This window comes from Exiguobacterium sp. s133 (genome assembly GCF_018618595.1).
GTDB lineage: Bacteria > Bacillota > Bacilli > Exiguobacteriales > Exiguobacteriaceae > Exiguobacterium_A > Exiguobacterium_A oxidotolerans.
In genome coordinates this window covers 115,343-225,028 of the sequence record NZ_JACSMK010000005.1, presented here as the reverse complement: position 1 = coordinate 225,028, position 109,686 = coordinate 115,343, and the positions used below count along the sequence as shown (strand labels likewise).

100 protein-coding genes, 2 tRNA genes, 1 rRNA gene and 3 riboswitches (1 of these 106 running past the window's edge) are annotated in these 109,686 nt (G+C 46.3%); of the genes, 75 read left to right on the top strand and 28 right to left on the bottom strand.

Annotated features, from left to right (window positions below):
- The 21 genes from rrf to ligA all read left to right on the top strand — a co-directional run.
- Positions 1–98, top strand: a 5S ribosomal RNA gene (gene rrf / locus KNP96_RS09460); the annotation flags it as partial.
- A 117-nt stretch (positions 99–215) separates the two neighbouring features.
- Complete coding sequence (locus KNP96_RS09455; RefSeq protein ID WP_214770126.1) at positions 216–416, top strand: NETI motif-containing protein; 201 nt, start codon at positions 216–218, stop codon at positions 414–416.
- Positions 417–855: 439 nt separating this feature from the next.
- Positions 856–957, top strand: a riboswitch (purine riboswitch).
- 89 nt (positions 958–1,046) lie between these two features.
- Positions 1,047–1,538, top strand: coding sequence for a 5-(carboxyamino)imidazole ribonucleotide mutase (gene purE / locus KNP96_RS09450; RefSeq protein WP_214770124.1), 492 nt, complete (start codon positions 1,047–1,049; stop codon positions 1,536–1,538).
- On the top strand, positions 1,535–2,638 hold the full coding sequence (gene purK / locus KNP96_RS09445) for a 5-(carboxyamino)imidazole ribonucleotide synthase (protein WP_214770123.1): 1,104 nt from the start codon (positions 1,535–1,537) through the stop codon (positions 2,636–2,638). Before purE ends, purK begins: the two co-directional genes overlap by 4 nt.
- On the top strand, positions 2,635–3,930 hold the full coding sequence (purB, locus tag KNP96_RS09440; RefSeq protein WP_214770121.1) for an adenylosuccinate lyase: 1,296 nt from the start codon (positions 2,635–2,637) through the stop codon (positions 3,928–3,930). The genes purK and purB overlap by 4 nt, the downstream gene beginning before the upstream one ends.
- A gap of 59 nt (positions 3,931–3,989) precedes the next feature.
- Positions 3,990–4,697: a phosphoribosylaminoimidazolesuccinocarboxamide synthase gene (gene purC / locus KNP96_RS09435; protein WP_214770119.1), complete on the top strand. Its 708-nt coding sequence runs from the start codon at positions 3,990–3,992 to the stop codon at positions 4,695–4,697.
- A complete protein-coding gene (gene purS, locus KNP96_RS09430) occupies positions 4,694–4,942 on the top strand; it encodes a phosphoribosylformylglycinamidine synthase subunit PurS (protein WP_159172781.1) in 249 nt (82 codons plus the stop codon). The genes purC and purS overlap by 4 nt, the downstream gene beginning before the upstream one ends.
- Positions 4,939–5,622 carry a phosphoribosylformylglycinamidine synthase subunit PurQ gene (gene purQ, locus KNP96_RS09425; RefSeq protein WP_214770117.1) on the top strand — a complete coding sequence of 228 codons (684 nt, stop codon included), beginning with the start codon at positions 4,939–4,941 and terminating at the stop codon, positions 5,620–5,622. The genes purS and purQ overlap by 4 nt, the downstream gene beginning before the upstream one ends.
- Positions 5,603–7,822, top strand: coding sequence for a phosphoribosylformylglycinamidine synthase subunit PurL (gene purL, locus KNP96_RS09420; protein WP_214770115.1), 2,220 nt, complete (start codon positions 5,603–5,605; stop codon positions 7,820–7,822). The genes purQ and purL overlap by 20 nt, the downstream gene beginning before the upstream one ends.
- Positions 7,798–9,207, top strand: a complete 1,410-nt coding sequence (gene purF, locus KNP96_RS09415) for an amidophosphoribosyltransferase (protein ID WP_214770112.1) — start codon at positions 7,798–7,800, stop codon at positions 9,205–9,207. The genes purL and purF overlap by 25 nt, the downstream gene beginning before the upstream one ends.
- Positions 9,208–9,226: 19 nt before the next feature.
- Positions 9,227–10,261, top strand: a complete 1,035-nt coding sequence (purM, locus tag KNP96_RS09410; RefSeq protein ID WP_214770109.1) for a phosphoribosylformylglycinamidine cyclo-ligase — start codon at positions 9,227–9,229, stop codon at positions 10,259–10,261.
- Complete coding sequence (gene purN, locus KNP96_RS09405; RefSeq protein WP_214766759.1) at positions 10,258–10,833, top strand: phosphoribosylglycinamide formyltransferase; 576 nt, start codon at positions 10,258–10,260, stop codon at positions 10,831–10,833. Before purM ends, purN begins: the two co-directional genes overlap by 4 nt.
- The gene (gene purH / locus KNP96_RS09400) at positions 10,830–12,350 is read left to right on the top strand and encodes a bifunctional phosphoribosylaminoimidazolecarboxamide formyltransferase/IMP cyclohydrolase (protein ID WP_088836279.1); all 1,521 of its coding nucleotides are present in this window, start codon (positions 10,830–10,832) and stop codon (positions 12,348–12,350) included. Before purN ends, purH begins: the two co-directional genes overlap by 4 nt.
- A 15-nt stretch (positions 12,351–12,365) precedes the next feature.
- Entirely contained in the window at positions 12,366–13,619 is a 1,254-nt protein-coding gene (gene purD / locus KNP96_RS09395) for a phosphoribosylamine--glycine ligase (RefSeq protein ID WP_214770106.1), read from the top strand.
- A 1,376-nt stretch (positions 13,620–14,995) separates the two neighbouring features.
- The gene (locus tag KNP96_RS09390) at positions 14,996–16,735 is read left to right on the top strand and encodes an adenine deaminase C-terminal domain-containing protein (RefSeq protein WP_088836281.1); all 1,740 of its coding nucleotides are present in this window, start codon (positions 14,996–14,998) and stop codon (positions 16,733–16,735) included.
- A gap of 68 nt (positions 16,736–16,803) precedes the next feature.
- Complete coding sequence (locus KNP96_RS09385) at positions 16,804–17,118, top strand: YerC/YecD family TrpR-related protein (RefSeq protein ID WP_029332595.1); 315 nt, start codon at positions 16,804–16,806, stop codon at positions 17,116–17,118.
- 39 nt (positions 17,119–17,157) lie between these two features.
- Positions 17,158–18,537: a TrkH family potassium uptake protein gene (locus KNP96_RS09380; protein ID WP_088836282.1), complete on the top strand. Its 1,380-nt coding sequence runs from the start codon at positions 17,158–17,160 to the stop codon at positions 18,535–18,537.
- 12 nt (positions 18,538–18,549) lie between these two features.
- Positions 18,550–18,774 carry a hypothetical protein gene (locus tag KNP96_RS09375; protein WP_214770103.1) on the top strand — a complete coding sequence of 75 codons (225 nt, stop codon included), beginning with the start codon at positions 18,550–18,552 and terminating at the stop codon, positions 18,772–18,774.
- Between the two features lie 77 nt (positions 18,775–18,851).
- Positions 18,852–19,535, top strand: coding sequence for a heptaprenylglyceryl phosphate synthase (gene pcrB, locus KNP96_RS09370; protein ID WP_353048337.1), 684 nt, complete (start codon positions 18,852–18,854; stop codon positions 19,533–19,535).
- A 43-nt stretch (positions 19,536–19,578) separates the two neighbouring features.
- The gene (pcrA, locus tag KNP96_RS09365; RefSeq protein ID WP_088836285.1) at positions 19,579–21,804 is read left to right on the top strand and encodes a DNA helicase PcrA; all 2,226 of its coding nucleotides are present in this window, start codon (positions 19,579–19,581) and stop codon (positions 21,802–21,804) included.
- A gap of 14 nt (positions 21,805–21,818) precedes the next feature.
- Positions 21,819–23,813, top strand: a complete 1,995-nt coding sequence (ligA, locus tag KNP96_RS09360) for an NAD-dependent DNA ligase LigA (protein ID WP_214770100.1) — start codon at positions 21,819–21,821, stop codon at positions 23,811–23,813.
- A gap of 116 nt (positions 23,814–23,929) precedes the next feature.
- Here the strand turns inward: ligA and KNP96_RS09355 are convergent, their stop codons facing one another.
- Positions 23,930–24,508, bottom strand: coding sequence for a class D sortase (locus KNP96_RS09355; protein WP_214770097.1), 579 nt, complete (start codon positions 24,506–24,508; stop codon positions 23,930–23,932).
- Positions 24,509–24,657: 149 nt separating this feature from the next.
- On the opposite strand from KNP96_RS09355, the gene KNP96_RS09350 reads away from it, so the two are divergent.
- From KNP96_RS09350 to KNP96_RS09340, 3 genes are all read left to right on the top strand, one after another.
- Complete coding sequence (locus KNP96_RS09350; RefSeq protein WP_251132020.1) at positions 24,658–25,821, top strand: CamS family sex pheromone protein; 1,164 nt, start codon at positions 24,658–24,660, stop codon at positions 25,819–25,821.
- Positions 25,822–25,987: 166 nt separating this feature from the next.
- Complete coding sequence (locus KNP96_RS09345; RefSeq protein ID WP_088836288.1) at positions 25,988–26,842, top strand: MurR/RpiR family transcriptional regulator; 855 nt, start codon at positions 25,988–25,990, stop codon at positions 26,840–26,842.
- Positions 26,843–26,899: 57 nt separating this feature from the next.
- Positions 26,900–28,024, top strand: a complete 1,125-nt coding sequence (locus tag KNP96_RS09340) for a M20 family metallopeptidase (RefSeq protein WP_214770139.1) — start codon at positions 26,900–26,902, stop codon at positions 28,022–28,024.
- 41 nt (positions 28,025–28,065) lie between these two features.
- Here KNP96_RS09340 and KNP96_RS09335 read toward each other — a convergent pair whose 3' ends face one another.
- Entirely contained in the window at positions 28,066–28,257 is a 192-nt protein-coding gene (locus tag KNP96_RS09335; protein WP_029332605.1) for a YwbE family protein, read from the bottom strand.
- 197 nt (positions 28,258–28,454) lie between these two features.
- Here KNP96_RS09335 and KNP96_RS09330 point away from each other — a divergent pair, with 197 nt between their 5' ends.
- From KNP96_RS09330 to glsA, 3 genes are all read left to right on the top strand, one after another.
- A complete protein-coding gene (locus KNP96_RS09330) occupies positions 28,455–29,318 on the top strand; it encodes a DnaJ C-terminal domain-containing protein (RefSeq protein ID WP_088836289.1) in 864 nt (287 codons plus the stop codon).
- 6 nt (positions 29,319–29,324) lie between these two features.
- The gene (gene clpB, locus KNP96_RS09325; protein WP_214766749.1) at positions 29,325–31,898 is read left to right on the top strand and encodes an ATP-dependent chaperone ClpB; all 2,574 of its coding nucleotides are present in this window, start codon (positions 29,325–29,327) and stop codon (positions 31,896–31,898) included.
- Positions 31,899–32,092: 194 nt separating this feature from the next.
- Complete coding sequence (gene glsA, locus KNP96_RS09320; RefSeq protein ID WP_088836291.1) at positions 32,093–33,025, top strand: glutaminase A; 933 nt, start codon at positions 32,093–32,095, stop codon at positions 33,023–33,025.
- Here the strand turns inward: glsA and KNP96_RS09315 are convergent.
- The gene (locus tag KNP96_RS09315; RefSeq protein ID WP_088836292.1) at positions 33,022–33,804 is read right to left on the bottom strand and encodes a CHAD domain-containing protein; all 783 of its coding nucleotides are present in this window, start codon (positions 33,802–33,804) and stop codon (positions 33,022–33,024) included. The genes glsA and KNP96_RS09315 overlap by 4 nt on opposite strands.
- 97 nt (positions 33,805–33,901) lie before the next feature.
- On the opposite strand from KNP96_RS09315, the gene KNP96_RS09310 reads away from it, so the two are divergent.
- From KNP96_RS09310 to KNP96_RS09285, 6 genes are all read left to right on the top strand, one after another.
- Positions 33,902–35,257: an MATE family efflux transporter gene (locus tag KNP96_RS09310; RefSeq protein WP_088836293.1), complete on the top strand. Its 1,356-nt coding sequence runs from the start codon at positions 33,902–33,904 to the stop codon at positions 35,255–35,257.
- Positions 35,254–37,812 carry a bifunctional lysylphosphatidylglycerol flippase/synthetase MprF gene (mprF, locus tag KNP96_RS09305; RefSeq protein ID WP_214770094.1) on the top strand — a complete coding sequence of 853 codons (2,559 nt, stop codon included), beginning with the start codon at positions 35,254–35,256 and terminating at the stop codon, positions 37,810–37,812. Before KNP96_RS09310 ends, mprF begins: the two co-directional genes overlap by 4 nt.
- 165 nt (positions 37,813–37,977) lie before the next feature.
- Positions 37,978–39,117 (top strand): N-acetylglucosamine-6-phosphate deacetylase, encoded by a 1,140-nt coding sequence (gene nagA, locus KNP96_RS09300; protein WP_088836295.1) that lies wholly within the window; start codon positions 37,978–37,980, stop codon positions 39,115–39,117.
- 14 nt (positions 39,118–39,131) lie between these two features.
- Positions 39,132–39,887, top strand: a complete 756-nt coding sequence (gene nagB / locus KNP96_RS09295; protein ID WP_214770091.1) for a glucosamine-6-phosphate deaminase — start codon at positions 39,132–39,134, stop codon at positions 39,885–39,887.
- 113 nt (positions 39,888–40,000) lie between these two features.
- Complete coding sequence (gene tnpB / locus KNP96_RS09290) at positions 40,001–41,173, top strand: IS200/IS605 family element RNA-guided endonuclease TnpB (protein ID WP_214770088.1); 1,173 nt, start codon at positions 40,001–40,003, stop codon at positions 41,171–41,173.
- A gap of 278 nt (positions 41,174–41,451) precedes the next feature.
- A complete protein-coding gene (locus KNP96_RS09285) occupies positions 41,452–42,552 on the top strand; it encodes an LCP family protein (RefSeq protein ID WP_088836298.1) in 1,101 nt (366 codons plus the stop codon).
- Positions 42,553–43,063: 511 nt separating this feature from the next.
- Here the strand turns inward: KNP96_RS09285 and phnF are convergent.
- Positions 43,064–43,798, bottom strand: a complete 735-nt coding sequence (phnF, locus tag KNP96_RS09280) for a phosphonate metabolism transcriptional regulator PhnF (protein WP_088836299.1) — start codon at positions 43,796–43,798, stop codon at positions 43,064–43,066.
- Between the two features lie 127 nt (positions 43,799–43,925).
- On the opposite strand from phnF, the gene KNP96_RS09275 reads away from it, so the two are divergent.
- From KNP96_RS09275 to lysA, 12 genes are all read left to right on the top strand, one after another.
- Positions 43,926–45,074, top strand: coding sequence for an alanine--tRNA ligase-related protein (locus KNP96_RS09275; RefSeq protein ID WP_214770086.1), 1,149 nt, complete (start codon positions 43,926–43,928; stop codon positions 45,072–45,074).
- A complete protein-coding gene (locus KNP96_RS09270) occupies positions 45,071–45,499 on the top strand; it encodes a GNAT family N-acetyltransferase (protein WP_088836301.1) in 429 nt (142 codons plus the stop codon). Before KNP96_RS09275 ends, KNP96_RS09270 begins: the two co-directional genes overlap by 4 nt.
- A gap of 121 nt (positions 45,500–45,620) precedes the next feature.
- On the top strand, positions 45,621–46,826 hold the full coding sequence (locus tag KNP96_RS09265; protein WP_088836302.1) for an argininosuccinate synthase: 1,206 nt from the start codon (positions 45,621–45,623) through the stop codon (positions 46,824–46,826).
- Positions 46,823–48,193 carry an argininosuccinate lyase gene (gene argH, locus KNP96_RS09260; RefSeq protein ID WP_214766737.1) on the top strand — a complete coding sequence of 457 codons (1,371 nt, stop codon included), beginning with the start codon at positions 46,823–46,825 and terminating at the stop codon, positions 48,191–48,193. Before KNP96_RS09265 ends, argH begins: the two co-directional genes overlap by 4 nt.
- Positions 48,194–48,264: 71 nt before the next feature.
- Positions 48,265–48,443: riboswitch (Lysine riboswitch) on the top strand.
- A gap of 112 nt (positions 48,444–48,555) precedes the next feature.
- The gene (locus KNP96_RS09255; RefSeq protein ID WP_029332620.1) at positions 48,556–49,755 is read left to right on the top strand and encodes an aspartate kinase; all 1,200 of its coding nucleotides are present in this window, start codon (positions 48,556–48,558) and stop codon (positions 49,753–49,755) included.
- Positions 49,756–49,767: 12 nt separating this feature from the next.
- Positions 49,768–50,760: an aspartate-semialdehyde dehydrogenase gene (locus KNP96_RS09250; RefSeq protein ID WP_088836304.1), complete on the top strand. Its 993-nt coding sequence runs from the start codon at positions 49,768–49,770 to the stop codon at positions 50,758–50,760.
- A 22-nt stretch (positions 50,761–50,782) separates the two neighbouring features.
- Positions 50,783–51,664, top strand: a complete 882-nt coding sequence (dapA, locus tag KNP96_RS09245) for a 4-hydroxy-tetrahydrodipicolinate synthase (RefSeq protein WP_088836305.1) — start codon at positions 50,783–50,785, stop codon at positions 51,662–51,664.
- Positions 51,661–52,407, top strand: coding sequence for a 4-hydroxy-tetrahydrodipicolinate reductase (dapB, locus tag KNP96_RS09240; protein WP_214766735.1), 747 nt, complete (start codon positions 51,661–51,663; stop codon positions 52,405–52,407). The genes dapA and dapB overlap by 4 nt, the downstream gene beginning before the upstream one ends.
- Positions 52,394–53,101, top strand: a complete 708-nt coding sequence (dapD, locus tag KNP96_RS09235; protein WP_214770082.1) for a 2,3,4,5-tetrahydropyridine-2,6-dicarboxylate N-acetyltransferase — start codon at positions 52,394–52,396, stop codon at positions 53,099–53,101. The genes dapB and dapD overlap by 14 nt, the downstream gene beginning before the upstream one ends.
- 25 nt (positions 53,102–53,126) lie before the next feature.
- Positions 53,127–54,059, top strand: a complete 933-nt coding sequence (locus KNP96_RS09230; protein ID WP_029332625.1) for a branched-chain amino acid transaminase — start codon at positions 53,127–53,129, stop codon at positions 54,057–54,059.
- Positions 54,056–55,114: an alanine racemase gene (gene alr / locus KNP96_RS09225; protein WP_088836308.1), complete on the top strand. Its 1,059-nt coding sequence runs from the start codon at positions 54,056–54,058 to the stop codon at positions 55,112–55,114. Before KNP96_RS09230 ends, alr begins: the two co-directional genes overlap by 4 nt.
- Before the next feature lie 13 nt (positions 55,115–55,127).
- The gene (gene lysA / locus KNP96_RS09220; RefSeq protein WP_088836309.1) at positions 55,128–56,438 is read left to right on the top strand and encodes a diaminopimelate decarboxylase; all 1,311 of its coding nucleotides are present in this window, start codon (positions 55,128–55,130) and stop codon (positions 56,436–56,438) included.
- Positions 56,439–56,559: 121 nt separating this feature from the next.
- On the opposite strand, the gene KNP96_RS09215 is transcribed toward lysA, so the two are convergent.
- Entirely contained in the window at positions 56,560–57,759 is a 1,200-nt protein-coding gene (locus tag KNP96_RS09215) for a LysM peptidoglycan-binding domain-containing protein (protein WP_214770079.1), read from the bottom strand.
- Between the two features lie 190 nt (positions 57,760–57,949).
- Between KNP96_RS09215 and KNP96_RS09210 the strand changes: the two genes are divergently transcribed.
- Positions 57,950–59,077: an ABC transporter ATP-binding protein gene (locus KNP96_RS09210; RefSeq protein WP_088836311.1), complete on the top strand. Its 1,128-nt coding sequence runs from the start codon at positions 57,950–57,952 to the stop codon at positions 59,075–59,077.
- Positions 59,074–60,657 carry an ABC transporter permease/substrate-binding protein gene (locus KNP96_RS09205; RefSeq protein WP_088836312.1) on the top strand — a complete coding sequence of 528 codons (1,584 nt, stop codon included), beginning with the start codon at positions 59,074–59,076 and terminating at the stop codon, positions 60,655–60,657. The genes KNP96_RS09210 and KNP96_RS09205 overlap by 4 nt, the downstream gene beginning before the upstream one ends.
- Before the next feature lie 132 nt (positions 60,658–60,789).
- On the opposite strand, the gene KNP96_RS09200 is transcribed toward KNP96_RS09205, so the two are convergent.
- Positions 60,790–60,987, bottom strand: a complete 198-nt coding sequence (locus KNP96_RS09200; protein ID WP_214766729.1) for a hypothetical protein — start codon at positions 60,985–60,987, stop codon at positions 60,790–60,792.
- 108 nt (positions 60,988–61,095) lie between these two features.
- Positions 61,096–61,635 (bottom strand): gamma carbonic anhydrase family protein, encoded by a 540-nt coding sequence (locus tag KNP96_RS09195; RefSeq protein WP_214766727.1) that lies wholly within the window; start codon positions 61,633–61,635, stop codon positions 61,096–61,098.
- Between the two features lie 127 nt (positions 61,636–61,762).
- Between KNP96_RS09195 and ade the strand changes: the two genes are divergently transcribed.
- Positions 61,763–63,499: an adenine deaminase gene (ade, locus tag KNP96_RS09190; protein ID WP_088836315.1), complete on the top strand. Its 1,737-nt coding sequence runs from the start codon at positions 61,763–61,765 to the stop codon at positions 63,497–63,499.
- A 248-nt stretch (positions 63,500–63,747) separates the two neighbouring features.
- Positions 63,748–64,005, top strand: coding sequence for a hypothetical protein (locus tag KNP96_RS09185; protein WP_088836316.1), 258 nt, complete (start codon positions 63,748–63,750; stop codon positions 64,003–64,005).
- Between the two features lie 98 nt (positions 64,006–64,103).
- Here KNP96_RS09185 and KNP96_RS09180 read toward each other — a convergent pair whose 3' ends face one another.
- Positions 64,104–65,738: a peptide ABC transporter substrate-binding protein gene (locus KNP96_RS09180; RefSeq protein ID WP_214766725.1), complete on the bottom strand. Its 1,635-nt coding sequence runs from the start codon at positions 65,736–65,738 to the stop codon at positions 64,104–64,106.
- A 108-nt stretch (positions 65,739–65,846) separates the two neighbouring features.
- Positions 65,847–66,530, bottom strand: a complete 684-nt coding sequence (locus KNP96_RS09175; protein ID WP_088838422.1) for an MgtC/SapB family protein — start codon at positions 66,528–66,530, stop codon at positions 65,847–65,849.
- Between the two features lie 114 nt (positions 66,531–66,644).
- On the opposite strand from KNP96_RS09175, the gene KNP96_RS09170 reads away from it, so the two are divergent.
- Entirely contained in the window at positions 66,645–68,042 is a 1,398-nt protein-coding gene (locus KNP96_RS09170; protein WP_204251430.1) for a basic amino acid/polyamine antiporter, read from the top strand.
- A gap of 411 nt (positions 68,043–68,453) precedes the next feature.
- Here KNP96_RS09170 and KNP96_RS09165 read toward each other — a convergent pair whose 3' ends face one another.
- A complete protein-coding gene (locus KNP96_RS09165; protein ID WP_214766723.1) occupies positions 68,454–70,493 on the bottom strand; it encodes a sensor domain-containing protein in 2,040 nt (679 codons plus the stop codon).
- Between the two features lie 181 nt (positions 70,494–70,674).
- Here KNP96_RS09165 and KNP96_RS09160 point away from each other — a divergent pair, with 181 nt between their 5' ends.
- From KNP96_RS09160 to nagE, 3 genes are all read left to right on the top strand, one after another.
- Positions 70,675–71,877: an ornithine--oxo-acid transaminase gene (locus tag KNP96_RS09160; RefSeq protein ID WP_214766721.1), complete on the top strand. Its 1,203-nt coding sequence runs from the start codon at positions 70,675–70,677 to the stop codon at positions 71,875–71,877.
- 117 nt (positions 71,878–71,994) lie between these two features.
- The gene (locus KNP96_RS09155) at positions 71,995–72,192 is read left to right on the top strand and encodes a CsbD family protein (RefSeq protein WP_088836321.1); all 198 of its coding nucleotides are present in this window, start codon (positions 71,995–71,997) and stop codon (positions 72,190–72,192) included.
- A 159-nt stretch (positions 72,193–72,351) separates the two neighbouring features.
- Positions 72,352–73,860, top strand: a complete 1,509-nt coding sequence (nagE, locus tag KNP96_RS09150; protein WP_214770076.1) for an N-acetylglucosamine-specific PTS transporter subunit IIBC — start codon at positions 72,352–72,354, stop codon at positions 73,858–73,860.
- A gap of 59 nt (positions 73,861–73,919) precedes the next feature.
- Here the strand turns inward: nagE and KNP96_RS09145 are convergent, their stop codons facing one another.
- The 4 genes from KNP96_RS09145 to yhfH all read right to left on the bottom strand — a co-directional run bounded on the left by KNP96_RS09145 (position 73,920) and on the right by yhfH (position 76,797).
- Positions 73,920–74,828 carry an EamA family transporter gene (locus KNP96_RS09145; protein WP_029332642.1) on the bottom strand — a complete coding sequence of 303 codons (909 nt, stop codon included), beginning with the start codon at positions 74,826–74,828 and terminating at the stop codon, positions 73,920–73,922.
- A gap of 93 nt (positions 74,829–74,921) precedes the next feature.
- Positions 74,922–75,572 (bottom strand): YkyA family protein, encoded by a 651-nt coding sequence (locus KNP96_RS09140; RefSeq protein WP_214770073.1) that lies wholly within the window; start codon positions 75,570–75,572, stop codon positions 74,922–74,924.
- A gap of 12 nt (positions 75,573–75,584) precedes the next feature.
- The gene (locus tag KNP96_RS09135) at positions 75,585–76,430 is read right to left on the bottom strand and encodes a polysaccharide deacetylase family protein (RefSeq protein WP_088836324.1); all 846 of its coding nucleotides are present in this window, start codon (positions 76,428–76,430) and stop codon (positions 75,585–75,587) included.
- Positions 76,431–76,650: 220 nt separating this feature from the next.
- Positions 76,651–76,797, bottom strand: a complete 147-nt coding sequence (gene yhfH, locus KNP96_RS09130; protein ID WP_084157661.1) for a protein YhfH — start codon at positions 76,795–76,797, stop codon at positions 76,651–76,653.
- Between the two features lie 192 nt (positions 76,798–76,989).
- Between yhfH and KNP96_RS09125 the strand changes: the two genes are divergently transcribed.
- Together KNP96_RS09125 and KNP96_RS09120 are read left to right on the top strand one after the other, a co-directional pair.
- Positions 76,990–77,616 (top strand): nitroreductase family protein, encoded by a 627-nt coding sequence (locus KNP96_RS09125; protein WP_088836325.1) that lies wholly within the window; start codon positions 76,990–76,992, stop codon positions 77,614–77,616.
- A gap of 237 nt (positions 77,617–77,853) precedes the next feature.
- Positions 77,854–77,926, top strand: a tRNA-Val gene (locus tag KNP96_RS09120).
- Positions 77,927–77,971: 45 nt separating this feature from the next.
- Here the strand turns inward: KNP96_RS09120 and KNP96_RS09115 are convergent.
- Positions 77,972–78,541, bottom strand: a complete 570-nt coding sequence (locus KNP96_RS09115) for a YdhK family protein (protein ID WP_088836326.1) — start codon at positions 78,539–78,541, stop codon at positions 77,972–77,974.
- 166 nt (positions 78,542–78,707) lie between these two features.
- Here KNP96_RS09115 and KNP96_RS09110 point away from each other — a divergent pair, with 166 nt between their 5' ends.
- From KNP96_RS09110 to KNP96_RS09100, 3 genes are read left to right on the top strand one after another with little or no spacing between them, the layout of a single operon-like run.
- Complete coding sequence (locus tag KNP96_RS09110) at positions 78,708–80,069, top strand: sensor histidine kinase (RefSeq protein ID WP_214770070.1); 1,362 nt, start codon at positions 78,708–78,710, stop codon at positions 80,067–80,069.
- 5 nt (positions 80,070–80,074) lie between these two features.
- Complete coding sequence (locus tag KNP96_RS09105; RefSeq protein ID WP_088836328.1) at positions 80,075–80,758, top strand: response regulator transcription factor; 684 nt, start codon at positions 80,075–80,077, stop codon at positions 80,756–80,758.
- An 11-nt stretch (positions 80,759–80,769) separates the two neighbouring features.
- A complete protein-coding gene (locus KNP96_RS09100; RefSeq protein WP_214770067.1) occupies positions 80,770–81,321 on the top strand; it encodes a histidine phosphatase family protein in 552 nt (183 codons plus the stop codon).
- A gap of 66 nt (positions 81,322–81,387) precedes the next feature.
- Here KNP96_RS09100 and KNP96_RS09095 read toward each other — a convergent pair whose 3' ends face one another.
- Positions 81,388–82,878 (bottom strand): phytoene desaturase family protein, encoded by a 1,491-nt coding sequence (locus KNP96_RS09095; RefSeq protein ID WP_214770065.1) that lies wholly within the window; start codon positions 82,876–82,878, stop codon positions 81,388–81,390.
- Between the two features lie 22 nt (positions 82,879–82,900).
- The gene (locus KNP96_RS09090; RefSeq protein WP_088836331.1) at positions 82,901–83,446 is read right to left on the bottom strand and encodes a methyltransferase family protein; all 546 of its coding nucleotides are present in this window, start codon (positions 83,444–83,446) and stop codon (positions 82,901–82,903) included.
- Between the two features lie 190 nt (positions 83,447–83,636).
- On the opposite strand from KNP96_RS09090, the gene KNP96_RS09085 reads away from it, so the two are divergent.
- Complete coding sequence (locus KNP96_RS09085; protein ID WP_088836332.1) at positions 83,637–84,113, top strand: DUF456 domain-containing protein; 477 nt, start codon at positions 83,637–83,639, stop codon at positions 84,111–84,113.
- A 150-nt stretch (positions 84,114–84,263) separates the two neighbouring features.
- Here the strand turns inward: KNP96_RS09085 and KNP96_RS09080 are convergent, their stop codons facing one another.
- A complete protein-coding gene (locus KNP96_RS09080; protein ID WP_214766707.1) occupies positions 84,264–87,371 on the bottom strand; it encodes an efflux RND transporter permease subunit in 3,108 nt (1,035 codons plus the stop codon).
- A gap of 166 nt (positions 87,372–87,537) precedes the next feature.
- Between KNP96_RS09080 and KNP96_RS09075 the strand changes: the two genes are divergently transcribed.
- A tRNA-Val gene (locus KNP96_RS09075) sits at positions 87,538–87,610 on the top strand.
- Between the two features lie 88 nt (positions 87,611–87,698).
- Here the strand turns inward: KNP96_RS09075 and KNP96_RS09070 are convergent.
- Positions 87,699–88,697: a PTS sugar transporter subunit IIC gene (locus KNP96_RS09070; protein WP_214770136.1), complete on the bottom strand. Its 999-nt coding sequence runs from the start codon at positions 88,695–88,697 to the stop codon at positions 87,699–87,701.
- A 359-nt stretch (positions 88,698–89,056) separates the two neighbouring features.
- On the opposite strand from KNP96_RS09070, the gene KNP96_RS09065 reads away from it, so the two are divergent.
- Positions 89,057–89,791 (top strand): metallophosphoesterase family protein, encoded by a 735-nt coding sequence (locus tag KNP96_RS09065; protein WP_214766705.1) that lies wholly within the window; start codon positions 89,057–89,059, stop codon positions 89,789–89,791.
- A 49-nt stretch (positions 89,792–89,840) separates the two neighbouring features.
- Here KNP96_RS09065 and KNP96_RS09060 read toward each other — a convergent pair whose 3' ends face one another.
- From KNP96_RS09060 to KNP96_RS09045, 4 genes are all read right to left on the bottom strand, one after another.
- Positions 89,841–90,119 carry a hypothetical protein gene (locus KNP96_RS09060; protein WP_088836335.1) on the bottom strand — a complete coding sequence of 93 codons (279 nt, stop codon included), beginning with the start codon at positions 90,117–90,119 and terminating at the stop codon, positions 89,841–89,843.
- Between the two features lie 272 nt (positions 90,120–90,391).
- The gene (locus KNP96_RS09055; RefSeq protein ID WP_088836336.1) at positions 90,392–90,952 is read right to left on the bottom strand and encodes a TetR/AcrR family transcriptional regulator; all 561 of its coding nucleotides are present in this window, start codon (positions 90,950–90,952) and stop codon (positions 90,392–90,394) included.
- Complete coding sequence (locus KNP96_RS09050; RefSeq protein ID WP_214770063.1) at positions 90,939–93,296, bottom strand: YhgE/Pip domain-containing protein; 2,358 nt, start codon at positions 93,294–93,296, stop codon at positions 90,939–90,941. Before KNP96_RS09050 ends, KNP96_RS09055 begins: the two co-directional genes overlap by 14 nt.
- 200 nt (positions 93,297–93,496) lie before the next feature.
- A complete protein-coding gene (locus KNP96_RS09045; RefSeq protein ID WP_214770061.1) occupies positions 93,497–94,462 on the bottom strand; it encodes a quinone oxidoreductase family protein in 966 nt (321 codons plus the stop codon).
- A gap of 101 nt (positions 94,463–94,563) precedes the next feature.
- Between KNP96_RS09045 and yidD the strand changes: the two genes are divergently transcribed.
- Positions 94,564–94,848 (top strand): membrane protein insertion efficiency factor YidD, encoded by a 285-nt coding sequence (gene yidD / locus KNP96_RS09040; RefSeq protein ID WP_088836338.1) that lies wholly within the window; start codon positions 94,564–94,566, stop codon positions 94,846–94,848.
- Positions 94,849–94,962: 114 nt separating this feature from the next.
- Here yidD and KNP96_RS09035 read toward each other — a convergent pair whose 3' ends face one another.
- Both KNP96_RS09035 and KNP96_RS09030 read right to left on the bottom strand, forming a co-directional pair.
- Positions 94,963–95,352, bottom strand: a complete 390-nt coding sequence (locus tag KNP96_RS09035; protein ID WP_088836339.1) for a tautomerase family protein — start codon at positions 95,350–95,352, stop codon at positions 94,963–94,965.
- Between the two features lie 63 nt (positions 95,353–95,415).
- Positions 95,416–96,900 (bottom strand): aldehyde dehydrogenase family protein, encoded by a 1,485-nt coding sequence (locus tag KNP96_RS09030; RefSeq protein WP_214770059.1) that lies wholly within the window; start codon positions 96,898–96,900, stop codon positions 95,416–95,418.
- A gap of 193 nt (positions 96,901–97,093) precedes the next feature.
- Here KNP96_RS09030 and KNP96_RS09025 point away from each other — a divergent pair, with 193 nt between their 5' ends.
- The 6 genes from KNP96_RS09025 (at position 97,094) to KNP96_RS09000 (ending at position 101,683) form a co-directional block, all read left to right on the top strand.
- The gene (locus KNP96_RS09025) at positions 97,094–98,299 is read left to right on the top strand and encodes a DUF2254 domain-containing protein (RefSeq protein WP_088836341.1); all 1,206 of its coding nucleotides are present in this window, start codon (positions 97,094–97,096) and stop codon (positions 98,297–98,299) included.
- A 61-nt stretch (positions 98,300–98,360) separates the two neighbouring features.
- Positions 98,361–98,843, top strand: coding sequence for a DUF456 domain-containing protein (locus KNP96_RS09020; RefSeq protein ID WP_088836342.1), 483 nt, complete (start codon positions 98,361–98,363; stop codon positions 98,841–98,843).
- A gap of 182 nt (positions 98,844–99,025) precedes the next feature.
- Positions 99,026–100,369 carry a hemolysin family protein gene (locus tag KNP96_RS09015; protein ID WP_088838425.1) on the top strand — a complete coding sequence of 448 codons (1,344 nt, stop codon included), beginning with the start codon at positions 99,026–99,028 and terminating at the stop codon, positions 100,367–100,369.
- Positions 100,370–100,507: 138 nt separating this feature from the next.
- On the top strand, positions 100,508–100,948 hold the full coding sequence (locus KNP96_RS09010; protein WP_088836343.1) for an Ohr family peroxiredoxin: 441 nt from the start codon (positions 100,508–100,510) through the stop codon (positions 100,946–100,948).
- Between the two features lie 30 nt (positions 100,949–100,978).
- Positions 100,979–101,146 (top strand): hypothetical protein, encoded by a 168-nt coding sequence (locus KNP96_RS09005; RefSeq protein WP_204251418.1) that lies wholly within the window; start codon positions 100,979–100,981, stop codon positions 101,144–101,146.
- A 24-nt stretch (positions 101,147–101,170) separates the two neighbouring features.
- Entirely contained in the window at positions 101,171–101,683 is a 513-nt protein-coding gene (locus KNP96_RS09000; protein WP_088836344.1) for a type 1 glutamine amidotransferase domain-containing protein, read from the top strand.
- A 53-nt stretch (positions 101,684–101,736) separates the two neighbouring features.
- Here KNP96_RS09000 and KNP96_RS08995 read toward each other — a convergent pair whose 3' ends face one another.
- Positions 101,737–102,144: a VOC family protein gene (locus KNP96_RS08995; RefSeq protein ID WP_029332666.1), complete on the bottom strand. Its 408-nt coding sequence runs from the start codon at positions 102,142–102,144 to the stop codon at positions 101,737–101,739.
- Positions 102,145–102,404: 260 nt separating this feature from the next.
- On the opposite strand from KNP96_RS08995, the gene KNP96_RS08990 reads away from it, so the two are divergent.
- The 7 genes from KNP96_RS08990 to KNP96_RS08960 all read left to right on the top strand — a co-directional run bounded on the left by KNP96_RS08990 (position 102,405) and on the right by KNP96_RS08960 (position 108,706).
- On the top strand, positions 102,405–103,856 hold the full coding sequence (locus KNP96_RS08990; RefSeq protein ID WP_088836345.1) for a murein hydrolase activator EnvC family protein: 1,452 nt from the start codon (positions 102,405–102,407) through the stop codon (positions 103,854–103,856).
- A 203-nt stretch (positions 103,857–104,059) separates the two neighbouring features.
- Positions 104,060–105,319, top strand: coding sequence for a murein hydrolase activator EnvC family protein (locus KNP96_RS08985; protein WP_214770056.1), 1,260 nt, complete (start codon positions 104,060–104,062; stop codon positions 105,317–105,319).
- Between the two features lie 61 nt (positions 105,320–105,380).
- Positions 105,381–105,491: riboswitch (TPP riboswitch) on the top strand.
- A 116-nt stretch (positions 105,492–105,607) separates the two neighbouring features.
- A complete protein-coding gene (gene thiD / locus KNP96_RS08980; protein WP_088836347.1) occupies positions 105,608–106,417 on the top strand; it encodes a bifunctional hydroxymethylpyrimidine kinase/phosphomethylpyrimidine kinase in 810 nt (269 codons plus the stop codon).
- On the top strand, positions 106,398–107,168 hold the full coding sequence (gene thiM, locus KNP96_RS08975) for a hydroxyethylthiazole kinase (RefSeq protein ID WP_088836348.1): 771 nt from the start codon (positions 106,398–106,400) through the stop codon (positions 107,166–107,168). Before thiD ends, thiM begins: the two co-directional genes overlap by 20 nt.
- Positions 107,158–107,796: a thiamine phosphate synthase gene (thiE, locus tag KNP96_RS08970; protein WP_088836349.1), complete on the top strand. Its 639-nt coding sequence runs from the start codon at positions 107,158–107,160 to the stop codon at positions 107,794–107,796. The genes thiM and thiE overlap by 11 nt, the downstream gene beginning before the upstream one ends.
- 14 nt (positions 107,797–107,810) lie before the next feature.
- Positions 107,811–108,254, top strand: a complete 444-nt coding sequence (locus KNP96_RS08965) for a hypothetical protein (protein WP_371816041.1) — start codon at positions 107,811–107,813, stop codon at positions 108,252–108,254.
- A gap of 77 nt (positions 108,255–108,331) precedes the next feature.
- Positions 108,332–108,706, top strand: coding sequence for an ArsR/SmtB family transcription factor (locus KNP96_RS08960; protein WP_353048334.1), 375 nt, complete (start codon positions 108,332–108,334; stop codon positions 108,704–108,706).
- 89 nt (positions 108,707–108,795) lie between these two features.
- Here the strand turns inward: KNP96_RS08960 and KNP96_RS08955 are convergent, their stop codons facing one another.
- Together KNP96_RS08955 and KNP96_RS08950 are read right to left on the bottom strand one after the other, a co-directional pair.
- Complete coding sequence (locus KNP96_RS08955; RefSeq protein ID WP_088836352.1) at positions 108,796–109,404, bottom strand: CHASE3 domain-containing protein; 609 nt, start codon at positions 109,402–109,404, stop codon at positions 108,796–108,798.
- A gap of 240 nt (positions 109,405–109,644) precedes the next feature.
- Positions 109,645–109,686: the 3' portion of a YitT family protein gene (locus KNP96_RS08950; protein ID WP_088836353.1), read on the bottom strand. It continues 828 nt past the right edge of the window; only the last 42 of its 870 coding nucleotides appear in the window; its start codon lies off the right edge, out of view; it ends in the stop codon at positions 109,645–109,647.

Genomic DNA, 109,686 nt, shown 5'->3' with positions numbered 1-109,686 from the left:
GTGGTCACACCCGTTCCCATGCCGAACACGGAAGTTAAGCACTTGAACGCCGAAAGTAGTTGGGGGCTTCCCCCTGTGAGGATAGGACGTTGCCAGGCAAACGGTGGTTCTGGAGCATACGCTCAAGGGCCGCCGCTTTTTTATGGACTTTTTTTGTATCTTGATGTTTTTTCAAAGATGCATGACTTATATAATAAGGAAGGAACGTGACACACATGGCAAAAAAACAAAAACTTCGAGTGGCTGTTGAAGAGAATGAAACAATCAGCGACTGCCTCGATCGGATTGATGCCATGGGTTATCGTCCGACTGTTCGACGTGAAGAACCGATTTTTGGATTAGATGCGAATGAAGAACCGTATCCGATTCGCCAACAGATCATTTTTGACTGTAAAGCGAAAACAGAATCTAACTGATTCCTTTACATGCGCGCCTCCGGACTATTTGTCTCTGACAGAGGTGCGTAGCTCAGGATATGTATCAGGACGTCACGACCGAGGAACAGGTATAGAAAACGCCGATGAATCCGTATGAAAAACGGGGTCATCGGCGTTTTTGCTTACAAAGATGAACCGTTCCTCCCTCAAATAGAGTGAAGCAACTTGTGAGTCAGGCCATGCAACGTCAATCATCCCAGTTCAGCAAACTACATTTTTTGACTACAGGCTAAGGTGAAGTTCACGTAACCGTGATACTTTGCCTTTTTTTGTAAAACCAATATTAAAAATTCCGAATGCAATTAAAAAATGCATGAGCTAATTGTGTATAAAGACGAACAATAAATTTTCAGATAATTAAATTGTTCGCCTTTGGTTGACGGATGCTTCCTTGTCTTGTTAAGATGAAGGCGTGATAGGAAGATTGAATATAACACCTCGTATAATAGCAGGGATATGGCTTGCAAGTTTCTACCCGACGACCCTAAATCGTTGGACTATGGGGTATATGGATGTTCGTCGATCGTTCTTTGGCGTACCTTTTTATACCCTAAGCCACCCTTTTAGTCGTGGTTTGGGCTTTTTTTATGCAAAAAGGAGGAGACGAAGATGAGTAATGTGGAAATTGGCGTTATTATGGGAAGCCAGTCTGACTGGTCAACAATGAAAGCGACATGTGATGTACTCGATCAGCTGAACATTCGGTACGAAAAGAAAGTGGTCTCGGCCCACCGAACACCGGACTTAATGTTCCGTTACGCAGAAACAGCACGTGAGCGGGGACTGAAGGTCATTGTTGCAGGAGCGGGTGGGGCAGCCCACTTGCCAGGAATGGTGGCAGCCAAAACAACACTCCCCGTCATCGGGGTTCCGATTAAAAGCAAAACTCTTCAAGGCATCGATTCCTTACTTTCGATCGTCCAGATGCCGGGTGGTGTGCCTGTCGCTACGGTTGCGATCGGTGAGGCGGGTGCAAAGAACGCCGGATTACTGGCAGCACAAATTCTTGGAACAGTGGACGAGCGGATTGCGAGAGCACTCGACCATATGCGCGTTGAACTAGAAGGACAAGTCATCGCTTCCGAGGTGCATCTGACATGACGAAGATTGGCATCTTAGGTGGCGGCCAGCTCGGACGGATGATGGCATTATCGGCACGCGAAATGGGATACGAACTCCTGACACTGGATCCGACGGAAAATGCACCTTGCGCGCAAATCACGGATCAACAAATTGTCGCAGACTTTACGGACGTCGAAGCAGCAAAGCGTCTAGCGCAAGAATCAGATGTCGTCACATACGAATTTGAGAACATCTCGCACGAAGTCGCGATGGCAATCGGTGATAAATTGGTCCACGGGACAGAGTTGTTGTTTCAGACGCAACACCGGATTCGGGAAAAAGAGATGATTGAACGACATGGTTATCAGGTTGCACCGTATCACGCTGTTCATACCGTTGCAGACTTGAAAGAAGCAAGCGAACGGTTAGGATTACCTTTCGTCCTGAAGACGGCTCGCTTCGGTTATGACGGAAAAGGGCAGAAGGTCATTCGGACAACAGCTGATTTAGCAGGTGCCATTGAAACGTTCAAACCGACCGAATACGTCGCTGAAAAATGGTTACCGTTCGATCAAGAAATCTCCGTCATCGTCACACGGAGCGAACGGGAAACGCGTGTCTTTCCAGTCAGCGAAAACATTCACCGAGATAACATACTCCATCTGTCGATCGTTCCGGCCCGCATTTCAAATGAGCTGTCACAACAGGCAATTGATTTGGCAACGAACATTGCCGAAGCAGTCGGCTTGATTGGGACACTCGCCATCGAACTCTTTGTCGTCGGTTCAGAAATCATCGTCAATGAACTGGCGCCACGCCCACATAACTCGGGGCATTATTCCATCGATGCGTGTGAGACGTCACAGTTTGAACAGCACATCCGTGCCATCTGTGGGCTTCCGCTCGGTGATACCCGTCTGACGACACCGGTCGTCATGGCGAACATCCTAGGTCAACATGTCACAGCATTATCCGAGGAACAACATACATTATCGGCACGGACGAAAGTTCACTTATATGGAAAGCAGGAAGCGAAGACAGGACGGAAGATGGGGCACTTGAACATCTTAGCGGATTCAGTCGAAGAAGCATTAGCCGAAGTCGAGCGCCTGCAAATCTGGAAGGAGACGGTTAGATGATCGAACGGTATACACGACCTGAGATGAAAGCGATTTGGACAGAACAGAATAAATTTGAGGCTTGGTTGAAAGTCGAAATCTTAGCCTGTGAAGCGTGGAGCGAGCTTGGTGTCATTCCAAAAGAAGACGTAAAGCTCCTTTGGGACAATGCTTCGTTTGATGTGAACCGCATCAATGAAATCGAGCAAGAGACACGCCATGATGTCATCGCCTTTACACGCGCTGTATCGGAGACGCTTGGTGAAGAACGCAAATGGGTCCATTACGGACTGACGTCAACGGATGTCGTCGATACGGCACTCTCGTATCTCTTGAAGCAAGCAAACGATCTTCTCGCAGCGGATCTTGACCGCTTCATCGAGATTTTGAAAGTCAAAGCGAACGAACATAAATACACGGTCATGATGGGACGGACACACGGTGTCCATGCCGAACCGACGACATTCGGTCTGAAGCTTGCCCTCTGGTACGAAGAGATGAAACGGAACAAAGTCCGCTTCGACGCTGCACGTGAGACCGTCGAATACGGAAAAATGTCAGGTGCGGTCGGAACGTTTGCGAACATCGACCCGTTCATCGAAAAATATGTCTGTGAGAAGCTTGGAACGAAACCGGCGCCGGTCTCGACGCAAACCCTGCAGCGTGATCGTCATGCCCATTACATGTCGACGATCGCGTTAATCGCAACATCGATTGAGAAGATGGCGACGGAAATTCGTGGTCTTCAAAAAACCGAAACACGAGAAGTCGAAGAATTCTTCGCGAAAGGTCAAAAAGGATCATCCGCGATGCCACATAAACGTAACCCGATCGGTTCAGAAAACATGACAGGGCTTGCCCGGGTCATTCGTGGACACATGGTGACGGCTTACGAAAACGTCTCGCTTTGGCACGAACGGGACATTTCCCATTCGTCTGCGGAACGGATCATTCTGCCGGACGCAACCGGCTTACTCAACTACATGTTGAACCGGTTCGGTAACATCGTCAAAAACTTGACGGTCTTCCCGGAAAACATGAAACGCAACATGGACCGGACGTATGGTGTCATCTTCTCCGGACACGTCTTACTCGCTTTGATTGAAAAAGGCTGGTCGCGTGAAGCCGCGTACGACTTCGTCCAACCACGGGCGATGCAAGCATGGGAAGAACAAATCATGTTCCGTGACTTGTTATGGCAGGAACAAGAGATTCAACAACTCTTTACAGAAGCAGAACTCGATGCTTGTTTTGATCCAACGTATCATACGAGCCGGGTCGATGAAATTTTTGAACGGTGTGGCTTGAACTAATCAACCTGAGACGGGGCATTGTCCCCGTCTACATCTTAGGATCCTGGGGGACGAAAGCAATGCAACCACTTTATGAAGGTAAGGCCAAACGATTATACACGACGCAGGAGCAGGACGTGCTCCGCATCGTCTATAAGGACGAAGCGACAGCATTTAATGGAGAGAAAAAAGCAGAGTTCGCAGGTAAAGGTGAACTGAACAACCGCTTGACGAGTCACTTCTTTGAAGTACTTAAAGCGGCCGACATTCCGACCCATTTCATTGAACGCATTTCCGAGCGCGAACAGCTCGTACGCCGTGTCACCATCATTCCACTCGAAGTCGTCGTCCGCAATGTCGTCGCCGGAAGCCTCAGCAAACGGCTTGGGATCGAAGAAGGAACAGTGCTCGAAACACCAATCGTTGAGTTTTACTATAAAGATGATAGCTTAGGCGATCCGCTCGTCACCCGTGCCCACATTAATTTACTGAAGATTGCGACTACGGAAGAGCTCGATTTACTTGAACAAGAAGCGAACCGCGTCAATGCCGTCTTACGTCCGTACTTTGACGAAAAGGGGATCACGCTCGTCGATTTCAAACTCGAATACGGCAAAACACCGACAGGCGAGATTCTGCTGGCTGACGAAATTTCACCGGATACATGCCGTCTGTGGGATAAAGAAACGGGGGAGCACCTCGATAAAGATGTCTTCCGTCGCAACATCGGATCACTCATCGACACGTACCAAACACTATTCAATCGCCTAGGGGGAAACACACAATGAAAAAAGTCATCGTATCGATTGCATTACGGGAAAGCATTTTAGATCCACAAGGAGTCGCTGTCAAAGGTGGTCTTGCGCAACTCGGTTTTACGGGTGTCGAAGAAGTCCGGATCGGAAAACGAATCGAACTGCTCGTCTCGGATGAAACGACGGACACGATGATTCATGACATGTGCCAAAAGCTCCTCGTCAACACGGTGATGGAAGACTATCGTTTTGAAGTAGAAGAGGTGACGACGGCATGAAGTTTGCGGTCATCGTCTTTCCAGGATCGAACTGTGATTTAGATATGTACCATGCCGTCAAGGATGCGCTCGGTGAGGAAGCGGACTATGTCTTCCATACCGAAACATCACTTGAAGGATACGATGGTGTCCTGCTTCCGGGCGGTTTCTCATACGGGGACTATCTCCGCTGCGGCGCAATCGCCCAGTTTTCACCAATCATGGAGGAAGTGAAACGATTTGCAGCAGAAGGGAAAACCGTTCTTGGTGTCTGTAACGGCTTCCAAATCCTTGTCGAAGCGGGTCTTCTCCCGGGTGTCTTGCACCGCAATACCGGACTGAAGTTCATGTGCCGGACAGTCGAACTGAAGGTCGAAAATCACGAGACACGTTTCACGTCAGATTATGCACCGGGTGAAACGATTTCGATTCCAATCGCCCACGGGGAAGGAAACTACTACTGTGACGACGCCACGTACGCGATGTTGCAGACGAATCAACAAATTGCCTTCACATACGTCGACAATCCGAACGGATCGCGCGGCGATATTGCAGGGATTACGAATAAAGCAGGGAATGTGCTCGGGATGATGCCACACCCGGAGCGTGCTGTCGAAATGCTGACAGGCGGAACAGATGGACTTAAGTTATTCACTTCACTCGTCAAACAGGGGGCCCACCATGTTAAAACAACAGTCTGAACCAACGATTGAGCAAATTCAGGAGCAACGGATTTATGCGACGATGGGACTTAGCGACGCGGAGTACCAGATGGTCGTCGACTTACTCGGTCGTCAACCGAACTACACGGAAACAGGACTCTTCTCCGTCATGTGGTCAGAACACTGTTCGTACAAAACATCAAAACCGGTCTTACGCCAGTTTCCGACGACCGGTCCCCGTGTCTTGCAAGGACCAGGTGAAGGCGCAGGTGTCGTCGATATCGGTGATAATCAAGCGGTCGTCTTTAAGATCGAAAGTCATAATCATCCGTCAGCCGTCGAACCCTACCAAGGGGCAGCAACGGGTGTCGGTGGGATCATCCGCGATATCTTTTCAATGGGAGCCCGTCCTGTCGCGTTGATGAACTCGCTTCGTTTCGGACATCTCGGGACACCACGCGTCAATCAGTTGTTTGAACAAGTCGTCGCCGGGATTGCCGGATACGGCAACTGCGTCGGGATTCCGACGATTGGCGGAGAAGTCGGTTTCGACCGTTCGTATGAAGGAAACCCACTCGTCAATGCGATGTGTATCGGACTGATCAATCATGAAGATATTCAAAAAGGTCTTGCGAAAGGTGCCGGGAACTCGGTCATGTACGTCGGTGCGGCAACAGGGCGTGACGGCATCCACGGTGCGACCTTCGCTTCAGAAGATCTCGGGGAGGATACGGAAGCAAAACGTCCGGCCGTCCAAGTCGGTGACCCCTTCATGGAGAAGTTATTGATTGAAGCCTGTCTCGAAATCGTCGGCCATCCGGCACTCGTCGGGATGCAGGATATGGGCGCTGCCGGACTGACCTCGTCGTCAGCCGAGATGGCTTCGAAAGCCGGCATGGGGATTGAAATGCACCTTGATGATGTGCCGCAACGTGAAACCGGCATGACCGCTTATGAAATGATGTTATCGGAGTCGCAGGAGCGGATGTTGCTCGTCGTCGAGCGCGGACGGGAAGCGGAAATCGAAGCCATCGTCAGCAAATGGGGCTTGCATGCCGTTCATGTCGGCGAAGTCATCGAAGAAAAAGTCCTTCGCCTTGTCCAGCACGGAACGATCGTCGCTGAAGTACCGGTCGATGCCCTTGCGGAAGAAGCACCGGTCTATCAAAAGCCATCGCGAGTTCCGGCTTATTATGAAGAGTTCCAAACAATGGAAGAGACGTTGCCGGTCGTCGAGGATGTCGTCGAAACATGGCGTGCCCTGCTCAAACAACCGACGATCGCGTCAAAACGTTGGGTCTACGATCAGTATGATCATATGGTTCAAACGTCAACCGTCGTTGCACCGGGTTCCGATGCAGCCGTCATCCGTGTCCGTGGCACGAACAAAGCACTCGCGATGACGACAGACTGTAACAGCCGCTTCGTTTACCTCGATCCGTTCGTCGGTGGTCAGATCGCCGTCGCTGAAGCCGCCCGCAATATTGTTGCAAGTGGTGCAACACCACTTGCGATCACCGATTGCCTCAATTTCGGGAATCCGGATAAACCGGAAGGCTTCTGGCAACTCGAACAAGCGACGGCCGGGATGGCTGAAGCCTGCCGCGTGCTCGAGACACCGGTCATCGGCGGAAACGTTTCGCTCTACAATGAATCAGCCGGCAAAGCCGTCCACCCGACGCCGGTCGTCGGAATGGTCGGATTACATGACCAGACCGACTGGATCACGACACAACACGTCAAACAAGCAGGCGACGCAATCTACGTGCTCGGTGAGACGTTACCGGAGTTCGGTGGCAGTGAACTCCAATACATGCAATTCGAAAAATCATTCGGGAAAGCACCACGCATCGATTTGAACGTCGAACAAACCCGTTTACGTGCCTTACAAACAGCCGTTCAGGCAGGGCTCGTCACAGCCATCCATGATGTCGCGGAAGGTGGACTCGCCGTCGCCTTGGCAGAAATGACATTCGGAACGACGCTCGGTCTCGACGTGACGTTTGAAGGACCGGCGTTACATCTCTTCAGTGAATCACAATCCCGGTTCGTCGTATCGGTGAAGCCGGAGCACGAGGCAGCCTTCGTCGAACAGACAGGTGCTGAAAAACTAGGTCACGTCACAGCAGAGGATTCGATTCAAATCAAGACAACGGACACACTCATCGAAGCAACACGTTCAACACTGCAAGCCGACTGGGAAGGGGCGATCGCGTGTTATATGACATCAAAGGATTAAATGAAGAGTGTGGGGTATTCGGGATTTTCGGACAACCGGAAGCGGCACAACTTGCTTATTATGGTCTCCACAGTCTGCAACACCGGGGGCAGGAGGGCGCAGGAATCGTCGCGAGCGACGGCAACCTGCTTCTTCCACACCGGGGACAAGGACTTGTGACGGAAGTTTTTTCACAAGAGACACTCGATTCGTTAGCCGGACAGCATGCGATCGGACACGTCCGTTACTCGACAGCTGGTGGCAACACGCTCGAGAACACACAACCGCTTCACTTCAAATCACGGACGGGTGACTTGGCACTTGCCCATAACGGGAATCTCGTCAATGCCGATTCGTTAAAACATTTACTTGAGGCGGAAGGGGCGATTTTCCAGACGACAAGCGATACGGAAGTCGTCGCCCACCTCGTCAAACGGAGTAAATTACCGACACTCGAAGACCGGATTGCCGATAGTCTGGCGCGGCTTGTCGGTGCATTCGCCTTTCTTTTTTTAACGGAAGATACGTTGTACGTCGCCGTCGATCCACATGGTCTGCGCCCGTTATCACTCGGGAAAACATCAGATGGCGGCATCGTCTTTTCATCGGAAACGTGTGCTTTTGATATCGTCGGGGCCGAGTTCATTCGTGACATCGAGCCGGGAGAGCTCGTGACGATCACGACGTCCGGCATGTCATCACGGCAGTATATGGAACCGCATGAGCGGGCGATGTGTTCGATGGAATACATCTACTTTTCCCGTCCCGATTCGATGATTGATGGGGTCAATGTCCATACGGCACGAAAAGCGCTCGGGAAAAAAATGTTCGAAGAAGCACCGGTCGAGGCAGATGTCGTCACAGGTGTTCCGGATTCAAGTATCTCCGCTGCGATTGGTTATGCGGAAGCGAGCGGGATTCCCTACGAGATGGGATTGATTAAAAACCGTTACGTCGGACGGACGTTCATTCAGCCGTCGCAAGAATTACGGGAACGCGGCGTTAAAATGAAACTGTCGGCACTACGGGGTGTCGTCAACGGCAAACGGGTCATCATGGTTGATGATTCCATCGTGCGTGGGACGACAAGCCGCCGCATCGTTGGACTGTTACGCGAAGCCGGGGCAACGGAAGTTCATGTCCGCATCACGGCGCCGCCCATCACGAATCCGTGTTATTACGGCATCGATACGTCGTCAAAAGACGAACTGATTTCCGCCCGCCTGACACCCAGTGAGATTTGCCAAGAAATCGGTGCTGACTCACTGGAGTTTCTGACAGTCAACGGAATGGTCAATGCGATTGACCGTCCGTTCGATGGTCCACTGAAAGGACAATGTACGGCCTGCTTCACAGGCGAATATCCGACACCGATCGGTGCACTTGAACTAGAAGCCAAACTTTGAATAGATGGGGGAACAAAGCATGAGTAAACAATACGAAGCAGCAGGTGTTAGCCTGACCGCAGGGTACGAATCCGTATCCCGGATGAAAAAACACGTCGCCCGTTCGATGCGGAAGGAAGTCATGACGGGACTCGGAAGTTTCGGTGCAATGTTCGACCTCAGTCAATTGAATCTAAAAGAACCGGTGCTCGTCAGCGGGACAGATGGCGTCGGAACGAAGTTAAAACTTGCCTTCGCCCTCGACCAACACGATACGATTGGGATTGATTGTGTCGCGATGTGTGTCAACGACATTATCGTCCAGGGTGCAGAACCGCTCTATTTCCTCGACTACATCGCACTCGGTAAAGCCATTCCGTCGAAAATCGAACGGATTGTCGCCGGTGTCGCCGAAGGCTGTGTCCAGTCGGGGTGTACGTTAATCGGTGGCGAGACGGCAGAGATGCCAGGGATGTATGCAGACGGTGAGTATGATATTGCCGGCTTTGCCGTCGGTGCCGTCGAAAAACAAAAATTGATTACTGGTGAAGGTGTTACACCCGGTGATGTCATTTTAGGGCTCGCGTCGTCAGGGGTTCACTCGAACGGATTTTCACTCGTCCGAAAAATCGTCGAAGAAAGTGGTCTTCAGTATGAAGATGAATTGATGATGCTCGGTAACACGATCGGCAATGCTTTGTTGATGCCGACACGGATTTATGTCGAAGCGGTCAAAGCAGCGCTCGAAACAGAGAAGATTCAAGCGATGGTCCATATCACGGGTGGCGGTTTCTATGAAAACGTACCACGTGTCCTTCCGGAAGGTTGCGGAGCGACGTTTGATCCGAAAAAATGGCCGACGTTACCGGTCTTCGATTGGCTTGAACAAGCCGGAAACATTCCGCGTGACGAGATGTATAACGTTTTCAACATGGGGATCGGCTACATGATGATCGTCAAGCCGGAACACGTGACCGAAGTGACGGCACGCCTGGCGCGCGAAAATGAAACGGCCTATACGATCGGGACGGTGACAGATCAAGACGGGATTCGCATCAAAGGAGTCGACCAATGAGGCTTGCCTGTTTTGCTTCCGGAAGCGGGAGTAATGTTGAAGCGTTATTTGAAGCGATTGAGGCAGGACGTTTACAGGCGACGATTGAACTCGTCGTCTGCGATCAAAAAGAGGCGCTCGTCATCGAGCGGGCACGAAGACGTGGCTGTGATGTGTTTGTTTTTACAGCCAAGGACTACCCGGATAAACCGTCTTTTGAACGCGAAATCGTTGCGGAACTAGAGCGGCGAGACGTGGAACGGATTATCCTAGCCGGATATATGCGTCTCGTCGGTGATGTCCTTCTCGCACGGTATGCCGGACGAATCGTCAACATCCATCCGTCGCTGCTTCCGGCATTTCCAGGAAAAGATGCCATCGGGCAAGCATTTCGTGGCGGAGTTAAAATCACAGGTGTTACAATTCATATAGTCGATGAAGGAATGGATACGGGACCAATCATGGCACAGGAAGCGGTCCGTATCACTGAGGATATGACGCGGGAAACGCTACAGAAAGCGATTCAGCAAGTAGAGCACAGATTGTATCCGCAAGTCATCGAAGAGTGGATTAAAGAGGGGGCAAACGTATGAGAGCGTTAATTAGTGTATCGGATAAAACAGGAGTCGTAGAACTGGGACAAGCCTTTCACGAAGCAGGGATTGAACTTGTATCGACAGGCGGGACCCATCAAGCACTTGAGGCAGCAGGACTTCCGGTCATCGGTATCAGTGAAGTCACACAATTCCCGGAGATGCTTGACGGTCGTGTGAAAACGTTACATCCAATGGTCCATGGAGGTTTACTTGGACGTCGTGATTTAGAGACGCACCGCGAACAAATGGCAGAGCAACACATCAAACCAATCGATTTCGTTGTCGTCAATCTGTATCCATTTAAGGAAACGGTTATGAAAGAGGACGTTCCTTACGCAGACGCAATTGAAAACATCGATATCGGTGGACCGAGCATGATTCGCTCTGCTGCGAAAAACCATGCAGCCGTAACGGTTGTCGTTGATCCAGCAGACTACAGTGAAATCATCAAAGAAATCAACCTCGGTGGAACGACGTTTGAAACACGCCAAAAATTAGCAGCGAAAGCCTTCCGTCATACGGCAGCCTACGACGCCTTGATTGCGGACTACTTCTTGACACAAACGGGAGAAAAATTCCCGGAGCAATTAACGATTACGCTCGAGAAGGTACAAGACTTACGCTATGGAGAAAATCCGCATCAGGAAGCGGCGTTTTATAAAACACCGATCTATCGTGGGGCGTCTCTTGCATCAGCGAACCAACTGCACGGAAAAGAATTGTCATACAACAATATTCAAGATGCCAATGCCGCACTTGAAATCCTTGATGAGTTCCGCGAAGCAGCAGCCGTCGTCGTCAAACACATGAACCCGTGTGGCGTCGCTGTCGGTCCGACAATCGACGAAGCCTTCCGCCGGGCGCATGCAGCAGATCCGGTCTCGATCTTTGGCGGCATCGTCGCTCTGAACCGTGAAGTCGATCTCGCGACAGCGGAGCAGCTCAGTGGCATCTTCCTTGAAATCATCATCGCCCCATCGTTTACGACAGAAGCATTCGAGCTGTTGGCAGCGAAGAAAAACCTGCGTTTGCTTGAACTGGATGTCAAACGTGTCCAAGCGATTCGCTATACAGCCGTCGCTGGCGGTATGCTTGTCCAAGATAGCGACGATGAGACATTAGATGATGCAGCAGCACGTGTCGTCACGGATCGTAAACCGACAGCAGCCGAATGGGAAGACTTGAAGCTCGCATGGCGTGCTGTCAAACACGTCAAGTCGAACGCGATTGTTTTAGCGAAAGATGAAGTGACGGTCGGTGTCGGGGCAGGGCAGATGAACCGTGTCGGGTCGGCGAGCATCGCCATCGCGCAAGCCGGTGACAAGGCGATTGGTGCATCTCTCGCATCTGACGCCTTCTTCCCGATGCGCGATACGGTCGAAGCCGCGGCGGCAGCCGGGATTACGGCAATCATCCAACCGGGTGGGTCGATTCGTGACCAAGAGTCGATTGATGCGTGTAACGAACACGGCGTCACGATGATCTTTACGAATGTCCGTCATTTCAAACACTGAGTGGAGGCGACTTGCATGAAGGTATTAGTAATCGGAAAAGGCGGGCGTGAACACGCGCTCGTCTGGAAGCTAGCACAAGATGAACGAGTCAAAACGATTTATGCCGCGCCGGGAAATGTCGGGATGACGGAAGCCACATGTGTCCCGATTCGGGAAGATGCCATCAGTGAGCTTGTCCAATTTGCTAAAGACGAACAGGTTGATTGGACGATTGTCGGACCAGAGGGCCCACTTGTCCTCGGTGTCGTCAATGCCTTCGAAGCAGCGGGTCTTAAGATTTTTGGTCCTTCGCGTGAAGCGGCGGCACTTGAAGGAAGTAAACAGTTCGCCAAAGGATTGATGGAACGGGCAGGGATTCCGACGGCAGCATTCGCTGTCTTTACATCGGCAGAAGAAGCGAAAGCGTATGTCTCCCGTCAAGGGGCACCGATCGTCATCAAAGCAGATGGTCTCGCAGCAGGTAAAGGCGTCACGGTGGCGACAACGCTTGATGAAGCAGTTCGCGCAATTGAAGAGATCTTCGCCGGTGACTTCGGTGACCAAAGTAGTGTCGTCATCGAAGAATGTCTCGTCGGAGAAGAGTGTTCCTTGATGGCATTCGTCCATGAAGAGACCGTCATCCCGATGGTCTTGTCGCAAGATCACAAGCGCGCCTTCGATGGTGATGCCGGACCGAATACCGGTGGAATGGGAGCTTACAGCCCGTTGCCTCAATTCGATGAACAAGCCGTCACGGATGAAGCGATGACACGGATTTTGCGTCCCCTCGTCGAGCAGATGGCAAGCGAAGGGATTCCCTTTACAGGATTCTTATACGCGGGTCTGATGTTGACGAACCGCGGACCGTCCGTCATCGAGTTTAATGCGCGGTTCGGGGATCCGGAAACAGAAGTCATCTTACCGCGTCTCGAAACCCCCTTGCTCGATGTCATCATCCCGCTCACAGCAGGTGAGGAACCTGAAGTCCTGTGGTCCGATGCTGCGACGGTCGGTGTCGTCATCGCGGCAGACGGGTATCCGGAACGACCGCAGACAGGACAACCGATTGATCTTACATTAATCGATTCGAAAGTCTTAGTCTTTCATGCCGGGACGACAGAAAAGGACGATACACTCGTTTCAGCAGGCGGGCGTGTCCTCGTCTGTGTCAGTCAAGCCGCGACGATGGAAGCAGCAGTCGCTGATATTTATCAAGGGTTAGCTTCGTTTGATCAAACCGGTTTCTTTTACCGGACGGATATTGCGAAAAAGGCGTTTCGGACAACATGAATTTAAAGGAAACTGTTATGTAAAAAGCCAAGCGATTTCGCTTGGCTTTTTTTTTGAAAGAAGGGTTTTGACAAAAAGTTTTTCCTTCTTGTGCTTTTCCTTGTAAGAGTCACGAGAAGCGAAAGCTGTGTCGGGATGTCGTTTTTTGAGAGGTTGGTTTTGAGAAAAAGATTCTTCCTTCTCGTGCTTTCCTCGGGCGAGGCGCGAGCCGTTGCTCCTTGATTCTACGAACAAGTAGCAGGGTCTCTCCTGCCTCTGACAGCGCGAACCGCGCTATTCCCCGCAGGAGTCACGAGAAGCGAAACTTTTGTCAGGACGCCGTTTTTTGAATGAGATCTCTTTTTAAACAGTATAGTTTTTTGAGAGGATGTTTTTGACAAAAGATTCTTCCTTCTCGTGCTTTCCTCGGGCGAGACGCGAGCCGTTGCTCCTTGATTCTACGAACAAGTAGCAGGGTCTCGCTTGCCTCTGACAGCGCGAACCGCGCTTTTCCCCGCAGGAGTCACGAGAAGCGAAACTTTTGTCAGGGTGCCGTTTTTTGAATGAGATTTCTTTTTAAACAGCATAGTTTTTTGAGAGGATGTTTTTTGACAAAAGATTCTTCCTTCTCGTGCTTGCCTCTGACAGCGCCAACCGCGCTTTTCCCCGTAGGAGTCACGAGAAGCGAAACTTTTGTCAGGACGCCGTTTTTTGAATGAGATTTCTTTTTAAACAGCATAGTTTTTTGAAAGGATGTTTTTTGACAAAAGATTCTTCCTTCTCGTGCTTTCCTCGGGCGAGGTGCGAGCCGTTGCTCCTTGATTCTACGAACAAGTAGCGGGGTCTCGCTTGCCTCTGACAGCGCGAACCGCGCTTTTTCCCGTAGGAGTCACGAGAAGCGAAACTTTTGTCAGGGTGCCGTTTTTTTGAATACTGCTCTAAAAAACAGCTGTGTCAGGACGCGACTTCCGACTTGAATCGCTTCTTAGCGAAAAGCAATCAAGAGCGACCCTGCAGCGTAGCGAAGCGGCGCGAAGGATTGCCGCTAGAAGACGATTCGAGAAGGAGAGGAGCGGCTGACATGACGAGCATCAGGAATTTGTCTAATTCGCATACGGCCTGAAATACCTGAAAGAGCAAGACGATTCGAAAAGGAGAGGAGCGGCTGACATGATAAGCATCAGGTTCGATACAGTCCAACACCGGAAAAAATGTGAGAAGAGCAGACGTTCAACCGAAGGAACATGCGAAAGTTGATTGTCTTCCTTGACAGTTTTGTGTTATTTTGTCGAAATAGGTCGGATATACATGAAATTACCTTGAAACTTTTTTGATAACATTTTAGTATAAGAAGTATAAGAAAGCGTTTTCAGAAAATAAAAGGAGGTCGAGCTTTCGTGAAAAAGAATTGTGGAAGGTCCCCTTGGACGAAAACTGAAGTACGTGGTCACCAAGCGGTCATCAGCGGACAGCTTGCACCTACACTCGTACTTGAAAATGCGACGTACTTAAATCATGGGTTGAAAGCATGGCGCACGGCGAATATCTGGGTTAGCGGAGACCGGATTATCTATGTCGGACCGGATATGCCGGACCAGGCGGACGAGGTCTACGATGCAACAGGGAAATTCATCGTACCAGGATACATTGAACCGCATGCCCATCCCTTCCAATTATATAATCCGGCGACGCTCGCGAAGTTTGCTGCGGAGCGTGGAACGACGACACTCGTCAATGATAATATGCTCCTTTTGTTAGAGCCCGTCGAGCAAGCGTTTGCACAAGTTGAAGCGTTAGCGGATATTCCGACATCGATGTATTGGTGGGCACGACTCGACGCACAGACGGAACTTGATGCAGATAGTATCTCGATTGACAACAAGCGGATTCAAGCCTGGCTCAAACATCCCCAAGTTATTCAGGCGGGAGAATTGACAGGATGGCCCCGTCTTTCACAAGGCGATGATGAGTTACTTCAATGGATGCAGGACGCGATGAAGCTCGGAAAACCGATTGAAGGGCATTTCCCGGGAGCATCTGCGAAAACCCTGACAAAGATGGCACTTTATGGCGTAACGAGTGACCATGAGGCGATGACGGTCGAGGAAGCATTGACGCGTCTTGAATTAGGATATACGACGACGATTCGTTACTCATCGATTCGTCCTGATTTACCGGACATTTTTGCAGGACTTGTCGAAGCCGGATTACAAAATTATGAAAAGGTCCTCGTGACGACAGATGGTTCGACACCGTCCTTCTATAAGTCTGGTTTGATGGACGAGACGGTCCGCTTGATGCTTGCTGCGGGAATTCCGGCAGAAGAAGCATACCGGATTGCCTCGTACAATGCAGCACGTCACTTTAATCTTGATCATCTCCTGGGAAGTATCGCACCGGGACGGATTGCCCACTTAAATATTTTAGAAGCGATCGATCAACCGACACCCGTCGATGTCCTAGCACGCGGGACGTGGGTCCGGCGCGACGATATTCCGTGCTACCCCGTTGAAGCACTCGATCAAGCGATGGAATTAATGCAGAAGTCTGAAGTCAGCGTCTCATTGACGGATCAAGATTTTTCATTCAGCATGCCGGTTGGTCTTGAGATGATCAACTCGGTCATCATGAAATTGTATCAAGTTGAACATGATACGAGTGTGCCTGTCTTACCTGCCGATTGCAATGAGTCGTTTTTAATGTTACTTGATCGGCAAGGGAAATGGCGCCTTAATACGGTTTTGAAAAACTTTGCGACGAACGTCGGGGGGATGGTCAGTTCCTATTCAATCAGTGGTGATATCTTAATGATCGGGAAATCGAAACAAGATATGCAGGTGGCGTTTGAACGGATGAAAGCATTCGGTGGGGGAATTGTTCTCGTCGAAGACGGGGAAGTGATTGCCGAGATTCCGTTGACGTTGATGGGACAGACTTCTGATTTACCGCTCGAAGACTTAATCGTTCAGGAAACAGCATTGCGTGAAGCGTTGTTCGCACGGGGGTACCAATTCGAAGATCCGATTTATACGTTATTATTCCTTGCATCGACGCACTTGCCGTATGTCCGCATCACGCCGCAAGGCATCTATGAAGTCCTTCGGAAAAAAGTTCTTTTCCCAGCGATTTTACGCTGATGCTTGAAATTTAAAACGTCGCGCTTTAAACTATTAAAGAGTGATTGAATGGGAAAGGAAGTTACAAGATGCAACTCGATAAATTACGAGGGAAAGAACTCGACCAATTATTTACAGCCATCATGAAGATGGATTCATTAGAAGATTGCTACACTTTATTTGAAGATTTAGCGACGGTCAACGAGATTCAAGCGCTTGCGCAACGTCTCGAAGTGGCACGTCAACTACGTGAAGGAAACACGTATCATAAAATCGAGAAGGCGACCGGGGCGTCGACGGCGACGATTTCACGTGTGAAACGTTGTTTGAACTATGGCTCTGGTGGTTACGATTTAGCGTTAGCACGTTTAGGTTTGAAAGAAGAAACAGTAGCGGATAACTAATCGGTTATCCGCTGCTTTGATGAAGGAGGACGAACCTGGATGGATTTAGCGTTTCAACAAAAGATTCAGCATTTCATTCGAAAACTGACGCCGATCCAGTCGCTCGTCATCATCTATTTCGTTGCTGTCATCATCGCAATCATTTTATTAGGACTACCGTGGTCGACCCGTGGAGACTACGACTGGGATTTTACAGACTTGGTGTTCATGGCGGTTAGCTGTGTCAGTGTGACCGGATTGACGACCGTTTCCGTCTCCGATACGTTTACGACGTTCGGATATTTTATGATCATGATTTTGGTGCAGGTAAGTGGAATTGGCTTGATGTCGCTCCATATCGCGATGTGGGTCATCTTGGGGAAGCGAATCGGTTTTCGAGAACGGCAACTCGTCGTTCGTGATCAAAACCAGACGACGATGCAAGGGGTCGTCAAATATATCCGTGAAGTCATCTTAATCATTCTTTCCATTGAATTGATCGGTGCACTTATTTTAGGCCTTTATTATACGAAATACTTTCCGACGATCGGTGAAGCAATGTTGCAAGGTGTCTTCGGTTCAGTCAGTGCGACGACGAACGCGGGGTTCGATATCACAGGAGAGTCGCTTCTTCCGTTTCGAGGAGACTTATTTGTCGTCTTTATGCAAATCGTCTTATTGACACTCGGTGCGATTGGTTTCCCTGTACTTGTTGAAGTGCGACGATACTTTGCCTACCGGGCAACACGTCAATCGACACGACAACCGTATCACTTTTCGTTATTTACGAAACTGACAGCCTCGACGTTCTTCATCCTCGTCCTGTTCGGGACGGGCAGTCTGTTGCTGTTTGAATGGAACCAGTCCTTTAAAGGATTACCGATTGATGAAAAAATTGTCGATGCGCTGTTCCAGTCGGTTACGACACGAAATGGTGGATTGACGACGGTTGATATTACGACATTTTCACAAGCTTCCGTCTTCGTCTTATCCATTTTAATGTTCATCGGTGCTTCTCCATCATCCGTCGGTGGGGGGATCAGGACAACGACGTTTGCTGTTGCATTACTTAGTGTTGTCGCCTTCATCCGTGGAGAATATGGAATCAAGATTTTCGGACGTGAAATTGACCAATCGGACATTTGGAAATCGTTCGTCGTCATTGTCGTTTCGACGGGAGTGACGATCATCGGATTGATTGTCTTGCTCATGTTCGAGGATGCACCATTCCTTGTGCTGTTCTTTGAAGCATGTTCTGCGTTCGGAACGACCGGGTTATCGCTCGGGATCACGAGTGAGTTATCGAATGTCGGAAAATGGACATTATCGATTTTAATGTTCATCGGACGAATCGGTGTCATCTCGTTTGTCTTACTCTTAAAAGCGAATCAGCCAAAACGAAAATACAATTATCCGAAGGAATCCGTCATTATCGGTTAAGGAGACGATTGCATGAATCGTACATTTTGGATTAATTTTGGTTACATCTTTGCTGTTCCGGCCTTGCCATTTCTGGCAATCGTCAATGGACGGGCACTCTGCTCGCCTGAATCATCGTTACTCGACGTCCCGGTGCTCGGTTTTTTTCTCGCTGAGCCATGGGCATTCGCCGTCCTTTACGGATTTTTAGCGCTCGGACTCGCAGCACTCTTAACGAAACGACGCGCGACTACTTGACCTATCTCGCCCTGCGCGAGATGGGTTTTTGTTTTATACTAATTAGAGATGAACAAGATAGGAAGGATGGGACGAACGTGTTACTACCGTATGATGAATGGCGGCATGTCTTTAAATTAGATCCAGCAAAAGAAATCGAGGAGACGACCCTCGCAGCAATCGCAACCTCTGGAACAGATGCAATCATCGTCGGCGGAACCGATGATATTACGCTGGATGCGACGCTCGACTTACTGATGCGTCTGCGAAGATATCCGGTCGCGGTCGCACTTGAAATTTCTGAGCTCGAAGCGGCGACGATGGGGTTTGATACGTATTTGACTCCGAGCGTCTTAAATAGTGGTACGCTAGAATATCTGGTCGAAAAACAGGTCGAAGCCTTACAGGAAGTCGGGCATATGCTGGCCCATGCCGACCTGGTCGGAGAAGGCTACATCGTCTTGAATCCGGAGGCGAAGGTCGCGCACGTCACAAAAGCAAAAGTATTACAGGACGAAGAAGTCGTCGCCTACGCTCAACTCGCGGACAGTGTGTTCCGTCTGCCGATCGTCTATCTTGAGTACAGCGGCGTCTATGGCAATCCGGAAGTCGTCGCAGCCGTCAAGGACGTCGTCCGGCAGGCGCGGCTGTTTTATGGGGGCGGAATCGATTCCGTCGAGCGGGCTCGGGAAATGTTCCGGTATGCTGATACAATTGTCGTCGGAAATATCATTTATGAGGATTTAAAAGCAGCACTTGCGACAGTAGAAGCAACGCGATAAAATATAAGAACAAAAGTTCGGAAAAAAGAAATGAGGCTATTACATGTTTAATTTAAGTGAACAGCTCGTGAGCGGATTGAATCCGGAGCAGGCGAAAGCGGTCAAACATACGGACGGCCCCTTGCTGATCATGGCAGGAGCCGGTTCAGGGAAAACACGTGTTTTGACGCATCGTGTCGCCTATTTGATGGCGGAAAAACAAGTCGCACCATGGAACATCTTAGCGATTACCTTTACGAATAAAGCCGCACGGGAAATGCGTGACCGAATCGGTCGTTTAGTCGGCGGGGTCGCAAACGACATCTGGGTCTCGACCTTCCACTCGATGTGTGTCCGGATGTTACGTCGTGATATCGATAAGCTTGGTTACGACCGGAACTTTACAATCCTTGATTCAAGCGATCAGCAGTCGGCACTTAAATTGGTCTTGAAAGAACAGAACCTTGATCCGAAGAAATGGGATCCACGGTCGATGCTCTCTATTATTTCAAGTCAAAAAAATGAATTACGGAGTGCTGAGTTCTATGCGTCAATCGTGACAAATCCATATGAAAAAACAGTCGCTGAAATTTATAAAGGATACGAATCCGTCTTACGCCGCAATAATGCGCTCGATTTCGATGACTTGATTGGCAAGACAACAGAGTTATTCAAACAAGCACCGGACGTACTCGCCTTTTATCAAAAAAAATTCCGTTACATCCATGTCGATGAGTATCAAGATACGAACAAAGCCCAATACGATCTCGTTAACTTATTAGCAGCCGCACATCAAAACCTCTGTGTCGTCGGTGACTCCGATCAGTCGATTTATCGCTGGCGTGGTGCGGATATCGCGAACATCTTGTCGTTTGAAGAGGATTATCCGACAGCCCGCGTCATCTTGCTCGAACAAAACTATCGTTCGTCCAAACGAATTCTTGATGCGGCAAACCATGTCATCAAAAACAACAGTACACGAAAAGATAAAAAGCTGTGGACGGAAAATCTCGAAGGGGAAAAATTGATTATCCATACGGCGGAAAACGAGCGGGAAGAGGCCTTTTACATCGTCCAAGAAATTCGCAATTCGCTACGTTACGGGATGAAGCTTAACGACATTGCAATTTTGTACCGGACGAACGCTCAATCGCGTGCAATCGAGGAAACGTTACTGAAGTCAAACGTACCGTACAAAATGATTGGCGGAACAAAGTTCTACGATCGAAAAGAAATCAAAGACGTTCTTGCCTATCTCCGCCTGATTTCGAACCCGAACGAGGATTTATCCTTTGCCCGAATCGTCAATGAACCGAAACGTGGAATCGGGGCGACAACGATTGATAAATTACGTGACTTCGCTGATCTTCAGGGTGTGTCCTTGATGGATGCCATCCGTGATATCGAATTGTCGAATATCGCACCAAAGACGGCAGCTAAATTGACGGATTTCCGGACGATGATCATGGGGTTACGTCAGATGCAGGAATTTATCAGCATCTCGGAGCTCGTCGAGGAAGTTCTTGAAAAATCAGGCTATCGTCAAGTCTTAAAGGAAGACAAGACGCTTGAAGCACAAAGTCGTCTTGAGAACATCAACGAGTTCATCACTGTCGCGCAAAACTTCGAGAAGGAGACAGAAGGAGAAGATCCGGAAGACCGGACGATTATTGCCTTCTTGACCGACTTGACACTCGTCGCCGATGTTGATTCGCTTGATGAAACGGATCCAGGTGAGCAAGTCACGTTGATGACGTTGCACTCGGCGAAAGGGCTTGAGTTCCCGGTCGTCTTCCTGATTGGAATGGAAGAAGGTTTGTTCCCGCACAGCCGTTCGCTGCAAGATGAAGACGAGATGGAAGAAGAACGCCGCCTGGCCTACGTCGGCATCACGCGAGCAGAAAAACGACTTTATCTCTCGCATGCGCGGATGCGCTCGTTATACGGACGGACAAATGCGAACCAAGAATCGCGTTTCTTAGCCGAGTTACCGGAAGAAGTTATCGAACGGACTGGTAAAAAACCCAAACCACTCCCATGGGAAGATCGTCCGGTTCCGCAAGGGAAAGCTGTTATCGGTCGTTCGGTCACGAAACCGACAGCGATGAAAACATCCGGCGCCGAGTCACTTGGCTGGAATGTCGGGGACAAGGCAGAGCATGGTAAGTGGGGGCAAGGAACGGTCGTCCAAACACGTGGGTCTGGCGATAGTCTTGAGATTGATATCGCGTTCCCGGCAGTCGGGATTAAACGGCTGCTTGCAAAATTCGCACCAATTAAAAAGGTATGAGTGGAGGCGTCAAAATGGAAGACCAAGCACGCATCGAAGCATTGCGCCAAAAACTAAATCAGTACAGCTATGAATATTACGTAAAAGATCAGCCGACCGTACCGGATAGCACGTACGATCAATTGCTACGGGAACTGACTGAACTGGAAACGGCCCATCCGGAACTGATTACGGCGGATTCTCCGACCCAACGTGTCGGAGCAGCGCCACTCGAAGCATTCGAAAAGGTGACGCATGACTTACCGATGCTCTCACTTGGCAACGTCTTCGATGAAACGGAGATCCGGGAATGGGTCGAGCGGATTGAACGGTCGCTCGGTCGTGCAACGACATATGTCGCGGAGCTGAAGTTCGACGGACTCGCGATTTCTTTAAAGTATGAAGACGGACTACTCGTTCGTGGGGCGACACGGGGTGACGGAACGGTCGGGGAGAACATTACCCAAAACTTACGGACGATTAAAGCGTTACCGTTACGTCTGAGTGAGCAGGAGACGGTTGAAGTTCGCGGCGAAGCCTACATGCCGAAACAATCGTTCGAGCGCTTAAACGAGGAACGGACGGCACGCGAAGAAGCATTATTCGCCAATCCACGAAATGCCGCAGCCGGTAGCTTACGGCAACTCGACTCGTCGATAACGGCGTCACGCAATTTATCGTTATTCGTCTACGGTGTCGGTGTCAATACGCTGACGGCGCGCTCTCATAGTGAAGCGATGGAACAACTGGCACAGCTCGGTTTACCGACGAACAAAGAAATGAAAACATGTCAGACGGTAGAAGATATTTTAGCGTTCATCACGTACTGGACGGCAGAGCGTGCGACATTGCCGTATGAAATCGATGGCATCGTGCTCAAGGTCGACCGTTATGACGATCAGGAAGAACTCGGATTTACTGCGAAGAGTCCACGATTTGCGACCGCCTATAAATTTGCTGCTGAAGAAGTGATGACGACCGTCGAAGAAGTTGACTTTAGTGTCGGACGGACCGGGAAAGTGACACCACGCGCAAGGTTCGCACCCGTCGTCGTTGCCGGTTCGACCGTCAGTTATGCGACGTTACACAACGCGGACTTCATCATGGAAAAAGATATCCGCCTGCACGATCAAGTCATCATTAAAAAAGCGGGGGACGTTATTCCGGCTGTCGTCAGTGTCGTCGTTTCAGAACGAACGGGGGCGGAACAACCGATTGAATTCCCGAAACAATGTCCTGCCTGTCAGTCGGAGCTCGTCCGCCTCGAAGGTGAAGTCGACGTGCGCTGCGTCAGTCCGGAATGTCCCGCCCAGTTGACGGAAGGCATCATCCACTTCGTCTCGCGCCAAGCGATGAACATCGATGGGCTTGGTGAAAAAGTTGTCCGTCAACTGTATGAACATCAAGCAATTCGGACGCTTGCTGATTTGTATCGTCTCGATCGTGACGAACTCTTGACCTATGAACGGATGGGAGAAACGTCAGTCGATAAGTTACTGGCGGCAATCGAGGCGTCGAAACAAAATTCACTCGAACGCCTCGTCTTTGGTCTAGGGATTCGTCTCGTCGGTCAAAAAGCAGCGTATCTGCTCGCAGAACGTTTTGATACGTTAACCGGAATCGCGCAAGCAAGTTACGATGAAATTGTGGCGATCGACGGAGTCGGCAGTAAAATTGCTGACTCGATTACGCAGTACTTCGAGCATCCGGAAGCACAGGCACTAATTCAGGATTTAGCAGCGCTTGGACTGAACCAACAGTTTCTTGGTCAACGGATCGATCAATCGAATGCACCGTTCTCCGGGAAAACGATTGTTTTGACCGGGACACTGGAATCGTTAAAACGTTCGGAAGCTGGAAAGCGTCTTGAGATACTCGGTGCGGACGTGACCGGGAGTGTTAGTAAGAAAACCGATATCTTAGTCGCAGGTGAAAAGGCGGGGTCGAAGTTGACGAAGGCTGAATCACTCGGAATTGAGATTTGGGATGAGGCACGATTGCTGGAAGAATTGGCACGACACGAGGCGTGATTTAAAATAAGCGATTCAGAGTAGGGTCTACGCCTTAAAAAAATCCGAGCGATTCTTCTTTTGAAAAGAATCACTCGGATTTTTGTTTGTGTTTGAAAGCAGATGAAGTGCTAGACTCAATCAAGTGTTTCTGTTTTAATCAACACACCTTGTTTGATTAAACGGTTTGTCGCGGTTTCCGGTGGATCACAAGTGATGAGTGTAATCATCGGTTGTTTGACGTTTTGATCGAGAACGGAGAGATCCGTCGGCTTGACGAGTTTTGAACTTTCCATGCGGTACGTATAACGATGGTCTTTTGTGGTGACGATGACATCGGCTTTTGTTTTCAGTTGCGGTAACTTGTTGAAATGAAGTCCTTTCGTAAAACTTCGGTGTCCTGCTAAAGCATAGTTTCCTTTTCCCGGGGCACCGGTTTCTTCGATGTGCCCGATACTGCGATCAAGAACATCGGTCGAAGCTCCTTCTAAGATGACTTGTTCGAAATCAAGTGAAGGGATTGTTAAGAGTCCGTCACCTTTTGTCGCCAGTGGTTTTGTCGTTTCTTTTGCATCAACCGTTTGTAAGCTTTTTTTCCATTGTTGCTTTAAATCAGTCGTTGTTGCTTGTTTTTGATAGGTACTCCAAATGGGCCAAAGCATGAATAAAATACCTGCTGATAAGAGGATGAGCCCGATGACTTGTCGTTGTTTCATATAAGATTGTCCTTTCGCGCGATTAAAAGTCACGCAGTGCTTTTTGAAAAGTAGGGGAAAACTAGTGCTTCCCCGATTGAAAACGATTCTGTTATGATAAAGAGAACGATTTTAAAACATGGGGTGCAATGATGATGAGATATAGAAAAATGATAGCATTGACATTGACGAGCACACTATTTTTAGGTGCTTGTTCGATGGATCTATCACAAGACAGCGATACGAAAGAAGTCATTACTGAGAGCGAACAAGGTAAAGAAGTCCAAGCAGTTGTCAGTCCGGCAATCGATACGACCGATTCGTACTATCGAACGGTACTTCCGTTTCGGCCAAGCGTCGCCCGCGGGATGACACAAAAGCGGGTCAGCTCACGGCTTGAACTGGATGAGATTGAGACCGGGCTGATGCGCCATTCAACACAGTTTTTTGACCCGGAAAAATACTATTACCAAGAAGGTCAACTGCTGGAAGCGGACCAAATCGCAACGTGGTTGCTTCGAACAGGAAAAGCAGATACGAGTGGGAGTGATCCAGAAGGATTAAACCCGGCGTACACGACTGGAAAATCATATAAAGAGAAAAATCAGAAGTCTCCTTTGATTTTATCGCACATCTTAGAACAAGACTACATGCTCGAAGAAGATAAAAAACTCGAACTGGGTGGGACATCGATTGCGTTAGTCTTAAATAGTGAGTACGTTTTCCAAGATGAAAACTATGGGCCGACATATACTGTGAAATTAGATGAGAAAAAAGTCATCGAGCAAGGCAAGAAAATGGCAAACGAACTCGTCCAAAAGATGCGGAAGACGGACGGGATGAAGACGACACCGATCCACGTCGCCCTCTATTTACAAGAGAAAGAGGGTTCACCGGTTTCAGGTCACTACCTTTCATCGGCCTTCATCGGTCGCGGGAACCAAATTAGTGCGAATGACTGGAAAAATTATGATGAGAAGTATTACTACTATCCTTCTTCAGCAGCAACGAATGACGTTCGTGATGACGCGGCGAAATTCGACTTGTTCAAGGACCGGCTCGAAGACTACTTCCCGAACTACACGGGGATGATGGGTGAAGGATTCTATCAAGAGGGTGAATTGAAGAAGCTTGAAATTAAAATCCCGGTTCAATTTTACGGAAAAGCAGAACTTGTCGCCTTCATCCAATACGTGACGTATCTGCTTGAAAACCGGTGGGAGTATAACCGGAATGTTCCGACGACGATTACCGTCACGAACTTAAACGGAGATACGGAAGCGATGTTATTCCTCGAACCCGATACGAAAAAACCAATCGTTAAAATTCGTTGATAAAGTTTTTCCTATAAGCTGAAGGATCCATGCACATGGGTCCTTTTTATTATGATTAAATTTTGGAATACAATAATTATTTGAAATTAAGTTTCATAAAATGTACACTAAATGTATAACATGAAAACGGATTCTAAAAGAACGTCAAGTCAAAGGAGCGGATTGAATGAAGGGTGGTATCTTTTCACAAATTGAAGCAGTACGCGAGGAGTTGCCGTCCTCATCACGAAAAGTAGCTGATTTTGTTTTATCTCACGCAAACGAAATCGCCGGGATGACGATTCATCATTTGGCAGAAGAATCGAATACGAGCGCTGCAGCCGTCGTCCGATTTTGTCGTGCGCTTGGACTAAAGGGGTATCCGGAACTGCGGATGCGGATTTCTGCTGATACGGCACGAACGGATTTGACAGGATATCACGATATCGAAGAAAACGAACGTCCAGCAGATTTAATCGAAAAAACGCTGAGTAACAGTATGCAAGCCCTACAAGATACAGCCAAACAATTGAACGATGTCCGAATCGCAGAAGCGACAAAAGCCCTCGATCAAGCACGTGCTATCTATTTTTATGGAATCGGTGCTTCGAACGTCGTCGCACTTGATGCAGCTCAAAAGTGGACGCGCGTCGGGAAGTTAGCGATTCAAGAATCGGATCAGCATCTTTTAGCGACACTCCTTGCAAATGCGAGTCCGGATGATGTCTTCTTCGCGATTTCTTACAGCGGGGAAACAGAAGAAGTCGTCGAACTGATGCGACTGGCAAAAATTCGCGGTTTAAAAATGATTAGTCTAACCCGATTTGGTGATAACCGAATCAGTCAGCTGGCAGATATCGCATTGTGGACATCGCGTGCACCAGAAGCACCGCTTCGAAGTGCGGCACTCAGTTCGCGCTTGGCACAATTGTTTGCGATTGATGTGCTCTTCTTGTCTTATGCAGCAATTCACTATACGGATACGATTGAACGACTTCAGTACACACGTGAAAGTGTAAAGATGTTGCACGGAAAAAAATAAGGGGGCTACTTAGTGGATCAGTCGATAGCGAGCCGGATCGAACAGCTATTTCCGGAAATGGTTGAACGCCGACGATATTTACATCAACATCCTGAACTTTCTTTTCATGAGGTTGAGACACCGAATTATATCGCAAGTCGTCTCGAAGAACTTGGAATCGAAGTCCGACGAAATGTCGGAGGACGTGGTGTCGTCGGAACGATTCGAGGAGGAAAACCGGGGAAAACGGTCGCATTACGGGCAGATTTTGATGCGTTACCGATTCAAGATGAAAAAACGGTTGATTATCGTTCGACTGTTCCAGGCGTCATGCACGCGTGTGGTCATGATGGTCATACCGCGACATTACTCGCCGTCGCGGAAGTTCTCGCCAGTCAAAAAGAACAGCTGACGGGAAATGTCGTCTTGATTCACCAGCATGCGGAAGAAGTGGTACCGGGGGGAGCGCGTGAGATGATTGCTGACGGCTGTCTTGACGGAGTCGATGTCATCTTCGGAACGCACCTTTGGTCGACGACCCAGCTGGGGACGATCGGAACACGGGTTGGTCCCGTTATGGCAGCGGCGGATAAATTCGAGTTAACTTTGTTCGGCCGAGGCGGACACGGGGCAAAACCGCACGAAACGATTGATGCGGTACTACTCGGGGCAACGATTGTCAAAGAACTTCAAAGTATCGTCAGCCGTCGTCTCGATCCATTGCAGCAAGCCGTCTTGACGATCGGGACGCTTCATGCCGGGAATACGTTCAATGTCATTGCTGACCGGGCACAATTGACGGGGACCGTCCGGACGTTTGATGAGGCGGTGGCTCAAAAAATCGTCTCGGAGATGGAGCGGACGATTAAAGGGATTTGTGATGCAGCGGGTGCGACGTATACGTTCCACTATGAAACAGGGTATCCGGCTGTCATCAATGACTTGGTTGAGACACGTTTTTTAGAAGCTGTCGCCCGCGACGTGATCGGGGATACAAGTGTATTTGAAATTGATCCGACAATGGGCGGTGAAGACTTTGCCTATTACCTGAAGGAAGTCCCAGGGACGTTCTTCTTTACCGGTGCAGGTGATGCATCACATTATCCACACCATCATCCACGCTTTGACTTTGAAGAGCCGGCGATGGTCGACGCAGCGAAGATATTAGTCGAAGCGACATTACGTTATTTAGCGACACGGTAATCGAAAAAGGCGTTCCACGACGGGAACGCCTTTTTATCTACTTAAAGAATTTCCTGAACACGACCGACTTGACCATCTTCAAGGCGTACTTTAATGCCGTGCGGGTGGTTCGGTGATTTCGTCAATAAGTCTTTGACGATTCCTTCCGTCCGTTTCCCCGTACGCTGATCCTGTTTTAAGACGATGCTGACACGTAGTCCAGGCTTGACGTCTGCACGTTTTTTTCCATCCATTTGTTTATCGCTCCTTCTTGTGAATAACTATGGGTATCAGTATAGCATGAGTCGGTTCATGAAACTTGTTTGAAGAAAAACCGTAAAGTGAAAAGATGAAGAGAAGCCGTGACAAAAAAGTTTGACTATATTTGACCAATTGACGATTCGATTTTATAATTAAGATACAGAGTTAATAAGTGAAGGAGTGAAGTGAGATGGCAAAAGATTATTACCGGACGCTTGGTGTCGAAAAGTCGGCAACGAATCAAGACATCAAACGAGCGTATCGGAAACTTGCGAAACAGTTTCACCCGGACGTCAATAAAGAGGCGAGTGCAGATCGCCGTTTTAAAGATATTCAGGAGGCTTTTGATGTCCTCGGGGATGAAGAAAAACGGACGCAGTATGATCGTTATGGAAGTGATTTTGAACGCATGGCTGGCGCGGGTCCGGGGCAATCAGCAGACTACGAAGACATCTTCCGTCAATACAATGGACGACAGTCTCGACCGACCGGTGGCGGTCAATCCTTTGGTTTTGAAGACATGTTCGGTTCGTTTTTTAACCAAGAAGAAGAATCGACGGATGAAGAACTTGAACTGACGGTACCACTCAGTCACCTCAGTACAAATGAAAAAGTAACGATTCGTCTAGCTTCAGGGACGATTCAGATGAGTCTTCCGAAAGACGTCTACGAAGGGAAGAAAGTTCGTTTGCGCGGAAAAAGTTCATTGCGTAACCGAAGTGGAGTGGCGGGTGACGTCTACGTGACGATTCATCTCAAAGATGACGACCGGTTCCGTCGACACGAACAGGATGTCATTTCAACGGTGCGTGTGTATCCGACGACGTTTGTCTTGGGTGGCGAAGTGATTGCCGATACGCTTGAAGGAAAACGTGTCAAGTTAAAGGTCAAGCCGGGGACGAAACCAGGTGCAAGACTACGCATTCCAAATCGTGGCTTAAGTAATCAAGACGGGCATCGGGGTGCTTTACTTGTTCAATTAGAAGTGAAGTTGCCTGAGATGGATGCAACGTTTTATGAAGAATGGGAAAATCAATTATCAGTAAAGGAGTAATGCGACATGGACTTTGAGAAATTAACGGATCGTGCTCATGAGGCAATCGTATCAGCGCAAGCGATTGCGAAACAACGTCGGCATAGTGAAATCACAGAGTGGCATTTATTACTCGCTTTAATCGCACAGGAAGAAGGAATCGCTCGGATCGTCTTTGAAAAACTCGATCAGCGGATGGATCAGATGGAACAAGCCATCAATCAAGCGATTGAAAAATTACCGGCGCTCGCGCAAGTCTCGACACCACGGATCAGTAGTTCTTTATTGAACGTGTTGACGGAAGCGGAAACAGAAGCCCGTTTGATGCAAGATGAGTATGTTTCGGTCGAACACCTCTTACTCGCACTCTCGAAACAAACGAGTCCTGCAACACAATATTTACGGGGGCAAGGTGTGACGGAAGAAACATTACGCGAAGCCATCATAGCGATGCGTGGTAATCGGAAAGTGACGACTAAAAATCCTGAAGCGACATTTGATGTCTTAAAAAAATATGGACGGGATCTTGTCGCTGATTTTCGTTCAGGGAAAACAGACCCCGTCATCGGTCGGGACGATGAAATCCGTCGCGTCATCCGGATACTCAGCCGAAAAACAAAAAACAATCCCGTTCTGATCGGGGAACCCGGTGTCGGGAAGACAGCAATCGTTGAAGGACTCGCCCAACGTATCGTGCGTGGTGATGTACCGGAGAGCTTGAAAAATAAACAGTTGTTTAGCTTAGATATGAGTACGCTCGTTGCCGGTGCAAAATACAGGGGTGAATTTGAGGAACGTTTGCAAGCCGTCTTAAATGAGGTCAAGGAAGCAGAAGGGCAAATCCTTCTCTTCATCGATGAGCTGCATACGATTGTCGGAGCCGGAAAAACAGAAGGGGCGATGGACGCCGGTAACATGCTCAAGCCGATGCTTGCCCGTGGTGAGTTGCACTGTATCGGGGCGACGACACTCGATGAATATCGGAAATATATTGAAAAAGATCCGGCACTCGAGCGCCGGTTCCAACAAGTCCTCGTCGCAGAACCGGACGTCGAAGATACGATTTCGATTTTGCGCGGATTAAAAGAACGGTTCGAAATTCACCATGGTGTCAGAATCCATGATAATGCCCTAGTCGCAGCGGCCATTCTCTCCGATCGCTATATTACGGATCGGTTCATGCCGGACAAAGCAATCGACTTAGTCGATGAAGCGTGCGCGATGATTCGGACGGATATGGAATCGATGCCAGCAGAACTTGATTCACTCGTTCGCCGGGTCATGCAACTTGAAATCGAAGAGGCAGCTCTTAAAAAAGAAACGGACGAGGCCTCGCGTAAACGCCTTGAGACGCTTCAACAAGAATTAAGTTCAGCGCGTGAAGATGAGAGTGCGCTTCGGACACGGTGGGAACATGAAAAAGAAAGTTCGCAAGGTGTCCAGCAGCTGCGGGCAGATCTCGAAAAAGCAAAACTTGCCTTACAAGAAGCAGAAGGCCGGTATGATTTAAATACGGCTTCTGAAATCAAATACGGACAGATTCCGGAACTCGAAAATCGGTTATATGTAGCAGAAGAATCAGCAGAACACGTCTCTCATGAGTTAGTCCGCGAAGCCGTAACAGACGAAGAAATTTCAGATATCGTTTCGAAATGGACGGGGATTCCGGTTACACGTCTTGCGCAAGGTGAACGGGAGAAGTTGCTCCATCTCGAAGATACGCTGCATACACGGGTCTTCGGTCAGGACGAAGCCGTCCGCCTTGTATCAGACGCCGTCATCCGGGCTCGGGCCGGAATCAAGGACCCGAACCGGCCGATCGGTTCGTTCCTCTTCCTCGGTCCGACCGGTGTCGGGAAAACCGAGCTTGCGAAAGCACTTGCGGCAGCGATGTTCGACAGTGAAGATCACATCATTCGGATTGACATGTCGGAATATATGGAAAAACACAATGTGTCCCGTCTCGTCGGTGCGCCTCCGGGTTATGTCGGATACGAAGAAGGCGGACAACTGACAGAAGCGGTCCGTCGCAGTCCGTACTCGGTTCTCTTATTTGATGAAATCGAGAAAGCACATGGCGATGTGTTCAATATCCTGCTTCAACTGCTTGATGATGGCCGCTTGACGGACGCACAAGGACGTGTCGTTGACTTTAAAAACACGATTGTCATCATGACCTCGAATATTGGAGCGAACATTTTGTTAGAAGCAGCCAAAGATGGTTACATTGATCCAGCCGAAGAAGAAGCTGTCCGTCAAGAACTGAAAAATCATTTCCGGCCCGAATTCTTGAACCGGATTGATGACACGATTTTATTCCATCCATTGCACCGCGCAGAAATCGAGCGGATCATCGATAAAGCGGTCGCGAAGATGGCAGATCGTTTATCAGGTCGGGAAATTACGATTGATGTGACAGAAGCCGCCAAAACGTTAATCTTCGATGAAGCCTTCGAACCTCAGTACGGTGCCCGTCCAATCAATCGTTATATCCAGCGGACGATCGAGACAAAACTGGCCCGTGCACTGATCAGCGGGGAAATCCAGGATGGGTCGCACGTCGCGATCGACGCAGACGGTTCAGAACTCGTCATTCGTTGATGGAACGTCTGCTTGTTAAAAAATCTGAACGTCGTCGACATTCAAAGTATGAATCTCGATGATGTTCAGATTTTTTTGTTGTTTTTACAGTAACTTTTCCCGAGCTTTTTGCTTTCACAGACAAAACTACGTCTTGCCATATCTCGTTCTGACAAAGCATGATAAGCTATAAAAAAACAGGAAGAGGGAAGTACATGAACGTTACACAACAACAACTAGAAGAATTAATTGATGAATGCCGTCCTTATGCAGTACTCGGACAAGTTGCGAGTTATATTCCGGAGCTTGCGAAGTCAGAACCGACGCAACTTGGAATCGCAGTTTGCAATGCCGACGGGACATTTGTGTCTGCTGGTGAGGCGGACACTTTATTTACGTTACAAAGTGTCTCTAAAATTATCACACTTGCTTTTGTTCTCGAAACATTTGGTGAGGATTATGTCTTTTCAAAAGTTGGAATGGAGCCGACGGGGGATGCCTTCAACTCGATCGCGAAGCTTGAGGAGACGATTCCAACAAAACCGCTCAACCCGATGATCAATGCAGGAGCGCTTGCTGTGACGAGTATGTTACCTGGGGAAGATGCGGCAGATAAACTGCTCAAACTGCGCGAGTTCATCGCGAGTCTGCTCGACATCGAAGTCGAGATGGTCAAGTACGACGCGGAAGTCGCAAAATCCGAATTCGAAACGACGGATTTGAACCGGGCATTGCTGTACTTCATGCGCTATCACGGAGTCATTGAAGGAAACGTCGAAGAAATCATCGATGTTTACACAAAACAATGCGCAATCTTGACGAACTGTAAAGGACTCGCGATGATGGGTAAAATCTTAAGCCAGTCAGGAAAAACACCATCCGGCCATCAAGTCATCTCTCGTCGTAATGCGCGAATCATTCGTGCGATCATGACGACGTGCGGCATGTATGATGCTTCTGGTGAGTTTTCTGTTCAAGTCGGACTTCCCGGGAAAAGTGGTGTCTCGGGTGCCATCGTGGCCTGTGGACGTAGTGATTTCGATATGGCAGATCTCGGAATCGGTATTTTTGGACCAGCCCTCGATTTAAAAGGAAACTCAATTGCGGGCACAAAAATGCTCGAGCTGCTCGTCCAGCGTCACCCTTAAGCGAGTGAAAAGTCGTCCAGTGCCGTCACTAAGGCTTGTTCGAGTCGTGCAACTTCTTTTGCGCGTTTCAATTGGTATTCATCCGGTGGTGTAAACGCGCGCCACCGTTCGAGCCGGTTGTAGGTATCATTGATTTGGCCAAGCTGGGTCTGAACGCGTTTTAGACGATCGACGGTCGACTTCGGAAGAGTGGTATAAGGACGCAAGTATTCTAATGTATAGCGGTAGTACTTTGTCGCAAGACGTAATTCGTGCATCTTTTGGATTCTTTTTTGTCCTTCTGTATGGTGCACTTTTTCGTATTTTTGTGCTTTTTTATCAAATTGTTTTTTTGCCGCGTGAATCAAATCGTTTTCATCCATCCGTTTTAATCGTTTTGTCAGCGGTCCTGCTAAGAAACGACGGACGGATTTATCGAGTTCACTTGAGATGAGCAGATGCATCGTTTCAAGTAGCGTTGCTCGTTTTCCTTGGAGTTGGAGCGCGAGGTGTTCGGCGAATAGTTGCTCGACGGGTGACGTGACAGATTGTTGTTCGAGTTGGACGTCTAAATCACGGACCTCGCCAAATGCGCGCATCAGTCGTCTCCAAATCAGATAAACAGGTTCATCCGTCTCACCGACAAGTGTAGCGAACGTAATCAACTTCCGAAGACGGATTCTTGCTTGGTGGACATCTTCCGGATTTTTAAATTGTTGGGCTTCTTTTGCATAGTGGTTGAATGTCGCCCACGTTTCAAGTAGTTCGAACGTTAAGTTTTCAGTATCGCGATGATTCATATGAATCCCTCCTCACAATTTTTACGTAGAACAAGCTAATAGACAGAAATAATGATTAAAATAGAGCCGTTTCTTAGCTCTGGAATGTGGTGAAGTCATGTTAGAAACGTTTACGTTGTCTGGAAAGATTCAACAATTCATGAAAATTTTCTTTCCAATCTTAGTGACGCAAGTCGCTTTTTATTTGATTAGCTTTTTTGACACGGTCATGGCTGGACGATACGGCTCAGCTGATTTAGCTGGTGTCGGTGTCGGAGCAAGTCTTTGGGCGCCTGTCTACACAGGTCTGACGGGTATTTTATTAGCCGTCGCGCCGCTCGTCTCGCAAGCAATGGGTGCAAGGAAGGAGCGTGAAGTCAAACGAATCGTCGTTCAGGCACTTTACGTTTCAGTACTCATCATCGTTGTCACATTAGTACTCGGTTTACTGTTCGTCAATCCGATTTTGAATCAGATGGAATTATCGGGTGAAGCAAGACGTGTCGCACGTGTCTATCTCATCATGCTCGGATTTGGTATCATTCCGATGTTTATCTTTTTTGTCCTTCGCACATTAGTCGATTCTCTCGGGAAGTCAAACATCACGATGGTATTATTATTATTCTCTTTACCCATTAATGTTGCTTTCAATTATCTCTTTATCTTCGGAAAGTTTGGTTTTCCGGAGTTGGGGGGTGTCGGGGCAGGGGTCGCGACGGCAATCACATATTGGTTATTGTGTATCGCCATTACCGGGATTGTTCTAAAAGGGGAACTGTTCCAGCGCCTCGGTATTTTACGGCGATTCTACAAACCGGATTTTACTCGGATTAAGGAACTGGTCTTTTTAGGGGCGCCGATTGGACTAGCAATTTTTTCCGAGGTCAGTATTTTCTCAGCCGTGACGTTGTTACTCGGTGCGTATGGGGATGTCGTAATCGGTGCGTATCAAGCTGCAATCAACTTTGCATCCTTCGTCTACATGCTCCCCCTGTCAGCTGCGTCAGCTTTGACGATCACTGTTGGGTACGAAGTTGGGGCGAAACGCGTCAAGGATGCCGTCCAGTACATTTGGATTGGGCTGTTATTATGTATTGCTGTCTCGCTCTTCTCCGGCGGACTCTTGTACTTACAAAATGAACGGGTCGCGGCACTCTATAGCAATGATCCGGAAGTAATCAATCTAGCCGCACATTTCATGATTCTCGCGATTTTCTTTCAGTTATCCGATGCGGTCGCAGCACCGACTCAAGGCGCGTTACGTGGTTTTAAAGATGTCAATGCCACATTCATTTTGACGATTTCGGCGTACTGGGTGATTGGCTTACCGCTCGGTTTTTATTTCGAACGGTTTACGACACTTGGACCGGACGGTTACTGGTGGGGACTCATTATTGGTCTTGCGGTCGGAGCAACGTTATTGCTCTTACGATTGGTCTATCTCGTCAAGAAGTCAAAGGAGGTTGTTGGATGAAGCTCAATAAACAACGAATCGTTACGATCGCGAAAATTATTTTACCGATTGCTTTAATTCTCTTTATCTTGTATCAAGGACAAAGTGAATTGAAAAATTTATCTTTAAATGAATCGATTCAAGCCATTCAGCAAATCCCATCATGGAAGTTCATTCTTTTAGTCGGTGCCGGTCTCCTTGCCGTCGCGACGATGTTCTTTTATGACGTCATCCTGTTACGTTCTTTGGAGGTCAAAGCGCCGCTCGGACTCGTCTTCCGGGCTTCGTGGATTGCGAATTCGTTTAACGGAATCATCGGATTTGGTGGTCTTGCCGGTATGGGGGTTCGGACGGCGCTTTATCGGCCTTTCGTTGAAGGAAGTCGTCTCCTGAAGGCAATCGGCTGGATGGCGCCGACGTTGATTAGTGGACTATCGATTTTATCTGCATTGTCTTTATTAAATATTTTCCCGGCGTTCGAAGTGCTCGATTTTAAAAAATGGCTTTGGCCCGTTATCATTGGTGTCGCACTTTTCTTCCCTTTATATCTCCTGTTTACGTTCAGACGCGGGGCGAGTAGCATTCGACCATCGTCGATCGTACTGTATTCACTCGTCTCGCTCGTAGAATGGTTCAGTGCCGGTGTCGTCGTCTATTTAATTTTACAGGCACTCGGAACGGACGTCAGTTTTGCGAAAGTCATCGGTGTATTCATCATCGCGGCGACGGCCGGATTGATTTCGATGGTTCCCGGGGGTTTTGGTTCGTTTGACTTGGTTTTTTTGATTGGTATGCAACGCGCTGGTGTAGCGGAAGGAAGCGTCTTGACGGGACTGTTGATTTACCGTCTGGTCTATTACATAGTGCCCTTTGTGATTGGGCTGGTGTTCTCAGCACGCGAATTTAGTGGACCTGTTGTCAAAATGATTGAAGATAAGCCGATCGTCGGACCATCCGTCGAAGTCGGTGGAGTCATTTGGCGCTTGCAACTGCGCTTTTTAAGTAAGGTCCGTCATTTTGCGTTAGCCTTGATCACGTTGCTCGCAGGTATTGCGATTTGGGGACTTGCGATTTTACCGCCGGTCTCGTCACAATACGATTTTCTAGAAGCCCGTTTACCGCATGAATTATTACTACTTGGGAACAGTTTCTTCTTGATGGGCGGGTTATTATTCGTCTTACTGGCACCCTCGTTATATCGACGGACGAAACGTTCGCTCTATATGGTATACGGGGCATCATTCTTCGCACTGATTGGGATGGCCTTACGAGGATTCAACTTAATCTCGCTTTCTGCGGTTCTCGTTGTGCTCATTTTGCTGACGGTTTCGGCAAAATCTTTCCACCGCGAGCGGACGCTGATTACGACGATGCGGTTAATGCGTGCATCGTTGGCCGGGATACTTTACCTCGGTGGATTTGTTTTCTTCGGGTATACGTTTTATACGTTAGGGTCTGCAGACGGAACGGAAGTGTATCCGTCTCATGAAATTTCGATGTTTGCAGCAAGTGCAACGATTTTTGCACTTGTTTACTTGTTAGTGTTCATTCGCCTGTTCAACACGTTTAACCATCCGGTCCTCGGAGAGGCTTTTGATGAAACGAAAGTCCGTCAGACGTTGACGGAAGAAGGCGGAAACTACTTGAGTCATTTGGCTTTTTTAGGAGATAAACGATTTTTCTTCTCAGAATCGGGTCGGGCATTTCTTCAATTCAGTCAGACGGGAAATCGGATTATTGTGTTGGGTGACCCGAGTGGGAACCCGGATGAACATTCGCAATTGATTGGTACGTTTCTACGCCGCGTCGAGGATTTGGGCTACATTCCGAACATCTATCAGATTCAGGCGCAAAACATGTCCCTGTATCATGATTTTGGTTTTAACTTTTTTAAGTTAGGTGAAGAAGCAATTGTTGATATTACGACGTTTACGGTTTCTGGTAAGAAGCGAGCTGGACTACGTTCCATTAAAAATCGTTTTGAACGAGAAGGCATGACGTTTGAAGTTGTAAAACCGCCATTTTCAAATGCCTTACTTACATCGTTACGTGACGTATCAGATGACTGGTTAGGGAACAAAGTAGAAAAAGGGTTTTCACTCGGATACTTTCAGTCAGACTATTTGAATCAAGCACCCGTTGGAATCATGCGTGACGCGGCAGGCGACTTGCTTGGCTTCATGACGTTCATGCCTGCTTATCAAGACGGTGTCTTATCAATCGATTTGATGCGCTTCCGTCCTGATGGACCGAATGGGATTATGGATGCGATGTTCATCCGTTTGTTTGAGTATGCAAAAGAAGCAGGCTATCATACGTTCAATATGGGAATGGCACCACTATCTGCTGTTGGAGAAGACGAAACGTCATTTTGGCAAGAACGTGTCGCGGCTGACGTCTTCAATAACATTCGTTACATGTATAGCTTTACAGGCCTAAGACGCTACAAAGAAAAATATGATCCAAAGTGGGAAGGACGTTACTTGGCGTATCGCAAACGTCAATCGTTGACGATTGCGATTTTAAAAGTGACACGTCTCATTTCTAAAAAGAAAGACCGTGTGTTACTGCCATGACGGTGAGGATTACGCGTTTATCAATCAGGGAAGATTCCAGTGAATGTGTGGAATCTTCTTTTTTTATTAAACAAATGTATAAAGGTCTATACAACTAGAAATAGAGGCGTTATACTAAACAGAGAGAAACGACTCTTGAGGCAAAGCAAGAAAGGAAGCGAAGATATGACTGTCATCATCAATGCGAACATCTATACGGGTCAGACCGTGATAGAGAAGGGATTCATTCGGTTTGAAGAGACGATCAGCGAGCTAGGCGATATGACGAAGTATGTACCAGTGGCGGAAGAAGGGGTACTTGATTTAGAAGGGAAGCAATTGATTCCAGGAATGATTGATGTTCATATTCATGGGGGATATGACGTCGATACGATGGACGCCGATAAAAAAGGCTTAATGCGTCTTAGTCAAGCGATGTTAGCGGAAGGTGTCACGTCCTTTTTTGCGACGACGATCACACAAGACTGGAGTCAAATTACGCGCGCACTCGAGGCGGCGCGGCAAGTGATGGAAACCGAGACAACGACAATTGAAGGCATTCATCTTGAGGGACCGTTTATTAATCCGGATTATGCGGGTGCCCAACCACTCGACTATATCGTTGAGCCGGACGTCGAACAATTTTTAAAGTGGCAACAGGCAGCAGGTGGTCAGATTAAACTCGTCACCTATGCACCCGAACGACCGGGAGCGCGGGCATTTGAAGAAGCGGTCCGTCTGACGGGGGCAGTTCCGTCAGCCGGCCATACCGACGCAACATACGAGCAGAATGAGCAAGGGAACGTCGTCCACGGGACACACTTGTACAATCAGATGCGGGCACTGCATCATCGCGAGCCGGGAACAGTCGGATACTGTCTACTCAATCCAGCGGTTCGTGCGGAAATCATTCCGGACGGGATTCATAGTGCAAAAGAAATGGTTGATTTTGCGTACCGGATGAAAGGAGCAAGCCGGTTGACCGTCATCACGGACGCGATGCGGGCAAAAGGCTTACCGGAAGGTCAGTATGAGCTCGGTGGCCAAGCGGTCGACGTAAAAGATGGAGCAGCGCGACTAGCGAGCGGAAATTTAGCCGGAAGTGTCCTGACGATGGATCAAGCGCTTCGGAATATTATTGCCTTTACAGGGTGTTCCCTTGAAGAAGCGGTACGGATGACTTCAATCAATCAGGCAGAAGAATTTGGTCTGACGAAAAAAGGGGTGCTCGAGATTGGTAAGGATGCTGATTTCGTTGTGTTAGATGAATCATTATTTGTCGAGCGGACGATTCATCGTGGAGCAGTCCATACATTTAAAAAATGAAGGGAGCTATTTTTATGAAATGGATGATTGTCGAAAAGGCTGAAGAATTGGCACAAGTCACGTATCAACTTCTCAAAAATGAAATTCAACGGCAAGAGGAGGGGTTGACGATTGGGCTGGCGACAGGGAGTTCGCCTGTCGGCGTTTATGAAGAGTGGTGTCAAGATACATTAGACTGTTCGCACGTGACGACGGTCAATCTTGATGAATATGTCGGACTTAGCCCGACGCATCCGCAAAGTTATCACACGTTCATGAAGGAACATCTGTTTAATGCAGTTGCCTTCAAGACATCATATCTTCCATTCGGAGACACGGAAGATGCCCATGCAGAAAGTGAACGTTACGAACACCTGGTTCGTAAGCTTGGTGTCGATCTTCAATTGCTTGGAATCGGTTCGAACGGACATATTGCCTTCAACGAACCCGGCACCTCATTTGACGCGACGACCCACGTAACAAAGTTGACAGAATCGACGCGTGAAGCGAATCAGCGGTTCTTCGAAAAGTTAGAAGATGTTCCGTCACACGCAATCACGATGGGTCTCGGTACGATCATGGAAGCGAAAAAAATCTTGCTCGTAGCCTCTAGTGCCAGAAAAGCAGAAGCCGTGCGCGATATGATGGAAGGTCCGGCGACGACCGATTGTCCGGCGACGATTCTCCAACGTCATGCTGACGTGATGATTGTCCTGGATGAGGAAGCTGCCGCCTTATTGTCTGAAGAAGCGAAACGTACTGGACGCGCAGCCTATACGAATTTTATCTAAATTAGGCGAGAATACGCCCACTTCTAAACGATTCGGGTGAAGCCCGAGTGAAAGTGGGAGATAAATCGTCCCCTTCTCTTTCGGGTATACTCCTTTGTAAGGAGGTGTACATCATGCCGACACACAAGGCCTACACATTCAGAATACACCCGACAAAAGAGCAGGAAATCCTGATTGCGAAGACGATCGGTTGTTCGCGCTTCGTCTTCAACCACTTCTTAGCGAAGTGGGATGAGACGTATAAAGCGACAGGTAAAGGACTGTCCTTCGGGTCTTGTTCGAAAGAACTCCCGTCGTTGAAGCAGGCGTTCGACTGGCTGAAGGAAGTCGATAGCACGTCTGTGCAGACGAGCGTCAAACATCTTGCTGATGCCTTTGACCGCTTCTTCAAGAAACAGAACGAACGTCCTCGCTTCAAGTCGAAGAGCAATCCCGTTCAATCGTACAAGACGAACATTCAAGGCAAGTCTCAACTTCCAGAAGTCTCGATCGTCGGCGCCAAAATCAAAATTCCAAAGCTGAAATGGGTCCGTTTCTCTAATTCGAGGCAGGTCGTCGGACGCATCTTGAACGCGACCATCCGGCGTAACGCTTCAGGAAAATACTTCGTCTCCCTGCTCGTCGAGCAGGAGAGCAACGAAATGCCGAAGACGGGCTCATCCGTCGGCGTCGATGTCGGATTGAAGCACTTCGCCATCCTGTCGGACGGCACGGTGTACAAGAACGACCGTTACTTCCGTTCGCTTGAGAAAAAGCTGGCGCGCGAGCAACGCAAGCTTTCTCGTCGTCAACGGTTGGCCTTGGACAAGAACGGAAAACTTTCCGAGGCGAAGAACTATCAGAAGCAGAAGCGGAAGGTCGCCCGCATCCACGAGAAGATCGCCAACAAGCGAACCGACTTCCTGCACAAGGTATCGACCGAAATCGTCAAAAACCACGACGTCATCGGCATCGAGACCTTGCAGGTGAAGAACATGCAGAAGAATCGCAAGTTGAGCAAGTCCATCTCCGAGGTCAGTTGGTCGGAGTTCTTCCACATGCTCGGATACAAGGCGGAATGGTACGGGAAGACCATCGTGAAAGTCGGCAAGACCTTCGCCTCTAGTCAACTGTGCTCCAGTTGCGGGCATCAACACAAAGACGTGAAACATCTTGGCTTGCGTGAATGGACATGCCCGAGTTGCGGGATCCATCACGACCGGGATGTGAACGCAGGATTGAATCTTAAACAAGAAGCTGAACGTCTCTTAGCTTCTTCAACCGTCGGGACGACGGGGTTAGCCTGATCAGGTTTCGACCGTTAGGTCGGATCACTCAGGAATCCTCCACCTCTAAGCGAAGCGTAGGTGGAGGTAGTTCAAAAAATGATTGACTACAGGAGGTACGTGATTCCGCTATGCGGTTTCCTGGACATCTTTTTTCGCTAGGAGATACGATGTCTTTAGTGCATGCTGTTGCAAGCGTCATAGTTTAATCGAATCGTAAATTGACATTTCAGTAAATGTAGGGATAATGGAGATTAGCGCACTTTACAGAAAATTTACGTGAAAATGAGGGCTTGAACATGCAAACGAGATCAGCAAGAAAGAGGCAACCGAGCGCTGGTAAGATGTTCATAAAAGTGGTAGCAGCACTTTTATTACTTCTAACAGTGATTGGTTCTGGTTATGCTGGAGCGGTTTTTATAAAAACACAAGAAACTTTAGCAAAAACACAGATTACAATCCCCGGCTCAAAAGTGAGTTCGAAATATGATGATGTCCCGTCCGAATCCTTCTTGATTTTAGGAACCGATGAAACAAAAGCAAGTAAAGATCGGAATGAACCGGCACGTTCTGACGTCATGATTGTCGGTATCTTGAATAAAGAGTCGGAGCAACTCGTTTTAACGAGTATTCCGCGTGATTCACTCGTCAACATCGACTACTCGAACTATGATGTACCTTATGGAAAAACAGGGGTCGAACAAGATAAGATTACCCACGCGCATTATTTTGGTTCGATGGATCAATCGAACTCATACAACGGGATTAAGTTAGCGCGTGAGACAACGGAGAATCTTCTCGGGATTCAAATTGATCATGTCGTCAAAGTAAATTTCCAAGGATTCGTTCAATTGATCGATGCATTAAACGGTGTCGATCTTGACGTCCGTTATGCATTTAAAGAACAAGATTCTGCACGTAAGGCAGATACGATTACCGTGGAAAAAGGGATGCAGCACCTGACGGGAGAACAAGCACTCGCTTATGTTCGTAACCGACATGATGATCCACTCGGTGACATCGGTCGTGGACAAAAGCAAATGCAAGTCATCCAAGCCGTTGCAAAAGAAGCCGCAAGCTTCCGCTCACTCGGTGCATACCGTGATATTTTGAACGCAGTCGGAGATAATGTTGAGACAAACTTAGGTCCAAATGACTACACGCGCCTCGCGGACTACACGACAGCTTTACAAAATACGACGGAATACCAGCTTGCTGGAGAAGGCTATATCGGAATCAGTGGGAAATGGGAGTACCATCTGGATCCGAATCAATTAGAACTCGTCAAAAATAATTTAGCGCAAGCCATGCAGGGGCAAGAAGTTGCGCCGATTAAAGAGGAAACAGAGTTACCGGCGGAAACGGACCAAACGACAGAAACCGATTCGACGATTCAATAAGTGTAAGTTTGATTCTCGATAACGATTTAAAAGACCCTGCCGGCTTTTGCGGCAGGGTCTTTTAAACTGTAGGCAAACTCTTATGAAACGTAAAAATGTGATATCGAGAAGCAACAGTTCGCGCTTCCCTGTCTCGCCTCGTCTTCAAAGCGGCAATCTTCCGCGCCGCTACAGCAAAGCTGCAGGGTCGCGACCGATTGCTTTTCGCGGTTCTAAGCGATTCGAGACGAATCGCGGCGCTCTAAACCGTCTTCATGCCCGGCCTTCCGTCACGGTATTACCTAAAAAGCGTCATGTTTCGTTGACTCCTACGGGAAAAAGTGCGTTTTTAACGCACTTTCAGAGGCAGGCAAGACCCTGCTCGTTGGCCGTGAGGGCCAAGGAGTAACGGCTTGCGCCTCGCCCGAGGAAAGCAACGAAAAAAGACACTTTTATTTTCAGATATCACTTTGTCTACACGCTGAAAGACCCTGCCGGCTTTTGCGGCAGGGTCTTTTTGTGATATTAAACATTAGCGGCGGCGTTCCATTTCAACAGTAAACGTATAGCGATCGCCCCGATAAGCAGAAATGACATACTCGAACGGTTGATCCGTCGCGAGGAAAGTCAATTGTTCAACCGACAAGACGGGCGCAGCTGTCGTCAGTCCGAGATGTTGCGCTTCTTCTTTTGTCGCGAGGCGTGATTCGAACGTCTGGCTTGCACGACCGAGGTTGAGTCCGCTTGCTTCAGCAAAAGCATAGAGTGACGCCGTCGCAACATCCTGATTCAATCCAGGTAACAACTGTTCCGGAATATAGACGGTCTCGAGCGCAAGCGCTTGTTCATCAGCGATCCGGAGTCGCTTCAATTCATACACGGTCGCGCCTTCACGAATTCCGAGTTTATTGGCAATCGTCATTTCGGCAGCAATCATCTGATACGACAACAATTCGCTTGCAGGTTCGAGCCCTAAATGTTCCATTTCTTCCGAAAAGCTTGTCAGTCCAGATAATTGCATGACGATTTTTTTATTCGCAACGAATGTGCCGCGTCCTTTTTGACGAATCAAATAGCCGGCGTTGACAAGATTCGTGATGGCTTGGCGGACGGTCATCCGGCTAATTTGATGGGCTTCAGCAAATTCGCGTTCAGAAGGAATTAAATCGCCGGGTTGCAACACCCCGCCTTCGATTTGTTGTTTTAATGCAGCTTCAATTTGATAGTAGATGGGGAGTGGTGAATTTTTATTGATGTGCTGAATCACGGCATTTCGTCCCTTCGCGGTCGATAGTCTTTCATCTAGTGTACTAGGAAATGGACAAGTCGACAAACGATACTAGGCGAAATATGGCATAATAGCAAATGAATAGATTGAGAAAGGTGGGGTAGACATGCGACTGGAGCAAATTTATCCTGCGGTCCGAAAGTTCGTGACACGCGTGACGAATGTTAAAGAAGAACACGGATACTGGGTTGCTTTAGAAGAAAGTTATTTTTATCCGGAAAGTGGCGGACAGCCGGCGGATCGAGGGACATTAAACGATTTGAAGGTTCGTGACGTTCAACTTAAAGCCGGTATCGTGTGGCATCAAGTTGATCAAAAAATCGAAGGTACTGTTACGGGCGTCATCGATGACGCCGTCCGGACGGATCATGCGGCACAACATACGGCGCAACACGTAATCTCAGCGATTTTGCAGGACGAGTTCAATATCAAGACATTAAGTTTTCGGACGGGCTCTGAAGAATCGACACTAGATATTGAAGCAGGTGAATGGAATGATGCCTTGCAAGCGCGTCTTGAAAAAAGATTGCGCCACGTCATTACATCGGCGTTACCGATTACGGCGAACGAGTACGACGAGGCGGCGGCACTCGCACTGCCTTTACGTAAAACACCCCAAGTGACAGGAAAGATTCGTGTCGTCCAAATCGGTGAACTGGACTATAGCGCCTGTGGAGGAACACACCTCGAATCGACAGCTGATTTAGAATTGATTATCTTGACAGGGCAGGAGCGGGTTCGGGGGAATATTCGACTGATGTACGTCGCGAAAGGGCGCGCATTTGAGTTGTTAACGAAGGAAAGACGTGCCTTGCGTGAAGCCGCTCAATTGTTATCGGCTAAAAAAGAGCAGCTGCCGCAAGCCGTCGAAGAATTAAAACAAGATGTCGTTCGCTTGAATCGGATGATTGAAACAGTTCAAGCCGCACATGTCCGTACGGAACTCAATAAACTACTGGCGTCGACGGAGGATTGGATTTTCGTAAACCATGCTGACGAGGCATTGCCATTCTCTGAAAGACTAGTCAAAGCGATTGCGGAAGCAGGACGTCTCGGACTCATTTGGAACGAATCAGCTAAAAAATTATTGATGCAAGGATCAAGTCCGGTCCACCTCGGGAAATTTGCCAAAGTCCATTTGAAGACGTTCAATGGACGTGGTGGTGGTAGCGAGCACGTCGCACAGGCGATGTTCAACACGCATGAGGATGCAGTTGCTTACATAGAACGATTGAAGGAGGAACAAGTAACATGACAGTGATTCAAGTAAAAACAGCAGAGCAGCACCAAGCAGTCCGAATGATTCGCGAACGGGTCTTCGTCGAAGAACAAGGGGTTCCTCGTAATCTTGAATATGATACCCATGACGAAACAGCGATTCACTTGCTTGTCCTTGACGAACAAAATCGCCCTGTCGCGACAGGACGGACACGTCCCTACGACGATCAACGGATGAAGGTCGAACGTGTTGCGACGCTAGCTGCGACACGTGGGAAAGGCTACGGCGGTGAGCTGATGCGAGCAATGGAACGCGTGGCGAGACGAGAGGGTCGGAGCATCTTGACGCTTGGTGCTCAAGTTCAAGCGATTCCTTTTTATCAAGGCTTAGGATACAACATCATGTCCGACGAATTTGATGATGCCGGCATCCCACACCGAACGATGGAAAAGAAAGTTTAATTGAGAAATTTTAAAGAAATCCTGTAAAAAGGGTTTCTTTTTTTGAAAGTCTATGTATATATATAATTAATAATGAATTTTTATACAGACAGATGAATTCGAAATCAGGGAGGAATTAATAATGACGAAACAAAAATTAATTTTAGCGTATTCTGGGGGACTTGATACATCGGTGGCAATCAAATGGTTGAGTAAGGATTATGATGTCGTCGCTTTATGTATGGACGTCGGCGAAGGAAAAGATTTGACTGTCATCAAAGAAAAAGCGTTGCTCGTCGGAGCCGTCGAATCGATTGTTCTTGATGTCAAAGAAGAATTCGCAAATGAATTCGTCTTACCAGCACTTCAATACGGCGCCCACTACGAAGGCGCGTATCCACTGATTTCGGCACTGTCTCGCCCGCTGATTGCTGAAAAGCTCGTCGAAGTTGCGCATCAACATGGCGCAACGGCCGTTGCACATGGTTGTACAGGAAAAGGAAATGACCAAGTCCGGTTTGAAGTTTCGGTCGCAGCACTCGATCCTTCACTGGAAGTCATCGCCCCTGTACGGGAATGGAAATGGTCACGTGAAGAGGAAATCGCTTATGCAAAAGACAACAATGTCCCGATTCCAATCAATCTCGACAGCCCATATTCAATCGATATGAACCTTTGGGGACGGAGTAACGAATGTGGTGTCCTTGAAAACCCTTGGACAGAACCGCCGCAAGATGCTTATGCACTGACGGTCGCACCGGAAGAAGCACCGGATCAAGCAGAAGAAGTCATTATCGGTTTTGAAGCGGGTGTTCCGACTTCAATCAACGGAACAGTCTACCCACTGGCGAAGTTGATTACAGAACTCAACATCATCGCCGGAGCACATGGTGTCGGACGGATTGACCACGTCGAGAACCGTCTCGTCGGAATCAAATCGCGGGAAGTGTATGAATGCCCGGGAGCAACGGTCTTGCTAAAAGCCCATGCCGCACTCGAGACCATCACATTGACGAAAGACGTCGCTCACTTCAAACCGATTTTAAGTCAACAATATGCAGAAACAATCTACAACGGTTTGTTCCACGCACCGTTAACGAAAGGTCTGAAAGCATTCTTAAAAGCGACGCAACAAGACGTCACGGGCGAAGTACGGGTCAAACTCTACAAAGGGAATGCGACGGTCACAGGACGTCAGTCACCGGTGTCACTTTATGACGAGAAGCTTGCGACGTATACGAAAGAAGATGCGTTCGATCATGAAGCAGCGAAAGGATTCATTAAATTGCACGGTCTTGCGATTGCGACACACGCAAGTGTTCATCGGCAGGAAGGCGTGACAAAATGACGAAACTTTGGGGCGGACGGTTTACAGAAGGGGCTTCCGCTCAGGCTGAAGCGTTTGGGGCATCGATTTCATTCGACCAAAAGCTTGCGGCAGTTGATTTAGAAGGAAGTCTCGCCCATGCCAATATGTTGTATCAACAAGGTATCCTAGAAGAGACGGAATGGAAAAAAATCGAAGCGGGTCTCAAGACGTTACAAGCTTCGATTGGAACACATGTCTATTCGCTTGCTGACGAAGACATCCACATGAATCTCGAACGGTTGCTGACGGAACAAATCGGACCGGTCGCAGGGAAGTTGCATACAGCGAGAAGTCGGAACGACCAGGTTGCGACGGATTTACATTTGTGGATGGAACAACATGTGCTTGATTTAATCGAAAGCCTCCGCAACTTACAGACGGTGATCACGGAACAGGCGGATGTACACATCGAAACCGTCATGCCGGGGTATACCCACTTACAGCGGGCACAACCGATTTCACTTGCACACCATCTACTCGCGTATTTTTGGATGTTTGACCGTGACGTAGATCGTCTGACAGATAATTTGAAACGGATTCGGATTTCGCCGCTCGGTGCTGGGGCACTCGCCGGGACGACATTCCCGATTGACCGTTTCAAGTCAGCGGAACTGCTCGGATTTGAGCACGTCTATCCGAACAGCCTCGATGCTGTATCGGACCGTGACTTCGTCATTGAATACCTCGGGATTGCTTCGACGGTCATGATGCACCTCTCACGATTTTGTGAAGAAATCATCATCTGGGCGTCGCAAGAATTTTCATTCATCGAATTGTCAGATGCATTTTCAACGGGTTCGAGCATGATGCCACAAAAGAAAAACCCGGACTTCGCTGAATTGATTCGCGGAAAAACAGGGCGTGTCTATGGAAACCTGATGGGGTTCCTGACGACGATGAAAGCATTACCGCTCGCTTACAATAAAGACATGCAAGAAGATAAAGAAGGTGTCTTCGATACGGCAGATACCGTTTTACAATCCGTTCAAATCTTTACGGGAATGCTCGAATCAGCAACGTTTAAGACAGAAGCGCTCAAGAAGGCGACAATGCAAGACTTCTCGAATGCGACGGAACTAGCAGATTATCTCGTCACAAAAGGTGTTCCTTTCCGGGAAGCGCATGAAATCGTCGGAAAAGCGGTCCTCCATTGTGTTCAGACGAATTGTTTCTTAAAAGATTTAACGCTTGAAACGTATCAAACGTTCCACTCCGTCATCGCGGAAGATGTTTATCCGCTCCTCGACCCGGTGCAAGCAGTGGCAAGAAGAGGAAGTTACGGCGGGACAGGTTTTGCTGCTGTTTCTGTACAACTCGATCAAGCGAAGAAAAAACTCGCGGATTAACGGAAAAATGAAAAAATTTTAGCAAATGACTGGATTTAACAAAAAATGTTTGCTATAACTGTAACTAACAACCGACAGATAGAGGCGCGGATGACATCAGTAACATCATTTATTGAAGCGAGCATGCTGAGTGATGTGAAAGGGGAAATCCGCCGAAGTGAATGAGAAAGATGCTTCTTCTCATTTGCTGGTACAACGGTTAAGATCCGTTGTACTGCCGAAACCGATGTTTCGGAGCGCTATCTTACGTAAAAGAACGAAAGACTTTGTCTTCGTTTGTCCGATCGTGATAACGACGGGCCGTAGGAACGCTCCTACCGGCCCGTCGTTTTTTTCTGTTTCGGGACAAAGGAGATAGGATTGTGACAACTGTACTTAAATTTGGTGGTAGCTCGGTCGCGACTGTCGAACAGATTCAGTCAATTGCGAATTATTTAAAAAATCGGACAGAACAAGGTGAAAAATTAGTGGTCGTCGTCTCTGCGATGGGGAAGATGACAGACTCGCTCATCGCACAAGCGCAAGCAATCACGGATCGTCCTGAACGACGTGAACTCGATCGATTGCTCGCAATCGGCGAAGAACAAACGATTTCGTTACTCAGCATCGCCTTAAATTCCGTCGGAGTAAAAGCCTTATCACAAACAGGTGCGCAGGCAGGAATCAGCACGATGGGGGTTCATACGAAAAGTAAGATTAAACAAATTGACGGGGACTTGTTACGAAAGAAACTCGAAACCTATGATGTCGTCATCGTCGCCGGATTCCAAGGTGTCAACGAGCTTGGGGATGTTACAACACTCGGTCGTGGTGGGTCAGACACAACGGCTGTCGCCTTAGCGGCCGTCCTTGATAAGCGCTGTGAAATCTATACGGATGTCGACGGTGTCTATACGGCGGATCCGCGGATTCATCAAGCGGCACAGCCGATTCCACAAATTTCATATGATGAAATGATGGAAATGAGTGCACTGGGGTCGAAGGTAATGGAGATGCGCAGCGTCGAACTCGGGAAAAAATACGGCGTGCATATCTTTGTTGGGAAAACACTTGAATCGGAAAGAGGGACTTGGATCATGGAGGCAACAGAAACGATGGAGCAAAAAGCAGTCACGAGCGTCAGTGTAACGAAAAATGTTTTGACGGTTTCAATCAAACACGTTCCACAAACCAATTCAGCAGTCGCCGACATTTTTGAATTGTTATCGAATCGCCATGTCAATATCGACATGATCAGTCAAACGACCTTTGATAGTGACGTGTTCCTCTCGTTCTCTTGTCCACTCGATGAAGAAGAGTTTCTCGAAGAGGCACTGAAAGATATCATCGATCGTTTTCCGACCGTTAAAGTCGATCGTCATAACGAGCATGCCAAGTTATCGGTCGTCGGAATCGGAATGCGTGACGCAACGGGCGTCGCATCAAAATTATTTGCGACGTTCCGTGCCGAGAACATCACGTTTTATCAAGTCACGACATCAGAAATCAGTATCTCGTATACAATCGCACAAGCAGATATCGAACGAACGGTCGCGGCGATCGCGAACGCGTTTAGCCTGTAAGGAGGAATGAACATGTACCACGTAGCAGTCATCGGTGCGACAGGCGCCGTCGGACAAAAGATGTTACAAGTCTTGAAGGAACTCGATTTTCCAGTCGGTCAACTGTCGGCGTATGCTTCAGAACGATCAGCAGGAAAAGTCGTTTCGTTTAATGGAACGGACGTGACGATTACAGCTTTATCGGAAGACATCATCCATCACGGGATCGACGTCGCATTATTCGCAGCCGGTGGAGCAATCAGTGAACAGTATGCCCCCTTGCTGGCAGAACACGGAACACTTGTCGTCGATAATTCAAGTGCTTTCCGGATGCAAGAGACGATTCCGCTCGTCGTACCAGAAGTCAATCCGGAAGCGGTCAGCAGCACCGACCGACTGATCGCTAATCCGAACTGCTCGACGATTCAATCCGTCGTTGCCCTGGCACCACTCAAACACTTAGGTTTTGAACGAATCACGTATACGACGTATCAAGCAGTCTCCGGTTCCGGTCAAAAAGGAATTGAGGACTTGGCGCGAGGCAGCCGCGGTGAAGAACCGGTCAACTATCCGCACCCGATCCATGATAATATCTTGCCGCATATCGATGTCTTCTTAGAAGACGGGTACACGAAAGAAGAGCAAAAAATGATTGACGAGACACGGAAGATTTTTAACCAACCGAACTTACCGGTCAGTGCGACGTGTGTCCGTGTTCCCGTCACAAATTCGCATTCGGTTGCAATCAACGTGACGTTTTCAAACGAGACGACGGTCGAAGCGATTCGCACAGCACTTGCTGACGCGCCAGGCGTCGTACTGGTTGATGATGTTTCGCGAAATCAGTACCCGATGCCGCTTGATGCAAGCGGGACGGACGAAGTGTACGTCGGGCGGATTCGTCAAGATCAAACGCTCGCGAACACATTCCATCTGTGGTGTGTCGCGGATAACATTCGAAAAGGCGCGGCGTCAAATGCAGTCCAGGTCGCGCGTCATGCTTTAGAAAACGGCATCCATTCTTAATCATACTAAGGAGGAATTTAACATGTTCAAAGGAGCAGGAACAGCACTAGCGACACCGTTCAATTCAGCAGGTGAACTCGACTTAGTCGTTTTTGAACAGTTGATTGAACAGCAACTTGCAGCCAATATCCAAGCGCTCGTCGTCGCCGGGACGACAGGTGAAGGATCGACGCTTTCGAGCGAAGAGTTCGAAACGTTACTTGAGACAGCAGTCCGTGTCACGGCAGGTCGTGTTCCGGTCATTGCCGGTACGGGAACGAACAATACGGCACAGACGATTGAAAAAACGAAAACGGCTCAGCGGCTCGGAGCGGATGCAGCGATGCTCGTGACACCGTATTACAATAAAACGTCACAAGCCGGTTTGATTGCTCACTTTACCGCAGTCGCGGATGCTGTCGAATTACCCATCATGTTATACAACGTACCTTCACGGACGGGTGTCGCGATTGCAGTTGAGACAGCTGTAACACTCGCGGAGCATCCGAACATTCAAGCATTCAAAGAAGCGAGCGGGGATGTCAGTTTCATGGGTGAATTGATGACGGCACTCCCCGAAGGTTTTGCAGTCTTCTGTGGCAACGACGATCAAATCCTGCCGTACATGGCATGGGGAGCACAAGGTGTCATCTCGGTCCTGTCGAACCCGTACCCGGCAGAAACACAAGCGCTTGCTGAAGCCGTGCTCGCAAACGACTTAGTGACGGCACGACGCATTCAAAGTGATTTAATGCCTGTCATCGCAGCCATCTTTAGTGACGTCAACCCGATTCCTGTTAAAGCAGCACTCGAAGAAGTCGGGTTTGCAGTCGGTGCACCACGCTTGCCGCTCGTTCGCCAATCCGAAGCCGGGCATGCACACTTACTCGAGACGATGCGTGCTTATAAAGGAGTGGTTCGATGAAGCTTGCCATTCATGGATATGGTGCGACAGGGCATCATGTCGAGGAATTGGCACCCGCTGAAGTTGTCGCCGTTATCGATCAGACGAAGTCAGCGGAGAAAATTCCTTCGTATCAAACGGTGTCCGAGCTAACAGAAGAAGTCGATGCCATCATCGATTTCTCTCACCCGAGCTTGTTGCCGGATTTACTGGCGTATGGCCTCAAAACGAAAACACCGCTCGTCATCGCGACGACCGGATTTTCGGAAGCGGAGTTACAAACGATAAAAGACGCTTCGACTGAAATTCCAATTTTTCAGTCGTACAACATGTCGTTCGGGATCGCGATGATGCAGCAATTGTTACAGGTGCTCGTACCACTCGCCAGTTCGTTCGATATCGAACTATTAGAAAAGCACCACAATCAAAAAGTCGATGCACCAAGCGGGACGGCAGAACTCTTATTGCGGACGATTCAAGAACTCCGTGACGTCCAGCCGGTCTATGAACGTGAATCGACACGGGAAAAACGCCAAGCGTCTGAGATCGGCATGCACTCGATGCGTGGTGGAACAATTTTCGGTGAACATGAAGTGTTGTTCGCCGGGGTCGATGAATTGATTGAAATCAAGCACACGGCATTATCAAAAAAAGTATTTGCTTCAGGTGCGATTAAAGCAGCCGAAGCACTCATTCAAAAATCGGCGGGACTCTACACGTTAGAGACGCTCTACTCACAGGAGGATTCACATGTTACTAACTGATGCTTACGAAATTGCGAAATTCATTAAAGATGCTAAAAAACAGACACCGGTCAAACTTTACGTCAATGGCGATTTAGCGGGCTTGACGATTGAAGGGGCGACAGCTTTCGGATCGGATGAATCAAAAATTTTCTTCGCAGATGCAGGACTTGCTGCGACTTTCTTAGAAAAGTATTCAGAACGAATCACGGACGTCCACGTCGAATACGATCGTCGGAACAGTGCTGTACCGATGCTTGACACACGTCACTTGAATGCGCGAATCGAACCGGGTTCGTGGATTCGGGATCATGTCGTCATCGGCGATAACGCCGTCATCATGATGGGTGCAATCATCAATATCGGTGCATCGATCGGAGATGGTACAATGATTGATATGAACGCCGTCGTCGGAGCACGTGGCACGATTGGGAAAAACGTTCATGTCGGCGCAGGTGCCGTGGTCGCAGGTGTCCTTGAGCCACCTTCAAAAACACCGGTCATCATCGAAGATGGTGTCTTGATCGGAGCGAACGCCGTCATCTTGGAAGGCGTCCGTGTCGGAAAAGATGCAGTCGTTGCAGCAGGCAGTGTCGTCACAGAAGACGTCCCTGCAGGTAGCGTCGTTGCTGGAACACCAGCACGCGTCATCAAACAGAAAGACGAAAAAACAGCAGAGAAGACGCAACTAGTGGATGATTTACGTTCACTCTGATTGACGTCGAAGAGGAGGAAAACACATGGCAGTGGATACACAGTATGGTGAAGCGATTTGGTTAGACGGGATTTTTCATGATCCAAAAGAAGCGAATACGAGCGTCATGTCACACGCGATTCATTACGGAAGTGGTTTTTTCGAAGGGATTCGTGCTTACGCGACGCCTGACGGTCCGGCAATTTTTCAATTGACGGAACACATCGAACGTCTCTTCCGGAGTTGCGCGTTCTATCACGTCACGATTCCATATACAGTGGAAGAACTTGTCCAGGCAACGATTGATCTCGTTGCGAAAAATGGCTTTGAGTCTTGTTACATCCGTCCATTCGTTTTCCTCGGTACACCGTGGCAAGCCTTGATGGCAAAAGATACGACGGTTCACGTCGGCATCTCATGTTGGGAACTTGGTGAATACTTCGATAAAGGTGTCGGCATTCGTGCGAAAGTCGCCTCTTACCGTCGGGTATCGTCAACGATGATGCCGATGCAAGCGAAAGCCGCTGCGAACTATATGAACTCACAACTCTTAAAAGGCGAAGCCCTTCGTGATGGATTTGACGAAGCAATCGCACTCGATATGAACGGTAATGTCAGTGAGGCAAGTGTCGCGAACTTATTCATGTTGAAAAACGGGACAATCTACACGCCGTCACTAGACTGTTCTGTCCTTGACGGCATCACGCGTCAAGTCATCATGCGCCTCGCGCAAGATCAAGGGTACCCGGTCGTCGAACGTCATATCGGGCGTGACGAGCTGTATGTCGCAGACGAGATTTTCTTAACAGGGACAGCGGCAGAAATCACGAGTGTTGGTGAAATCGACCATATTACAATCAACGGCGGAACACGGGCTGTCGCGGATGAATTACTCGAGCTTTACCGACAAACGGTCTCAGGACAACTCCCGCAATATGCAGACTGGTTGACACACGTCACACCAGCGGTAGCTGAATGAATACACGTACACGCGTAACAATCGATCGGGAAGCGGTGCGACAAAATGTCGCATCGGTCTTCGCTCGATCGCAAAAACAGATTTTCGCCGTGGTGAAGAATAATGCCTATAACTTAGGTATGCTTGAAATGGTCGGGACATTGATGGAAGCGGGCGTGCATCATTTCGCTGTCGCTGAAGTTTATGAGGCAATTGAAATTAAAACGAATTTTCCAGACAGTTATGTCTTAGCGATGAATCCAGCGACTCAGTTCGAGGCGGCTCGAGACTATGGCATCGCGCTTGGAATCCCGTCGGTAGATTGGTTGAAGCGGTATCAAGCAGACCTTTCGAACATCGAACTCCATTTAAAGGTCAATGTCGGGATGAACCGTTTTGGTGTCAGTTCACTTGAAGAAGCGCAAGCAGTCCTTGAAGTAGTGCAGGAGCAACAGCTCTGTTTGACAGGGCTATATACACATTTTCCGCTCGCAGACGAGCCGGGAGCGGACCATGATGGACAAGTCGAGCGTTTCTTAGCGATTGCGAACGTCGTCCAGACACAACATGAATTTACGTACATGCATGCTGAAAATAGTGCGACGATCGTCAAACATGACGAGCGCCTCGCCTTTTGTAACTATGTTCGTCCCGGTATCTTTTTGTTCGGTTATTCACCGATTGAAAAGATGGACTGGTTAGTCCCTACATTACGGATGACGACAGAAGTCGTTGAAATCCGTGAAGTTGGGGCGGACGAACACGTCGGATACGGTACGTCTTACACGACGGATCAACCGCTTCGTGTCGCCGTCTTACCGGTCGGTTATGGTGATGGTGTCGTCCGAGGGCGGTCCGCTTTACCTGTATTGATTCACGGGAAACCGTATTCAATCATTAGTAAATTATTCATGAGCCATACGTTCGTTGCCGTTGATTCGACAGTCGAAGTCGGGGATGAAGTCGTCTTGTACGGGGACGGAATTGAAATCGACGACATCACACGGACGGGAACGGCAAATAATTCGGAACAGATGTGTGCACGCTCATGGCGATTGGCACACCGTTATCTATAAGGAGGAACTATTTATGTACGGAAGCTCGTATTTGACGGAACAAGACAACACGCTTCAAATCGATGGTGTCGCAGCAACAGATTTAGCAGCACAATATGGAACACCCCTTTACGTGATGGCAGAGCGTGAACTGACAGACCGTTTAGCGACCGTACGAGATGGTTTCTTAACGAAATATCCGAATACGTATGCTTCCTTTGCTTCAAAAGCGTTGACGATTGGTGCCGTCTATCAGCAAGTCGTACGTCACGGACTCGGAATCGATGTCGTGACGGGGGGCGAGCTTTACATCGCGCGTCAAGCGGGCGTACCGGCAGAACGGATCTATTTCCACGGCTCGAACAAATCGACGCAGGATTTACGGTATGCCGTCGAAGAAGGCGTCGGAAAAATCGTCATCGACCATTACGGTGAGATTGCACAGCTCGAACAAATTGCAGCAGATGCTTGTCAGACGGTAAACGTATTGATTCGAATCGTCCCCCAGGTCATCGGTGGGGCACATACTAAAATTCAGACGGGCGGCGTTGATACGAAATTTGGATTCTCGACCCATGATGAATCGTATCTTGAAGCCGTTCGGGCAATCTTAGCGTCGGAACATCTTGTCCTGCTCGGTATTCATTGTCACGTTGGATCACAAATCCAAGATCTTTCGTTGTTCGAGCGGACGGCGCGGACGATGATGGGGTTTGTCGAAACGATTCGTCAAGAAACGGAATTCACGGCGAGCGAAGTCAACGTCGGCGGTGGATTCGGGATTGCGTATACGAAAGACGATGTCCCGCTTGATTTTGAACAGACGATGGAGCATGTCATGGCAATCATCGAGGAAGAGTCGACACGACTTGGAATCGAACGTCCACGGATTGGGATTGAACCAGGGCGGTGGGTTGTCGCGAATGCCGGGACGACACTCTATACGGTCGGGGCGATTAAAGAAGTCCAAGGGGTTCGGACGTATCTGTCTGTTGATGGCGGCATGGCAGACAATATCCGTCCTGCGCTGTACGGTGCAGTCTACGAAACAGTCATCGCCAATCGGGTGACAGGAACGCTGCGCGAAGTGACGGTCGTTGGTGCTGCTTGCGAATCCGGCGATTTAGTCGCAGAAAAAGCGCAATTGGCGGAACCGGCTAGCGGGGATACGCTGGCGGTCTTCGGGACGGGCGCCTATAATTTCTCGATGGCGAGCAACTACAATCAATTTTTACGTCCGGCAGTCGTCTTCGTCAATCAAGGGGAAGCGCGGGAAGTCGTCCGACGCCAAACATATGCGGATCTCGTTACGTGTGATCTCGGTCTAGAAAACGTACGATCTTAATAAACAGCAAGCCTTCCCCGTCGACCGAAACGAGGAAGGCTTGCTGTTTTAAATTTCAGGAAACAGGTTTATCTGCCGAAAGATGGTGTTTCGAAACGTTTTGAGGGAACATCAAGTCAAATTATTTGGATGGGATGACCAATACTTGTCCGATTGAAATCAAGCTGACATTCGTAATCTTATTCGCTGCTGCGAGCGAGCTGACTGTCACATTATACTTACGGGCAATCGCATAAAGCGTATCTCCACTTTTGACGGTATAAGAAGTCGTTGTTGGGGGAGGTGTCGTCGACGTACCGGGAATTTTCAACACTTGACCAACAGAAATCAAATTGAGGTTAGTGATGTTGTTTGCTGAAGCGAGTGCACTGACGGAAACGTCGTACTTACGAGCGATAGAGTAGAGTGTATCCCCGCTTTTGACGGTATAAGAAGTCGTTGAGCTTGGGGGAGGTGTCGTCGACGTACCGGGAATCGTCAAGATTTGTCCGACAGAAATCAGGTTAAAGTTGGTGATGTTATTTGCTTTAGCTAAAGCGCTGACAGAAATGTTATAGAGATTTGCGATTTTATAGAGCGTATCGCCAGACTTGACGGTATACGTTTTACTACCTGAAGTCGGGAGTTGCAGTAATTCAGAAACCGTAACGAACGTATACCCTTTAGCTTTAAGTTGCGTAATCATTGAAGGAAGGGCGATTGGGGTTCCGGATGCACCGGCACCCGTATGCATTAAGACGATCGATCCCGGAACGATGTTCGGAATGACGCGGTTCAAGATTGCGGTAGAACTGATTCCTTTCCAGTCCGTCGTATCGATGTTCCATTGAATCGTTTTCGTGTAACCTGCATTACCGACGGCTGCTAAAACAGCACTGTTGCTTGCACCAAATGGAGCCCGGAAAATTGGTTTTGTTGTCTGTCCCGTTAATGAGTTAAGCAGACTTTCCGTCCGTGTCAATTCACTTGTCATCTGACTTGCAGACAAAGTCGTAAAATCGGGGTGACTGTAGGAGTGATTTCCAATTTGATGCGTCGGTGTTGCACTCGCGATATTTTTGATCGACTGTGGGTGATTCGCGGCACCGGCACCGGTCAGGAAGAAGGTTGCTTTGACATTGTTACTTTTTAAGATACTGAGAATTTTACCGATGTTTGTACCATCCGCCCCGTCATCGAACGTCAATGCCACCGCTTTGTTCGTTGTCGAACCTTTCGTGACGAATGTTGAGCTAGCTGCTTCGACTGGTAGCTGATAACTGGACAATGGAATGAACATCAGTAACAAAACAACAAGTAACCGAAGCCATTTTTTACCCATCATGATTTCCTCCTTTTCAGTCCGCTGACACTTCCGCAAACGCTTTACTTATCATTACCCTTTTTTAACAAAAAAACAGAACAATTCCCGTTTATTTCGAGATTTAAACAAAAAACGAAAAATATTGTTTGAATTCAAAAAAAATAGGGAAAACATAATATATGGAAATAGTAAAAGGAGTGAAATATGGATGATCGAATTTAAAAATGTCGGGAAGCAATTTAAGGACAATGTTGTCTTAAAAGGCTTAACGCTAGAAATCAAAGCGGGTGAACTCGTTGTATTCATCGGTCCGAGTGGCTGTGGAAAAACAACATCGCTCAAGATGATCAACCGTTTGATTGAGCCCTCTTCAGGAACGATTTTAGTGAATGGGAAGGACATCATGAAGACGGATACGATTGAACTGAGACGCCATATGGGCTACGTCATTCAACAAACCGGTCTATTCCCACACATGACCGTTCGTGAAAATATTCAATTGATTGCCGGTCTTGAAGGAAAAGATCACGATCAAATGGATCAACGGACAGAAGAACTTCTCCAAATGGTCGGCCTCGACCCGAAACAATTCATTGACCGTTACCCAAGCGAACTCAGTGGTGGACAACAACAACGTGTCGGTTTTGCCCGTGCATTGATGAATGATCCAGATGTTATTTTAATGGACGAACCGTTTAGTGCGCTCGACCCCGTTACCCGCAACGACCTCCAAGAAGAATTATTTAATCTCCAAGAAGAAGTAAAGAAAACTATCGTATTCGTCACCCATGATATGGATGAAGCGATCAAGCTAGCCGATCGGATATGTATCATGCGTGATGGGGAAATTGTTCAATTTGATACACCCGAAGAAATTTTACGACATCCAAAAGATGAATATGTTGAATCATTCATTGGAAAAAATAAAATTTGGAGTAGTCCGGCGTTCATTAAAGCAGAAGATATCATGATTGAAGATCCCGTCTCAATCAGTGGTAAGCGGACGTTGCTGCAAGGGATAGAAATCATGCGTGGACGAAAAGTGGATAGCCTGCTGATTACAGATCGTGATCGTACATTACAGGGAATCGTTAAATTGAAAAACATCCAAACGGTTTCAGATAAGAGTCAACGAATTGAAGAAATCATGGAAGGTGAACTTGTTGCCGTCGATGAACAGGATTCACTGCTTGATGTATTAGAAGTAATGAACCATGAAGAAACAGGTTATTTACCTGTAACGAACAAAGCCGGTCAATTACGCGGCTTGATTACACGAAGTAGCTTGCTTTCCGTCTTGAGTGAGCAGTTCATTCAGGAGGAGGAAGTGCAATGAGTGGATTTTTTGACTATGTAAAAAATAACACTGATCAAATTTGGAACTTATTACTTGAACACTTACAGCTGACCGTATTTGCGGTCGTCATCGCAGTTATCTTAGGGATTCCGCTCGGTATTTTAATTACGCGTTATCAACGGTTCGCTAAACCAGTCCTCGCCTTGACGAGTGTCGTTCAGGCGGTTCCGAGTCTCGCGTTACTTGGTTTCTTGATTCCGTTCATCGGGATCGGCTCGACACCGGCGATTATCATGGTCGTCTTGTATTCATTACTCCCGATTGTCAAAAATACGTACACAGGTTTATCAAGTATTCCGGGAGATATGTTGGAAGCTGCAAAAGGGATTGGACTGACCGAACGACAAGTTTTAGGAAAGGTTCAAATTCCGCTTGCCCTACCGATCATGATGGCCGGAATTCGGATTTCTGCCGTTACAGCGGTTGGATTGATGACGATTTCTGCGTTCATCGGTGCCGGTGGACTTGGTTATCTTGTCTTCTCCGGTATTCAAACCGTTGATAACAATCAGATTTTAGCCGGTGCGATTCCAGCAGGTATTTTAGCGCTTGCGATTGACTTCATCGTCAGCCGGATTGAATATTCGGTCGCACCAAACGGAATTAAGCTGGCAGACGGACGGGTCAAAAATCGGACACGTAAACGTCGCAAAGCGATGTCGGCCGGTAAGAAAATCGCAATTGCGAGTATCGTCGTTTTATTAATTGGTGGAACGGTTGCGTATTCGTTCTTGAAGCCGGATAAAATCGTCATCGGTTCAAAGAACTTTACGGAACAATTGATTTTAGGGAACATGTTGGCTGATTTAATCGAAGATAAGACCGACTTAGAAGTTGAACGTCAATTAAACCTCGGTGGTACAAAAGTTGCCTATGGTGCGCTTGAGACTGGAGAAATTGACGCGTATGTAGACTATACGGGGACGCTTCTGATCGATGTACTCAAACAAGAAGTAGAAACGGATCCAGAAGTCGTGTATGAAAAAGTTAAAAAAATGATTCCAGCGAAAAGTCAGGTCGATGTCCTCGATCCGATTGGTTTCAATAACACGTACGCATTAGCGATGACAAAAGAAGACATCGAAAAATATGATTTGAAAACAGTCTCTGATATGGCTGCTGTCAGTAATCGTCTGATTCTTGGTTCAACAATTGAGTTTGCGAATCGTGAAGACGGATACCTTGGCTTGAAAGAGAAATATCCGGACATGAAATTCAAAGATGTCCAGCCTGTTGATGGTGGGCTTCGTTATACGGCATTGACGAATGGAAAAACGAACGTCATCGATAGTTTTTCGACAGATGGATTGTTGAAGAAATTTGATTTGACGGTCCTTGAGGATGATAAAGAATTCTTCCCACCGTATTACGCGGTTCCAATCGTTCGTCAAGAAACGTTGGATGAACATCCAGAATTAAAAGAAGTTCTCAATATGTTAAAAGATAAAATCACGGATGAGAAGATGCAAGAATTGAACTTTAAGGCTGACGTCGAAAAAGAACGACCAGAAGATGTTGCACGTGAGTTCTTGATTGAAGAAGGTATGATTAAAAAATAATAAAAAGAGAGCCGAGGCGGGAATCCGCTTCGGCTCTTTATATGCGCGCTGACGCGCTATATCGTTTTGGAAAATAAGATCATTATTTTTTGATTCGACTAGCGAGCCAAGCGCGAACGGTGTTTTGCTGAATCATACACGTTCTTCCTCTCTTGGTTGAGTTGTTCCTGAACTCAAAGATTTTTGCTCGGCATCATTAATAATACGCTGTTGGACTTCAATCGTCAACCAATCTGCTTCGTGTTCAGGTAATGTAGGAAGACCATAACTTGGATTGCTCGTCGACAAAAATAAATCAGACATCAATCGCTCTGCGAATAATGGAATCATCTCATATCCCCCTCAATCTCGATTCATGTGCTACACCTTTAGTGTACGTGCAACATGTAAACGAACGAGAGGAGAAATGTTAAAAACAGGTGAATATTGTAAGTGTTTTCACAAGGGTGTCATATCTTCAGATAAAGGTACACAATCAGCAGCGTACTGTTGTCCGCGCTTGATATATTTTTTGACAGTCCGCTCCATGATGAACCGGTCGTGATCATTGATTTCGCGAATGACTTTTGCAGGGACGCCCATGACGAGCGAATTCGGAGGGACGACCATTTTAGGTGGAACGAGGCTACCGGCAGCGACGAACGAACCGGTTCCGATTTCTGCTTCGTCTAAAATTGTGGCTGACATGCCGATTAATGCGCCTTTTCGAATGATGCCTCCGTGAATCATGGCCATATGTCCAATCGTGACATCATCTTCGATAATCGTTGAGTATTCCTCATATTGATGAATCATCGAACCATCTTGAATGTTAACCCGCTCCCCGATTGAGATGAGCCCTTCATCCCCGCGGATGACGGTGTTGAACCAGACACTTGAATCTTTCCCGATCTCGACTTCACCGATGACTTTTGCACCGTCTGCGATATATACGCTTGGATCGACCTTTGGAATTAAGTTTCCGACGCGATACTTCATGATTGCTTGTCCTCACTTTCGATTAAGAATTACCTCTTTTATCTTGAACTCCCGAAAAATAAATTGCAACTGCTTACAATCTAATTGTAAGATGGTAAAAATACCGGTCATTATAGGAGGATATAGGATGGATACTACAGTTCGAGCACGACTTATCGCGATTGCTGCGAAAAAACAGAAAGCGGCAATTGTCTATCAAGGCATTCAGGTCATTGATGTGATGACACGTGAGACCTATCAAGCGGATGTCGCAATCGATTCAGGCTACATCGCCGCCGTTGGGGACGGCTATGAAGGTGAAGAGAACATTGATGGAACGGATCAATATATCGCACCGAGTTTCATCGATGGACACGTCCATATCGAATCTTCGATGGTGACACCGAGTGAATATGAACAGGCCATCTTACCGCTCGGAGTGACGACGGTAATCGCCGATCCACACGAAATTGCTAACGTCAAGGGAGCGGACGGTCTACAGTTCATGTTAGATGACGCGGAACAGCTTCGTCTTGATGTACGGATGATGTTACCGAGCTGTGTTCCGGCGACGTCGTTCGAACACGCAGGGGCGTCGTTAAAGGCAGCCGACTTAGTACCGTTCGTCAATCATCCGGGTGTCCATGGCTTGGGAGAAGTAATGGATTACCCGGCGGTCGAACGTGCCGATGCGGACATGCTACAGAAAATCGAGCAGATTGAAGCAGCAGGAAAGCTCGTTGATGGTCATGCAGCAGGTCTTGGTGCACGTGAAGTCAATATCTACGGGGTTGCCGGCATCCGGACGGATCATGAAGCGGTTACGAAAGAAGAAGCGCTCATACGTGCACGCAGAGGTTTGTATGTCGAAGTCCGTGAAGGATCGGCAGCCCGGAATTTAAAAGAAGTACTTGATGCCGTAACGGAAAGCAATGCGAGTCGCTTCTTATTCTGTACAGACGATAAACATTTGGATGATACATTACGTGAGGGAACGATCGACTACAACGTGCGCTATGCGATCGAGCATGGGATTAAACGGGAAACGGCATATGCGATGGCATCACTCCATGCAGCAAATGCCTATGCATTACAAGATCGCGGGGCAATCGTCCCAGGACGCCGGGCGGATTACGTTCTTTTGACGGATCCTGATCGTGTAGTGATTCGTGAAGTGTTCGTAAAAGGCGAACCGGTCGCTCGGGATGGTAAAACAATCATTACGTCTCCAAAAGTAACGGTCCCACCTAATTTGCGCGGTGAATTAAAAACGAAAGAAATCACGGACACAGTGTTTGAACTGCCACTCGCGCACCCGAAAGCAAATGTTATCGGAGTTATTCCGAAAAGCATTGTTACGAACCATCTCGTGTTGGATGTGCCCGTCGTCGATGGAATGTTTGTGCAGGATACAGCGCAAGATTTATTAAAGATTGCTGTCATCGAACGCCATAACGGAACAGACTTCTCAGCAGTTGGCATTGTCCAAGGATTCGGTATGAAACGTGGAGCGATTGCCGCGACGGTCGCCCATGATTCACATAACCTCGTCATCGTCGGTACTTCAGATGCGGAGATGAAGCTTGCAGCAGAGCGTCTCGTTAAAGCGGGGGGAGGCGTCATCGCGGTCAAAGGTGAGGACGTCTTGGCAGAACTGCCACTTGAGATCGCCGGTTTGATGACGAGTCGTCCGTTCGAGGAAGTCGGAGCTACGTTAGAAAAGTTAAACGATGCACTGGATGTACTAGAAGCGGATCGTTCATTCAATCCGTATTTGACGATGTCGTTCCTTTGCTTACCCGTCATTCCGAACTTGAAATTGACGGACAGCGGACTGTTTGACGTCAAAACCTTCCAACATATTAAGACGCAGGCCCCAAAATAAAGAAACACGAATTAAAAAAGGTGAACACTCACTACGACTAGTGTTCACCTGCTTTATTGATTTCCTTCCCGCCTCAAATCCCATCATTCCTTTACATTTGTTATTGAAACTTAATATTTTTCAAGTTGAATCATTATCTGATCCTTGTTATAGTTGTTTTTATATCATCTGTGAAAAACATCACTTTTAGTGAAACTTTTTAACCCTTGATTCGTAAAATATAAAAGAAAAAAGAAAGGAAGGATCGTATGGATAAATCGTATTTTGAAGGACATCAAGAACTGATTGCTTGCGTCTATCGCTCGTTTATCGACCAATTTCATGAGTTGCCAGAGCGGCGTCGAACAAAACGTCAACTGCGAAACCTTGCGTTTTCTGTCATCCGTCAAGCAGGTCCGACCTATCAAGAGCGAACGGTGTTGTATGAATTTTTCGCCGAGTTTTTCAGAGCAGTAGAAGAGGGACAACATGAAAAAATTGAATTCTATAAACAAATCGCACAGTAAAGACCCCAGACGGCTCCGGCAGAAGGGGTCTTTGTTGTTTTACAAAATAAAAAAATCCAAAAACCCACCGGAATGGATTTTTGGATTTCATATGTTACTTACTTAACTTCCATCCATTTAAAGCTCATGTCAGCACCAAATGGGTGGCGGTATAATTTGTCGATATTAGCCCGTTGCAAGTAAGCTTCACCTTTTTGATAGATTGGAGCAATTGCATAATCTTCTGCGAGAAGCATTTTTTCAGCTTCTTGAAGATCAGACCAACGTTTTGCTTCATCTGTTTCTTTTTTCGCATCTTTAACAAGTTGATCAAACTCTTTATTCGAGTAGTTCATCCGGTTAAAGCTTCCGTCCGTTAACCACATGTCGAGGAACGTCATTGGATCCTGGTAGTCAGGGCCCCAGCCGGCAGCGGAGATGTCATAGTCACCTTTTGACTCAAGATCAAGGAAGTTTTTGAACGGTTGTTGCTTGATTTTGACCGTCAAGCCAGGCAAGTTCTTCTCGAGATCACCTTTTAAGAATTCAGATACCTTTTTGAAGGCATCCTCATCTCGTGAAAGCATATCGAGTTCAACTGTTTTAACACCTAACTCTTTTAGACCGGCCTCCCAGGCTTTTTTCGCCTCTGCAGCGTCAAAGCTTTGAAGGTCTGGGTATTTCGCACGGAAGTCTTCGCCGTCCGGTGTGAACGTGAAATCTTTTGCGACGATGAAGTTCGCAGGTTCTGATCCATCGTTCAGGATGACATCTGTGATGCCTTGCTTCTCGAAACCAAGTGCAAGGGCTTTGCGGATGTTCTCATTTTGAAGTGCTTTATTTTTCTGGTTGAAGCGTAAGAAATTGATCCGTGCGTCTGGACGTGTTTTGTAGTCTTCTGACTGTTCGTATTGTGAAACGAATTCAGAAGTGATCGGTGCGAAATCAACTTCTTTTGACTCGAATAAGTTGACGCCGGTCGAGATTTCTTTTACGACCTTCACATCGATTTTATCCATTTTGACGTTTGCTTTGTCCCAGTAATCTGGATTCTTTTTGTATGTCCATCCGGCGTTCGATTGCCAATCTGACAAGATAAAAGGTCCATTGAAGTTCATCGATTCAACATTCATCGCGAATTTGTCGCCTTTTTCTTCGACGAATGATTGCTTAAGTGGTAAGTACGTAGGGAAACTCGTCAAACCAAGGAAATACGGTGCAGGTGCTTCGAGCTGAACTTCGAGTGTTTGTTCGTCGATTTTTTTGACGCCGAGTTCGTCGAGTTCTGCTTCACCCGCCATGATTTTATTGGCGTTCTTTAAATCCTGTAAGATGTACGCATATTCAGCACCTGTTTTCGGATCAAGTGCACGTTTCCATGAGTAAATGAAATCATCCGCTGTGACCGATGAACCATCCGACCATTTTGCGTCTTTGCGTAGTTTGAAGGTATATGTTTGTTTATCATCGGATACTTCAACACTTTCAGCCATCCCAGGCGTTGGTTTATTTTCACCATCCAGACGATAAAGGCCTTCGAATACGTTGTTTGTCACGATGATTGATGTCGAGTCCGTCGTTTTCGTTGGATCGAGTTGTGGGACATCCGTTGTAGAGATAAATGTCACTTCTTGTTTTTTGTTACCATCTGATGACGAGCTACCGTTCGATTCATTATCCTGACCACAAGCTGCTACTGCGAGTAGCGCCATGCTCGATAAGCCAGCAAAGGCGATTTTAGTCTGTTTCTTCATGTGAAAAATGACCCCCCGATTAATTTAAAATAATTTCAGAAAAGTTTGAACATAATGTAAATTTAAGTGAAAATGGATGAAAATGCAACATAAATTTTCTGATAATTCTCACTGATCAAGGTCTATTTGCCCAATTCCGAGCGATTTCAAGTAGTCATAAAGTATGAAAATCGTGACACGGTGAGGCGAGTACATCCGCAATGTCAATTGCTGTGGCGTGCCGCGTAAACGAATATTCGTAATCCGGACCCCTTGTTGTTCGAGCGCTTTTTTAACCGTTTCTGCATCGAGTGTTTCCGGTAAAGTCAAATGAGCGACGATGACGTTTGCTTCAAACCGGCTGTTGTTGAATCGTTTCATGATCCAGGTGATACTTTCGAGCGAAACGAATAGAAAAAGTACGAGAAAGCTTGACTCAATAATGAATCCTGCACCGACGGCAATCCCGATGCCGCTCGCTGCCCAGATAATTGCTGCTGTCGTCAAACCACTGACGATATCATGTGGACGTCGGAGGATGACGCCGGCTCCGATGAATCCAATTCCGGCGACGATTTGGGCGACGATTCGCATCGGATCCATCTGGACATGAGAAGCAATGTTTTCATAAAAAATAACGGAGTTGATTGAAACGATGGTTAACAGGCAACTGATCAGGGTAATTACGAGGCTAGTACGTATACCAACTGGCTTGTTTTTGACTTCACGTTCGAATCCGATAATGATTCCAAATGTTGCGGCAATCATTAATTTATATAAGTCCTCTAGTTGGAACGAATGCACCCATGCCATCATCATCAAATCCTTTCTTTACATTGAAGTGGGTTTTGTTATAATGAACTTTGTGTCTTCGAATGAATATACGTTTAATATGAATAGATATACAGATTTGGAGGAAGTGTTTACATCATGAATCAACAAAAGATTGGTTTTTTTGCATTAGCAGCAATGGTCATCGGTTCGATGGTTGGAGGGGGAGCCTTTAACCTGCCAGGAGCGATGGCTCAAAAAGCAAGTGCTGGTCCGATTTTAATCGGTTGGAGCATTACAGGGCTCGGTATGATTATGTTGGCATTAGTTTTTCAGCACTTGGCGAATAGTAAGCCGGAGCTTGAAGGTGGTATTTATGCGTATGCACGAGAAGGCTTCGGTCGTTTCGTTGGTTTCAATAGCGCTTGGGGGTACTGGGTATCCGCCTGGATCGGTACCGTTGCGAATATCACGTTAGTCTTTAATGCACTCAGTTATTTCTTCCCGATTTTTTCAGCGGAAAATCGACTATTTTTATTGATGATGAGTGTCGTCGTCGTGTGGGGACTGTTTTGGATTGTCTCGAGTGGGATTAAAGAAGCAACACTCGTTAACTTGATTACGACAATCGCTAAGCTTGTCCCCATCCTAATCTTCATTCTGCTCGTTGGGATTGCGTTTAATGTACGCACGTTCAATCTTAATTTTTGGGGAGAGGGAACGGAGCTTGGATCGATTTTTGAACAAGTGAAGGGAACGATGCTTGTCACGCTTTGGGCATTCGTCGGGATTGAGGGAGCCGTCGTCTTATCGTCACGTGCGAACAAGCGGAGTGATGTCGGTAAGGCGACCGTGACAGGTCTCGTCGGCGTACTCGTCATTTACATCTTGATTTCAGTGTTATCACTCGGTGTCCTGACGCAAGAGCAACTAGCCGGATTAAATGAACCGACAATGGCGTATGTTTTGGAAGCCGCAATCGGACCGGTCGGTGCAACCATCATCATGATTGGATTAATTATCTCGTTGTCTGGTGCTTTGCTCGGTTGGACGATTTTAGCTTCAGAGATTTCCTATCTTGTCGCAAAAGATGGAGCTTTTCCAAAAGTGTTCGCGAAGACGAACCGGAACGGAGCACCCGTCGGCGCATTGCTTATCACACAAATTGCGACACAACTCGTTGCGGCGGTTGCTTTGTTCTCGGCCCAAACGTATCTTGTTTTATCGAGTATTGCCGGGATCTGTGCACTTTTACCGTACTTGTTGTCGGCGATCTATAGCGTTCGTTTCTCTAAGGCGGAACGCAATACGAAGATGTTGATTTTCTCTATTATTGCTTCCTTCTATTCGATTTGGCTCGTGTATGCGTCGGGTATTTGGTACATCGTCATTGCAGCATTGGTTTATGCTCCGGGTATCATTGCCTACTCGTTAGCAGAACGTGAGCAAAAACGTAGTGGCATGTCACGTTACGAGATGATCGCGAGCGGTGTGCTCGTAATTTTAGCGGGGATCGCCATTTATGGTATGATCGCTGGTCAAATCCAGTTGTAATCGTAAAAAAGGGCTGACTATTGAGTCAGCCCTTCCGACTGTAGACAACGTGCTATCGGGAGATCAAGCATCTTTTTTCGTTGCTTTCCTCGGGCGAGGCGCAAGCCGTTGCTCCTTGGATCCTAGCGGACAACGAGCAGGGTCTTGCCTGCCTCTGAACGTGCGTCAAAAACGCATTTTTCCCCATAGGAGTCAACGAAATGTGACGCTTTTTAGATAACACCGTGACGGAAAGCCGGGCATGGAGACGGTTTAGAGCGCGAAAGATTGCCGCTTTGAAGACGAGGCGAGACAGGGAAGCGCGAACGGATTGCATCTCGATACCGCATGTTTGCGCTTCTTAATAATTTGTCTACACGCTGAAGGGCTGACTTTTGAGTCAGCCCTTTTTGTATTGTTAAACAAGCGATATCAGCTAGTTGAGGAATTAAATCGTTTGTCGACCTCGTCGACGGATAAAGGTTTTGCGAAGATGAATCCTTGCATCTGTTGACATGATGTTGTTTTTAGATACGCTTCAGCGCTGGAAGTTTCGACTCCTTCCGCAACTAAATTAAGGTTCAAATTCCGACCTAGTTGAATAATGGAATCTAATAATCCTACATTTCCAACGTCAATCCCATCAATAAAAGTTTTATCGATTTTGAGTTCATCAATTGGAAAAGCACTTAAATATTGAAGTGAAGAATAACCTGTTCCGAAATCATCGATGGACAGGCGGAAACCGAGTGACTTGATCAATTGCATCCGTTCGAGTGTTCGCTGCGTTTGTAGGATAGCGATGTTTTCTGTCATCTCAAGCGTCACTGAGCGAGGCGAGATTATTTTATTTGAAATCAAGTGTTGGAGCGTCCGGATAAAGGAATCGCTTTGGAACTGGTGGGGGGAAATGTTGATGGCCATCGTCAGCTTAGGATCAATCGTCTGTTGCCACTTGGCTAGTTGTTCGCACGCCTCGAGTACGACCCAGTTATTGATGGGTGTGATGAGTGCTACTTCTTCGGCAAGCGGAATGAACTCAGCCGGCGGAATACTTCCGAGTGCTGTATGATTCCAACGCAGCAATGCCTCGAAGCCATTCACACGTCTCGTTTTCAAGTTGATGATTGGCTGATAAGCGAGTGAGAACGCGCCATCTTCCAAAGCTGTAAATAAAGAACGTTCAAGCTGTACTTTTCGTGTAAATTGTTGATCCATTTCATGTGTTAAATATTGAATCGTTCCTGTTCCGACAGCTTTTCCTGAGTATAGTGCCATTTCTGATCGCCGGAATAAATCTTCGAGTGAACTGGCCTCTGACGGATAGAGCGTGATTCCGAACGTACAGGAGATGATTAATGAATGACCATTAATGTAGTAAGGGCGTTGAATGACTTGTTGGAGCTTACGGACGAGTTGGAACAACATATTTCTGTCGGAAGCGGGAATGAGTAGACCGAATAAATCACTCATTGGATGAAAGGTTAAGGTACCTTCTGTCTGCTGTGAGAGACGAATGGCTAATGCTTGTAAAAGTTGATCACCGATGTGCGTTCCGAACGAATCATTGATGACTTTGAAACGATCGATATCAAATAAGATTAAAGCGAGCGGCTGAGTGGGTGAAGCGTGATTGAACATTGTTGCACCTTCTCTTAAAAATCCACGTCGATTGAGTAAGTGCGTCATTTCGTTATGGTGGACTAGAAAATCAAGTTCCTCTTCAAGACGCGTTGTTTCGGTCACATCAGTCCCGATAAATAGGTGTTGGAACCGGACACCGGCCGCATCATAAATCGGAATAAGTGTCGCTTGGAGAAACTTTTTTTCGGACGATGACGTTTCAATCGGTACTTTTCCGGACCAGGCTTTTTTTTGTTTAATTTGCGAGCGGATGGTCATCAATACTTCGTTTTCGGCTGCACTGAGCAACTGCGTCCAAGGGCGCTTGATTAGCTGATTCGGACAAAAACCTGTGAAATCGACCATGTTGGCGTTCGCATAAGCGATAGTGCCCCGTGCATCCAAAACGAGGACACAGGCGATTTGATCAAACGCATAGCGTAAGTCCATCAATCCTTGAAAGAGCGGTTTCGTACCAGAATGTTGAGCGGTTGAAGGAAGACTACAAAAAGAAGCACCTATGACGTATTCATCGCTATCGTCAAACAGTGGTGTGATCAACATTGTCGAGGTCATGCTTGTACCTGTTTTGTGTAAAAAATACGTGTTCGGAAGTTGAATGGCCTGACGACGTTCTAAAAATGATTTCCAAATCTGTTCACTAAAAGCAACGTCTTCCGGATTTAATAACGGAAGTGTTCGACCTAACACTTCATCTGCAGACCATCCCCAATAGTCTTCAGCCGAAGGGTTCCAGATACGAACGGTTAAATCCAGATTTAAGATGAAGGCAGGTAAGGGGAACTTACTCATGACGACTTCATAGGAATCAATGGTCGAACGGTCCATTACATGCACACACTCCTTGTTACGCAAATTGATAGTTCAGTTGTCTTGTCTATTCCCAATATATTCAATCAACATGCAGATAAACCCTCTTAGATGTTTAATTTTTGTATGAAGATTATTTTGAGGAATCTGTTATAATCGATTTGAAAGCGTTTTCTAAAGAGTCAAAGGGGGACTATTTATGAATCAAACAGAAAAAATCATTCAACAGACAGAGCAGTTCGGGGCACATAACTATCATCCACTTCCAATCGTCATTTCAGAAGCGGAAGGCGTCTTCGTCAAAGATCCGGAAGGACGTCAGTATATGGATATGCTCAGTGCTTACTCAGCCGTCAATCAAGGGCATCGTCATCCTAAAATCATCGAAGCTTTAAAACGCCAGGCTGATAAGATTACGTTGACGTCACGTGCGTTCCATAATGATCAGTTAGGTTTCTTCTATGAAAAAGTAGCGAAGTTGACGAATAAAGATATGGTTCTACCAATGAACACCGGTGCAGAAGCCGTCGAAACAGCAGTGAAAGCTGCACGACGTTGGGCGTATGAAGTAAAACGGGTTCCGGGCGACGCTGAGATTATCGTGTGCGAAGGAAACTTCCATGGGCGGACGATGACTGCTGTTTCCATGTCGACGGAAGCAGAATACCAACGTGGTTTTGGACCACTGTTACCTGGAATCAAAACGATTCCCTATGGTGACCTGGAAGCCTTAAAAGGTGCAATCACTGAAAATACGGCAGCTTTCATCGTTGAGCCGATTCAAGGGGAAGCGGGAATCTTGATTCCGTACGAAGGGTTCTTAAAAGACGCCCAAGCTGTCTGTAAAAAGCAGAACGTCCTGCTCGTGGCTGACGAAATCCAATCAGGTCTCGGACGTTCAGGCAAGTGGTTTGCTTCGGATTGGGACGAAGTGACGCCAGACATGTATATTCTCGGAAAAGCATTAGGGGGCGGAGTCTTCCCGATTTCATGTGTCGCGGCAAATCGGGACGTACTGAATGTCTTTAATCCAGGCTCGCATGGCTCAACGTTTGGTGGAAATCCATTAGCATGTGCCGTTTCAGTTGCTTCGCTTGAAGTACTTGAAGATGAGAAGTTACCTGAGCGGTCGCTCGAACTCGGAACGTATTTCATGGAGAAACTAAAACAAATTAAAAATCCAATCATTAAAGAAGTCCGCGGACGCGGTCTTTTCATCGGGGTTGAGTTGACAGAAGCGGCTCGTCCATATTGTGAAGCATTAAAAGAAAAAGGTTTGCTCTGTAAAGAAACGCATGAGACGGTCATTCGTTTTGCACCGCCACTCGTCATCACGAAAGAAGAGCTCGACTGGGCCTTTGAACGAATCGAACAAGTATTAGGCGCTTCAGTAACGCAATAATGGAGGGATCAAGACTTCCCAGTCGATAATGACGGGAAGTCTTTTTCTTTTTTATGTTTGATTCTTTTAGAGGTGGGAAAATACTATTATTCGCATAAAAAATAGGGGGTAATGAATATGTCAGATAACAGTGGTTTGAATAAAAAGCTCGATGGTGCAGTCGATAAAGCAGCAGGTAAAGCAAAAGAGGCACTTGGTAAAGCAACAGGGGATAAATCAACAGAACGTGATGGGAAGAAAGATCAACTAAAAGGCGGCGCGAAAAAGACAGTCGGAAATGTCCAGCAAGATCTTGAGGATACGAATCGTCATTAATGCATGGCTGAAAGTACCCGAACGTTCGGGTACTTTTTTTATGAATAAATTTGTATAAAGGTCTAGTCATTTAGATGTTTATATGAAATAATAACAGTTGTAAAAGCGTTTTCATTGTTCTATCACAAATCATTATTTACTTAAGAAAGGATGAAGTGTATGTTGCAATTTCTTCAACGGATTGGTAAAGCCTTAATGTTACCAATCGCCGTATTACCAGCCGCAGGGATTGTCTTACGACTCGGATCGGCAGACATGCTGGATATCCCATTGATGGTTGCAGCGGGAGGGGCAATTTTTGATAACCTGCCGCTCATCTTCGCTATTGGTGTCGCAATCGGACTTTCGATTGATGCCAGCGGGGCAGCCGGATTAGCTGGGGCAGTTGGTTATCTCGTTTTAAAAAATGGTGTTGATTCAATGAACAAAGATTATTCCAACGCCCAAATTCAAGCGAAGTATGATGCGATAGCGGCCATTGTCAATGACTCTTCGACGAAAGCTGACGGTGCGACCTTGAGTGCGATTGCGAATCAGGCGAGTCTCGGTTCGATGGTCAATATGGCTGTATTTGGCGGAATCATTGCCGGAATTACAGCTGGGTTGCTTTACAATCGTTTTTATAACATTAAACTTCCAGATTGGTTAGCATTCTTTGGTGGGAGACGGTTCGTTCCGATCATCACCTCTGCTGTCATGCTCGTTTTAGCTTTTATCTTTGGTTACTTATGGCCGTTCATCGAAGATGGGATCAATGGTGCAGGAGAATGGATGGTCAGCCTCGGAGCAGGCGGTGCCGCACTGTTTGGATTCTTCAACCGTCTCTTGATTCCTGTCGGTCTTCATCATGTCTTAAACAATATTTTTTGGTTCGTCTTCGGGTCGTATGAAAAAGCAGACGGGACGATCGTCAATGGAGACATTGCCCGTTTCTTTGCCGGAGATCCGACAGCGGGTATTTATCAGGCTGGTTTCTTCCCGATTATGATGTTTGCGCTACCGGCAGCTGCTGCTGCAATGGTGATGGCAGCACGAAAAGAAAATCGAAAAGCTGTTGCCGGAGCGATGATCGGTTTAGGATTGACTTCTTTCCTAACGGGGATTACAGAGCCGATTGAATTTTCATTCATGTTCCTTTCACCCGTCTTGTATGTCATGCATGCTGTTTTGACAGGTCTTTCGATGGCCGTCGTCAATTTAATCGGAGTATTGCATGGTTTCTCATTCTCGGCCGGTTTTATCGACTATGCCTTGAATTTTGGAATCGCTACAAAACCGTTGTTGCTGATTCCGGTTGGTCTCGCGTTCGCGGTCATCTATTACTTCCTGTTCTACTTCATGATTACGAAGTTTGATTTAAAAACACCAGGTCGTGAAGATGAATCGCTCGTAACAGACACGGGTATCGTAACAGGTGTTTCAGATGATAAGTATGAGCAACAAGCAGCAAAAATCTTTGCAGGTCTACAAGGTACGGAAAATGTGACGGCGATTGATAATTGTGCAACACGTTTACGTTTACAAGTCAAAGATACAAGTGTAATTGATGAAGCAGCGATTAAAGCCGCTGGTGCAAAAGGTGTCATGAAGATGGGGGCGACAAACGTCCAAATCATCATCGGGACAGATGTTGAATTCGTCGCGGATGCCATGAAAAGTCAAAAATAAGTAAACAAAAGACCATCGCTCATGAGCGATGGTCTTTTGTTTTGAAGGGAGATACACTTTTAAGAAAAGTCACGTTGATTGTGCGACGCAGTGACTGTTTTTTGTTTTGGGGCGTGGGCATAAATCGGATAAAAAATACCGACTAAAATGATGATGATACCAATCCATTGCGAGCCCATTAAATGTTCGCCTAAAATGAGCACAGAACAGATAACTGCTGTTGGGAGCTCGGCAGCCCCGAGCAATGAGACGCTGGCAGGACTGAGATGTGGTGCACCTGCAGCAAATAAAAGTGGTGGTAAAATCAAAGCGAATAAGCCGAGTGGAAGGGCATAAAGCAACATTCCATTCTCAAAATTTGTTTCGCTCAAGAAAGTAGTAGGTGGATACATAATCATGACGAAAAGTAACCCACCTGTCATCATATAAAAGCTCTTTTTGATGACCGGAAGATGATTTGCGACACGTCCGCTCGCGAGTAAAAAGATGGAGAAGCTGACCGCTGCTCCTAATCCGAACAACGTTCCGCGGAAGTCAAGCGAACTCGTGTAAGCAGCACTTGCCAAAATGGCTCCGCCAATCAAGAGGATTGCTGACAAGAAGTGTGCCCGTGAAGGTAAGCGTTTCGAAATGATTGAATCGATAACAACACCAATCCACGTAAATTGGAACAATAAGATGATTGCGACGGAAGCAGATATTGTCTGCAGGCTCTGATAGTAAAGGTAACCTGTCGTCCCACTGGAGATGCCGATAATGACCAGTTTCATAGCGGTCGTAGGTGCGAGACGTAGATTTTTTGTAAATAGCGCAAGGATGAAAATCATGAGCCATCCGAAGAGAAACTGACTTCCTGAAACTGTAGCAGAGTCGAAGCCGGCAGCATATGCTAGTTTGACAATCGTTGAAAGGACACCGTAACTGATAGCGCCGATTAAAACGAAAAGTGTTGCTTTTGATCGATTCATTTAGTTGCCTCCATGTTTTAGAACGCACAAAAAAGGTTGCAACAGGGCCTTGTCCAGGTTTTTTGGACAGGGTTTGGTTGCAACCTGTGTGAGTTATTTAATGTTGAGACCTACCTCTTTGTAAAAGGCGGGTTTTAATTCATTGTAGCGAGCAGTTAAACGATTAAAATCGTTTAACGTAGCTGTAGCCTGACGCGTAGTACGATTTAAGTCGGCTGTTGCTTCATCAATCTTAACGAAGTTCGGTTTCTCGGTCAAGTAGGAGAGTAATTTTTCCTCCGCGTTCATTGAAGCGGTATACTGCTTAACGAACGTAGTAAATGCTTGTTCACGCTGTTCGATGACTTCAATCACGCGAGATCCTTCACGTTTCGGTTCGGTTTCGAGTTCTGCGACGTAATCTTTTAATTCTTGCATATCTAACTTGGCGAAAGCCTCTCGGCGCAACGATTGTTCTTGTTCAAGCAAAGAGGATCGTTCTTCGTTTAAAGCCATTAATTCCTCACGTTCATTTTGTGACCGCTTGATTTCCTCAGCTCCTGCATCGAGAACTGCTTGGTACGTGTTAACGGAAATTTCATCTTTTCTACTTCTAGACTCTGCGAGCGTGGTCGCGTCTTGTTCGTACGTTGCGTGCTCCTCGAGTTTGTCATAAAAGTCCATAGAGGAATCTGTTGAACAACCACTTAAAAGTAACGCAGCACAACTCGAGAGAAAAGTGAGAGACAGGTATATTTTTTTCATGAACGAAACTCCTTATAGATTGGATTGCTGAACAAAATTAAACGGAATATGGAAGTCTTCATCATAAATCGAAAACTGATAGCCTTTTTTCTTTAAACCGGCAACGATTGCTGGAAGTGCGCGTAACGTTTGTGGTTGTTCATGTAATAAAATAATTTCGAAGGGATCTTCTGCCCGGTCGATGACAGTTTTTGCGACTTCTTTTGCACTGTCTTTGTAATACCAATCCATCGAATCAATCGACCAGTCCCAGACACGTAGATTCGCAGACGCCACATCATTCGCAATCGTTTTTGAAATACCGGGAGACGAGCCATACGGAGGACGCGTCAGAAGAGGCGAATGTCCCGTTAACTGATTAATCTTTTTTTGGACGCTCAGCATCTCTTTGACATATTGTTTTTTCTTATAGAGCGTTTCATAGTCATGGGTCTCACTATGCAAACCGATGTAATGTCCTGCTGTTGCGGTATCTTTTACAAACGTCGGCTGGGCGTCGATGTTGCTTCCGATGAAAAAGAAAGTAGCTTTGACTTGTTGTTGCGCCAGTTCATTTAAAATGTCTGTGGTTAAGGCGCTAGGACCATCCTCAAACGTTAAATAGGCGACTTTTTTTGTCACACCATTCCATTGATCGACCCGGGATTTTTCCATGTTAGCAACAGGGACTTGTCCGAGCGTTGTGACCGTTACAGTAGCGAGCTGTTGTTTCGGCTTGATGTATTGATAGGCGATGAATCCACCGACAGAAAGTAAAAGTAAGGTGAATAAAATCGATAGCTTGCGAAGAAATTTGTTCTTAGAATGTCGTTTTCGTGGTCCAAGACCAATCGGATTTCCAGTGTTGTATGAATCCATCGCTGTTATAGCTCCTTTGCGGAAAATCGTATAGGTTAACTGTAACATTTTGTCTGTTTCATTTGTAACAAACATGTTACAAAAAGATAACTGAGTAAGATTTTTCAAATTATGACTCAGTAAGTTAGATTAAAACAGATGATATTTGATTTAAATTAAATATGAAAAAGAGGACAAGCAGACCCGTTTGGATCTGTTTGTCCTCTTTGTTATAGCTCACTTATTGTTCAGTGACTGTGCAATCCGTACATTCGGACTGGTAAGATTCGCATTGTTCATCCATCTCTTTTCCACAGGTAGCACAAGTTTTTGCAGGGAGTTGACGATAAAATTCAGCAGATGTCTCTTGGTAAAGTGGCTGTTCCATTTGTATCTCCTCCTAATGGCAATCAATGTGTATACAACGTTGTTTATATAATCTTATTGTATTAGTACAGATGATGAAAGTCAATAATTGTTTTATAACAGATGAAGTTAAGTAAGTCTTGTCATATGACAGTCGAGAAACAGGATGATACGATATCAAAGTAAATTAGATACTATTAAGGGGGATTACATCATGAACCAAACTTTTTCAGAAACACTGCAAACATTGAATGAACGACGTTCTGTTCGTCATTATGATGCGTCATTTACATTAACTGAAACGGAAGTAAAAGAATTAATCGAATTAACAACAGCTGCACCAAGTGCTTGGAACTTACAACATTGGCATTTTATCGCCTTCCACTCAGAAGAAGCGAAACAACAGCTCGCACCGATTGCTTACAATCAACCAGCCATCACGTCTTCTTCAGTCGTCATCGCCGTGCTGGGTGATACGCAGGCAAACCGTAATTACAATCCGGTCTACGGACCAGCTGTCGAAGCGGGCGGCATGACGGAAGAGTTATTTGACTCGATCAAAGGGCAAGTAGAAGGTGCCTACCAAAGTGCTGCATACGGCCGTGACGCGGCAATGTCGAATGCCAGCTTAGCTGCGATGCAGTTGATGCTCGTGGCAGAAGCGAAAGGGCTCTCGACGCTTGCGATGGGCGGTTTCGATCATCAAGTATTCGCCGATACGTTCATTACGGAAGAGCGTTTTGTACCTGTTATGTTGATTGCTGTCGGTAAAGCCGTTGAAAATGCGAAAAAACGCCCGGCACTTCGCTTACCAGTCGATCAAGTGACAACAATATTATAAAAACAAGGGGCTGACTCAAAAGTAAACATGTGCCACACCCATCTTGTTTAAAAGGAATCACTTGCTTCACGCGACTCTTGCAAAAAAAGCGCGTAAAAAGAAAGGTGATTTCTTTTTGAGTCAGCTCGACTGTTTTTTTATGAAAAAATTATTTTTTTTACGGAAACTACTTGCCAGCTGTTTAGTTTCTTGCTATATTAATAAATGTCCTAGCAAGTACATAACGTACTGCATCATGATTCTGTAGCTCAGCTGGGAGAGCGCTACCTTGACAGGGTAGAGGTCGCTGGTTCGAGCCCAGTCAGAATCATACTAAAAGTCCCGTTCATCATTTGATGAACGGGACTTTTTTAGTTTATTCGTTCGTTTGAAGTTCGTCTTCTGTCACCCACTTGTGATTTTTGACAGTGTCGCCGCCCGTCGTCGGTTTGAAGTCAACCATGTAAACGGTTGTTTGTTCAGCGCTGTCGATTGTTGCTTTGGCACCATTCATACCAGTCATATGATCAGCATCAATCGTCGTCGTGTCACCTTTTTTAAGTGGAGAAGATGGGACTGGTGTTAACTCTTCCTGGACGACCCATTTATGATTGGTCACTTTCTTTCCGCCATCTGTTGGTGTGAAGCTCACGGCATAAACGGTCGTATCAAATGCACCGGCAATTGTCGCTTCCGCTCCATCCATTCCTTTCATATGCTTCGACGACATGATTGCTGTTGAGCCGACCTCGAATTTAGGATTTGCTGCTTTTTTAATACCCTCCGGTAAATCCCCGTCACTTGAATGCATCATTCCTTCATGTGAATCGTCCTGCATTTCACTCTGCATGTCATTGTGGTTTGCTTCTTTATCTTGATCATTCCCGCATGCACCAAGCAATAAGGCAGTCGATAATGTGAGGCTTGCTACGATTGTTTTCTTCATTTTAAATTCCCCCTGTATAATGTGATGACACGATTACTTTACCCATTATTCGTGCAGAAACCGTGCAGAAAGCGTGACATTTCTGCATCCTGTACCTTTCAGTTGAAGTCTAAAATCAATTGGTGTTTATAATGAACAAGAAGAGCATGGTATGAGGAGGGATGACTTGAAACGCATATCGCACTATATCGGAGTACTATTTTTGAGTGCTTTTTTAGTGACTGGAGGTATTTTGTTTGGTGCTTTGTACTTGAATCTTGTCGAAGATCGTTCGGATGAAGTCATGTTAGGTCTATTGAATCGGGGGGATACGCATCGTGACGTACTCGAGCAGTCCTTCACGGAGCAGACGATTCATCATGTCAGTTTGATGGAATCGACGTCCGAGTTCACGGTTGTCGTGACCGATCAATATGGACAAATCAAAAGTACATCTGACCGACTGACGGATGAGATGCGACAAAAACTTGTCCATACCGACTTTACATACCAAAAAAACAGTCGGATTGTTAATCCATCCGAGACGAAAGGGCACTATTTGATGACAGATAGCCCGATCACTGTATCGGGAAAACATGTAGGTCATGTGTTCATGTTCGCCCAGGCAGATTTAGTACAACGAGTAGTTGATCCGTTAACCCGGCAATTTATACGAATGGGAATCGTCGCACTCGTCTTGACGGTCTTTGTTGTGTGGTTCTTTACGCGGGTGATTTCACGTCCTTTAATCGAAATGGAACGGGCGACGGCAGAACTTGGTAGAGGGAACTTGTCTGCTGATTTGCCGGTCGAACGGCAAGACGAACTAGGCGCGTTGGCACGTTCGATTACAAAACTTGCGAAAGATCTCGATCTTCTGAATCGGGAACGTACCGAATTTTTAGCAAATGTTTCCCATGAATTGAGAACACCGTTAACTTATATGAAAGGTTATGCGGATATCTTAAGCCGACCTGGTTTAACAGAATCTGAAAAAGCTTCGTATATTAAGATTATTCAAGAGGAAAGCACGCAGGTGACGGAATTAATTGAGCAACTTCTTCTATTAGCACGTTTAGATGAAAATGAATTCTTGATTAAACGGTTACCTGTATCACTTGAGCAACTCATTCCATCACTTGTCGAGAAAGTTCGTCCCGCGATTGAAGCGGAAGGATTAACACTAACGGTCATGGGTGACGCTGTAATGATTGAAGGAGATGACGTTCGTCTCGGTCAAGTCGTATTGAATCTTCTTGATAACGCACGGAAATATACAGAAACCGGATCAATTGAAATCAATTATGGTAGAAATTCAGGTGGGCCCTTTTTTGCGGTTCGAGATACGGGGATTGGGATAGAGGAAAATGAAATCAAGCGGGTCACAGAACGGTTGTACCGAAGTGAACCGTCGCGCTCTCGGAATCGTGGCGGATCAGGAATCGGTCTGGCGATTGCGAGTGCCATCGTCAAAGCGCATGGGGCTAGCTTAGAGATTAAAAGTCGAAAAAATCAAGGGACGACAGTAACTGTCCAATGGGAGGTGTAACAAAGATGGCACGTATATTGATCGTGGATGATGAAGCACGTATGCGGCAGTTGCTTCAGTTATATTTAAAGCCCTATGGACACATTTGTTTTTTAGCTGAATCAGCAGAAAAAGCCTTACAACTCGTTCAAACGGTTCCGATTGACTTAGCATTACTAGATGTCATGATGCCCGAAGTCGACGGTTGGAAATTATGTCAAACTATCCGGCAGTTCGCTGATTTTCCAATCATTATGGTGACAGCCCGAAATCAACGAGAAGATGTTTTGCGTGGTCACGAAGTCGGCGCAGATGACTATGTTTCAAAACCGATTCAAGAAGGAGAGTTGCTTGCTCGAATCGAATTGTTAATCGGGAAGTCTCGAAATGGAGAAATTAATTTTCATGGTCTTCAGTATAATTCTGCTGCCTATCGCTGTGAATACGAGGGGCAGCGAATTTCACTTACGAAAAAAGAATTTCAGTTACTCGGAAAACTGCTACATGCCAAGAACACGATCCTTTCGCGGGAACGTTTATTGGAATCTGTTTGGGGTTATGAAAACATGCTTGAACCTCGAACCGTCGATTCGCATATTCGACATGTCCGAGAAAAATTACGTGACGCGGAATTTCCGATTGATCGGTATTTAGAGACGGTTCGGGGAATCGGTTATCGGTTAACGGATTACCCGGATTGGTCAACATAAGGGGGAATATCATGACGACTATCTATCTTGTGCGCCATGCGCATTCAACGTATTCAACCGATGAACGAAATCGTCCGTTATCGGCGAAAGGAAAGCAAGATGCCGAAGCATTAGTTTCAGTGTTTCAAAATATTGCAGTAGATCATGTGTATACGAGTCCATACAGGCGAGCACGTGAAACAGTTCAACCTTTAGCAGCAAATCGGGGGCTCGCTGTTAAGGAACAGTCAAATTTCGCGGAGCGAGTGCTCGCTCCGGGGGCCTTGGCTGATTTTCAAGAAGCAGTCCGTGTCGTTTGGGAACATCCGGATGATAATCCGTACGGTGGTGAGTCGAATCAAGTGGCGACAGAACGTGTCGTTGCGAGTACGATCGAGTTACTGCGGACACATCAAGAAGAGGTGCTTGTCATCGGAACACATGGAAACATCATGGCCTTATTGATGCAGCATTTTGATGCGCAGTATGACTATGCCTTTTGGCAAACGTTACCGATGCCAGCGGTGTACCGACTCGACTTCGAAGGCGAATGCTATAGCGGAAGTCGGCAAGTCACAAGGTGAACTAAAAGAGGCAGTGACTTCCGTGTACGTACCGGAAATCACTGCCTCTTTTGTATAGGGTCACACTTAAACGTTGACGGCGCCTTCATGTTTCTTAATCAAGTCTGCCGTCAGTTGGCCGGACAATGTGACCATCGGCACACCGCCACCTGGGTGCGTCGAACCACCGACGAAGTAAAGTCCCTCGTACAGGTCACTTTTCGAAGGGATTTTAAAGCCGCCGTTCTTTTTCCGATCTGCAGCGACACCGTAAATCGAACCGCCATTCGGTCCATAGAGTGATTGTAAGTCTTCCGGTGTAAAACGATATTCGAATTCAATCGAATCGCGTAAACCGTCTAGCCCCATCCGTTCAAGTTTGTCGAGGACGACTTCGCGATACGCATCCCAATCCGTTTTACCAGCGGGGTTTTTCGTAAGGGGAGGAACGTGCGTCAAAACGAATAGATTGTCTTTTCCTTCCGGTGCCTGTGAAGCGTCAGATTTCGACGAGACACCAACGTAAATCGTTGGATCTTCAGGTGGTACACCATCCTTGAACATTTGTGCAAATTCGCGTTCTGGATCTTCCGAGAAGAAGAAATTATGATGTTTTAATGATTCGTATTCACGGTTGACTCCGAGTAACAAGACGAGACCAGACACAGAAGGAACAAACGAATCATTTAACTTTTTCGCTTGTTTTCCTGCTTTTTTGTCCGGAACAAGGTTTTGATAAGTCGGAATGACTTCGAGATTCGAGACGACGACATCAGCCGGGTAAAACGTACCGTCTTTAGTCTCGACTCCGACTGCGCGTTTTCCTTCGACGACGACACGTTCGACCGGCGTGTTGACGTGAACAGTGACACGCAATTCGTCAAGCAATGCTTGCATCGCTTCGGCAATCTTGTACATACCGCCTTTGACGTAATAGATGCCAATTCCCATTTGGACATAAATCATTTGGTTGAAGACGGCAGGTGCTTCGTATGGATTGGAACCGACATACATCACCATGTAATTAAACAATTGCTCGAGATGTTTGTTATTCAAATGTTTTTTTGTCCCACTTGCAACTGTATTCAACGGATCCATCTTAAGTAACTCGGACATCGTATGGTATTTCTTTAAATCTTTTAAGTCTTCAAGACTATATTTATAAAAGCTATCTAAACACAGGTCATACATTTTTTTAGAGTAACTGAAGAGTTCAACAAAATCGGCTTGATCCGAAACTTTTTTAAATTCATCGAGCATGCCAGGTAAGTCACCTTTGACATCGAGTTCTGTCCCGTCTTCGAAAAACGTCCGCCATTGAGGTTCGATCCGTTCAATTTCTAAGTAGTCTTCGAGGCGACGATGCACGCTTGAGAAAAGTTGTTCGAGGACCCAAGGCATCGTTAAGATAGAAGGACCTGTATCAAACGTAAATCCTTTCCCGCTTCGTTGATTCAACTTCCCACCGACATTGCCGTTCTGCTCGAGCATCGTGACGGCATAACCGTCTCCCGCGAGACGGATCGCTGCTGACATTCCTGCTAAACCTGCTCCGATAACCACTGCTTGTTTTTTCAATAGAATCACTTCTCCTTAGAATTTAATAAATGAAAGGAATCAAACGTTTTCGTGTCGTCGCCCATTGCGTATAAGCTGGACCAAAACCGGCTGTGAGTAGCGTTTCTTCAATTCGAATCCGGTGGCGCAACATAAAGAACATCACAAGACCGGCAACAATCGTAACGATCCAATTAGCAAAAAATAACGGGAAACCGATCGTGATAAACAATAGTCCAGTATAAAGCGGGTGGCGTAATGTCCGATACGGTCCCGTACTGACAAGACGGTCACCCGTATTTACCGTAACGTGCCGCGTAAATTGGTTCTTTAGGTGGAGAATGCCCCAGTAACGTAAAAAGACTCCGCCTCCTAAACAACCTAGTCCGATAATTTGTCGAGGGAGACTTTCGTCTGTTCGACTGAATAGCAACGAGAAAATAATTGTGAGAGACAACGTTATGAAAATTAAGTAGAAACTACGTTGTTCTGCGTATGGAGATGATTCTTTTTGACGATTTCGAAAGAGAAACAATTCGAGTAGCCAAAACAGTGATACGAGGATGAAGGCATAATCTAAAATTGACATCACAGATTCGCCCCTTACATGATTCATTATTTAGAAAAAGCACGTACATGTTATTTTACCCAAAGTTATAGAATTTCAATCGTCTAAAGTCTGCTAAAAGGTTTCATATGGATATAAAAATGGTAAATACTTGATGTATGCTTCGTCGTTCAGTTGTATCGGTCCGTCTGGTATGAAAGAGGTGGAAGCTGTGGCTAAAAAAGATGAAAAGCATCATATCATTACGTTAACGTTTGAAGAAGAATCAACATCGTATCAAGTGTTCAGTGAACTGAAGAAGTATCATGCGAATGGGCAAGTGGATTTTGAGCAAGTCGCAATCATTAAACGAAGCGAGAATGGAGCATTTTCGTTTGAGGATGCCGTTGATTTAAGTGGTTCGAATAAAGCGTTTAAAGGTTCATTGATTGGGATGGCCGTAGGTATACTGGGTGGTCCGTTCGGGATTCTCCTCGGTTCGATGACTGGTATGCTGATTGGTGGATCAAAAGAATTGAAAGAAAACCAAGCGATTCAAGAGACGTTTAAACGGACGTTAGGGGTCATACCACCCGGGAAGACAGGGGTGATCGCGATTGGTGAGGAATTTGAACCATCAGTTTTGGATGGCCTAGTCGCAAAACATAACGGAACGATTGAACGGACCGATGAATACCTTGAAAAATAAAGAAGTGACGAGACAAAGAGCCGTGCTTTCTTCCACTCGGAAAGACCGCTTCACCCGAGGAAGGCAACGGAAAAGGAAGAGAAAGAGGATTCGTATTGTTATCTGTACACGCTAAAAAACCCTTCTCGCACAGGCGAGAAGGGTTTTTCGTTACGCTTTACGTTCTTTTTTGATCTTTTTGAAGAAGAATAACTCATAGACGACAGGTACGATGATTAACGTTAAGAGTGTTGAAGTCGTTAACCCACCGATAACCGTCAACGCAAGACCTTTTGAAATCAGCGTTCCGGACGAAGTCGTTAGAGCAAGTGGAACGAGCGCCATAATTGTTGCGAATGCCGTCATCAAGATTGGACGGAGACGTGTTTTACCAGCTTCGATGAGCGATTCACGAATTGGTAATCCACGAGTGACATTTTGTCCGATACGATCGACGAGAACGATTGCGTTCGTCGTTACGATACCGATCAACATTAAGAATCCGATCATGACACTGACGGACAATGGTTCGTTCGCTAAGAAGAGTGTGACGAGTGAACCGATTGGTACGAAAATGAGCGATGACAAGATGATGAATGGGATACGCGCCTTGCCGAACGTAATCAGCATCGTCAAGTAGACGAGACCAATCGCAACGACGATTGCGATTCCGAGTGACTGGAAGATTTCGACCGTATCATCATTACCGCCACCACTTGTGAGAGATACACCATCAGGTAACTCAATTTTCTCGACATCTGCTTTAACGTCACTCGAAACCGTTTGGACGTTATCGCCTTTCACTTGTCCTGAGACACGTGCGTAGACTTTTCCATCGAGTTTCTGAACCGATGTGAACGTATCGACCGCTTTGACTGTAGCGACATCTTTTAAAGGAACAGGACCTGTCGCTGAGAACAATTGAACATCTTCAAGATCTTCACGTGATGTTAACTCTTTTGCATAAGACAATTGAACGTCTTGTTCCTTATCGTCGAGTGTCAACGTGCCGACCGTGACCGGTTTCGTTTGGTCATTGACGGTACCGAGAATTTGGAAACCAGAGAGACCGAGGTCGCTTGCTTTCTCTGTATCAATTTCAACGAGGAATTGCTTTTGTTTTTCACTAAAGTTATTTGTAACATATTTTAAATCACTGTTTTCTTTCATATTGTCTTCGACTAATTTTGCTGCTGTTTGGAGCGCTTCGAGATCATTCGAGAACAAATCGATGTCCACGTTATTGTTCGAAGGAGGACCACCAGTCGAAAGTTCGGCGATGCTGATTTTAGCATCGACATCGTCTGCGGCTGCAATCTCATCCATTTGTGATTCAAGTGACTTGATTGTTTTTTCGACATCAGCATCTGCTTTTAAGTTAAGGAAGTAACTTGCCTTATTATCGAGACGAAGACCTGTCGTGAAGTCACGCGCTCCGACAGACGTCGTCACATCGTCAATCGCTTCTTCATCGTCAAACATCTCTTCCATCTTCAGTGAGACGTCACTTGTTTTTTCAAGTGATGTCGCAGCCGGAAGCTCAAGCGATGCTGTCAGTGTTTTAGAAGCTTCATTCGGAATAAACGTAAAGCCAAGTTGCGGTACGATGGCGAGTGATCCACCGAGTAATAAGAAAGAGACAATCAAGATAATCGCTTTATGGGATAATGATTTTTCAATCAATGTCCCGTACCAGCGTTGGAGGACGCCTTCTTTTTCTTCCGCCGGAACCTTTTTGAATGCAAACTTCGCTAAAATCGGAACAATCGTAATCGCGACGAGCAATGAAGCGAGTAGCGAGAAGATGATGGTTAAAGCGAATGGTAAGAAGAACTTACCAGTAATTCCACCAACGAATCCGATGGGTAAGAACACGACAACGGTCGTTAATGTCGATGAAGTAATCGCTTTTAAGATTTCCTTCGTCGACTGTTCGATGACTTCATTAGTCATCCCTTGTTCTGACTTGCGGACCCTTCGGAAAATATTCTCGATGACGACGATACTGTCATCGACGACCCGACCGACTGCTACAGCCATCCCACCAAGGGTCATGATGTTCAGTGAAATGTCCTGCCAGTTTAAGAAGATCGCAGCAATCAATAGTGAAAGTGGAATCGAGACGATTGCGATGATGGTCGCACGAATATTACGTAAGAACAGAAGTACGGCAATCGACGCGAATAGAGCACCGAGAAGTCCTTCTTTGACGAGTGTCGAAACGGACTCTTCGATATCTTTTGCTGAATCAATCCCGATTGTATAATCGATTTGATCCTCATATTTGTTGAGAATTTTTGTGACTTGATCGGCAATTTCTACCGTGTTGGCATCCTGTTTTTTTGTGATTGCCATCGAGAGTGAATCTTTTAAGTTATAACGCGTTTTTTCGCTCTGTTTTGAGACAGATTCAATGTCCGCAATATCTTTTAAACGAATCGGTTCTGCTGGTTCTTGAGGTGCCTCCTGACCAGTTGCTTCAGTTGGTGCACCTGTTCCTCCGGTAGCACCAGTAGATGGTTCTGTTGGAGCAGCTGCGGTACCGATGGACGATGTTAATTGTAGATTTTTGATTTTGTCGAGATTTTCAAGTTTTTCTTCGACACGAATTGGAATCTTGGAATCACCTTCCGCAAGTTGTCCAGATGGGAAGGAGACGTATTTGGCATTGATTTGATCTTTAATACTTGAGAGCGACAGACCGGCTGCTGTTGCCTTCTTTTTATCAACGGTAATTTGGACGAGGTCATCTTTGTAACCACCGACCGAAACGCTGTTGATACCTGGGATTTTGTTCAATTCTGGCTCAATTTGATCTTTTAATAGTGATTCAATGTCTTCTCCGTCTTTGCTAAAGAAGGAGATATTATAGATGGGGAACGAACCAAAGGAGAAGCGGTTTAATTTAGTACTTGCTTCTTCAGGTAAGTTTGCATCCTGGATCGCCGCATCGATTTGTTGCTCGACTTGGTCCATGTCGGTATCAAACGGGAATTCAATATTGATGATCCCGATGCTTTCGTACGCAGAACTCGAAATTTTTGTTGATCCCTCAATCCCTTTGAGAGCGGTTTCGAGTTTTGAGACGACTTGTTGATCGACATCCTCAGGGGATGCACCAGGATAAACGGCTTCAACTGAAATTTGCGGGAATTCGATTTCAGGAAACTGGTCGACCTTGAGTTGGGTAAATGAATAGACCCCGCCTAACACTAAAAGAATAGCGATGATAAATACAGCGACAGAGTTTTTTAAGCTAAAACGTGTTAAAAAGTTCAAAAGATGTCCCTCCTTTATTTTTGTATGTGCTTAATTACATACTAGACGACGGTTTAAAGGGCTGCAACTTTAAAACGGTTTAATTTTTATGAAAAAGTTAGAAAAAACACTTTACACTTTTCGATATGCTGATATAATAAAGACATACCCAGCAACATGATATCATGATTCTGTAGCTCAGCTGGGAGAGCGCTACCTTGACAGGGTAGAGGTCGCTGGTTCGAGCCCAGTCAGAATCATACCGAAAACTCGTTCATCTTTTGATGAGCGAGTTTTTTTTGTCGTTAAAAAAGCTATTCCCTTAATTGAACGGGAATAGCTTATACTTTATTGGATTTCAAGGTGGAGATCGCCAACTTTTGTCCAACCGAACAATGTTGTCGCCCGGTAGAAGACGAATGTGAGGACGCCGGGTAAGAGAATGCCTGTAACAACGAAGACGGCGAACGCGTTAAACCCTTGATTGACGAAAATATTGAGTGGCGCAATCATCGAGTTCAATCCAAGTCCAGCTAACTCATATGGAACTTTTAATGACAACACGAGTGTTGCGACCGGCGCTGAGATCATAGCTGCTAAAAACGGTGCGGCTACAATTCGCGGATTCTTGACGATATTCGGAAACTGAACTTTTGGTGTCACGAAGAACGAGGCAATCAAACCGCCGGGATCGGTTTGGCGATAGGCCATCAAAGTAAAACCGACGAATTGTGCGGAACAGCCGATAAGCGCAGCGGCACTTGCGACGGGATCAAGCTGAAGCGCAATGGCGAGTGCTGCAGATGAAGCAGGAGACATTAAAATTATGCTAAAGATGAGTGCGATGACGAGTGAAGTCGCGATTGGCGATGTTTCGACAGAAGATGTGACCATTGCACTGAATTTTGTAAGTAAGGGTGTCGTTACGGCAGCAGCACCAAGACCAGTGATGCCTCCTGCAAGTACGGCACACATTGGAATCACCATCATGTCGAACTTCGTTTTGCCTGTCATTCGTTTTCCGACATAAACAGCGACGGCTGCAGCAATCAACGCACTGATCGGTTGACCGGGAATTAAGACGAGACCGGCTTCAGTCGGCTGGAGGGCAGCACCACCGATTGTTGCCGCAATCATTGCGCTGAAGAGAACGAGCGTATTACCACCAAGTTGATAGGCGATGCCGGCACCGAGCGCCGGGGCAAGTAAAACTTTTGCGATGCCGCCAATCGTCAGTAACACTTCGATATGTAATAAGTTTCCGAACGTCTCAATCAATAAGCCCACGCCAAGTGTAACGAGCACTGCATTCGCCATCCCGGCTGATACCTTTACCATTCGATCCATCGCATAATCCTTCACGCTTCTTCATCCTCTCTATTTTTCCATTAAAAAAACCTATCCGTTAACTGGATAGGCGCCATGAATAGTGCGGGCGCCTCATTCGATGCATCAAAAGGAGGGCCCAAAAATCGATTCCGGAAAATCTCGGAAAAGTTTTCAGTCCCTCGTGCATAGAATAATCAGTCGGCCCGCAATTTGTGGAAGGTACATCGTGTCGTGCTCCTCTCGCTTGAATTTTTCTAAGCCTAACATGCATTAAATGAATAATCAATATTTTCTGACAATTTATTTTTCAGTTCACTTTCAGCTTAAAAGAGGAAAGGAAGAAGAAACGTTAGTAAACCTGGAATGGAGGCGGTTACATGAAATTTGCACTTATTACAGATATTCACGGCAATGCGTCAGCCTTAGAAGCGGTCCTTGCCATACTCCACCGGGATCAAGAAATCGAGACGATTTACTGCCTCGGTGATTTGGTCGGAATTGGTGCGCAAACCAATGAAGTGATTGACTTGATTCGAAGTGATAAAAAAATTCGGACAATCAGTGGAAATCATGATGAAAATGTCTTGGCATTATTGAATGGGGAACGGTATCCGGACAGTTATCTTCATGCGAAAGCACATCACAGTTGGGTTGCGAATCAATTAACGGCAGAAAATCGAGTTTTTTTAGGGCGACTGCCGCGGACCATCTCAAAAGTAGTTGAATCACGGCGTATCCTGTTCACGCATTATGCCTATCGGGACGTGCGGGCAATGATTGGAGAAGAACCGCTTCGTCCGACGGTTGATGGTAATAAAGAAACACTTCCGCAGTTATTTGCTGATACGAGTGCCACCCTGATTTGTTTTGGGCATCACCATCCGCGACAGTTCGTTCAAGTAAACGGAACGACATATGTGAATCCGGGAGCGTTAGGGTGCCAACCGGAGGCAATCGCACCATTTGCGGTCGTGTCAGGAGATAGTGAGAACTGGGACGTAGAATTTATGGATGTACCGTATGATGACGCGGCGTACCTCGAATCATTTAATGCGTCAGACATGCCGTCAAAAGAGTTGTTACGGAAATTGTTTTTAGGGGGAAGAAGTTGAAGTCGATAGATAAAAGAGAGGGCGCCGAGAAAGACGACGCCGCTTTGACTTACGAAATAAAAAATCTTACGATGTACGCAATGATGAGGATGAAGAAGAGGACGAGCCCGATATTTCGTTTGAGGCGGTTGCGTTTCCAATGAAAGAGTAGTGACAGGATCGGGGCAAGCAGAAAGCCTGCAAACAGTGCGACTAGCGTCAAGATGAAAAACAGGAAGTCCGACGAGTTGCTGCTTGCCGTATAGGATTTCCACATATCAATCAGTGAAATGATGACGTAGACAAGCAGAACCAAGAGATAAAGCGGGAGAAGCATATACGATTGCATACAGGGTAACACTCCATTCAAGCAAGATAGTTTAAGTATACGATTAAACTCAAAATAAAGGGGTTCTGTAAAAGGAAATCATTGATTCATTTCGAATCAAACGAAGAGAGACAAGAATAGGTGGGAGTGGGTGAAGAAGCTGTATCAAAATGTTTTCTTGTTCAGGACGATGAAAAAGACATACCATTTAGTCAAACGGCATGCCAGTAAGAAGGCAGTACTAGACAAAAAAAGAATGACTCTTCCTTAACAGGAGAAGTCATTCTTTTTGGTTACAGTAGCTTGAGCATGGCTTGACTGATGATTTTTAGGTCAAGCTCATCGCCGATCAATGGCCATTCGGCAATCAAAGCGATATACGTTCGAAACAGTAGAAACGCTGTTACATCAATCGGGATTCCAGAGGAACTGACATCTAGCTCGAGGCGTGTTTCGAGTAAGTTTTTAATATAGTCAACAACATGTTTTTCAATGCGGGTCCGTAACTCCTGCATCTCTTGTAGTTTTAAGTTGTGCGTCTCTTCTGTAATTTTTAAGATGAATAAATGTTGCTGCTGATGATTAACGATTGCATCGATCATCGCCTGTTTATTGGCTTCCACGCTTGCACCTTCGACGTAAGCATTCTCAGCTTCCGTTCGCATCTCTTGTAACACGAAGGTTACAAGAGATTCAAACAAATCAAGCTTACTTTCGAACAGCTGATAAACAGTTGGTTTTCCAACATGGGCCCGCTTTGCAACTCGTTCAATCGTCGTTCCTTTATAACCGAGTTCAGAGAAACAATCCATTGCCGCGTTTAGGATGACTTGTTCTTTTTCATGCTGCGTCATGTGATTTTCTCGCTTTCGTCGAAAGCAAAATACGTTTAGCGCTTAAAGCACCTACGAAGACAAGTACTAACGCTCCGGCTAGAATCGATCCGAGGACTAGGCTATTAGAAGCAAGAGCATCTGTGACACCGAGTCCAAGTGCTTCACGGAACCCACTGACTGAATACGTCATCGGTAGGAACGGGTGAATATACTGGAAGAAGCTTGGTGTCATTTCGACTGGGAACGTACCGCCACTACCACCGATTTGAAGGAGTAATAGCAGGAACGCTGCGAATTGTCCAACGCGGCCAAATAACATCGTCAAAGCGAATAGCAAGGTAATGAACGTCATCCCGGTCAAGGCGGCGAAGCCATAGAGGGCAGGGACACTCGCGACAGTCGAATCGAGGACGTAAACGATAGCGGTCGCGGCGGCAACCCCTTGCAATGCACCGATTGGTAAAATCAAAGAAAGTTTACCGACGAGGAAGCGCCATGATAACGTCTCTCCGTGTGCTGGACGAATCTGGTAGACCGAAGAGAACATCAACGCACCAGCGAATAACGCGATACTTAAGATATAAGCAGACAGTCCGGAACCGTAGTTGCTAACGGTCGAGTAGTCATGTTCTTTTAATACGACAGGCTCAGCGAGCATGTTGTCGCGATCGTTTGATGGTTTGACTGTTGCGTCTTTTGCACCTTTACCGAGTTCATCAGTGAGTGTTTTTGCTCCGTCAGCCAGTTTAGAGTTACCATCTGCTAAGCGCGAAGCACCATCTGTCAATTGACCGGCCCCAGATGAAAGTGCTACCGCACCGTCTGTCAGTTGACCGAGTCCTGAGTTCAAACTTCCCATTGCCGTACTGGCATCGTTTGTCCCGGTCGCAATTTTTTGAGCACCGGCAGTTAACTGTGTACTACCGTCAGCTGCTTTATGAACACCATCTGTATACGTCGTTAATCCTTGATTAAAATCAGTTTGACCTTGCTCTAAGTCTTTTGCACCTGAAAGCAGTTTGTTTTGACCTTGCTCCAAGTCTTTTGCACCTGAAAGTAATTTTACTAGACCACCGTCAAGTTGCGAGACGGCGGATGCGATGTTTTGTCCACCGACTGCTAACTGATTAATTTTATCTGTCGCATCGTTGGCAGCGGCAAGACTAGCATCGAGAGCCGTTTCTTGTTGCGCGAGACTCTGAACATTTTGTTCCATCGTCGCAATCGATTCAAGTAACGTACGTTTTTCTTCTTCCGATAAATTCTCAGAAGAAGAAATGACTCCCTTGATTGTTGCGACGTTAGCTTCAATTGCTTCACGCCGAGCGCTTAAATCTTGTTTTAAAGCTGCAGCGGCACTGTTCAAGTTTGTAATCGTCGCATCCACTTCCTGTGCTTTTTCATTCAGTTGATTGAGTCCGGCATTGAATTTCGGAAGATTGCTATCTAACTCTGATGCACCAGCAGAAGCACTCTCAATACCTTGACGCAGTTGAGTTGATCCGGCAGAAGCCGATTCAAGACCTTGACGAAGTTGAGTAGAGCCAGCTTGCAGGTCAGTTGATCCTTTAATGAGTTTACCGCTGTTGTCATCCAGTTGGTTCAGACCACTCGATAACTCACCAGATTTCTCAGCGAGCGTCTGAGCACCATCGTTAAGTGTGTTGAGACCTGTCGAGAGTTGAGACGAACCATCCGCTGCCTTGGCTAAGTTCGTTGACAAGTCGTTTGTACCATCTGTCAGTTTGCCGAGATTCGTCGTAAGCGTTTTGGCACCGTCTGTCGTTTTGTTGGCACCATCTTCAAGCTTCGACGAACCTTCTGAGGCATCTTCAAGACCTTGCGCGATTTTTTTTAGGGCTCCGAAGATGGCGCTACTATATTGCTTCGTTACGGATTTTCGAATTTTTTCATTTAACTGTTTAGCGGCATTACTTGAAATCTGTGTCCCTGAGTAGTTCTTAGCAGGGTTCAAGTAATACTCGAGTTCAATTTTTTTAGGATGTTCATCGAGTAAAGTTGTCGCATTCTTTGAAAAGTTTTTTGGAATGACGACCGTCATATAGATATCCCCGGAACGTAACTGTTTTTCGGCTTCTTTACTTGAAAGAAACTGCCAATCAAAGTCATCGTTCTTTTTTAATTTTTTGATGAATTGATCCCCGATATCAATTTTTTCACCTTCATACTTGATCGTCTTGTCTTCATTTACGATGGCCACTTTAATCTCTTCTGTCTGACCGTACGGGTCCCAGAATGCAGATAGGAAAATGGAGTTGTAAAGAAAGGGAACAAGAATGATTGCCAAGATGACAATCACCATCATCGGGCTTTTTAATTTTTTCCATTCTGAGCGAAACATGAATATAAATCCCCTTTTGAAAACTTAAAACTAATTTGAGTTTTCGGTTTTGATGAGATTTACTTTACTCTCTTTCAGAATAGAAAGCAATTCATTTAATCAAATCTTTACTATTTTGTAATGACTGACTGTGATTGATTTTAAAAGAGATAGTATTTAATGTAGGAAAAAATGAGACGTGCTTCAAAAAACGAGCGTCTTTAAGGAATCAAGAGGATTTTGCCTGTACTTTTTCGACTCTCAAGATAATCATGGGCACGTGCTCCCTCAGCGAGTGGGAATGAAGTTGGATCAGATACATGGAGCTGATTTGAAATCGCCCAACTGAACAGCTCACCCGCGCGTCGAATCCGCTCTTCATATGATGTAAGGACATTCCATAAATCTCCGTCTGTGAGTGTTTTCGATGTATCCATTAAAAAGCGGGGATCGACTGCGGCGGGATCTCCACCGGCCATTCCGTAAAACACGACGGTTCCTCTTACTTTTGTGACGTCAAAACTGTTCATTAATGTTGTACCAATGGATTCATAGACGACATCGAAACCACGATTATTCGTTACTGTCAGAATTTGCTTAACCCAGTCGTCCGAATAAAGAAAAACTTCTTCGCATCCATTTTCTTTTGCGATGAGTGCTTTTTCTTCGGAAGAGGTCAGCCCGATTGGAACAGCTCCATGCGAACGAACGATTTGAGTCAGCAGTTGTCCGACACCTCCAGCTGCTGCGTGAATCAAAACAAGATCGCGTGGTTGAATCGCGTAGCTGTCACGTGTCAGGTAATGGGCTGTCAATCCTTGTAGGAGCAGGGAAGCACCGACTTCAAAAGAAATCTCGTCAGGGAGCGGGATGACACGGTCGGATGGAGCGGCAACCTGTTCTGCGTTCGCATTCGGTACATCGGCAAAGGCAACACGCTGACCGACGTTAAGTCCGGAAACGTCTTCCCCGATCTGAGTGATAACACCAGCACCCTCATATCCTAAAATGTAGGGAGCGGCTCCTTCTAAGTGATAATTACCTTTTCGGCGATAGATGTCAGCGAAATTAAGACCGATTGCCTTCATTTCGATTAAAACCTCATGAGATTGAATAACGGGAGTTGGAGCTTCTTGATATGTGAGGACGGAGGAATCTCCGAATGAACTGAACGTAAGAGCTTTCATCTGAAACACATACTTTTAGTAGTAATGGATTTAACTATAGATCATCTAAACTGATATAAGTGCAGGAATGCGTTAAAATGAAAAAAAGAGGGTGAAGTATTATGAAAAAAGTTATGCTTGGTGGCATTCATTTCTATCAAAAAGTGATTTCTCCGATGAAGCCGGCGACATGTCGCTTTTATCCGACGTGCTCGCATTACGGAAAAGAAGCGATTGAACAGCATGGTGCCATGAAAGGTGGATACTTGACGACACGTCGCCTGTTACGTTGCCAACCGTTCCACCCGGGTGGACTCGACTTTGTTCCGGAAACGTTTAGTTGGAAAGCACCGCTGCAGCGAGAGAATCCAAAAGAACGAGAGAATGATGAAGAAACGGTTGATTGAGAGCGGTCTCTGATTTTACATGCGAACGGTTGAGATGGATGATTCATACAAGTAAAAAGACCTAATTTCCTTTTAGGAATTAGGGCTTTTTTGATGAAATAAGGTATTTGGAATTTACAACTTTCCGGTTAAGAATTGTGCCTCGCCCATTCCGAAACTCCAGTCAGCGGCATCGTTTTCAACAATTGACACCATCAAGTCACTTGGTGCGAGACCGCAGTTTGCTTCAAGTCGTTCCGCGAGTAAGCGATAGAGTTTTTGTTTTTTCTCCTGTGTCCGCGATTTACTCGTGACACTAATCAAAACAAGGTTTCGTGTCCGTTCGAAACCGAGTCCTGTATCTTGAATAATCATCTCGTGTTCTTTATGCGTGTGAACGATTTGGTAACGATCGCGTTCCGGTACATCAAAAGCTTCGACCATCGCATCATGCGCTGTATCGAGGAGCACCTTTAACTCTTCTTCATTTCGTCCTTCAATCACATCAAAACGTAATAGTGGCATTAGTAACACTCCTTTTAAATAGTATGTAAAAAAAATGCGGGCAATGCCCGCATTTTTTTTATTTTATTCGAAGAATGGTTTGTATTGGCGACGTTCGTGCATGACAGATACCCATTGAACCGTTGAGAACTCTTCGAGTACCCATTCACCGTTGAAACGACCAAGACCTGAGTCTTTTTCGCCACCGAACGGCATATGTGGTTCATCGTTGACCGACTGATCATTGATGTGAATCATTCCTGTTTCAACTTGAAGCGCAAATTCAGTCGCGCGTTCGATTGAAGAACCATGAACGGCACCGCTTAAACCATATGGAAGTGAGTTTGCGAGTTCAAGCGCATGTTCGTCATCTTTAAACGGGATGATGACTGCGACAGGTCCGAAGATTTCGTTTTTAGCGAGTGGCATATCGTTCGTTACACCAGTCACGACCGTTGGTGCGATGACATTCCCGTTTGCTTCACCACCGACACGAACTGTAGCACCTGCAGCTTTTGTTTTTTCGATATCTTCCATAATACGATCGACTTGTGATTGATTAATCAATGGACCGACTTGTGTACGGTCTTTTGATGGATCGCCGAACTGTAGTTCTTTAACACGAGCAATGTATTTTTCAACGAATTCATCGTGAATCGAATCTGCGACAAGAATTCGGTTCGTTGACATACAAATCTGACCTTGGTGGTAGAATTTGCTGTAGACAGCAGATTCGACGGCACGATCGAGATCAGCATCGTCAAGAACGACGAAGACATTGTTACCACCGAGTTCCAATGCAGTTTTCTTCAGGTGTTTCCCAGCAAGTTCACCGATATGGCGACCAACTTCAGTAGAACCTGTGAATGAGATTAAACGTGGAACTGGGTGTTCAACGATTGAATCGCCGATTTCAGAACCGCGACCGACGATGACGTTCAAGACACCTTTTGGAAGACCGGCTTTTTCAAACAGGCTTGCGAAGATTAACCCACCTGAGACGGGTGTATCAGTCGCTGGTTTGACGACGACTGCATTCCCGATTGCGATTGCCGTTGCGATCGAGCGGACCGCTAAGTGGAACGGGAAGTTCCAAGGGCTGATGACGCCGATAACGCCGAGTGCTTTGCGGTAGATGCGATTTTCTTTGCCTGGTACGACAGATGGGCGAATTTCACCATGCATCCGAAGTGGGAACGTTGCTGCTTCTTTAACGATTAAAACGGAAGCAAGGAATTCACCTTCAGCTTTAATTCGTGTACTACCTGATTCTTTAATTAACCAATCGATGATGGTTTCTTTTTCTTCGTACATGACTTTCAAGAACTGTTCAATCAATCCTTGGCGTTTAAGAGCCGGTGTTTTTGCCCAATCTTTTTGAGCGATTTTCGCTGCTTGATAAGCTTCGTCCAAATCGTCATTGTTTGCAGCTGAAATTTCAAATAGTGTTTCCCCTGTGAAAGGATTCGTATTTTCCATGTTGCTGTCACTTGCGCCTTTGCGCCACTGACCATCGATGAAGATTTTTGTGAAATCAGTTTTCAGAACGTTCTCGTTTGTCTGTTTCATGACTTTTCATCTCCAATTCTTTTTGATAACAATTAAGTTATTCACGTTATGAAAAGAAGTAAAACACAATCTGACACTTTCACAAAATAAAGTGACTCAGCTTTTATTGAAAAAGAAGAATGATAAAGGTTTCACTAAATGAAGAAACAGGAATTAAAAAATATAGCAATATATCAAGAATGGAGTTGGGTTGATGAAGCGATTGAAGCTGATTTATCAAGAGACAAACTGGTGGTGGCCCTTGTTATATGGGGTAGGTGGTGCCTTGTTGACGGCATGTGTCCTCGCGACTGATTTATATTTAAAAAACTACTTTCCGGACGATTGGAAAACAACGCTCGATTTAGGAAGAACGATTCATAGTTCTGTCTTCGCTGGTTTGTTGACGATGATGACGTTTACCTTCTCGACGATCTTAGTCGTCTTGACGACCTATTCATCACAGTTCTCACCACGAACATTACCGAACTTCATCGAAAATCGACAAGTTCAACATATTTTCGGAATCTTTATCGGGGCAGTTACGTATTCGATTACGATGTTGTTTTTCGTTCGTCCTTCTTTACGAGGAAGTGTCGTTGCTTCTGCCGTTGCTGTTCTCGTCGTCTTAATTTCAATCATTGCTTTCGTTGCTTTCATCCATATCGTTAGCCAATCGATTCGTGTGACGACATTACTGGATCGTTTGCACCGGGAAGGCAGTCAATTAATCGAGGAACAAATTGATAATTTGAAAGCGGAAAAACATCATTTTATTTCTGATGGTTATGATTCGCTACAATATCCAATCGTCGCATCAGAGTCTGGTTACTTGCAATTGCTTGATTACGGTGCATTGGCGAAAGAAGGAATGAATATTCAAGTCGATGTCACGATTGGGAGTTACGTGACAAAAGGACAAGCGATTGGTACTGCAAACGAAGAAGGTGTGGAATCCGGAATCATCATTGGACCAACACGTTCTTCCGTGCAAGATTTTACGTTTGTCATCCAAAAGTTATCTGAAGTCGGTTTACGCGCAATTTCTCCGGGGATTAACGACCCGAATACGGCGCGACACGCGCTTCGACAAATCGGTGACCTGCTACGCAATTTTGCGATGCTTCCGGATGGCAGTCTGTTAATCGGCGGCGAAGGCTCTGTCATCGTTAAACGCGTTACTTTCTCGGAATTACTATACGAGACGTTTTATCAACTGCGACACTACGGACAAGAAGATATTTCTGTGCTTGCAACGATGCTAGAGTCACTCGAGAGCGCGAAACGAAATGCTTTGTCCGAACATCGGGCAACAATTCAGACGTTTATCCCGTTTGTTTGTTCAGAATTGGATTGGTCTTCTCTGAATGACTGGGATCGTGTGCATCTAGAAAAGGTCTTAGAAAAAGCGCTTGCTTGAAACTTAATTCGTGTCTTGTACGTAAATTAGGAGGAGAGAACAAAGAAAGTGGGAGATATGTATGACGATTTTACTTTGGATTCTGATTGCGGTCTGTTTCATAGCTAGTTTTGTAGGACTTGTTTATCCAATCATTCCAAGTGCACCGTTACTCATCATCGGTTTTTTGATATATGGATTTGGTTTCGGGTTTACCGAGTTAACGATTAGTTTTTGGCTCATTCAGTCGGTATTTATCATTTTATTATTCACGCTTGACTATTTAGTAAGTTCTTACACAGTCGATCGGCGTGGTGGGTCACGTGCGGCTAAAATTGCAACGACAGTCGGATTGATTGCAGGACCGTTCATTATTCCTGGTGTGGGTCTGTTGATTTTCCCGTTTGTTTTCGCAATCTTAACAGAAAAAATCATCAGTAAAAAGACGTGGAATGAATCAATGGCGATTGGTATCGGAACGGTTTTAGGCATTTTATCAAGTGCATTATTAAAAGGGATTGCCATGCTCTTAATGATTGTCGTCTTTATGTTGTACATTGTTTGACCTAAAAGCAAAGGTTGCTTCAAGTACACATTTAGTGTAAGTTCCGTTATAGTATGAATATGAAAAAGAGGAGAAGCTTATTTTTATAAAAGCTTCTTTTTTACGCAAAAGCTCAAGCTGAGCTTAATTAAATGGAGGTGAATCCCCTTCTCTTGGGGAAACGATTGGACAGTACACATGCAATGGAGACATTCGACACAACAACGATTATTATCAGGCTTCTCATTATTGGATTATTAATTGTTTTGACAGCATTTTTTGTAGCGGCAGAGTTCTCGGTCGTGAAAATGCGGATGTCTCGAATCGATCAATTGATTACAGAGGGAAATAAAACAGCGGTCATCGCCAAAAAATTATTGGAAAACCTCGATTATTATTTATCAGCGTGTCAATTAGGGATTACGGTGACAGCACTTGGTCTAGGGTGGCTAGGAGAGTCGACAGTAGGTGCAATCCTGGAAATGCTCTTCGTAGAGATTGCGTTACCCGATTCAATTTCTACGATTGTTTCGTTTGTCTTAGCCTTTTCAATCGTCACATTCCTTCATGTTGTGTTAGGTGAATTAGCACCAAAATCGTTAGCAATCCAAAAAACAGAAGCGATTACGATGTTGCTTGCACCACCCCTTTACTGGTTTGGTCAAGTGATGAAGCCATTCATCTGGATTTTAAATGGATCAGCGCGAGTCTTTTTGCGCTTGTTCGGTGTAGAGCCGGCAGGGCATGAAGAAGCACACTCGGAAGAAGAGATTAAAATCATCATGACACAAAGTTATAAGAGTGGTGAAATCAACCAGACTGAACTGTCTTACATGCAGAACATTTTTTCTTTTGACGAACGGATCGCAAAAGACATCATGTTGCCGCGAACAGATTTGATTACCATCTCCAATGATGCGTCGATGGATGAAATCATCGCACTTGTCGAAGAATATCAGTTCACACGCTATCCGGTTGCAGAGGAAGGGGACAAGGATAAAATCCTCGGTTTCATCAATGCGAAGCAACTGTTCACCGATCATATGGCGAATAAAGGGAAGGCGTTAAGTTATTACGTGCATAATTTGCCGATTGTTTCAGAGTATTCTCCTTTACAAGATGCGATGTTGAAAATGCAAGTCGAACGAACACCAATGGCGTTAGTCATCGATGAGTATGGTGGTACTGCCGGCGTCATCACGATGGAAGACATACTAGAAGAAATTGTCGGTGAGATTCGTGATGAATTCGATAAAGATGAGAAGGCCGACATCGAACAAATTCATGAGCGACTGTATCGAATTTCTGGACGTGTCCTAATCGATGACTTGAACGAGCGGTTTAACCTCGGAATCGAGGAAGAAGATATCGATACAATCGGTGGTTGGGTGATGGCGCAAGATACGGAAGTGTCGAGCGGTCAAGAGTTCCGTTATGAAGACTATACGGTCAAAGTGATGGAAGTCGATAATCACCAAGTAAAATCGATTTATCTACAACTCCCTGAAAAAGAATCCACTACACCAACTGAAGAAGAAATCATGTGAAACAAGGCGCCCACAGGGTGACCTTGTTTTTTTCTTGATAAAAGGCGTAGAGAATTTGTTTATACTCGGGCAGTCAGTGGTATTACTGTTTATGTGGCAAAAAAGTTACTCAAACCAGAGGAAAAGGGGTTCTATTTCATGACTAAAACAATTCTTACTTCACGCGCGGCGGCAGTAGGGGGCCGTGATGGAAAAGTCTCTTCTGACGATAACGTCATTAATTTAGATTTAGTAATGCCTGGTACAAAAGGTAAAGAAGATATTCCGACATCAAACCCAGAGCAACTATTCGCGGCAGGATACGCGGCATGTTTCGATGGTGCATATAATTTAATGGCACGCCAAGCAAAAAAACGTGTCGAAACACGGACGAACTCGGAAGTGAGTCTTTTACAAGACGAAGCAGATAACGGCGTTAAAATCGCAGCTAAACTTGTTGTAGAAGTTGTCGGCGTCTCGCAAGAAGAAGCAGAAGAATTACTTGAAAAAGCGCATGGTTTCTGCCCGTACTCTAAAGCGACACGCGGAAATATTGATGTTGATTTATCGGTAAAAGTGGTAGAAGCATTAAGCGAATAAAAACTATTCTTTTTTACGGGAGGAATCAGTATGCCAAAAGAAACTGACCGTCCAAACGAAAAGTTAGAAGATGAGCGAGAGCGTTTAACTGAACAAGAACGCAAACTGTCATCCGAGCAACAAGAGGAAATTCTTGAAGGAAAGAACGCTATGCCGGATGATCCGATTTCACCTCGCGATCGTGGACAAGATAAGTAATATAGACATTGGGGGATGATTTTAATGGGTAAAAAAGTAGCAGTCGTACTCGCGGACCATTTCGAAGATGTCGAGTTCACAGGACCAGTCGACGCATTAAAAGGGGCAGGTCATGAAGTGACAGTCATCGGTTCAGAAAAAGGTGCAGAACTCGTTGGTAAACAAGAAGATGCAAAAGTCTCTGTTGATGTCACGATTGATCAAACATCACCGGCAGACTATGATGCGCTGTTGATTCCGGGTGGATTTTCACCAGATTTATTACGTGAAGACGAACGTTTTGTCTCTTTCGTAGAAGAGTTCGATATGTCGAAGAAACCAGTCTTCGCGATTTGTCATGGTCCACAATTAATGATTAACGCTAAAATTGTTAAGGGGCGCAAGATGACAGGGTATAAATCAATCCGAATCGATTTGGAAAATGCTGGGGTTGATTTCGAAGACACTGAAGTCGTCGTCGATGATAACTTCGTCTCGAGTCGTCAACCAGATGATATTCCGGCGTTCAACCGTGAAATGTTAGCGAAGCTCGCATAAGTTCATGCAAAACAAATCCCCTTCACAGGTCGTGTAGGGGATTTGTTTTTGCGTTAAGCGTTTGGGTAATCGCAAAGCTCAGTGATGACCCCATGTGAATGCCTCGGATTCATGTAAATCAAACGACGGCCAAAAGGCGTTGACCGGTACGTATCTTCGAGGAACGTAAGTCCCTGTTCTTTTGCATCGAGAATCGCTTGATCTAAATCGTCAACGCGGTAAGCGATGTGATGTACCCCTTTACCACGTTGTTTTAAGAAACGAGCGATTGGGCTGTCAGCGCTTGTTGGTGTCAGTAGTTCAATGTGTGCATCTTCAAATTCAATGACAGCGATATTCGATGCCACGCCTGGAGCGGGGTTTGAATATTCACGGACTAATTTCCCTCCTAAAATTGTTGTATAAAAAGTAATGGCTTCTTGCATATCACGGACGGCAATTCCAGTATGATCAAGTTTCACTATAATTCCTCCCTTACACCACTAGTGTGCCAAAACTTCCCTCAAGGTGCAACGCGCAGGTATTTTCAATAAAGGAGCTTCATCGTATTACATAATTAACCAATAAACTTATACAAAATGAAATCTCACTGAAATATAATAGAGGCAAAATGAATGCTATAATCAAAAACGTTCTTATAAAATTTAAACATTAAAATGAAATTTAAATAAAGCATACTTTTGACTACAATAAAATTATAGAGAAAAAGAGGGAATACTACATGAAAAAAACGTTTACGTCGCTCATCGTTTCCGCACTTGTCCTTTCATCAACTCCTTATTTTGCATCAGCAGATGATTTAAGTGAACAAAAAGCTAAAAACGAACAAAAGCAACAAGAAAACCAAAATACACAAAAAAATCTTGAGTCTTCTGTGAATCACGAAGGTGAGAAAATTTCGAAGACACAACAAGAAGTGAATCGTTTAGACGAAGCATTGAATGAAAAGATGTTTGCCGTCGAAGCAAAAGATCGTCAAATCAAGGCGACAGAAGCTGAAATCGTCGAACTTGGTAAGCAAATCGAAAAATATAAAGCCAAGCTGAAACGTCAAGAAGAATTGCTCGGCGATCGTTTACGTGTCATGCAAGAAAATGATGGTAATTCGATTAAATGGGAAGAAGTCATCTTTGGTTCGAAAGATGTCGGAGATCTCGTCAGCCGTGTGCTAGCGGGGAAATCCATCTCACAACAAGATGATAAGATGATTACGGATTACCAGAACACGCAAAAGAAATTAGCGAATGCCCAAGCAGAACTTAAAGATAAAAAAGCAAAGCTTGTGACAGAGAAAAAAGAATTAAAGCGTCAACAGGCAGAGCTCGAACAACAAATCAGTGAACGAAACAAACGCATTAAAGAACTTAAGAAGCAAAAAAAGAAATTTGAGACACAGTTGATGGACGCGAAAGAAGTTCAACAAATCTTGATTGCGCAAGAAAAAGCAATCGCGGCAGAAAAAGCGGCACGTGAACGTGAAGCACGGATTGAAAAAGAGCGCAAAGCACAAGAAGCACGAGAAGCAAAAGCCCGTGCTGAAGCTCAAGCAGCACAAGCAGCAGCCGATCAGGCAGCGGCAGAAAAGGCAGCAGTTGAGCAAGCTGCAGCAGAAAAAGCGGCAGCCGAGCAAGCTGCAAAACAAGCAGCGCGTCAAAAAGCAACAACGAATTCAACAAAACAATCAACGCCGACACCAGCGCCTGTAACACCAAAACCAGCACCAGTAGCACCGAATCCAGCTCCGGCTCCAGCTGCATCTTCAGCATTGTTCATTCATCCGACAAGTGGTGCGACTACACAAGGATACGGCTCAGCAAGTGGTGAAAATGGGTATGGATTCCATAATGGAATCGACTTTGGTGCACCGGTTGGAACACCAATTGTCGCAGCAGCAACAGGAACTGTCATTACGGCTTCTAGTAGTGGTCCTTACGGAAATCACATCATGATTGCTCACCAATTGAACGGAAAAACGTATACGACGGTTTACGCGCACATGAGTTCATTGAATGCGCGTGCAGGACAACGTGTCAGCCAGGGACAACAAATCGGTGCACTTGGTAGCACGGGTAACTCGACTGGACCACACCTACACTTCGAAATTCATGTCGGTGGGTATATCTACAGCGGAACAGGCCCTGCAAATAGTGTTAATCCTATGTCAATGTTATAAAATCGTAAAAGAACCTCTACATTGTAGAGGTTCTTTTTTATACAGTTTGAATAATTAGTTGTTATATTACAAAATAACGTTTTCATTTGAAATGTAAATGAAATTTTTCTGAAACTATTACGGTGCTATAATCAATTTCAGATAGTTTCACTACGGAACAGGACTTCAAAAATCGAATTCATACATAAGCGAGGAACTCACATATGCTAAAAAAGTTATTTTCTACCGTACTATTAGGGACGTTATTATTGACGAACACCCCAATCACTCAAGCGGCTACAATCAAAGAAAAGAAAGCAGATAATGCAGCTGAACAACGTAAACTAGAAAAATCAATCAAAAAACAAGAATCTAAAATTTCAAAAGAGCAACGTCAAATCAATGCGATTGATGCAGCAATCAATGAAAATATTTTTCGTGTCTCAGAAAAAAATAAACAGATTCGTCAGTTGAATGAACGAATTGAAGAGCTTGAGGCAGACATTATCCATTATGAAGAAATGTTAAAACGCCAGGAAGAGCTGTTAGGAGACCGCCTTCGTGTGCTTCAAGAAAATGATGGGAATTCGATTAAATGGGAAGAAGTCATTTTTGGTTCGAAAGATCTTGGCGATCTCTTTAGTCGTGTGATGGCAGGGAAAAAAATTGCTGAACAAGATGACAAGATGATTTCTGCTTACCTTGAAACGCAAAAAAAATTAGCTGATGCTAAAGCGACGCTTGTGGATAAAAAGGAAGAGCGAGTGAAAGAAAAAGAAGCCCTTTTGGTTCAAAAAAAGGAACTCAAACAGCAAATGAAAGCACGTAGTGCAACCTTAAAAAAATTACGTCAAGGTAAAACAAAATTTACGACAAAACTTCTGAATGCGAAAGAACTTCAAGCGACATTAGAAGCGCAAGAACGTGCGATTGCGGCAGCAAAGGCAGCAGCTAAAGCAGCAGCTGAAAAAGCGGCAGCGGAAAAGGCGGCGGAGGCGGCGGAAAAAAACAACGCCGGGACGTCTAAGAAGGTCGTAAGTGCTACGCCAGTCGCTAGTGTTCCGAGTGGTTCGGCGCAGTTCGTTCGCCCTGCGTCAGGAAGTGTTTCACAAGGATTCGGACCAGCGAGTGGTGCGAATGGGTATACTTTCCATAATGGTGTCGACTTTAGAGGGTCAGTCGGATCATCAATCGTCGCAGCAGCTTCAGGAACGGTCATCACAGCAGGAAGCGGTGGACCGTACGGAAATCACGTGATGATTTCACATTTCTTGAATGGGAAAGTGTATACAACAGTTTACGCGCATATGAATTCATTATCAGTTCATGCTGGACAAACGGTCTCGCAAGGGCAACAAATCGGTACGCTCGGAAATACGGGAAACTCGACGGGCGCACATCTTCATTTTGAATTGCATATTGGTGGTTACCAATACAGTGCGACAGGACCAGCTAACACAGTTAATCCATTAGCATACTTATAAAAACGAGCTTCGGCTCGTTTTTTTTATGGCGCTATGCTACAGTGAAAGAGAAATTTAAATCATGAGCAACTAGGGGAGCTGGAGGAATCTGGCTGAGAGGAAAACCATTCTGTTTTCGACCCTATCACCTGATCTGGATAATACCAGCGTAGGAAAGTTGAGATTGAAGACATGAATAAGTGACCACACTCGTTGGTTTTTCATGGCGTCGTCTGCTTTTTTACAGCGGACGGCGCTTTTTTTCGTTCCGCTTTCTCCTTGTGCTCTCATAGAAAGTGAGGTCTATCGATGAAACATGTACTGACGATTGCTGGATCAGACTCTAGTGGTGGAGCTGGAATTCAAGCCGACTTAAAAACTTTTTCTGCTCTTGGGGTTTACGGTATGAGTGTAATTACTGCTATCACAGCGCAAAATACGTTAGGCGTACAAGCAGTTGAAGATGTATCACCAACGCTTGTCGAAGCCCAGTTGAACTCGATTTTTAGCGATATTCGTGTAGATGCCGTTAAAATTGGGATGGTCTCGAATGAAAAAACGATTCAAGTCATTGCCAAATGTTTGAAACATTATCAGGGACCAGTCGTCTTAGACCCCGTGATGGTCGCAAAAGGGGGGCATGCGCTGTTAAGGAAATATGCTGAACAAGCATTAATGGAGCATTTGATGCCGCTTGCAACCTTGACGACCCCGAATATTCCGGAAATGGAACGCATGTTAGGGCAAGCGATTTCGACAATTGATGAAATGAAGCTGGCGACGACGGAATTCGCACAAAAACGAGACATCGCTATCCTGTTAAAAGGCGGTCATCTTGAAAGTACGGATGCCTCGGATATTTTATACACGGAAGGGAGGCATCATCTGTTTCAGGAGGCACGATTAAAACGCCAGCATACACATGGTACTGGATGTACATTGTCTTCCGCGATTGCGGCACGTCTTGCGCTGGGAGATTCCCTGAAGGATAGCGTGATTTATGCTAAACGGTACGTAACTGAAGCAATCCGGCATGGATTTGCCTTAGGGAACGGAATCGGACCGACACATCACTTTTATGACATTTGGAGGGAAACGGATGCTTACAACCATTCATGATAAAAAACCATTAATTCATCATTTAACGAATGCGGTCACGATTAATGAGTGTGCCAATATGACCCTTGCGCTCGGGGGTTCACCTGTCATGGCGGAAGATATCCTAGAAGTCGAGGAAATGGTTGGACATGCAGATGCTGTCGTTATCAATATCGGGACATTGAACGCAGCTTCACGAGCGTCGCAATTGTTGGCAGGTCAAACGGCTAACCGATTGAAGAAACCGATTATTTTAGATCCAGTCGGAATGGGGGCGACGACACTTCGGACACAATTCACGAAAGAGTTACTCGAAGCAATTCATTTTACGGTCATTAAGGGGAACGTCTCTGAAATCAAGACGCTCATCGGTCAAGTCGGACGTTCAAAAGGAGTCGATGTCGCTTCCGGAGAGACATTAGATTTTCAAGTCGTCCATGAGTTTGCTGGACGGCTCGGGACGACTCTCGTCGTAACGGGACCGGTTGATTTCATTACAGACGGCAAGCGACAAGTAAAACTAACCGTAGGAACGCCACGACTCGGACACATTACAGGGACAGGTTGCATGACGGCATCGCTCATCGGAACCCTACTTGGAGCAGGGTATGATGCATTCGAAGCAGCGACCTATGGGACGTATTTAATGGGAAAAGCGGGTGAAGTCGCAGATGAAGCAGCGGGACTTGGTGATTTCCGGATGGGGTTGTTCAACGCAATCAGCTTGACTACAGAAGAAAGTTTGAAAGGGGTATTGACCAGTGGAGAATGATTACACGGTTTATGCGGTAACAGATCGGCGCTTTCACCCGGACGTTGCCTTGATTGATGCGGTCGAAGCAGCAATAAAAGGTGGCGCGACGATGGTCCAGCTTCGTGAAAAGCAGGCGCAAGGGAAAGAATTTCTCGAACAAGCGAGTGACTTGAAGAAAATGATGTCTCGTTACGGCGTCCCACTCATCATCAATGACCGGATTGATATCGCACAAATCGTCGGTGCAGGTCTGCATATCGGGCAAGAGGACATCCCTTTGAAGGAAGCACGTAAGCTGTTACCGGAAGCCACGATTGGGGTTTCTGTTTCCACCGTTGAACAGGCAATCGAAGCAGAGCAAGACGGGGCAACTTATCTTGGCGTAGGGTCGCTCTATCCAACGGCGACAAAAGACGATGCGAGTCAGATGACAAACGAAACACTCCGGGCGATTCGCCGGGCTGTTTCCCTTCCTCTCGTCGGGATTGGTGGAATCACACATCATGTGGTGCCCGACTTATTCGAGATGCTTGAAGGATATGCCGTCGTCTCTGCCTTATTCGCAGCACCAGATATTGAACGTGCGGCACGAGAGTTCAAAGAGGCGGTTCAGACTGCGCGTCAAATAGTATCAGACCGGGTATAATCACTGAAGAGGTGATGTACGTGAAATGGCAAGTCATTCGCTTTCGGGGAGGCTGGATTCGGTATCGAATCGAACCACAAATCATTCGAATCGACAACCGTGGAAAGTATCATTTAGGTTGGAAATTGTTTCCCTATCCGAATCGTTATGCATTTGAATTGGCGGTTTTGTTAAAAAACAAACACCAACAACGATATAAACGGCCGCTGTTGATTAAAACGGCATCCATCGCTACGGAAATCTGGGGCCATACACACCTCGATTTATTTTATCGAGTGATGTTACAAGTACCGTTACCACGCTTCCTATCGAATCGATATAAGGAGCGATTGCGAAATACAAGTATCATCGATATCGGTGTACGGGCTGTCGATACTAATCGAATCGTTTGGGATATCGGGAATCGATTAGGGGGATGGGCAGTTTTTCGTACAATCCAAAAAAAACATCGGAAATGAATCTTCACCTCGCGAATCATCGTAGTCATCTTACTTGCATTTGTTGTTTTAGGATGGTGCAATAGTTTGGAGGAGAGGTGAAGACAGTGGAGGCACCACGCTGTGAGACGATTGCGATCGATAAAAAACGTGCTACTGAAATTGGTCATGCCGTTGAGAAAATCCCGACGCTTGAGATTGGGAAATTGTTTAAAGTGTTATCGGACGCAACGCGTCTACGAATCGCTTATGCATTGACGGTCGAGCGAGAACTTTGTGTTTGTGACGTATCGGCATCAGTTGATTGTTCGATTGCGACGGCTTCGCATCACTTAAGAACGTTATTGAAACAAGGTCTCGTCAAATATCGTAAAGAAGGAAAAGTTGTCTATTATTCACTTGATGACCATCATGTCTCGTCGTTAGTTCATTTGGCAATGGAGCATGTGAATGAAGGAAAGGCTTCTTCTTGAGAAAAATATAAAAAACGCACCGCAGTCCGATAAAGAACTGCGGTGCGTTTTTTAGCTTTTTCACGAAGCTAATCGTATGAAACAACAGATCACTTGATTCGATGGAAGAACGTGATGGTCACACTGATGAGTAGAAAGGCTAAAATGGATAGACTAAAGCACATCCGTTTATAGGATGCTGTCACGAGCGCCGTATTTTCGAGTTCTTGATCTAATTCGGTATACAATTGATCTTTAACTTGAGCAAGATCTTCAAGAATGGTCTGCGTGGTCTGCGTCGATTGTTTCGCTAAAGCGGTAGCTGCCTGTGAACCGTTTGTTTCATAAAGGCTGAAAACGGTTTCGATTTCTTTTTCCCATGCATTGTTACGGACCAATAAATCTTTAATCGGTACAGGTGTTTCGTTCGAAGCATTGAGCACACGGCGTAAATCATGAATTTTGGTCGTGCAGAAGTAGTATTGTTCAATGTAGCGGTCGTCTTCATAGAGCAATAGGCCGCGAACGGCATTTGCCCGATCCCGATTGTATTCGACGAGTTGGTCGACCTGTTTAATCATCGGGATGTTATGGGCGTGCATCTCTTCTGTCATTTTTGAAATGGTACGATAACCTGTCAAGGCATAGATGAGAGGAATCGAAGCGAACAAACTGACTAAAAGAATGAGAGAGATGCGGTAGCGCCAAAGTTTATTCATGCAATCATTCCTTCGTAAGCTAACTGGTAATGTCATTAGCTTAACCACTAATTCCCAAAAAGTGAAGAGTTATCTATTTTTTAGGGGAACATCTTTTGGTTACGGGGATCCAATCGTTTTATATTTTGAGATGAAACCTGAAGCGATACCAAACGTAGACGTATATGATGGGTCAGCCTTCGTTTACAAAAAACAACCCACCTCATGACAGGGGGTGTCGTTTCATCGTGTGCGGTTCATTTAAAAAGAGTAGGAATGTTCTTTGTAATTTCCGAAGACGGT

Coding starts and splice junctions, on each gene's coding strand:
- KNP96_RS09035 (WP_088836339.1), bottom strand. CDS start 95,352: ATGCCACTATTACGTTTTGATGTGATTGAAGGACGAAATGAAGAAGAG.
- KNP96_RS09345 (WP_088836288.1), top strand. CDS start 25,988: ATGAAGGGTGGTATCTTTTCACAAATTGAAGCAGTACGCGAGGAGTTG.
- KNP96_RS09455 (WP_214770126.1), top strand. CDS start 216: ATGGCAAAAAAACAAAAACTTCGAGTGGCTGTTGAAGAGAATGAAACA.
- purS (WP_159172781.1), top strand. CDS start 4,694: ATGAAAAAAGTCATCGTATCGATTGCATTACGGGAAAGCATTTTAGAT.
- KNP96_RS09285 (WP_088836298.1), top strand. CDS start 41,452: ATGCAAACGAGATCAGCAAGAAAGAGGCAACCGAGCGCTGGTAAGATG.
- KNP96_RS09145 (WP_029332642.1), bottom strand. CDS start 74,828: ATGAATCGATCAAAAGCAACACTTTTCGTTTTAATCGGCGCTATCAGT.
- KNP96_RS09340 (WP_214770139.1), top strand. CDS start 26,900: ATGGTTGAACGCCGACGATATTTACATCAACATCCTGAACTTTCTTTT.
- purL (WP_214770115.1), top strand. CDS start 5,603: ATGTTAAAACAACAGTCTGAACCAACGATTGAGCAAATTCAGGAGCAA.
- purH (WP_088836279.1), top strand. CDS start 10,830: ATGAGAGCGTTAATTAGTGTATCGGATAAAACAGGAGTCGTAGAACTG.
- KNP96_RS09275 (WP_214770086.1), top strand. CDS start 43,926: ATGCGACTGGAGCAAATTTATCCTGCGGTCCGAAAGTTCGTGACACGC.
- thiM (WP_088836348.1), top strand. CDS start 106,398: ATGCTTACAACCATTCATGATAAAAAACCATTAATTCATCATTTAACG.
- KNP96_RS09020 (WP_088836342.1), top strand. CDS start 98,361: ATGACGATTTTACTTTGGATTCTGATTGCGGTCTGTTTCATAGCTAGT.
- purD (WP_214770106.1), top strand. CDS start 12,366: ATGAAGGTATTAGTAATCGGAAAAGGCGGGCGTGAACACGCGCTCGTC.
- KNP96_RS09380 (WP_088836282.1), top strand. CDS start 17,158: ATGGATTTAGCGTTTCAACAAAAGATTCAGCATTTCATTCGAAAACTG.
- KNP96_RS09210 (WP_088836311.1), top strand. CDS start 57,950: ATGATCGAATTTAAAAATGTCGGGAAGCAATTTAAGGACAATGTTGTC.
- purN (WP_214766759.1), top strand. CDS start 10,258: ATGAGGCTTGCCTGTTTTGCTTCCGGAAGCGGGAGTAATGTTGAAGCG.
- argH (WP_214766737.1), top strand. CDS start 46,823: ATGACGAAACTTTGGGGCGGACGGTTTACAGAAGGGGCTTCCGCTCAG.
- KNP96_RS09265 (WP_088836302.1), top strand. CDS start 45,621: ATGACGAAACAAAAATTAATTTTAGCGTATTCTGGGGGACTTGATACA.
- dapD (WP_214770082.1), top strand. CDS start 52,394: ATGTTACTAACTGATGCTTACGAAATTGCGAAATTCATTAAAGATGCT.
- tnpB (WP_214770088.1), top strand. CDS start 40,001: ATGCCGACACACAAGGCCTACACATTCAGAATACACCCGACAAAAGAG.
- KNP96_RS09045 (WP_214770061.1), bottom strand. CDS start 94,462: ATGAAAGCTCTTACGTTCAGTTCATTCGGAGATTCCTCCGTCCTCACA.
- KNP96_RS09195 (WP_214766727.1), bottom strand. CDS start 61,635: ATGAAGTATCGCGTCGGAAACTTAATTCCAAAGGTCGATCCAAGCGTA.
- KNP96_RS08985 (WP_214770056.1), top strand. CDS start 104,060: ATGCTAAAAAAGTTATTTTCTACCGTACTATTAGGGACGTTATTATTG.
- KNP96_RS09015 (WP_088838425.1), top strand. CDS start 99,026: ATGGAGACATTCGACACAACAACGATTATTATCAGGCTTCTCATTATT.
- ligA (WP_214770100.1), top strand. CDS start 21,819: ATGGAAGACCAAGCACGCATCGAAGCATTGCGCCAAAAACTAAATCAG.
- KNP96_RS09350 (WP_251132020.1), top strand. CDS start 24,658: ATGATAGCATTGACATTGACGAGCACACTATTTTTAGGTGCTTGTTCG.
- KNP96_RS08990 (WP_088836345.1), top strand. CDS start 102,405: ATGAAAAAAACGTTTACGTCGCTCATCGTTTCCGCACTTGTCCTTTCA.
- KNP96_RS09010 (WP_088836343.1), top strand. CDS start 100,508: ATGACTAAAACAATTCTTACTTCACGCGCGGCGGCAGTAGGGGGCCGT.
- KNP96_RS09105 (WP_088836328.1), top strand. CDS start 80,075: ATGGCACGTATATTGATCGTGGATGATGAAGCACGTATGCGGCAGTTG.
- KNP96_RS09050 (WP_214770063.1), bottom strand. CDS start 93,296: ATGTTTCGCTCAGAATGGAAAAAATTAAAAAGCCCGATGATGGTGATT.
- KNP96_RS09160 (WP_214766721.1), top strand. CDS start 70,675: ATGAATCAAACAGAAAAAATCATTCAACAGACAGAGCAGTTCGGGGCA.
- KNP96_RS09175 (WP_088838422.1), bottom strand. CDS start 66,530: ATGGCATGGGTGCATTCGTTCCAACTAGAGGACTTATATAAATTAATG.
- KNP96_RS09385 (WP_029332595.1), top strand. CDS start 16,804: ATGCAACTCGATAAATTACGAGGGAAAGAACTCGACCAATTATTTACA.
- yidD (WP_088836338.1), top strand. CDS start 94,564: ATGAAAAAAGTTATGCTTGGTGGCATTCATTTCTATCAAAAAGTGATT.
- KNP96_RS09000 (WP_088836344.1), top strand. CDS start 101,171: ATGGGTAAAAAAGTAGCAGTCGTACTCGCGGACCATTTCGAAGATGTC.
- dapB (WP_214766735.1), top strand. CDS start 51,661: ATGAAGCTTGCCATTCATGGATATGGTGCGACAGGGCATCATGTCGAG.
- KNP96_RS09180 (WP_214766725.1), bottom strand. CDS start 65,738: ATGAAGAAACAGACTAAAATCGCCTTTGCTGGCTTATCGAGCATGGCG.
- thiD (WP_088836347.1), top strand. CDS start 105,608: ATGAAACATGTACTGACGATTGCTGGATCAGACTCTAGTGGTGGAGCT.
- purE (WP_214770124.1), top strand. CDS start 1,047: ATGAGTAATGTGGAAATTGGCGTTATTATGGGAAGCCAGTCTGACTGG.
- KNP96_RS09215 (WP_214770079.1), bottom strand. CDS start 57,759: ATGGGTAAAAAATGGCTTCGGTTACTTGTTGTTTTGTTACTGATGTTC.
- purK (WP_214770123.1), top strand. CDS start 1,535: ATGACGAAGATTGGCATCTTAGGTGGCGGCCAGCTCGGACGGATGATG.
- KNP96_RS09155 (WP_088836321.1), top strand. CDS start 71,995: ATGTCAGATAACAGTGGTTTGAATAAAAAGCTCGATGGTGCAGTCGAT.
- glsA (WP_088836291.1), top strand. CDS start 32,093: ATGAACGTTACACAACAACAACTAGAAGAATTAATTGATGAATGCCGT.
- yhfH (WP_084157661.1), bottom strand. CDS start 76,797: ATGGAACAGCCACTTTACCAAGAGACATCTGCTGAATTTTATCGTCAA.
- KNP96_RS08965 (WP_371816041.1), top strand. CDS start 107,811: ATGTACGTGAAATGGCAAGTCATTCGCTTTCGGGGAGGCTGGATTCGG.
- KNP96_RS09140 (WP_214770073.1), bottom strand. CDS start 75,572: ATGAAAAAAATATACCTGTCTCTCACTTTTCTCTCGAGTTGTGCTGCG.
- nagB (WP_214770091.1), top strand. CDS start 39,132: ATGAAATGGATGATTGTCGAAAAGGCTGAAGAATTGGCACAAGTCACG.
- KNP96_RS09030 (WP_214770059.1), bottom strand. CDS start 96,900: ATGAAACAGACAAACGAGAACGTTCTGAAAACTGATTTCACAAAAATC.
- KNP96_RS09055 (WP_088836336.1), bottom strand. CDS start 90,952: ATGACGCAGCATGAAAAAGAACAAGTCATCCTAAACGCGGCAATGGAT.
- mprF (WP_214770094.1), top strand. CDS start 35,254: ATGAAGCTCAATAAACAACGAATCGTTACGATCGCGAAAATTATTTTA.
- KNP96_RS09230 (WP_029332625.1), top strand. CDS start 53,127: ATGGCAGTGGATACACAGTATGGTGAAGCGATTTGGTTAGACGGGATT.
- alr (WP_088836308.1), top strand. CDS start 54,056: ATGAATACACGTACACGCGTAACAATCGATCGGGAAGCGGTGCGACAA.
- KNP96_RS09090 (WP_088836331.1), bottom strand. CDS start 83,446: ATGTCAATTTTAGATTATGCCTTCATCCTCGTATCACTGTTTTGGCTA.
- purM (WP_214770109.1), top strand. CDS start 9,227: ATGAGTAAACAATACGAAGCAGCAGGTGTTAGCCTGACCGCAGGGTAC.
- KNP96_RS09250 (WP_088836304.1), top strand. CDS start 49,768: ATGTACCACGTAGCAGTCATCGGTGCGACAGGCGCCGTCGGACAAAAG.
- KNP96_RS09330 (WP_088836289.1), top strand. CDS start 28,455: ATGGCAAAAGATTATTACCGGACGCTTGGTGTCGAAAAGTCGGCAACG.
- nagA (WP_088836295.1), top strand. CDS start 37,978: ATGACTGTCATCATCAATGCGAACATCTATACGGGTCAGACCGTGATA.
- KNP96_RS09375 (WP_214770103.1), top strand. CDS start 18,550: ATGAATCGTACATTTTGGATTAATTTTGGTTACATCTTTGCTGTTCCG.
- purB (WP_214770121.1), top strand. CDS start 2,635: ATGATCGAACGGTATACACGACCTGAGATGAAAGCGATTTGGACAGAA.
- pcrA (WP_088836285.1), top strand. CDS start 19,579: ATGTTTAATTTAAGTGAACAGCTCGTGAGCGGATTGAATCCGGAGCAG.
- KNP96_RS09135 (WP_088836324.1), bottom strand. CDS start 76,430: ATGGATTCATACAACACTGGAAATCCGATTGGTCTTGGACCACGAAAA.
- purQ (WP_214770117.1), top strand. CDS start 4,939: ATGAAGTTTGCGGTCATCGTCTTTCCAGGATCGAACTGTGATTTAGAT.
- ade (WP_088836315.1), top strand. CDS start 61,763: ATGGATACTACAGTTCGAGCACGACTTATCGCGATTGCTGCGAAAAAA.
- KNP96_RS09205 (WP_088836312.1), top strand. CDS start 59,074: ATGAGTGGATTTTTTGACTATGTAAAAAATAACACTGATCAAATTTGG.
- KNP96_RS09065 (WP_214766705.1), top strand. CDS start 89,057: ATGAAATTTGCACTTATTACAGATATTCACGGCAATGCGTCAGCCTTA.
- KNP96_RS09200 (WP_214766729.1), bottom strand. CDS start 60,987: ATGATTCCATTATTCGCAGAGCGATTGATGTCTGATTTATTTTTGTCG.
- KNP96_RS09270 (WP_088836301.1), top strand. CDS start 45,071: ATGACAGTGATTCAAGTAAAAACAGCAGAGCAGCACCAAGCAGTCCGA.
- KNP96_RS09070 (WP_214770136.1), bottom strand. CDS start 88,697: ATGGATCGAATGGTAAAGGTATCAGCCGGGATGGCGAATGCAGTGCTC.
- KNP96_RS09335 (WP_029332605.1), bottom strand. CDS start 28,257: ATGGATGGAAAAAAACGTGCAGACGTCAAGCCTGGACTACGTGTCAGC.
- lysA (WP_088836309.1), top strand. CDS start 55,128: ATGTACGGAAGCTCGTATTTGACGGAACAAGACAACACGCTTCAAATC.
- nagE (WP_214770076.1), top strand. CDS start 72,352: ATGTTGCAATTTCTTCAACGGATTGGTAAAGCCTTAATGTTACCAATC.
- KNP96_RS09310 (WP_088836293.1), top strand. CDS start 33,902: ATGTTAGAAACGTTTACGTTGTCTGGAAAGATTCAACAATTCATGAAA.
- dapA (WP_088836305.1), top strand. CDS start 50,783: ATGTTCAAAGGAGCAGGAACAGCACTAGCGACACCGTTCAATTCAGCA.
- purC (WP_214770119.1), top strand. CDS start 3,990: ATGCAACCACTTTATGAAGGTAAGGCCAAACGATTATACACGACGCAG.
- KNP96_RS09005 (WP_204251418.1), top strand. CDS start 100,979: ATGCCAAAAGAAACTGACCGTCCAAACGAAAAGTTAGAAGATGAGCGA.
- KNP96_RS09125 (WP_088836325.1), top strand. CDS start 76,990: ATGAACCAAACTTTTTCAGAAACACTGCAAACATTGAATGAACGACGT.
- clpB (WP_214766749.1), top strand. CDS start 29,325: ATGGACTTTGAGAAATTAACGGATCGTGCTCATGAGGCAATCGTATCA.
- KNP96_RS09165 (WP_214766723.1), bottom strand. CDS start 70,493: ATGGACCGTTCGACCATTGATTCCTATGAAGTCGTCATGAGTAAGTTC.
- KNP96_RS09185 (WP_088836316.1), top strand. CDS start 63,748: ATGGATAAATCGTATTTTGAAGGACATCAAGAACTGATTGCTTGCGTC.
- KNP96_RS09355 (WP_214770097.1), bottom strand. CDS start 24,508: ATGAAACAACGACAAGTCATCGGGCTCATCCTCTTATCAGCAGGTATT.
- KNP96_RS09315 (WP_088836292.1), bottom strand. CDS start 33,804: ATGAATCATCGCGATACTGAAAACTTAACGTTCGAACTACTTGAAACG.
- KNP96_RS08955 (WP_088836352.1), bottom strand. CDS start 109,404: ATGAATAAACTTTGGCGCTACCGCATCTCTCTCATTCTTTTAGTCAGT.
- KNP96_RS09115 (WP_088836326.1), bottom strand. CDS start 78,541: ATGAAGAAAACAATCGTAGCAAGCCTCACATTATCGACTGCCTTATTG.
- KNP96_RS09060 (WP_088836335.1), bottom strand. CDS start 90,119: ATGCAATCGTATATGCTTCTCCCGCTTTATCTCTTGGTTCTGCTTGTC.
- KNP96_RS09025 (WP_088836341.1), top strand. CDS start 97,094: ATGAAGCGATTGAAGCTGATTTATCAAGAGACAAACTGGTGGTGGCCC.
- KNP96_RS09100 (WP_214770067.1), top strand. CDS start 80,770: ATGACGACTATCTATCTTGTGCGCCATGCGCATTCAACGTATTCAACC.